The organism is Haloarcula sp. R1-2 (assembly GCF_011627385.1).
In the GTDB taxonomy this organism is placed as follows: Archaea; Halobacteriota; Halobacteria; order Halobacteriales; family Haloarculaceae; genus Haloarcula; species Haloarcula marismortui.
The window spans coordinates 110,774-222,607 of the sequence record NZ_JAANTG010000004.1 but is presented as its reverse complement, the minus strand read 5'-3'; the positions used below and the strand labels follow the sequence as shown (position 1 = coordinate 222,607).

Annotated in this window: 115 protein-coding genes and 3 tRNA genes (2 of these 118 only partly in view); 58 read left to right on the top strand and 60 right to left on the bottom strand. The window is 59.8% G+C overall.

All coding sequences use genetic code 11. The features are described 5' to 3' along the window. From G9C82_RS17245 to G9C82_RS17225, 5 genes are all read left to right on the top strand, one after another. Positions 1 to 264, top strand: the 3' portion of a protein-coding gene (locus tag G9C82_RS17245) for a hypothetical protein (RefSeq protein WP_127014776.1). The gene continues 189 nt to the left of window position 1, outside the view; 264 of the gene's 453 nt are visible here — the last part of the coding sequence; the start codon falls outside the window, past its left edge; the stop codon is at positions 262 to 264. Between the two features lie 275 nt (positions 265 to 539). Continuing rightward, positions 540 to 3,278, top strand: coding sequence for a phage tail tape measure protein (locus G9C82_RS17240; protein WP_127014775.1), 2,739 nt, complete (start codon positions 540 to 542; stop codon positions 3,276 to 3,278). Positions 3,279 to 3,281: 3 nt separating this feature from the next. Beyond that, positions 3,282 to 3,749 carry a hypothetical protein gene (locus tag G9C82_RS17235; RefSeq protein WP_127014774.1) on the top strand — a complete coding sequence of 156 codons (468 nt, stop codon included), beginning with the start codon at positions 3,282 to 3,284 and terminating at the stop codon, positions 3,747 to 3,749. A gap of 4 nt (positions 3,750 to 3,753) precedes the next feature. Next, the gene (locus G9C82_RS17230; protein ID WP_127014773.1) at positions 3,754 to 6,453 is read left to right on the top strand and encodes a LamG-like jellyroll fold domain-containing protein; all 2,700 of its coding nucleotides are present in this window, start codon (positions 3,754 to 3,756) and stop codon (positions 6,451 to 6,453) included. A 209-nt stretch (positions 6,454 to 6,662) separates the two neighbouring features. Continuing rightward, positions 6,663 to 6,899, top strand: coding sequence for a hypothetical protein (locus G9C82_RS17225; protein ID WP_127014772.1), 237 nt, complete (start codon positions 6,663 to 6,665; stop codon positions 6,897 to 6,899). A 227-nt stretch (positions 6,900 to 7,126) separates the two neighbouring features. On the opposite strand, the gene G9C82_RS17220 is transcribed toward G9C82_RS17225, so the two are convergent. From G9C82_RS17220 to G9C82_RS17210, 3 genes are all read right to left on the bottom strand, one after another. Further along, positions 7,127 to 7,471: a hypothetical protein gene (locus G9C82_RS17220; protein ID WP_127014771.1), complete on the bottom strand. Its 345-nt coding sequence runs from the start codon at positions 7,469 to 7,471 to the stop codon at positions 7,127 to 7,129. A gap of 449 nt (positions 7,472 to 7,920) precedes the next feature. Further along, positions 7,921 to 7,995 (bottom strand) — tRNA-Val (locus G9C82_RS17215). A 48-nt stretch (positions 7,996 to 8,043) separates the two neighbouring features. Continuing rightward, entirely contained in the window at positions 8,044 to 8,313 is a 270-nt protein-coding gene (locus G9C82_RS17210; protein ID WP_004957121.1) for a hypothetical protein, read from the bottom strand. A 148-nt stretch (positions 8,314 to 8,461) separates the two neighbouring features. Between G9C82_RS17210 and G9C82_RS17205 the strand changes: the two genes are divergently transcribed. After that, entirely contained in the window at positions 8,462 to 9,409 is a 948-nt protein-coding gene (locus tag G9C82_RS17205) for an MBL fold metallo-hydrolase (protein ID WP_007190796.1), read from the top strand. A 49-nt stretch (positions 9,410 to 9,458) separates the two neighbouring features. Here G9C82_RS17205 and G9C82_RS17200 read toward each other — a convergent pair whose 3' ends face one another. The 14 genes from G9C82_RS17200 to G9C82_RS17135 all read right to left on the bottom strand — a co-directional run bounded on the left by G9C82_RS17200 (position 9,459) and on the right by G9C82_RS17135 (position 23,138). Beyond that, on the bottom strand, positions 9,459 to 11,009 hold the full coding sequence (locus G9C82_RS17200; protein WP_127014770.1) for an NADH-quinone oxidoreductase subunit N: 1,551 nt from the start codon (positions 11,007 to 11,009) through the stop codon (positions 9,459 to 9,461). Beyond that, on the bottom strand, positions 11,010 to 12,545 hold the full coding sequence (locus G9C82_RS17195) for a NuoM family protein (protein WP_004957115.1): 1,536 nt from the start codon (positions 12,543 to 12,545) through the stop codon (positions 11,010 to 11,012). Continuing rightward, positions 12,546 to 14,642, bottom strand: coding sequence for an NADH-quinone oxidoreductase subunit L (gene nuoL, locus G9C82_RS17190; RefSeq protein WP_127014769.1), 2,097 nt, complete (start codon positions 14,640 to 14,642; stop codon positions 12,546 to 12,548). It abuts the gene before it with no gap. A gap of 3 nt (positions 14,643 to 14,645) precedes the next feature. Beyond that, positions 14,646 to 14,948, bottom strand: coding sequence for an NADH-quinone oxidoreductase subunit NuoK (nuoK, locus tag G9C82_RS17185; RefSeq protein WP_004591676.1), 303 nt, complete (start codon positions 14,946 to 14,948; stop codon positions 14,646 to 14,648). Then, positions 14,945 to 15,343 (bottom strand): hypothetical protein, encoded by a 399-nt coding sequence (locus G9C82_RS17180; RefSeq protein ID WP_004957109.1) that lies wholly within the window; start codon positions 15,341 to 15,343, stop codon positions 14,945 to 14,947. The genes nuoK and G9C82_RS17180 overlap by 4 nt, the downstream gene beginning before the upstream one ends. Beyond that, positions 15,340 to 15,609 carry an NADH-quinone oxidoreductase subunit J gene (locus tag G9C82_RS17175; RefSeq protein WP_004518193.1) on the bottom strand — a complete coding sequence of 90 codons (270 nt, stop codon included), beginning with the start codon at positions 15,607 to 15,609 and terminating at the stop codon, positions 15,340 to 15,342. The genes G9C82_RS17180 and G9C82_RS17175 overlap by 4 nt, the downstream gene beginning before the upstream one ends. A gap of 292 nt (positions 15,610 to 15,901) precedes the next feature. Beyond that, positions 15,902 to 16,363 (bottom strand): NADH-quinone oxidoreductase subunit I, encoded by a 462-nt coding sequence (locus G9C82_RS17170; RefSeq protein WP_004518194.1) that lies wholly within the window; start codon positions 16,361 to 16,363, stop codon positions 15,902 to 15,904. 43 nt (positions 16,364 to 16,406) lie between these two features. Further along, positions 16,407 to 17,450, bottom strand: a complete 1,044-nt coding sequence (locus G9C82_RS17165; RefSeq protein ID WP_004957106.1) for a complex I subunit 1 family protein — start codon at positions 17,448 to 17,450, stop codon at positions 16,407 to 16,409. Further along, entirely contained in the window at positions 17,450 to 19,132 is a 1,683-nt protein-coding gene (locus G9C82_RS17160) for an NADH-quinone oxidoreductase subunit D (RefSeq protein WP_004957103.1), read from the bottom strand. Before G9C82_RS17160 ends, G9C82_RS17165 begins: the two co-directional genes overlap by 1 nt. Positions 19,133 to 19,138: 6 nt before the next feature. Then, positions 19,139 to 19,831 carry an NADH-quinone oxidoreductase subunit B gene (locus G9C82_RS17155; protein WP_004957101.1) on the bottom strand — a complete coding sequence of 231 codons (693 nt, stop codon included), beginning with the start codon at positions 19,829 to 19,831 and terminating at the stop codon, positions 19,139 to 19,141. After that, positions 19,824 to 20,237: an NADH-quinone oxidoreductase subunit A gene (locus G9C82_RS17150; RefSeq protein WP_004957100.1), complete on the bottom strand. Its 414-nt coding sequence runs from the start codon at positions 20,235 to 20,237 to the stop codon at positions 19,824 to 19,826. The genes G9C82_RS17155 and G9C82_RS17150 overlap by 8 nt, the downstream gene beginning before the upstream one ends. 156 nt (positions 20,238 to 20,393) lie before the next feature. Further along, positions 20,394 to 21,044 carry an AIR carboxylase family protein gene (locus G9C82_RS17145; protein WP_004957098.1) on the bottom strand — a complete coding sequence of 217 codons (651 nt, stop codon included), beginning with the start codon at positions 21,042 to 21,044 and terminating at the stop codon, positions 20,394 to 20,396. Between the two features lie 46 nt (positions 21,045 to 21,090). Next, positions 21,091 to 21,513: a hypothetical protein gene (locus G9C82_RS17140; RefSeq protein WP_007190801.1), complete on the bottom strand. Its 423-nt coding sequence runs from the start codon at positions 21,511 to 21,513 to the stop codon at positions 21,091 to 21,093. A 2-nt stretch (positions 21,514 to 21,515) separates the two neighbouring features. Beyond that, a complete protein-coding gene (locus G9C82_RS17135; RefSeq protein ID WP_127014859.1) occupies positions 21,516 to 23,138 on the bottom strand; it encodes a uracil-xanthine permease family protein in 1,623 nt (540 codons plus the stop codon). A gap of 125 nt (positions 23,139 to 23,263) precedes the next feature. Here G9C82_RS17135 and G9C82_RS17130 point away from each other — a divergent pair, with 125 nt between their 5' ends. Together G9C82_RS17130 and G9C82_RS17125 are read left to right on the top strand one after the other, a co-directional pair. Then, positions 23,264 to 24,538, top strand: coding sequence for a HEAT repeat domain-containing protein (locus tag G9C82_RS17130; RefSeq protein WP_127014768.1), 1,275 nt, complete (start codon positions 23,264 to 23,266; stop codon positions 24,536 to 24,538). 42 nt (positions 24,539 to 24,580) lie between these two features. Next, complete coding sequence (locus G9C82_RS17125; protein WP_127014767.1) at positions 24,581 to 26,206, top strand: phospholipase D-like domain-containing protein; 1,626 nt, start codon at positions 24,581 to 24,583, stop codon at positions 26,204 to 26,206. 41 nt (positions 26,207 to 26,247) lie between these two features. On the opposite strand, the gene G9C82_RS17120 is transcribed toward G9C82_RS17125, so the two are convergent. Further along, positions 26,248 to 28,161 (bottom strand): DHH family phosphoesterase, encoded by a 1,914-nt coding sequence (locus G9C82_RS17120; protein WP_127014766.1) that lies wholly within the window; start codon positions 28,159 to 28,161, stop codon positions 26,248 to 26,250. 94 nt (positions 28,162 to 28,255) lie between these two features. Between G9C82_RS17120 and G9C82_RS17115 the strand changes: the two genes are divergently transcribed. From G9C82_RS17115 to G9C82_RS17105, 3 genes are read left to right on the top strand one after another with little or no spacing between them, the layout of a single operon-like run. Further along, a complete protein-coding gene (locus tag G9C82_RS17115; RefSeq protein WP_127014765.1) occupies positions 28,256 to 28,753 on the top strand; it encodes a Mov34/MPN/PAD-1 family protein in 498 nt (165 codons plus the stop codon). Then, a complete protein-coding gene (locus tag G9C82_RS17110; protein WP_004957086.1) occupies positions 28,750 to 29,178 on the top strand; it encodes an adenylyltransferase/cytidyltransferase family protein in 429 nt (142 codons plus the stop codon). Before G9C82_RS17115 ends, G9C82_RS17110 begins: the two co-directional genes overlap by 4 nt. A 39-nt stretch (positions 29,179 to 29,217) precedes the next feature. Further along, entirely contained in the window at positions 29,218 to 29,883 is a 666-nt protein-coding gene (locus tag G9C82_RS17105) for a cupin domain-containing protein (RefSeq protein ID WP_127014764.1), read from the top strand. A 36-nt stretch (positions 29,884 to 29,919) separates the two neighbouring features. On the opposite strand, the gene G9C82_RS17100 is transcribed toward G9C82_RS17105, so the two are convergent. Beyond that, on the bottom strand, positions 29,920 to 30,354 hold the full coding sequence (locus tag G9C82_RS17100; RefSeq protein ID WP_127014763.1) for a hypothetical protein: 435 nt from the start codon (positions 30,352 to 30,354) through the stop codon (positions 29,920 to 29,922). Between the two features lie 221 nt (positions 30,355 to 30,575). Here G9C82_RS17100 and G9C82_RS17095 point away from each other — a divergent pair, with 221 nt between their 5' ends. Next, positions 30,576 to 30,842: an ATP synthase subunit C gene (locus G9C82_RS17095; RefSeq protein WP_121303933.1), complete on the top strand. Its 267-nt coding sequence runs from the start codon at positions 30,576 to 30,578 to the stop codon at positions 30,840 to 30,842. Between the two features lie 95 nt (positions 30,843 to 30,937). Here the strand turns inward: G9C82_RS17095 and G9C82_RS17090 are convergent, their stop codons facing one another. Together G9C82_RS17090 and ribH are read right to left on the bottom strand one after the other, a co-directional pair. Beyond that, positions 30,938 to 32,098 carry a pyridoxal phosphate-dependent aminotransferase gene (locus tag G9C82_RS17090; RefSeq protein ID WP_127014762.1) on the bottom strand — a complete coding sequence of 387 codons (1,161 nt, stop codon included), beginning with the start codon at positions 32,096 to 32,098 and terminating at the stop codon, positions 30,938 to 30,940. After that, complete coding sequence (gene ribH / locus G9C82_RS17085; RefSeq protein WP_007190811.1) at positions 32,095 to 32,508, bottom strand: 6,7-dimethyl-8-ribityllumazine synthase; 414 nt, start codon at positions 32,506 to 32,508, stop codon at positions 32,095 to 32,097. The genes G9C82_RS17090 and ribH overlap by 4 nt, the downstream gene beginning before the upstream one ends. Positions 32,509 to 32,659: 151 nt before the next feature. Here ribH and G9C82_RS17080 point away from each other — a divergent pair, with 151 nt between their 5' ends. The 3 genes from G9C82_RS17080 to G9C82_RS17070 all read left to right on the top strand — a co-directional run bounded on the left by G9C82_RS17080 (position 32,660) and on the right by G9C82_RS17070 (position 36,337). Beyond that, positions 32,660 to 34,633, top strand: coding sequence for a flippase activity-associated protein Agl23 (locus G9C82_RS17080; RefSeq protein WP_127014761.1), 1,974 nt, complete (start codon positions 32,660 to 32,662; stop codon positions 34,631 to 34,633). A 25-nt stretch (positions 34,634 to 34,658) separates the two neighbouring features. Then, entirely contained in the window at positions 34,659 to 35,804 is a 1,146-nt protein-coding gene (locus tag G9C82_RS17075) for a 5-(carboxyamino)imidazole ribonucleotide synthase (RefSeq protein ID WP_127014760.1), read from the top strand. An 89-nt stretch (positions 35,805 to 35,893) separates the two neighbouring features. Then, the gene (locus G9C82_RS17070) at positions 35,894 to 36,337 is read left to right on the top strand and encodes a plastocyanin/azurin family copper-binding protein (protein WP_004957066.1); all 444 of its coding nucleotides are present in this window, start codon (positions 35,894 to 35,896) and stop codon (positions 36,335 to 36,337) included. A 193-nt stretch (positions 36,338 to 36,530) separates the two neighbouring features. On the opposite strand, the gene G9C82_RS17065 is transcribed toward G9C82_RS17070, so the two are convergent. The 4 genes from G9C82_RS17065 to G9C82_RS17050 are packed head-to-tail and all read right to left on the bottom strand — an operon-like array spanning position 36,531 to position 38,972. Continuing rightward, positions 36,531 to 37,172: a 30S ribosomal protein S3ae gene (locus G9C82_RS17065; RefSeq protein WP_127014759.1), complete on the bottom strand. Its 642-nt coding sequence runs from the start codon at positions 37,170 to 37,172 to the stop codon at positions 36,531 to 36,533. Further along, positions 37,165 to 37,395: a KEOPS complex subunit Pcc1 gene (locus tag G9C82_RS17060; protein WP_127014758.1), complete on the bottom strand. Its 231-nt coding sequence runs from the start codon at positions 37,393 to 37,395 to the stop codon at positions 37,165 to 37,167. Before G9C82_RS17060 ends, G9C82_RS17065 begins: the two co-directional genes overlap by 8 nt. Next, positions 37,392 to 38,501 carry a hypothetical protein gene (locus G9C82_RS17055; RefSeq protein WP_127014757.1) on the bottom strand — a complete coding sequence of 370 codons (1,110 nt, stop codon included), beginning with the start codon at positions 38,499 to 38,501 and terminating at the stop codon, positions 37,392 to 37,394. Before G9C82_RS17055 ends, G9C82_RS17060 begins: the two co-directional genes overlap by 4 nt. Beyond that, a complete protein-coding gene (locus G9C82_RS17050) occupies positions 38,502 to 38,972 on the bottom strand; it encodes a 30S ribosomal protein S15 (protein ID WP_004957060.1) in 471 nt (156 codons plus the stop codon). A 369-nt stretch (positions 38,973 to 39,341) separates the two neighbouring features. Between G9C82_RS17050 and G9C82_RS17045 the strand changes: the two genes are divergently transcribed. Both G9C82_RS17045 and G9C82_RS17040 read left to right on the top strand, forming a co-directional pair. Then, positions 39,342 to 41,033 carry a hypothetical protein gene (locus tag G9C82_RS17045; protein ID WP_127014756.1) on the top strand — a complete coding sequence of 564 codons (1,692 nt, stop codon included), beginning with the start codon at positions 39,342 to 39,344 and terminating at the stop codon, positions 41,031 to 41,033. Positions 41,034 to 41,180: 147 nt separating this feature from the next. After that, a complete protein-coding gene (locus tag G9C82_RS17040) occupies positions 41,181 to 42,905 on the top strand; it encodes a polymer-forming cytoskeletal protein (RefSeq protein WP_127014755.1) in 1,725 nt (574 codons plus the stop codon). A 6-nt stretch (positions 42,906 to 42,911) separates the two neighbouring features. Here G9C82_RS17040 and G9C82_RS17035 read toward each other — a convergent pair whose 3' ends face one another. Genes G9C82_RS17035 through G9C82_RS17015 form a run of 5 tightly spaced genes read right to left on the bottom strand, consistent with a single transcriptional unit; the run spans position 42,912 to position 46,243 of the window. Further along, positions 42,912 to 43,655: a hypothetical protein gene (locus G9C82_RS17035; RefSeq protein WP_007187786.1), complete on the bottom strand. Its 744-nt coding sequence runs from the start codon at positions 43,653 to 43,655 to the stop codon at positions 42,912 to 42,914. Beyond that, complete coding sequence (locus G9C82_RS17030; RefSeq protein ID WP_007187785.1) at positions 43,648 to 44,091, bottom strand: hypothetical protein; 444 nt, start codon at positions 44,089 to 44,091, stop codon at positions 43,648 to 43,650. Before G9C82_RS17030 ends, G9C82_RS17035 begins: the two co-directional genes overlap by 8 nt. Then, positions 44,081 to 45,061 carry a hypothetical protein gene (locus tag G9C82_RS17025; protein WP_007187784.1) on the bottom strand — a complete coding sequence of 327 codons (981 nt, stop codon included), beginning with the start codon at positions 45,059 to 45,061 and terminating at the stop codon, positions 44,081 to 44,083. Before G9C82_RS17025 ends, G9C82_RS17030 begins: the two co-directional genes overlap by 11 nt. Next, on the bottom strand, positions 45,049 to 45,636 hold the full coding sequence (locus tag G9C82_RS17020; RefSeq protein ID WP_127014754.1) for a hypothetical protein: 588 nt from the start codon (positions 45,634 to 45,636) through the stop codon (positions 45,049 to 45,051). The genes G9C82_RS17025 and G9C82_RS17020 overlap by 13 nt, the downstream gene beginning before the upstream one ends. A gap of 1 nt (position 45,637) precedes the next feature. Continuing rightward, entirely contained in the window at positions 45,638 to 46,243 is a 606-nt protein-coding gene (locus G9C82_RS17015; protein WP_127014753.1) for a hypothetical protein, read from the bottom strand. 210 nt (positions 46,244 to 46,453) lie between these two features. Here G9C82_RS17015 and G9C82_RS17010 point away from each other — a divergent pair. Continuing rightward, a tRNA-Ala gene (locus G9C82_RS17010) sits at positions 46,454 to 46,525 on the top strand. 146 nt (positions 46,526 to 46,671) lie between these two features. Here G9C82_RS17010 and G9C82_RS17005 read toward each other — a convergent pair. Continuing rightward, the gene (locus G9C82_RS17005) at positions 46,672 to 46,926 is read right to left on the bottom strand and encodes a hypothetical protein (protein WP_127014752.1); all 255 of its coding nucleotides are present in this window, start codon (positions 46,924 to 46,926) and stop codon (positions 46,672 to 46,674) included. 88 nt (positions 46,927 to 47,014) lie between these two features. On the opposite strand from G9C82_RS17005, the gene G9C82_RS17000 reads away from it, so the two are divergent. Continuing rightward, entirely contained in the window at positions 47,015 to 47,380 is a 366-nt protein-coding gene (locus G9C82_RS17000; RefSeq protein WP_127014751.1) for a hypothetical protein, read from the top strand. Further along, positions 47,377 to 49,215 carry a hypothetical protein gene (locus G9C82_RS16995; RefSeq protein WP_127014750.1) on the top strand — a complete coding sequence of 613 codons (1,839 nt, stop codon included), beginning with the start codon at positions 47,377 to 47,379 and terminating at the stop codon, positions 49,213 to 49,215. Before G9C82_RS17000 ends, G9C82_RS16995 begins: the two co-directional genes overlap by 4 nt. Before the next feature lie 73 nt (positions 49,216 to 49,288). Here the strand turns inward: G9C82_RS16995 and G9C82_RS16990 are convergent, their stop codons facing one another. Beyond that, on the bottom strand, positions 49,289 to 50,026 hold the full coding sequence (locus G9C82_RS16990; protein ID WP_127014749.1) for a hypothetical protein: 738 nt from the start codon (positions 50,024 to 50,026) through the stop codon (positions 49,289 to 49,291). A gap of 673 nt (positions 50,027 to 50,699) precedes the next feature. Between G9C82_RS16990 and G9C82_RS16985 the strand changes: the two genes are divergently transcribed. Genes G9C82_RS16985 through G9C82_RS16955 form a run of 7 tightly spaced genes read left to right on the top strand, consistent with a single transcriptional unit; the run spans position 50,700 to position 55,884 of the window. Beyond that, positions 50,700 to 51,071 (top strand): hypothetical protein, encoded by a 372-nt coding sequence (locus tag G9C82_RS16985; RefSeq protein WP_127014748.1) that lies wholly within the window; start codon positions 50,700 to 50,702, stop codon positions 51,069 to 51,071. Continuing rightward, entirely contained in the window at positions 51,068 to 51,466 is a 399-nt protein-coding gene (locus G9C82_RS16980) for a hypothetical protein (RefSeq protein WP_127014747.1), read from the top strand. Before G9C82_RS16985 ends, G9C82_RS16980 begins: the two co-directional genes overlap by 4 nt. A gap of 39 nt (positions 51,467 to 51,505) precedes the next feature. Beyond that, complete coding sequence (locus G9C82_RS16975; protein WP_127014746.1) at positions 51,506 to 53,335, top strand: hypothetical protein; 1,830 nt, start codon at positions 51,506 to 51,508, stop codon at positions 53,333 to 53,335. Continuing rightward, the gene (locus G9C82_RS16970; protein ID WP_164734773.1) at positions 53,335 to 53,496 is read left to right on the top strand and encodes a hypothetical protein; all 162 of its coding nucleotides are present in this window, start codon (positions 53,335 to 53,337) and stop codon (positions 53,494 to 53,496) included. Before G9C82_RS16975 ends, G9C82_RS16970 begins: the two co-directional genes overlap by 1 nt. A 21-nt stretch (positions 53,497 to 53,517) precedes the next feature. Beyond that, positions 53,518 to 54,072: a hypothetical protein gene (locus tag G9C82_RS16965; protein ID WP_127014745.1), complete on the top strand. Its 555-nt coding sequence runs from the start codon at positions 53,518 to 53,520 to the stop codon at positions 54,070 to 54,072. Further along, a complete protein-coding gene (locus G9C82_RS16960) occupies positions 54,069 to 54,902 on the top strand; it encodes a hypothetical protein (protein WP_127014744.1) in 834 nt (277 codons plus the stop codon). The genes G9C82_RS16965 and G9C82_RS16960 overlap by 4 nt, the downstream gene beginning before the upstream one ends. After that, on the top strand, positions 54,895 to 55,884 hold the full coding sequence (locus G9C82_RS16955; protein ID WP_127014743.1) for a hypothetical protein: 990 nt from the start codon (positions 54,895 to 54,897) through the stop codon (positions 55,882 to 55,884). The genes G9C82_RS16960 and G9C82_RS16955 overlap by 8 nt, the downstream gene beginning before the upstream one ends. Positions 55,885 to 56,128: 244 nt before the next feature. On the opposite strand, the gene G9C82_RS16950 is transcribed toward G9C82_RS16955, so the two are convergent. Beyond that, the gene (locus G9C82_RS16950; RefSeq protein ID WP_127014742.1) at positions 56,129 to 56,494 is read right to left on the bottom strand and encodes a zinc ribbon domain-containing protein; all 366 of its coding nucleotides are present in this window, start codon (positions 56,492 to 56,494) and stop codon (positions 56,129 to 56,131) included. A 175-nt stretch (positions 56,495 to 56,669) separates the two neighbouring features. Continuing rightward, on the bottom strand, positions 56,670 to 57,683 hold the full coding sequence (locus G9C82_RS16945; protein ID WP_127014741.1) for a hypothetical protein: 1,014 nt from the start codon (positions 57,681 to 57,683) through the stop codon (positions 56,670 to 56,672). Positions 57,684 to 57,919: 236 nt separating this feature from the next. Here G9C82_RS16945 and G9C82_RS16940 point away from each other — a divergent pair, with 236 nt between their 5' ends. Together G9C82_RS16940 and G9C82_RS16935 are read left to right on the top strand one after the other, a co-directional pair. Next, complete coding sequence (locus G9C82_RS16940; RefSeq protein WP_127014740.1) at positions 57,920 to 58,972, top strand: hypothetical protein; 1,053 nt, start codon at positions 57,920 to 57,922, stop codon at positions 58,970 to 58,972. Positions 58,973 to 59,106: 134 nt separating this feature from the next. Continuing rightward, positions 59,107 to 59,802: a hypothetical protein gene (locus G9C82_RS16935; protein ID WP_127014739.1), complete on the top strand. Its 696-nt coding sequence runs from the start codon at positions 59,107 to 59,109 to the stop codon at positions 59,800 to 59,802. 4 nt (positions 59,803 to 59,806) lie between these two features. Here G9C82_RS16935 and G9C82_RS16930 read toward each other — a convergent pair whose 3' ends face one another. Both G9C82_RS16930 and G9C82_RS16925 read right to left on the bottom strand, forming a co-directional pair. After that, complete coding sequence (locus G9C82_RS16930; RefSeq protein ID WP_127014738.1) at positions 59,807 to 60,100, bottom strand: hypothetical protein; 294 nt, start codon at positions 60,098 to 60,100, stop codon at positions 59,807 to 59,809. A 13-nt stretch (positions 60,101 to 60,113) separates the two neighbouring features. Continuing rightward, entirely contained in the window at positions 60,114 to 60,383 is a 270-nt protein-coding gene (locus tag G9C82_RS16925) for an ArsR family transcriptional regulator (RefSeq protein WP_241693049.1), read from the bottom strand. A 444-nt stretch (positions 60,384 to 60,827) separates the two neighbouring features. On the opposite strand from G9C82_RS16925, the gene G9C82_RS16920 reads away from it, so the two are divergent. The 3 genes from G9C82_RS16920 (at position 60,828) to G9C82_RS16910 (ending at position 66,478) form a co-directional block, all read left to right on the top strand. Then, complete coding sequence (locus G9C82_RS16920) at positions 60,828 to 61,070, top strand: hypothetical protein (protein WP_127014736.1); 243 nt, start codon at positions 60,828 to 60,830, stop codon at positions 61,068 to 61,070. Beyond that, entirely contained in the window at positions 61,067 to 62,095 is a 1,029-nt protein-coding gene (locus tag G9C82_RS16915; RefSeq protein ID WP_127014735.1) for a tyrosine-type recombinase/integrase, read from the top strand. Before G9C82_RS16920 ends, G9C82_RS16915 begins: the two co-directional genes overlap by 4 nt. 579 nt (positions 62,096 to 62,674) lie before the next feature. After that, positions 62,675 to 66,478 carry a CARDB domain-containing protein gene (locus G9C82_RS16910; RefSeq protein ID WP_127014734.1) on the top strand — a complete coding sequence of 1,268 codons (3,804 nt, stop codon included), beginning with the start codon at positions 62,675 to 62,677 and terminating at the stop codon, positions 66,476 to 66,478. 175 nt (positions 66,479 to 66,653) lie between these two features. On the opposite strand, the gene rpl12p is transcribed toward G9C82_RS16910, so the two are convergent. From rpl12p to G9C82_RS16885, 5 genes are all read right to left on the bottom strand, one after another. Further along, positions 66,654 to 67,001, bottom strand: coding sequence for a 50S ribosomal protein P1 (rpl12p, locus tag G9C82_RS16905; RefSeq protein ID WP_004591725.1), 348 nt, complete (start codon positions 66,999 to 67,001; stop codon positions 66,654 to 66,656). 17 nt (positions 67,002 to 67,018) lie between these two features. Further along, positions 67,019 to 68,065, bottom strand: a complete 1,047-nt coding sequence (locus G9C82_RS16900; protein ID WP_127014733.1) for a 50S ribosomal protein L10 — start codon at positions 68,063 to 68,065, stop codon at positions 67,019 to 67,021. A 1-nt stretch (position 68,066) separates the two neighbouring features. Further along, complete coding sequence (locus G9C82_RS16895; protein WP_127014732.1) at positions 68,067 to 68,705, bottom strand: 50S ribosomal protein L1; 639 nt, start codon at positions 68,703 to 68,705, stop codon at positions 68,067 to 68,069. A 236-nt stretch (positions 68,706 to 68,941) separates the two neighbouring features. Beyond that, positions 68,942 to 69,430: a 50S ribosomal protein L11 gene (locus G9C82_RS16890; RefSeq protein ID WP_101350461.1), complete on the bottom strand. Its 489-nt coding sequence runs from the start codon at positions 69,428 to 69,430 to the stop codon at positions 68,942 to 68,944. A gap of 132 nt (positions 69,431 to 69,562) precedes the next feature. After that, positions 69,563 to 69,763: a hypothetical protein gene (locus G9C82_RS16885; protein ID WP_044951920.1), complete on the bottom strand. Its 201-nt coding sequence runs from the start codon at positions 69,761 to 69,763 to the stop codon at positions 69,563 to 69,565. Positions 69,764 to 69,919: 156 nt separating this feature from the next. On the opposite strand from G9C82_RS16885, the gene G9C82_RS16880 reads away from it, so the two are divergent. The 6 genes from G9C82_RS16880 to artA all read left to right on the top strand — a co-directional run bounded on the left by G9C82_RS16880 (position 69,920) and on the right by artA (position 80,420). Continuing rightward, positions 69,920 to 71,029, top strand: a complete 1,110-nt coding sequence (locus tag G9C82_RS16880; RefSeq protein WP_127014731.1) for a GTP-binding protein — start codon at positions 69,920 to 69,922, stop codon at positions 71,027 to 71,029. Between the two features lie 131 nt (positions 71,030 to 71,160). Continuing rightward, positions 71,161 to 71,601, top strand: a complete 441-nt coding sequence (locus G9C82_RS16875) for a TIGR04206 family protein (protein WP_127014730.1) — start codon at positions 71,161 to 71,163, stop codon at positions 71,599 to 71,601. 72 nt (positions 71,602 to 71,673) lie between these two features. Next, complete coding sequence (locus G9C82_RS16870; protein ID WP_127014729.1) at positions 71,674 to 72,426, top strand: VOC family protein; 753 nt, start codon at positions 71,674 to 71,676, stop codon at positions 72,424 to 72,426. Between the two features lie 434 nt (positions 72,427 to 72,860). After that, on the top strand, positions 72,861 to 75,656 hold the full coding sequence (locus G9C82_RS16865; protein WP_127014728.1) for a BGTF surface domain-containing protein: 2,796 nt from the start codon (positions 72,861 to 72,863) through the stop codon (positions 75,654 to 75,656). 798 nt (positions 75,657 to 76,454) lie between these two features. Next, positions 76,455 to 79,268, top strand: a complete 2,814-nt coding sequence (locus G9C82_RS16860; protein WP_127014727.1) for a BGTF surface domain-containing protein — start codon at positions 76,455 to 76,457, stop codon at positions 79,266 to 79,268. Positions 79,269 to 79,418: 150 nt separating this feature from the next. Next, positions 79,419 to 80,420, top strand: a complete 1,002-nt coding sequence (gene artA / locus G9C82_RS16855) for an archaeosortase A (protein WP_004957021.1) — start codon at positions 79,419 to 79,421, stop codon at positions 80,418 to 80,420. Between the two features lie 24 nt (positions 80,421 to 80,444). Here the strand turns inward: artA and dph5 are convergent, their stop codons facing one another. After that, on the bottom strand, positions 80,445 to 81,224 hold the full coding sequence (gene dph5, locus G9C82_RS16850) for a diphthine synthase (RefSeq protein ID WP_127014726.1): 780 nt from the start codon (positions 81,222 to 81,224) through the stop codon (positions 80,445 to 80,447). A gap of 75 nt (positions 81,225 to 81,299) precedes the next feature. On the opposite strand from dph5, the gene G9C82_RS16845 reads away from it, so the two are divergent. The 4 genes from G9C82_RS16845 (at position 81,300) to G9C82_RS16830 (ending at position 83,604) form a co-directional block, all read left to right on the top strand. Next, positions 81,300 to 82,280 (top strand): class I SAM-dependent methyltransferase family protein, encoded by a 981-nt coding sequence (locus G9C82_RS16845; protein WP_127014725.1) that lies wholly within the window; start codon positions 81,300 to 81,302, stop codon positions 82,278 to 82,280. Positions 82,281 to 82,366: 86 nt separating this feature from the next. Continuing rightward, the gene (locus tag G9C82_RS16840) at positions 82,367 to 82,780 is read left to right on the top strand and encodes a universal stress protein (RefSeq protein WP_004957014.1); all 414 of its coding nucleotides are present in this window, start codon (positions 82,367 to 82,369) and stop codon (positions 82,778 to 82,780) included. 78 nt (positions 82,781 to 82,858) lie between these two features. Further along, positions 82,859 to 82,932: transfer RNA gene (locus tag G9C82_RS16835), tRNA-Thr, on the top strand. Between the two features lie 366 nt (positions 82,933 to 83,298). After that, positions 83,299 to 83,604 (top strand): hypothetical protein, encoded by a 306-nt coding sequence (locus G9C82_RS16830; RefSeq protein ID WP_127014724.1) that lies wholly within the window; start codon positions 83,299 to 83,301, stop codon positions 83,602 to 83,604. 71 nt (positions 83,605 to 83,675) lie between these two features. Here G9C82_RS16830 and G9C82_RS16825 read toward each other — a convergent pair whose 3' ends face one another. The 4 genes from G9C82_RS16825 to G9C82_RS16810 all read right to left on the bottom strand — a co-directional run bounded on the left by G9C82_RS16825 (position 83,676) and on the right by G9C82_RS16810 (position 86,713). Beyond that, a complete protein-coding gene (locus G9C82_RS16825) occupies positions 83,676 to 84,716 on the bottom strand; it encodes an NAD(P)-dependent alcohol dehydrogenase (protein WP_127014723.1) in 1,041 nt (346 codons plus the stop codon). Positions 84,717 to 84,874: 158 nt separating this feature from the next. Continuing rightward, positions 84,875 to 85,510: a PGF-CTERM sorting domain-containing protein gene (locus tag G9C82_RS16820; protein ID WP_127014722.1), complete on the bottom strand. Its 636-nt coding sequence runs from the start codon at positions 85,508 to 85,510 to the stop codon at positions 84,875 to 84,877. Positions 85,511 to 85,564: 54 nt separating this feature from the next. Continuing rightward, positions 85,565 to 85,807: a hypothetical protein gene (locus tag G9C82_RS16815; protein ID WP_004957007.1), complete on the bottom strand. Its 243-nt coding sequence runs from the start codon at positions 85,805 to 85,807 to the stop codon at positions 85,565 to 85,567. A gap of 42 nt (positions 85,808 to 85,849) precedes the next feature. After that, positions 85,850 to 86,713 carry a cytochrome c oxidase subunit 3 gene (locus G9C82_RS16810; protein WP_127014721.1) on the bottom strand — a complete coding sequence of 288 codons (864 nt, stop codon included), beginning with the start codon at positions 86,711 to 86,713 and terminating at the stop codon, positions 85,850 to 85,852. 165 nt (positions 86,714 to 86,878) lie between these two features. Between G9C82_RS16810 and G9C82_RS16805 the strand changes: the two genes are divergently transcribed. The 3 genes from G9C82_RS16805 (at position 86,879) to G9C82_RS16795 (ending at position 88,901) form a co-directional block, all read left to right on the top strand. Beyond that, a complete protein-coding gene (locus G9C82_RS16805) occupies positions 86,879 to 88,225 on the top strand; it encodes a hypothetical protein (protein ID WP_004957004.1) in 1,347 nt (448 codons plus the stop codon). Continuing rightward, on the top strand, positions 88,222 to 88,533 hold the full coding sequence (locus tag G9C82_RS16800; protein ID WP_127014720.1) for a C2H2-type zinc finger protein: 312 nt from the start codon (positions 88,222 to 88,224) through the stop codon (positions 88,531 to 88,533). The genes G9C82_RS16805 and G9C82_RS16800 overlap by 4 nt, the downstream gene beginning before the upstream one ends. An 83-nt stretch (positions 88,534 to 88,616) precedes the next feature. Then, on the top strand, positions 88,617 to 88,901 hold the full coding sequence (locus G9C82_RS16795; protein WP_004957000.1) for a DNA-directed RNA polymerase subunit L: 285 nt from the start codon (positions 88,617 to 88,619) through the stop codon (positions 88,899 to 88,901). A gap of 2 nt (positions 88,902 to 88,903) precedes the next feature. Here G9C82_RS16795 and G9C82_RS16790 read toward each other — a convergent pair whose 3' ends face one another. Continuing rightward, positions 88,904 to 89,752 carry a hypothetical protein gene (locus G9C82_RS16790; protein WP_049919026.1) on the bottom strand — a complete coding sequence of 283 codons (849 nt, stop codon included), beginning with the start codon at positions 89,750 to 89,752 and terminating at the stop codon, positions 88,904 to 88,906. Positions 89,753 to 90,044: 292 nt separating this feature from the next. Then, the gene (gene hisF / locus G9C82_RS16785; protein WP_004956996.1) at positions 90,045 to 90,860 is read right to left on the bottom strand and encodes an imidazole glycerol phosphate synthase subunit HisF; all 816 of its coding nucleotides are present in this window, start codon (positions 90,858 to 90,860) and stop codon (positions 90,045 to 90,047) included. Between the two features lie 116 nt (positions 90,861 to 90,976). Here hisF and G9C82_RS16780 point away from each other — a divergent pair, with 116 nt between their 5' ends. From G9C82_RS16780 to G9C82_RS16770, 3 genes are all read left to right on the top strand, one after another. Continuing rightward, positions 90,977 to 91,168, top strand: a complete 192-nt coding sequence (locus G9C82_RS16780; RefSeq protein ID WP_049919044.1) for a hypothetical protein — start codon at positions 90,977 to 90,979, stop codon at positions 91,166 to 91,168. Positions 91,169 to 91,261: 93 nt separating this feature from the next. Then, a complete protein-coding gene (locus G9C82_RS16775) occupies positions 91,262 to 92,473 on the top strand; it encodes an FIST signal transduction protein (protein ID WP_127014719.1) in 1,212 nt (403 codons plus the stop codon). A 3-nt stretch (positions 92,474 to 92,476) separates the two neighbouring features. Further along, positions 92,477 to 93,694 (top strand): HAMP domain-containing sensor histidine kinase, encoded by a 1,218-nt coding sequence (locus tag G9C82_RS16770; protein WP_127014718.1) that lies wholly within the window; start codon positions 92,477 to 92,479, stop codon positions 93,692 to 93,694. 85 nt (positions 93,695 to 93,779) lie between these two features. On the opposite strand, the gene purL is transcribed toward G9C82_RS16770, so the two are convergent. After that, complete coding sequence (gene purL / locus G9C82_RS16765) at positions 93,780 to 95,942, bottom strand: phosphoribosylformylglycinamidine synthase subunit PurL (protein WP_127014717.1); 2,163 nt, start codon at positions 95,940 to 95,942, stop codon at positions 93,780 to 93,782. A gap of 329 nt (positions 95,943 to 96,271) precedes the next feature. Here purL and G9C82_RS16760 point away from each other — a divergent pair, with 329 nt between their 5' ends. After that, the gene (locus G9C82_RS16760) at positions 96,272 to 96,637 is read left to right on the top strand and encodes a hypothetical protein (RefSeq protein ID WP_127014716.1); all 366 of its coding nucleotides are present in this window, start codon (positions 96,272 to 96,274) and stop codon (positions 96,635 to 96,637) included. Positions 96,638 to 96,702: 65 nt separating this feature from the next. Here G9C82_RS16760 and G9C82_RS16755 read toward each other — a convergent pair whose 3' ends face one another. Next, entirely contained in the window at positions 96,703 to 97,035 is a 333-nt protein-coding gene (locus G9C82_RS16755) for a hypothetical protein (RefSeq protein ID WP_127014715.1), read from the bottom strand. A gap of 311 nt (positions 97,036 to 97,346) precedes the next feature. Then, positions 97,347 to 97,883 carry a hypothetical protein gene (locus G9C82_RS16750; protein ID WP_007187764.1) on the bottom strand — a complete coding sequence of 179 codons (537 nt, stop codon included), beginning with the start codon at positions 97,881 to 97,883 and terminating at the stop codon, positions 97,347 to 97,349. Positions 97,884 to 97,972: 89 nt separating this feature from the next. Here G9C82_RS16750 and G9C82_RS16745 point away from each other — a divergent pair, with 89 nt between their 5' ends. Both G9C82_RS16745 and G9C82_RS16740 read left to right on the top strand, forming a co-directional pair. After that, positions 97,973 to 98,206: a DUF2249 domain-containing protein gene (locus G9C82_RS16745; RefSeq protein ID WP_004956978.1), complete on the top strand. Its 234-nt coding sequence runs from the start codon at positions 97,973 to 97,975 to the stop codon at positions 98,204 to 98,206. Beyond that, complete coding sequence (locus G9C82_RS16740) at positions 98,203 to 98,520, top strand: cupin domain-containing protein (protein ID WP_127014714.1); 318 nt, start codon at positions 98,203 to 98,205, stop codon at positions 98,518 to 98,520. Before G9C82_RS16745 ends, G9C82_RS16740 begins: the two co-directional genes overlap by 4 nt. A gap of 79 nt (positions 98,521 to 98,599) precedes the next feature. Here G9C82_RS16740 and G9C82_RS16735 read toward each other — a convergent pair whose 3' ends face one another. Together G9C82_RS16735 and G9C82_RS16730 are read right to left on the bottom strand one after the other, a co-directional pair. Then, positions 98,600 to 98,872, bottom strand: a complete 273-nt coding sequence (locus G9C82_RS16735; RefSeq protein ID WP_004956974.1) for a glutamyl-tRNA reductase — start codon at positions 98,870 to 98,872, stop codon at positions 98,600 to 98,602. Continuing rightward, positions 98,869 to 99,153 carry a DUF2249 domain-containing protein gene (locus G9C82_RS16730; RefSeq protein WP_164734779.1) on the bottom strand — a complete coding sequence of 95 codons (285 nt, stop codon included), beginning with the start codon at positions 99,151 to 99,153 and terminating at the stop codon, positions 98,869 to 98,871. Before G9C82_RS16730 ends, G9C82_RS16735 begins: the two co-directional genes overlap by 4 nt. A gap of 89 nt (positions 99,154 to 99,242) precedes the next feature. Here G9C82_RS16730 and G9C82_RS16725 point away from each other — a divergent pair, with 89 nt between their 5' ends. After that, the gene (locus tag G9C82_RS16725) at positions 99,243 to 100,556 is read left to right on the top strand and encodes a hypothetical protein (protein ID WP_011223591.1); all 1,314 of its coding nucleotides are present in this window, start codon (positions 99,243 to 99,245) and stop codon (positions 100,554 to 100,556) included. A 1-nt stretch (position 100,557) separates the two neighbouring features. On the opposite strand, the gene G9C82_RS16720 is transcribed toward G9C82_RS16725, so the two are convergent. The 3 genes from G9C82_RS16720 to G9C82_RS16710 form a co-directional block, all read right to left on the bottom strand. Then, positions 100,558 to 100,854, bottom strand: a complete 297-nt coding sequence (locus G9C82_RS16720; RefSeq protein WP_011223590.1) for a hypothetical protein — start codon at positions 100,852 to 100,854, stop codon at positions 100,558 to 100,560. Between the two features lie 153 nt (positions 100,855 to 101,007). After that, positions 101,008 to 101,307, bottom strand: coding sequence for a hypothetical protein (locus G9C82_RS16715; protein WP_004956966.1), 300 nt, complete (start codon positions 101,305 to 101,307; stop codon positions 101,008 to 101,010). 2 nt (positions 101,308 to 101,309) lie between these two features. Further along, positions 101,310 to 101,687 (bottom strand): helix-turn-helix domain-containing protein, encoded by a 378-nt coding sequence (locus tag G9C82_RS16710; protein WP_004516178.1) that lies wholly within the window; start codon positions 101,685 to 101,687, stop codon positions 101,310 to 101,312. A 211-nt stretch (positions 101,688 to 101,898) separates the two neighbouring features. Between G9C82_RS16710 and G9C82_RS16705 the strand changes: the two genes are divergently transcribed. Further along, positions 101,899 to 103,050, top strand: coding sequence for a multicopper oxidase domain-containing protein (locus G9C82_RS16705; protein ID WP_004956964.1), 1,152 nt, complete (start codon positions 101,899 to 101,901; stop codon positions 103,048 to 103,050). A gap of 268 nt (positions 103,051 to 103,318) precedes the next feature. Here G9C82_RS16705 and G9C82_RS16700 read toward each other — a convergent pair whose 3' ends face one another. Then, positions 103,319 to 103,900, bottom strand: a complete 582-nt coding sequence (locus tag G9C82_RS16700) for a halocyanin domain-containing protein (RefSeq protein WP_127014712.1) — start codon at positions 103,898 to 103,900, stop codon at positions 103,319 to 103,321. Positions 103,901 to 104,170: 270 nt separating this feature from the next. Here G9C82_RS16700 and G9C82_RS16695 point away from each other — a divergent pair, with 270 nt between their 5' ends. Continuing rightward, the gene (locus G9C82_RS16695; RefSeq protein WP_004956961.1) at positions 104,171 to 104,692 is read left to right on the top strand and encodes a cytochrome c maturation protein CcmE; all 522 of its coding nucleotides are present in this window, start codon (positions 104,171 to 104,173) and stop codon (positions 104,690 to 104,692) included. Positions 104,693 to 104,709: 17 nt separating this feature from the next. Next, positions 104,710 to 106,239 carry a sulfite oxidase gene (locus G9C82_RS16690; RefSeq protein ID WP_127014711.1) on the top strand — a complete coding sequence of 510 codons (1,530 nt, stop codon included), beginning with the start codon at positions 104,710 to 104,712 and terminating at the stop codon, positions 106,237 to 106,239. Between the two features lie 38 nt (positions 106,240 to 106,277). On the opposite strand, the gene G9C82_RS20655 is transcribed toward G9C82_RS16690, so the two are convergent. Both G9C82_RS20655 and G9C82_RS16685 read right to left on the bottom strand, forming a co-directional pair. Beyond that, entirely contained in the window at positions 106,278 to 106,400 is a 123-nt protein-coding gene (locus G9C82_RS20655) for a hypothetical protein (protein WP_004956957.1), read from the bottom strand. A 2-nt stretch (positions 106,401 to 106,402) separates the two neighbouring features. Beyond that, a complete protein-coding gene (locus G9C82_RS16685) occupies positions 106,403 to 107,167 on the bottom strand; it encodes a cytochrome c biogenesis protein (protein WP_004956955.1) in 765 nt (254 codons plus the stop codon). 145 nt (positions 107,168 to 107,312) lie between these two features. On the opposite strand from G9C82_RS16685, the gene G9C82_RS16680 reads away from it, so the two are divergent. From G9C82_RS16680 to ccsA, 3 genes are read left to right on the top strand one after another with little or no spacing between them, the layout of a single operon-like run. After that, the gene (locus G9C82_RS16680) at positions 107,313 to 108,737 is read left to right on the top strand and encodes a cytochrome-c peroxidase (protein WP_004956952.1); all 1,425 of its coding nucleotides are present in this window, start codon (positions 107,313 to 107,315) and stop codon (positions 108,735 to 108,737) included. Between the two features lie 49 nt (positions 108,738 to 108,786). After that, positions 108,787 to 109,251: a thioredoxin family protein gene (locus G9C82_RS16675; RefSeq protein ID WP_004956950.1), complete on the top strand. Its 465-nt coding sequence runs from the start codon at positions 108,787 to 108,789 to the stop codon at positions 109,249 to 109,251. Further along, positions 109,248 to 111,614, top strand: a complete 2,367-nt coding sequence (gene ccsA, locus G9C82_RS16670; RefSeq protein ID WP_127014710.1) for a cytochrome c biogenesis protein CcsA — start codon at positions 109,248 to 109,250, stop codon at positions 111,612 to 111,614. Before G9C82_RS16675 ends, ccsA begins: the two co-directional genes overlap by 4 nt. A gap of 12 nt (positions 111,615 to 111,626) precedes the next feature. On the opposite strand, the gene G9C82_RS16665 is transcribed toward ccsA, so the two are convergent. Beyond that, positions 111,627 to 111,834, bottom strand: partial view of a heme exporter protein CcmB gene (locus tag G9C82_RS16665; protein WP_127014709.1) — the 3' end only. Its footprint extends 470 nt past the window's final position; 208 of the gene's 678 nt are visible here — the last part of the coding sequence; the start codon falls outside the window, past its right edge; it ends in the stop codon at positions 111,627 to 111,629.

Sequence of the window (111,834 nt, the reverse complement as noted above, 5' to 3'; positions counted from 1 at the left end):
GAGCTCTCGCCCGAAGACGTGGCCGAGATTCTCAACGAACACTGGTACGACGTTCGAGAGAGCGACGACTTCGACGTCACCACCGAGAAGGTTGAAGACGACATGATCGGGTTCGGGCGCGACGCCCTTGTGACTGCGATTCTACGAGCGTCCGGACATGATCTCCAAAACGCGTTGAACATGGAAAATCTCGAGATGCTGAACGAGATCGATGATCCGGGAAAGTTGAAGCAGCTGATGGATCTCGCCAACGAACAGGCCTGAGTGAGAAGGCCCTCTGGATCAAGCAGTTACACGACAATGGGTACCAGTTCGTCGGTGACACCAGCCTCTATTCGCTGACGATACCCGAGACTCGTGTCCTTCTGGAGGGTGCGAACGTTCAGAATAGAAAGAAGGCCGAGAATTCTGGCCAGACACGCGGAAGTGGCCCGCACAAGCGTGCTCCGGGTGAATCGAGAGAGTCGGACAAGGAGTGGGTTCAAGAATTGAATCAGCAGCAGTAGTGCGGTTCTGACGTTTTCTTACTTTTCATATATATGTCATTAACCCCAAGCGGAGATCAGGAACTCGCAGTCGAAATTACTGCGTCCGACGAAGGTGCCTCTGAGGCCTTCGACGGAGTAGCAGAGTCTGCAGGTGAAGTCAAGTCTGCGGTGGCGGGAGCAAGTGCTGTTCTGGCCGGAGCAGGTGTTGCTGCGCTTGGGAAGGCAGCCCAGGCTGCTGCTGATTTCGAACAGGCGATGGTAGAAGTCGAGAAGGTAACGGATCCGGAGACAGCCGAGCAGATGTCGGAGTCGATCCGTGAGATGGCGACGGAGATTCCGATGGCGCAGAACAAGCTGGCTGGCCTTGCAGCCGACGCAGGCCGATTCGGGATCGAGGGCCCGAAGAACATCGAGAACTTCACCCGTTCGGTTGCGAAGATGTCTGAGGCGACGAATCTCTCGGCCAACGAGGCTGGGGAATCACTCGCCAAGCTGTCGGAGCTAACGAATACACCGATTTCGGAAGTCGAGAACCTGGGTTCCGCGATCAACTCTCTCTCGAATAACTATGCGACGAGTTCCCAGGAGATCGTCGATTCGATGATGCGCTCGTCTGGTGCTCTCAGTCAGATGGGTATGAGTCAGACGGAGATTGCTGGCATGTCGGCTGCGATGAACGAAGTCAGTGAGTCCTCACGGCGGGCCGGGACTCGGATGCGTCGACTCAGTCAGGAGATGATGTCCCCAAAGAAGGTCGGGGATCTATCCAGTGCGCTCGGAATGACGCAGGCGGAATTCCAGACGATGCGGGAGGAGTCCCCGAACGAGCTCATGCTTCAGATGGCCGAAGCCATGAAGGAGGGAGGCGATCAGGCCAATGCTCTCAAAAACGCTCTGTCGACGACATCACGCCAGGCCCTGTCGGGAATGGCCCAGAACATCGACGGAACGAGGCAAGCCCTCGAGGACTCGAACAAGGCCTATGAGGAGGGAACATCGCTGCAGAAGGAGTTCGATGCATCTACGGACACGTTCAATGCCCAACTCAAGCTGCTGAAGAATCAGCTCCGAAACGTGGCCATCGTAATGGGGAATCAGATTCTCCCTGTCCTGACGGACGCCCTCGAGAAGGTGATGCCTCTCGTCAAGGACTTCGCTCACTTCAATAAGCAGCTGAATGGGATGCCAGCCGTTATTATTGCCCTGACGGCTGTTCTCGGTGGGCTCGCAGGTGTTATCGCGACATTGGGAGTCAGTATCACCGGGACGTTGCTCCCGATTATCGCCATCGTTGGAGCCGTAGCAGCTGCCGGGTACGCGCTCTACAAGGCCTGGAATACGAACTTCGCTGGCATTCGCGACGTCGTGATGAACACGTTCAAGATGATCAAGCAGACGTTCGCGAAGAACAGGAACGAGGCGAACTCGGTGATGCAGACGGTGTCTGCGATGCGAGCCAAGTTCCAGGTGGCACTCGACAAGGTTCTCGCTATCGTCAAATTCGTCGTCCAGAACTACACGATCCCACTTATCAAGCGACTCCGGAAGATCTGGAAACAGAATTTCTCGGACATTGCCTCTGAGACGTCGAAGACGATGGACTTCCTTCTGAAGTACATCACAGTGGTCGGGAACAAGATCAGCGCCTTCTGGAGCAAGTACGGCGACGAGATCATGACGATCACGAAGACGATTTTCGACTTCCTAATCCTCTATGTCGGAACCACGATGGATGCCATCTTCACCGCCATCAAGGTGGTTCTGGCACTGATCCGAGGCGACTGGAGTCAGGCGTTCACCTACATCAAGGAATTCGCTGAGAGGACGTTCAACAAGATTCTGACGTTTATGAAGACGTCCTTCCTGTCGGGGCTGAAGGCCGTCATGAGTCTGATCTGGAAGGCGATCAAGGCTCCCTTCGAACGCATCTACAACTTCCTAATTGGGAACTCAATCGTCCCGAAGACATTCAATGAGATTCTGGATTTCATGAAGACGTCCTTCCTGACGGGACTGAAAGTCGTCATGAGTCTGATCTGGAAGGCAGTGAAGGCTCCCTTCGAACGCATCTACAACTTCCTGATTGGAAATTCGATCGTCCCGAAGACGTTCAATCAGATTCTCAAATTCATCAGGACGAACTTCCTGACGGGTATCAAGAAGGTACTCAAGCGCGTCTTCCTCACCTACAAGAAGGCCTTCAATAAGGTGAAAGACGCCGTACTGGGTATCTTCGACACGCTGAAGCGTTCTGTCCTGAACACGATGGACACGCTGGGAGAAAGAATTCTGGGGAAGATCCGAAGTGTCGTCGAGGACTTCAAAGACATCTTCAATAACGCAATCCCGGACACGCTTTCGATCCCAGAAATTACGATCGGAGGCGGTGATGTTGATCTTCCATCGACGACGATTGCAGGAGAACGAATCGGTGGGGGCGATCTTGATATCCCGAGTGAAGATATCGGTGGCCAGTCACTCGATCTGCCTCAGCTGGCAGACGGTGGCATCGTTGACTCTGCGACGATCGCCCAGATTGGGGAGGCAGGACAGGAGGCTGTCGTCCCCCTCGACAGACTGAACTCGTACCTGGATACAGCCTACGAAGCGGGGACTGCGACAGCCACCGAGGCACCACTGTCGACGGGAACGAGCTCGGATTCGAGTTCGATGACGGCTCGCCTCCGTGTCGAGGGTGACGGTGTGCTCGCCGATATTATTCGAGAGAAGGCCGAGCTCGTGGTCGAGGAGAACGAGGCGGACAAGCAAAACAGACTCAATCGGCTCTAATCTATGACTGATGTAACTTGGACTATCGAGACTGCGGACTTTGGGAACCTAACGGCGTCGGGAGTCGAGGGTGACTCCCTCCCGTTGTTCCGTATCGGGGATGAGTTTTCTCTGACATTCTTTTTCGGACAGGAAATATCGAATCACGTTTCTCACTATAACGATCTTCGCGAGTTTGCTCGCTACGCAGGCGATTCGACGATCGACACTGGGGCTGACATTCGTGGCAAACCCTGGTATCGCGAGCGTATCCACCCATATAGCTCGTTCACCTCGACGCTGGTGAAACTCGTTCCGGGCTCCGACGTGGGCGACGTTGGAAGCTACTGGGCGGTTGTCACCGGAGGTGAGGATGGGACGAAGTTCGTCGGTGGAGGCGAACGACTGACGCTGTCGTGCTATATCCTGGCCGAGGCCTCTGAGTACAACACCCGTACTGACATCGAGAACGATCTGAAGGCGGAACTCTAAGGCTATGTATGAGCTTTCTATCGGTGGCGAGCGAAGTGATAGCGCTGCCATTGTCTACGACGAACTGACTGATCTGAATATCAGTGAGAACCCCACGTCTGTCGGGACATGGGACGCGTCGATTCCCTACACGAAGGGCCTTGATGACGAACTGATGACGTCCATCTACGTCTACTACGAGGGCGACGTCATCTTCAAAGGAATTCTGGAATCTATTGAATCCAGCTTCGATAGTTCGTCGACGAAACTCAGCGGTCGGGGAATACTCGTTGAGCTCGAGTACCAGGCCGACACGGCACCCTATTCGAACACGACTGTCTTCGATGCCCTCCAAGACTACTGGGCGAACTACACGAGCTTCGACGCCTCCGTGTTACCTCCAAACCGGGATTTGTTCGATGCCGAAGACGGCTCGAATGCTGATCTCAAACGGCGGTTCTCGTTCGACGGTGGCGCGGATGATCCTGTCACGTACTCTCACTACAATATCACGAACAGCCAGGTATACCCCGAACCCGTCAATTTCACCGAGGACGTCTCAACGTCGGCCTCGACGATTGCGACGGACGGGAGTGACACGTCTGATACGTCTTACTCGAAGGAGACGGCTGTTAGATTCGACGGCAGTGGTGGGACGTACCTGGACTACGATATGGACACGAACGCCAGGTATCATAACGACAACTACGCGTGGAACGTCCGACTCCAGTCGTCCAGTGTTTCGGACGCGACGCTCGACTTCTATATCGAAGGGACGCACGTTCGTACCTGGAGCCTCTCCTCGACGTCACTCTCCCACCAATGGGTTGACATCCTCAACGACAGCCGTCTGTCGGCGGTGAACAGTGCCCCGAGTCAACTCGACGAAGCCTCCGTTGTTCGGATCGAGGTGTCGGGGTTGGGATCCGGAGAGTGGATCGACATCGACGCTGAGACGCTTACAGACGAGACGTACGGCACGTACACCCTTCCGGGTTCAACCAATGCTGATGGCGTCTACACCGGGCCTGAGTGGTACCCAGACGATGTCCGCGTCGACGGTGAAACGGACGACGGGTATGGCCCCGACATTGTCCCATCGTCTGCCACCGATCGGTTCGGCGCTGTAATCACGACGGAGGAGAAACTTCCAGAATTCACCGTCGAGATGAAGAACAAGGACACAGGCGAGGTTGTGAGCCAGACACATACCCATGTCGGGGTGTCGAACGAGCACTACTTCGACTTCCAGTTCTCGGATGGGACGGGGACAGACTTCTCGATTCGACTCATATTCAATGGGGAATACCCCGACGTTCAAACTCAGTCTGGCGAGACGATCGGACACCACGTTTCGGTGGTTGAGATCTCCGCACCCGACGAGTCCAAATTCTCCACGATCGACGACGCCGAGTTCAATGGCACGAAGTTTGATATTCTGAAATCAATTCACGAACGGGGTACGTACCGATTCGCGCTCACGGACTACGAGAATGACGTCGTCGAGTCCTTCCCGCAGAACACGGTCGAGGAAGAACCCTTCTGGCGTATCAAGAAAGAGCAGCGGAAACTCGACTACACAGAGTACGCGAACAAAGTAACCGTTCAGGGGAAGACGAAGTCCGATGGGACGTACAACGAGGCAACTGTCTCGGATCAAGACGAGATCGACGTGCTGGATCGAACCGTCCACAAGTACGAAAAGAATCCTGAGATTGTGACACAGTCAGAGGTTGACTCTCGAGCCGATGTGCTGCTTCGAGAGAAGATCAATGAGAAGGATGAGTCCGGATCGATGGATGTCGTCCCAAAGCAGATTGATGTCGGCTACACGTATCCTGTGTCAACCTGGAGCGATGCCTTCCGGTACGGTGGCCGAATCGGGACGAACGCGTTGAACTTCCGAGGCTCCGACGGTGCGCCCGACTACGTCGAAGTCAACGCAGAGAATCCAGGGGTAGAGGTGGCTGACAGGTTCACCTTCGAGGTACTCATCTATCCCAGAAACCTGGATGAGATGGGAGCAAACGACTATGTCGGCATCATTGGCTCCGAGGATGACTCCAGTAATGCTGGGGACAACGATTTCATCCTGCTCTATGGCGACGGCAGCGTCGGCGTTGGATTTGGAACCCCCGAGGCCTCGGATCCATACCGAGCTCGTTCCAAACCCGAAGTCGTTGACAACGAAGAGACGCAGCGTCTCTCAGTCATATTCGGGGAGACGGGTGAGATTGATGTCTTCATCGATGGCCAACTCAAGGACGAGATGAATCCAGATGGGTACACGACTGTCGATCTTGAAGAATCGGTTGATCGGTACAACATCGGCGTCGACTCGGACAAGGCCAACCCATTCGATGGTGGGATCGACGATGTTCGCTTCTTCTACGAGGAACGAACGCCGTCCCAGATCGATCAGTATGCCTACGAAGATCTGGCAACGAGCACGACTGCCGATCTAAGCAATCTTCCGTACTACCTTCGCTTCGACGATCGGTCGGACACCACGAGCGCGATCGTCGACAGTGGAACACAGTACACCGTTGAAAGCGCACCCATCACTGGTGCCACCTACGAGGCCTCCTACGGACGTCTGGAGGAGATCCAGTACTCGCTCGGGACTGACGGCAATCTCTCGTTGAAGTTCGACATTTCGGGACGTGTCGACACCGAGCTCGTAAAGACGCGAAACGATGTGAAGAGTAACCGACGGAATCTGTAGAGCCTAACAGCAGCTTGGATTGAACTACAATTATTTAGATTGGTCGCACTTCTATGGAATTTCTATTTCCGCCTGCTATTTGGGCAGCGTTGATCACGATTGTGTTCGGCGCTATCTTTGCGCTTCTCGGGATCATCTACAACAGCCTGAGAGGTTCAATCCAAGCTACTGGTTCAGATCACGACGAGTTAGAGGAACGACTCTCCACCATGGAGAAACGAGTGAAGACGCTCTTCGCCTGGGCATTCGGTAACTCGAAGGATACGACAGACGAGGGCTTCGCGGGTGACATCCAGGGCAAGCTGTCGTCCCTGAACGATAAGATGGATGAGTTGGAGGAGAACGCCGACGTCCATCACGAGGAAGTCGTCGATAGGCTCGACGAGCTTATCCTACATCTGGACGACGAGGAGGCCTTGGAGTTCGAGCGAGACGATATCGAGTGAAATCGGTACGGAGTGTTTACCCCACACATTTGAACGTATTCTACTACGTGGGGTAAACGATGTAGGCCCGATGATCCTGCTCGTGGTCGGGTAGAACGAGGGTACCAATATTCTCTGATAGTCTCGGTGTTTGTCTCACACTGACGTGTTTCACACGAGGTGGGGGGTGGTACCCCGCCACTAATTATAGTCCGGTACTGTCGCAGCGTAGATTCGTTACCCGTTAGCTACGGCTTAGGGCGGAATTCGTGAGGGAAATTCTCCCCAATTTCATCGACAGTTATTCGGGCTTCCTCGATTCCGTCTACAAACATTAAGATATCGCCGTCATCGGTATGATGACTGAAGACTGCAGCATCTAACACTCTCTGGGAATCGTGTAGAATGATGTACTCGACTTCTTCCGTCGTTGAGTCCAGGAAGTCTCGGGCACATGCTGGTGAGCAGAATACATTCGAACTATTGATAGCGATTGCATCCATGTCCATTGGAAGTACCTCGTCGCAATCATCGTGATTACAGGTACCCCAACATTCGAGCTCTATGCCGTATGATTTGGTTTCGTTCTCCACAATATTTCATGGGTTGTGGTATTTAAATGAGCAACGCATATACTATGTTAACATATATCGTTATCTTTTCTAAATTCTTGTTACTCAAATTTCCAAACCATCGGATAGAAAACGAACGTATGGAAGCACCCTTTTTTACCTCACCTCCGTGTGAATGCGGATGCTGAGTGGACTCGCCTGACGTCTGCTACGTATCCAGTCAAACTGTCGGACGAGAAGTCATTGAGCTGAACAGCAGTCTGCCTCTTGTCTGAGAAAATTATTGGTTGGCACCAACGTTGGGTTTAATTACCACGCGCAATCAATCGCAGATACCACGCGACGGCAGCACCTGTGTGCAGCAACCTGGTCGAATCCCATATCAATGTTCCGAGAACTTAACGCCCAAACCCGAGGTATACCGACGCTACGTCGGCTATGCTCTCACTCGGAAATGGTAAGAAGTCTTATGGGTTGGGGCGGATTCGAACCGCCGACTTCCTCCGTGTGAAGGAGGTATCATAACCGAACTAGATCACCAACCCAGTGCACTCAATTCTATTCGAGCGCATCCCTTAAGAATTGCTTTCCGACTACGCTTCCTGCTCTTCCGTACCGCGGTACTCGCTGATCTTTTCGCGGGCGTCAGCGATTGCTTCCTCGGCTTCCCCCTCTGCTTTTCCCTGCAGTTCCTTCAGGTCGGCCTTGACGGCCTCCAGTCGGCTGGGTTCCGGCTCTACTTCCTTCCCAGTGAGTTCTCGGAACCGTTCCTCGACCGGTTCGAGTTCCTCTTTGACGCCCTTGGTTGCGGTTTTGCCGGCGCGCTTCAGGTAGTATCGTGCGTCTTCGAAGTGTTTGTTCATATCTGACCCTACGAGAAGGACGAATATATCTTTTGTGCCCGGAAAACAATGAGGAACTACGGGTAACCGAGGGACGACGAGCGGCCACGATGGTAAACGTGTCGCACGGGTACGAACTGTTTTGCGCCACCACCTGCAACGAGGAGATATGTTCACACGGGTGTCGATTCCGACGCCGTTTCAGGTCGGGCCAGTCAATGCATACATCGCGCGACGAACTATCGTCGATCCGGGCCCCGACAGCGAGGAAGCGTGGTCGCGTCTGGTCGAGGCGCTTGAAGCACGCGAGCTGTCGCCGGATGACATCGAGCAGGTACTTGTCACACACCCGCACCCGGACCATTTCGGCATGGCGAACCGGTTTGCCGAGCGAGGGGCGCGTGTCCTCGCCAGCGAACCGGGAGCAGAAATCATGGGCGATTTTGCGGCGCAACTGCACACTGAGCAGTCCTACTTCGCGGATTTCTTCGAGCGCTGCGGTGTCTCACGCGAGACTGCTGAAACTGTCACCCAGCTACCGGAAGCCTTCCTGCCCTACGCTCAGAGCGTCGACACCGACCGCGCGCTCGCGGCCGGTGATACCGTCACCGTCGACGATACAGAACTTACGGTCGACACCGTTCAGGGCCACTCTGCGGGCGAAATAATCTTCTCATATGACTTTCAGGGCCGCCGCGAAGCGGTTGTCGGCGACAACGTGCTGGGTGACATCACGCCCAATCCGTTCCTGCAGGTGCCCGACGAGAGGGGGACGCGCCCGAAGGTGTTACCGGCATTTAACGACTCGCTACGATGGCTCCGCGAGCAGGGTCACGACCGCTTTCTCACCGGCCACCGCGAGCCCGTCGAATCACCGCCGGAACGCATCGACGACATCCTCGCGGAACACGACCAGCGCACCGCGGAGGTCGCCGACATCGTCTCTGGCGGAGCGACGACGCCGAGCGACGTGATGACCGCGCTGTTCGGCGACCTCCCGGCCACAGAGTACTTCGCCGGGATGAGCGAGGCTGTCGGCCACTTGGACGTACTCGAAGTCACTGACCGTGTGGAAAAACGCGAGAGCGGCGGCGTCTTCGTGTACGAATCAGCGTAAGCCGCTGCCGCACTGAACGAACGGGAGAAACGGAACGGAAGTCGGTCCGTTACAGCAACTGCGCGGCCTGGAACGCGATTTCGGAGACGCGGTTGAACCCAGGAATGAGTAGCACCGTCACGATGGCGGCACCCACCACGGCGGTGTACAGCCCCATCGGGTACGACTCAATGGTCCGGCTGCCGGTCGGTTCCTCGATCCACATCGCCTTGACGACGCGAGAGTAGTAGAACAGGCTGAGCGCACTGTTGATGATGAGCGCGGCGGCCAGTGACCACGCGCCGACGTTGAGCGTCGCCGAGAACAGGTAGAACTTCGAGAAGAACCCGCCGCCGATCGGCAGGCCGGCGAGGCTGAACAGGAACACCGTCATCGCCGCGCAGGCGACCGGCGCTTCCTTGCCGAGGCCGTTGTAGTCCTCGAAGCGGCGGCCGACGCCCCAGTACTCGGCCAGCGCAATGAACAGGAACGCGCCCGTGTTCATGAAGCCGTAGACGAGCAGGTGAGACATCCCAGCGCTCAGGCTGAGACTCAGGCCCTCACCGGAACCAGACACGGCGGCGAGTCCGATGAGGACGTACCCGGCGTGACCGACGCTGGAGTAGGCCAGCATCCGCTTGACCGTCTCTTGGGTCGCGGCGGCGAAGTTCCCGATGAACATCGTCGCGATAGCGAGGATCTGGAACGCCATCACCCAGTTGATCGCCCCGCCAGCGGCGAGCAGGTCACCGATGGGGAACGCAACGGCGAACGCGCGGAACGCCAGCACGAAGCCGGCGGCCTTCGACGCCGAGGAGAGGAACGCCGAGATCGGCGCTGGTGCGCCCTCGTATGCCTCGGGGGCCCAGAAGTGGAACGGCACGGAGGCGGTCTTGAACGCGACGCCGCCGATAATCATCAGGATACCGACGCCGAGGATAGCCATCGGGACGGCAGGGTCACCGGACTGGGCCTGTATCGACCCCTCGGAGATGGTCTGGATCGTGCCACTGGAGATAGCGGTTGCGACGCCGTCAAACCGAAGCACGCCCGTTGCAGCGTACACCAGCGAGATGCCGTAGGCCAGCACCGCCGAAGACACCGCGCCGATGAGGAAGTACTTCAGTCCCGCCTCGACGCTGCCCTTGTTCTCCTTGAGGAAGGCGACGAGCGCGTAGGACGGTAGCGACACCAGCTCGAGTGCGACGAAGGCCGTTGCTAGGCTGTTGGCCGCACTGAGGAGGCTCATCCCAGTCGCGGACAGCAGGACCAGCGCGAAGAACTCGGCCTGGTAGCTGTGTTCGGTGATGTAGTCGTAGCTCGCGAGCACGACCAGGGTCGTGACGCTGCCGACGATGGCCATGAAGAACAGGGCCATCTGGTCGACGACGAGCTGGCTGTTGAACAGCGCGACGCCAGTGTTGTCTGCCATCCCAGTCCCGGCGGTGATGAACCACCCGGCGAACCCGAAGGAAAGCAGGGAGCCGAGCACCGAGATACCGGCCAGCAGTCCCGTGTTCGTTGAGTCCGGATCAATCGAGTCCGCTAGCAACAACACCAGAGAGGCGAGGGCCAGCGAGAGCGCTGGGGCGAGCGCCATCCAGTCAGGGAGTGCGACCATCTATGCACCACCTCCGATATCGAGAACCGGTGAAATCGAGTCCTGTATCATACCAAAGGAGAGGTCCGGCGCGACACCGAGTGCGATGACCAGCAGGAGCAACACGGCCAGCGGTGCGACATCGTGGAACGCGGCCGGGCTGACCTCGTAGTCTGTTTCCAGATTGAAACCACCAAACAGCGTGCGCTGCATGGCCCACAGCAGGTAGCCGGCCACGATGACGATGCCGAACATCGCCAGCGAGGTCAGCACCGGTGCAGCCCCACCGAGCGTCGGCGCGTTGAACGAGCCCTGGAAGATGAAGTACTCCCCGGCGAAGCCAGCCATCAGCGGCAGGCCCATGTATCCGAAGGCGGCGGCGACGAAGATGCCGACCGTCCAGGGCATACGGTCAGCGAGACCGGACATGTCGCCGACCATGCGCGTGTGCGTCGTGTTGTAGATGACACCGACAGACATGAACATCAGCCCCGAAATGAGGCCGTGGGCGATCATCTGGAAGGTCGCCCCGCCCATGCCGTAGGGCGTGAACGCGACTAGACCCAAGATGACGTAGCCCATCGACGAAATCGACGAGTAGGCGACGATGCGCTTGAGGTCGCGCTGTGCCAGCGCGAGCATCGCGCCGTAGATGACGCTGACAACGCCGATAATCGCCAGCGGAACCGCGAGCTGGCGCGCCGTGTCAGCGAGCATCGTGAAGTTGAACCGCAGCAGCGCGTAGGTCCCCATCTTCAGCAGGACACCGGCCAGCATGACCGACACCGGCGTCGGGGCCTCCACGTGAGCGTCGGGCAGCCACGTGTGCAGCGGGAATACGGGCACCTTCACCGCGAACCCGAAGAACATCAGGATAAAGGAGATGGTCATCAGGTTCACGCCGGCGATGGTCGGCAGCCCGCTCGCGGTGCGGAACGCCTCGGCCATCGCGGGCAGGGACAGCGACGTGAGGTCGGTGCTGAACACGAGCGCGAACAGGCCCGCGAACATGACCAGCGACGCCACGTTCGTGTAGACGAAGAACTTGATCGCGGCGTACTTCCGGCGCGGGCCGCCCCAGACACCGATGAGCAGGTACATCGGGATGAGGACGCCCTCCCAGAAGACGAACCAGAGGAAGAAATCGAGCGCGGAGAACACGCCGATGAGGCTCACTTCCATGAACAGCATCAGTCCGTAGAACTGGGACTGGCGCTCGTCGATTGGCGTCCACGCGGACACGATGGCAAGCGTCGTCAGTACTGTCGTCAGCGCGAGCAGCGGCATACTGATGCCGTCAAGGCCGACGTAGTACGACACTTCCAGTTCACCCAGCGTGATCCACGGGATCTGCTGGCCGAACGCGATATCGGCGGGCGACAGCAGCGCGTTGCCCGTGCCGCCGTACTGCGTGAGGTACACCCAGTACATGTAGATGCTGCCAAGTGCCGGCACCGCACTGACGGCTGCGGCGAGCTTTCCGGCGTACCGGTCAGGCGAGAGGAACACGAGGCCGGTTCCCAGCAGGGTCACGATCAGCAGTGCAGCGACCCACATCTAGAACCACCCTCCCATGATGCCGAAGGCAGCAAGCAAGAGCACGAGTCCAAGCGTCAGCAGCGTCGCGTAGTTGCTGACGACGCCGGACTGGATGCGTCGGATGCGGCTGCCGCCGAACAGGCTCACGCTGGAGATGCCGTTGACGACACCGTCGACGACACCCTGGTCGAACTTGTTCATCACACGGGCGAGCGGGTAGGTGACACCCGTCGCGAGCCACACCTGATATTCGTCCTGATAGTAGTTGTGCATAAGTAGCGTCTTCAGACCGCCAAGCTTGTCGGTATGCTCGACCGGGTCGGCACCGGCATAGAGGCTCCGGGCGACGAACACACCGGCGAGTGCCAGTCCGAGTGAGAGAGCCGCTGAAGCCAGCAGCGTCCCGGTTTCACCACCCAGCGGATACGCTGGGTCGACGTGGGGCACATTGTGGAGCAGCTCCTCGTAGTGGTGCAGGTCTGTCGAAAGGAGCGCCGGCCAGCCGCCCTCCTCCGGCCCGGTCAGCCATTTGTGGAGGAAGTCGATCTCCGCGCCGGTGAGCTTCTTGACCGGGGCCATGTTGATGAACCCGATGGTCGTTGCGAGGATGCCAAGCACCGTCAGCGGGCCCTTGACGTTCCAGCGGACGGGCTCGGGGTCACGCGCGGTGTCCGAGCGGGCGTCACCGTGGAAGGTCAGGTACACCATCCGGAAGGTGTAGAAGCCGGTGAAGAACACGGCCAGCAGTCCCATCGCGTACGCGACGAGATAGGCCGTGCCGAGACCGCCCTCAGTACCGAAGCCGTGGATGAGTGCCTCGTACAGCACCTCGTCCTTGGACCAGAAGCCGGCGAAGGGAACGATGCCGGCCAGTGCGAGCGAGCCGGCGAGGAACGTCCAGTAGGTCACCGGCATCCGGTCTTTCAGACCGCCCATGTCCCACATATTCTCGTTGTGGTGCATGGCGATGATGACCGACCCTGCGCCGAGGAAGAGCAGCGCTTTGAACACGGCGTGGGTGGTCAGGTGGAAGACGGCGGCGATGTAGCCACCCGAGCCCAGCGCGAGCATCATGTACCCGTACTGGGAGATGGTGGAGTACGCGAGCACTTGCTTGATTTCCTGTTTGACCAGGCCCATCGTTGCCGCAAACAGTGCGGTGAAGCCGCCGATAAGGGCGATGACGGCCAGTGCCGTCGGCGAAAGCGCGTAGAAGCCGTACATACGCGCGACGAGGTACACACCAGCTGCGACCATCGTCGCTGCGTGAATCAGGGCCGAGACCGGCGTCGGACCTTCCATGGCGTCGGGCAGCCACGTGTGCAGCGGGAACTGCGCGGACTTGCCGACGACGCCGCCAAGCACGAGGAGGCCGAGCACGGTGAACCAGGCCTGTGGGCCCATGCCGACCGTCTCCAGCATCGCGATACCCTCAAGCTCGCCGTCGACGATGGCGTGTTCGGCAAGCATCGGGAAGCTCTCGGCGACCACTTCGCCGCCCTGCGTAATGGGGGCGAAGAGACCGGTCCCGAAGGTGGCGAAGATGCCGACGACGCCGATAAGGAAGAAGTAGTCACCGAATCGGGTGACCAGGAACGCCTTCTTCGCGGCGCTCGGCGGGCCGTCGTCGCGGAACCAGAAGCCGATGAGCAGGTACGAACACAGGCCCACCAGCTCGAAGAACATGAACGCCATCAGGAGGTTGTTGGCGACGACGAACCCGAGCATGCTCGCCGTGAACAGGCCGAGCCCGGCGTAATAGCGCGGGAGGCCACTCTCGCCCTCGTCGTTCATGTATCCAAGCGAGAAGATGTGGACGAGGAACGAGATGAGACAGACGATAAGCAGCATGAGCGCCGACAGCGGGTCAAGTAGCAGGCCGAAGTTCAGCCGGAGTGACTCGACGCTTGCGGTCCACGTGTACAGTATCTCGTTGTGGACCTCACCGCCGGCCACCGTTAGCGCGACCCAGATCGACAGCAGGAGCGACCCACCCGTCGCGGTAATGCCTGCGAGCGCACCGCCTTTCGGCATGCGGTCGCCGGCAAACAGCGCGACGAGGAACGATACGAACGGCAGCAGGACAATCGCCGGAGCGTATGTGAATGCAGCCATCTGTTACCACCTCATCGTCGTCGCCTTCGTCACGTCCACGTCTGTGAAGTTGCGGTACAGGACCAGGACGATACCAATCCCGATGGCGACCTCTGCAGCGGCGAGTGCCATCGTGAACAGGCTGAACACCTGGCCGGTGAGGTTCCCGTGTTGCAGCGAGAACGCGACGAGGTTGATGTTCGCAGCGTTCAACATCAGCTCGACGGACATCAGGAAGATGAGCGCGTTCCGTCGCGTGAGGATGCCGAACAGGCCGATACAGAATATGGCCGCCGACAGGAGGAGATACGTCTCAGCCGGAATCACGAGTCGTCACCTCCCGGGCCACCGTCAGCGGCAACGGCCATGTCGTCGTCGTCCGTGGTTTCGACGCCGAGCGTTACCGATTCGCCGGCAACTTCGCGTCGGGCAAGCATGACGGCCCCGACGAGCGCGGCCACCAGCACGATGTCGATGATCTCGAAGGCGACGAGGAACCCTTCACCGGGAACGGCCGTCTCACCCTCGCCCATAATCGCGCTCGGGGCGATATCGAACAGCGCCGCGCCGAGGCTCTTGGTTATCGCCGCTCCCTCGCCAAAGCCCGCTGGTGCGGGAAACGAGACGCCCATGAACACTGCACCGAGAACGACGAACAGGGCGATTGCGGCCAGTCCAGCGACGAAACTCCCCTCCGTCTGTAGTTCGGGTTTTGTGGTCATGGTGTCACCTCGATCACCGACTCGTCCTCGCGGGTCAGCATCACCGCGAAGGTGATGAGAATGAGGACGCCGCCGACATACACCAGGATCTGCATCGTTGCGACGAACGCCGCCTGGTTCATGACGTAAAACACTGCGACGCTGATAAGGGACACGCCCAGTAACAGCGCCGAGTGCCAGACGTCCCGGACTAACACGACGCCCGCAGCGCTGCCCACCGTTACGATAGCGAACAGCGCGAACGCAATTGACTCTGCCAGTGCCATCTTACTTGGAGACTCTTTGCGGCGTCCCTTTGAAGATTCCTCTTTCGTCTCGCCAGTAGAGCCACTGTTTGCCGGGATAACCCCCCAGATTTCGGGGCACTCCCGCCTTGCTGGCGAAAAAGTGTAAGAAAATCCTCATTCACGGTGGCGCATACCGTTACTCCATCCCGACTCGACACTGTAAATCTGGCCTCTCAACGGCTGTGGCCATTCCGAAGAGGCCGGTGCTAGGCAGAATGGCGCAGTCGCTTCGGGTGTATTGATAGAAACCCGCTGAAAGTCCGTCGAAGAATTACTGGTAGTCAACTTCGCCGTCGCCCTCGCCGATCCACGCGCCCCGGTCAGGTTCGCGGGACTCCAGTGGGTCGATATCCTTGTACCACGGCACGTTCTTGAGCTGTTCCTTGTCGTAGGCGAACTCGTCTTTCGTGTCCGCGGTGAACTCGAAGTTCTGGGTCAGCAGGATCGCGTCGGTTGGGCAGACTTCCTCGCACAGTCGGCAGTAGATACACTGGCCGATGTGGAGGTTGTACTGCTCGCCGTTGCGCTGCTCGTCCATCACGATCTGGATGGTGTTGTTCGGGCAGACGTTTTCACACTGCCGGCACCAGATACACCGCTCCTGGCTCCACTTGTGGACGCCGCGGAAGCGGGGACTCACCTCAGGGGCGACATCCGGGTATTCCACCGTGAACGTCTCCCCGTCGAGGGCGTGTTTCATCGTCGTCGCCATTGATTTCAGGATTCCAATCATGACAGGTCTCCTCCGGTCGCTCGTGGGTCGGTTCGCGTGGCCGTCATTGGACGGTCACCCCGACGATAACCGCGGTCAGCAGCAGGTTCGCCAGCGAGAGCACCAGCATTCCCTTCCAGCCGATTTCGATGAGCTGGTCGATCCGGACACGCGGGACCGCCGAGCGGGCCCACTGCGTGAACAGGAAGACGCCCCAGATCTTAATGAGGAACCAGACGATGCCCGGTAGGACCGGACCGGCCGGTCCACCGAGGAAAATCGTGGCGATGATCGCCCCACCGAGGAAGATGTGGATGAACTCCCCGAGGTAAATCAGGACGAAGTACACCGAGGAGTACTCGGTCTGGTAGCCAGCGACAATCTCGGTCGGTGCCTCCGGGATGTCGAACGGATTCCGGCCGACCTCCGCGAGGTTTGCGATCATGAACAGCACGAACGCGAAGGGGTTCACGAACGCATACCACGACGGCAGCGGGCCGATCAGCGACTGCTGCTGTGCGGCGACGATCTCGCTCATCTGGAGCGAGCCGGCGAAGATAACCACCGACGCGCCGGTCAGGATGAGCGGGATCTCGTAGGCGAGGTTCTGCGCGACGGCGCGCAGCCCGCCAAGGAATGAGTACTTGTTGTTCGATGCGTAGCCGGCCATCACGAGGCCAATCGACGTGGTCGAGGCCACGGCGAACACGTACGCCAGTCCGACCTCGGGGTCGGCGAGATGGATGCCGTTCCCCATCGGAATCACAGCAAAACCAAGCAGCGCGGTACTGGCGATAATCAGCGGCGCGAGGTCCCACGCCGGTCGGTCGACGCCTTCGGGAACGATGAGTTCTTTCGACAGCAGGCGAACGGCGTCAGCCACGATAATGAACAGCCCGTACGGGCCGATACGGTCGACGGCGATACGGTCGGTGAACGCGGCCGTAATCTTTCGCTTTGCCCACGGACCGGCAAGCGCCGTGTTCGTCATCATGAGCGTCCCGATGAGACCAGCCCCAACGAGACTCAACAGGATCATCACGGCCGTGCTGTTGGGATCAAGCCCAAGCAGGTTCGCGAGCGTTTCCGGTAACGGCGCCGACTGCATTACCGGTCCACCTCCCCGAGGACAATGTCGAGGCTCCCGAGCGAGGCGATCATGTCAGGGATGTACTCGCCCTGAGACATCTCCGGCAGCGTCTGCAGGTTCGAGAAGCACGGGCTGCGGATCTTGAACCGGGCCGGCTTGTCCGTCCCATCCGAGCGGATGTAGATGCCGAGTTCGCCCTTCGCGCCCTCGACGGAGCGGTAGATCTCCTTGTCAGGGTCCGGGCGGAGCGTCCGCGGGACGTTGGCCTGAATCTCGCGGTCGTCTTCCGGCCACTGCTCCAGCAGGTCGACACATTGCTCGATGATGCGGGCGGACTCCTCGACCTCACGAAGGCGGACGAGAACGCGACTGAAGTTGTCGCCGCCCTGCTCGGTGACGACGTTCCAGTCGAGTTCGTCGTAGTAGCCGTATGGGTCGTCCCGCCGGATATCGTAGTCGACGCCCGAGCCGCGTGCCACGGGACCGGTCGCGCCGTACTGCTTGACCTGCTCCGGGGAGAGGACGCCGGTGTCGACACACCGCATCTGGAAGATCTCGTTACCGGTGACGAGGTCGTGGATCTCTTCGAGCTTGTGCGGGAGGTCATCGAGGAAGTCACGGATCTTCTCGAAGTACTCCTCGCGGGGCTCGGGCAGGTCCCAGGCAACGCCACCCAGCCGGAGGTAGTTGAACATCAGCCGCTGGCCGGTCAGGTCTTCCAGCAGGTTCTGGACGATTTCGCGGTCGCGGATGCCGTACTGGAAGACAGCGGTGAAGTCGCCGAACACGTCCAGCGCAAACGTCGCCAGCGCGAGTTCGTGCGAGGCGATCCGGCACATCTCCGCCGACATCGTCCGGATGACCTGCGCGTACTCGGGAACGTCGATGTCCGCGAGGTCCTCGGCTGCGCGCGCGTACGCCCATTCGTTGAGGATCCCAGCAGAAATGTAGTCCCACCGGTCCGGGTACGGCATGATCTGGTGGCGGTAGGTGCCCTGCTGGCACATCTGCTCCTCACAGCGGTGCAGGTAGCCGATATCGGGTTCGAGGTCGGCGATCTGCTCGCCGTCAAGCACCGTCTCGACGTGGAGCACGCCGTGGGTCGCCGGGTGGTGCGGACCGATATTGACGAACATCGTGTCCGGGTCGTCCTCGCTGCGTTTGTCGTCTTTCAGTGGGTTCGCGTGCTCGCGCAGTGAGACGATCTGTGGCTGGTCCTGATTGTAGTCCTGGCTCAGGGGGTGGCCCTGCCAGGTCTCGGGCAGCAGGATGCGCCGGAGGTCCGGGTGGTCGTCGTAGTCGATACCGACCAAGTCGTAGGCCTCCCGCTCGTGCCAGTCTGCGGTGTCGTAAACGCGAGCGGCCGACTCGTTGTGCGGGTCGTCTTTCGGCGAGGGGACGACAATCGACAGCTCCTGTGTCGGGTCGTTGTACTTCCGCAGGTGGTAGATGGATTCGTACCGGTCGTCGTACTCCTGTGCCGTGACACAGGCGCAGTGGTCGAACCCAGCTTCCTCTTTCAGCGTCGAGAGGACTTCCTGAACCTCATCGGGACGGATGACGAACCCTTCAGCGTTGACGTGTTCCTCACGGTCGAGGACGTGGCCACCGAGCAGGTCCGCGAGCGCGTCGTAATCAAGGCCGTCCTCCGTAACGCCGACATCGAGCGCCGTATCGCGTGATGGTTTTTCTAAACTCATGGCAAGTTAGGGAGAGTCGTTCCAGTTGTACCGCATAACGAGGTCTTCCTCGTCGATTTCGCTGGCGAGTTTGTCCACGAGCTCGTCCTGTTCGAGGTCGCCGAACTGCTCCAGTTCGTAGGGTTTGACCGTCACCGGCGAGGACTCGCCCTCGGCGATGCGCTCTTGGAGCTTGGCAACGCCGTAGATGAGTGCCTCGGGGCGTGGCGGACAGCCCGGGACGTGGATGTCGACCGGGATGACCTCCTCAGCGCCCTTGATGACGTTGTACCCTTCCTGGAACGGACCGCCGGAAATGGTACAGGATCCCATCGAGACGACGAACTTCGGCTCGGGCATCTGGTCGTAGACGCGCTTCATCCGCGGCGCGAACTTCGAGACGATGGTCCCCGGAACGATGATAACGTCCGCCTGGCGTGGGGATGCGCGTGGCACCCCTGAACCGAAGCGGTCGAGGTCGTGTTTGATCGCGTAGGTGTGGATCATCTCGATGCTACAGCAGGCGATCCCGAACTGCAGCATGAACATCGAGGAGCCCCGGACCCAGTTCATGAACTTGTCGAACTTGGTCAGGATGAACGGCGTCGACCCGAACGCCTCGCGTAGCGTCGAGTTAAAGCGGTCGTCAGCCCCGTCACCCATGCGGGCCTCCTGTGTCGATACGTCTTCGACGGCCGGTGGTGTTTGGTCACTACTCATATGTGTCTGCCCCCTTCGTGGCGCGCGGACTGCGCACCCACTGAACTGCGCCGTTACGCCAGGCCCAACCGAGTCCGATGGCGAGAATCGTGATGAATACGACCATCGGTAGCAGTGCCGTGGTCATCCCGAGCTCAGCGGCGGCGTCGCTGTAGATGACCGTCCACGGGAAGATGAAGACGGTCTCGATGTCGAAGACGACGAACAGCAGCGCGACCATGTAGTACTGGATATTAAACTTGATCTGTCGACTGCTGCCAGTCGGCACTTCACCGGACTCGTAGGTGGTGCGTTTGCCTTGTTCCGGCACGCTGGGCCGCAAGAGGCTCGAAACTGCCATCATCGTTAGTGGGATGGCTAGCGCCACGACCGCGAGCGCGCCGATGGCGATCCATGGATTACTCATTCCGGTATCTCCTATCGTCTCTCGGTTAGAAGTACTCGCATATAAGGGTTCATTGTTCGGTTTTTCGGCCTTGCGGGTCTTTAAGAACCGACACGCTCTCGGATGGAAAGTGACCTGCATCGGCCACACCCCCCAGGGTATGACGCCCCTCGGGTATCACTCGTCCCAATACTCGCGTTTGAATCCGGGCGTCCCGAGTTCGTGGAGGTCACGCGACGCCTCGCCAACGTCGGCCTGGAGCCCCTCGTGGTACGAGACGAGCCGGTCACGGAGTTCGTCGTGCTGCCGTGCAAGGATTTGTGCCGCTGAGAGGGCGGCGTTGAACGACTTGCCGGCGTCGACCGCCGTCATCGGCGCGCCCTGTGGCATCCCGATAACCGAGTCGACGGATTTCTCCTGCACTGGGACACCGATGACTGGCAGCGGGTAGGCGATGCTGGCGGTCATGTTCGGCAGGTCAGCGGATTTACCGCCAGCGCCAGCGATTATCACGTCGATACCGCGGTCGGCGGCCGTCTCTGCGTACGCGTACATCAGGTCCGGCGTCCGATGGGCCGAGCAAACGAACGTTTCGAAAGTGAAGCGGCTCTCGGGCGCGTCAGTGTAGTCCGTCTGTTCCTCGAAGCCGAGTTCGTCGGCGAGCGCCGCGTATGCTCCCGGTCGCTTGCCCTGTCCGCCGGCCATCGTCGGCAGGTCTGAGTCGGAGCCCATGATGATGCCAACATCGGGCGTCAGGTCGTTCGGTCGGTCCATCTCGGCCTCTTCGTGCAACTGGTCGATAAGCGACTGCACGTTGTCTGCGGGCATACGACCGACTGGAACGGGGACGGGCGTAAGTGTAGGCGATTTCCGGTCAGTCGGCTAGCGCCTGCTCCAGTTCGGCAAGCAGCGCCTGTGGGTCCGCGGGGAAGCACCTGAGCGGGTCGGTACGCCCGGTGACCTGTACCCTGAGTGTGTACCGCTTGCGGTAGGTGAGCGCGAGACTGACAGCACCAGCGACAGCGAAGGCCCCGCCGAGGAGGACGGACCGGTCGAGCGACAGTAACCCGAACCCGATCAGCGCGACGCTCATCACCGCGAGGAACCAGTCGATGTCCTGCAGACTCACCTCGACCACGTCGTCGAGATCGACGACCACCGGCTCGTCACCGCGGTCGACGACGAGGCGGTCAGCACCGAGAACCACAGTCCCGCCGGTTCGGAGCGTGCCGGTGTACCGTTCGGTGTCGATGGGCGGTACGGTGTCTGCGGCCGTGCCGTCGCTGTCGTCTCCCACGGTTAGTCGTCGCTCACCGCAGACGGGCGGTCGCCGCCGCGGCCACGAATCCGGTCTAGCGCTGAGACGTATTCACTGTCGTCTTCGGTGAGCGCGGCCCAGGCCGCGAGCCCGCGCTCCTCGCGGGTCCCCGGCACGGTGTTGTCGAGGACAAATGCGACGATGCCACCGACAACCATCCCGGTCCCGCCCATGACGAACAACGTGGTCGCGACCACATCGGTCCCGAGGACGCTCCCCAGCACCGGGACAGCCGCTAGACCCTGCTGGAGGGCTGTCGCGCCGCCGACATCCATTCCCTGTCCGACCTGGCTCATGTACTCGGGCACCGCGAGGCCGGCAAAAAGTGCGAAACCGACGATGAAGACGTTTCGGTTGGCATCGAGGTCGACGTACTTCAGCTGTGAGAGCCCGACGGCGGCGATCTGTCCGAACATGACGATGTAGAGCCCACCGATAATCGGCGACGGGATGGTCGCGAACAACTGGCCCGCTGGGCCGAAGTATCCGACCAGAATCATCACCGCAGCGCCGATCTGCACGACGTAGCGGGACGCGACGCCGGTGATAGCGATTGCTCCAACGTTCTCAGTGTACGACGTACAGCCATTGCCGGTGCCCATAATGCCGGCAAACACGTTGCCGACCCCTTCCATGCCGATACCATCGTTGATTCGGCTGCTGTTCGGCGCGCCGCGGCCAGCAATGCGGGCAACGGAGTGGTAGTCGCCGAAACTCTCGACAACAGAGGCGAGCATCCCGGCGAACATCCCGACGATGAAGCCCGGCGTGAACTGCGGGAGCCCCCACTGGAACGGGTAGATCGGCTGGACCAGCGGGGCACTCGTGACAGAACCGAGCGAGACGTAGCTGACCGAGCCCGCGGCGAAGACGCCAGTGACTGAGAGGAGAGCCGCGACGGTCCACGCAAACAGAATACCCAAGAGTACGGGAAAGAGCTTGAACGCGCGGTGGCGTCGGTCGAGGTACTGCGAACACGCGATAATCGAGAGCATCGTCAGCCCGAGCAGCCACCAGTTCTGCCCGGTCCCGGGGCTACCGAAGTTCGGATTCGATATCTGTGGGACGTTAAACAGCGCCAGCCCGATGAGCGCGATGACCGGTGCGATGACGACCGGCCCGACGTACCGCTTCAGCTTCCCCATGAGGCCGCTGTAGCCGATTATAACCTCGACGATGCCGGCAACGATGACGGCTCCCTGTAGTTCGACGAGCATGGTCTGCCAGTCCGCGCCCTGCTGGGCGAGCACGCCGATGATGGCCAGCCCGGGCGCGAGCATCGAGAACGTTCCGCCCTGAACAATTGGGTACCTGTTTCCGAGCGTCGTCTGGGCGAGCGTCGCGATGCCGGAGACGACGAAGAACGTCCCGATGAGACGGCCGACCTGGTCCGGCGCGGCCTCAAACATCCCCATCGCGCCCGCGAGCCCGAGCGGGATCGCGACGGACGCGCCGATCATCGTCAGGTAGTGCTGGACGCCGAGCAGTATCGCCTGTTTTCGCGGCGGCTTGTCGTCGATGCCGTACTCGACGAAGCCGGCGGTTTCCGGCTCTTCCGGTGTGGTCGGGCTTTGTCCGTCGTCCGGCGGTGTCGCGTCAGTCATGCTCGCTACCAGTGGCACTGCAACTCCCGGTACATATTCTTTGCTCGTTGGCCCAGCGGCGACAGGACCCAGCCTGCCGCCTCGAAAGGAAAACGCTCTTGGCCCGCTCCGACACAGTCTTGGACATGAGCAACGGGGACGACGAGGCCGACGCGTCGGACGACGCCGAGGCAACAGATGAGATCGACGTGACCGCCGAAGAACTGGAATCGCGTCTCACAGAGGCCGGCGACGCGTTAGAGGCCGCAGAGACGGAGGCCGACCTCGACGACGTCGAGTCGTCCCTCGACGACATCGAGAGTGACCTCGAGGCTGCCGACCTGCCCGAACCCGACGAGGACGATGACGACGCCGAGGACCCCCGCGAGGAACTGGAGTCCCAGCTTTCGGACCTCCGGGACGACCTTGACGAACAGCGCGGCCCCTACGCCGAAGACGTCGTCACCATCGTTTCCGACGCCGCCGACACCGTCACTGACAGCGAGTGGACCGACGACGGAGAGGGCGAGGCTCAGGAAGCCGTCGAGACGTTCCTCGACGAAAGCGCCGAGTTCATCGACCACGACGCTGACACGGGCGGCGATTTCGTCGCTGCCGGGGATGCGCTGAACACAGTCGCCGACGCCATTGAAGCGGCAAACCTCGACCCTGACGAGGACACGGAAACTATCGAAGGGCTCCTCGAAGCGGCGGAAGCGTTGGAAACAGGGCTGGACGAAGCCGAAGTCTGGAACGACCTCACGGTACAGGAGCAACTCGACGCCCGCGGCTTCTATGATATCCTGACCAACGAGAACCGGAAGGACTTCCCGCCGGAGTGGAACGCCGCCAAGCTCCACGCCGAGGAAGGGGACTTCGATCAGGTCCTGTTCGCCTACGACAAACTCGGGTCGGAGTTCTTCGACGGGTACATCGTCGACTTACTGTACAACCTCGGGAGCGACGCCGAACCGGCCTTCGACGCGATGCACCAGCGTGCACAGAAACGCGAGAAAGGGCCAATCGAGGTACTGGGGAAAATCGGCGACGAGCGTGCGACTGAGACGCTGCACGACTACATCGACGGCGACGGCGACCCTGCGCTCCAGAAAGTCACGCTGCGCGCACTGGGCGCTATCGGCAGTGCCGAGTCGGTCCAGCCGGTCGCCAACCGACTTGACGCCGACAGCGAGGAAGTCCGCTCAGTCGCGGCGCGCGCACTGGGGCTGCTCGGCGACACTCGCGCCATCGAGCCGCTGAGCGATGTCCTCAAATCCGGCGAAAGCGACTCCGTGCGTGCCTCCGCCGCGTGGGCGCTCCGACAGATCGGGACCGAAACGGCACTCGACGAAGCCGCCCGCTACACGGACGACCGCGCGTATATCGTCCAAGCCGAGGCCGAAAAGGCAGCCAGCGCCTGAAGCAGGATACCTTTTTATACGAGCGGGCGGCCAGACGCCCCGATGCGGTCGTTCGCCCCACTCGTCTGTTGCGTGCTCGTCCTCGCAGCGATAGGTCCATACACCGCCACTGGACAGGCGACTCCAACTGCAACAGCAGCCAGCGGTCCCGAAGAACCGTCGATTCACGCAGTGTATCCGGACCCCGTCGCTGGCGGTGACGAGGGGGAATTCATCGTCATCACAGTCCCTGCTGGGACAGACATCGGGCAGTATGCTATCACTGACGGTGACGGTACTGCAGGTGTTCCGAACACTACCGCTCGCGGGCGCGTCGTCCTCTCAATGGCACCGAACCGGACACGGAAACTCACCGACTGGCCGGTCGTCGGCCTCGATGGTCATCTTGTGCTGGCAAACGGCGGCGAGCGAATCCAGCTGCAGCGAGGCAACCGGACTGTTGACGCTGTCCGATACACGGATTCAGTCGAGGGTGAAATCGGCGTCATTAACGGGTCTGTCGTCCATTGGCAGTCATTGGGTGCGACAGACCGCCCGGTCATCAGGGCTGCCGGCGGCGAGGTCCGCGCGTTCGCGCTGCCGGATGCCTCCGCCGCACCGATTCAACCGATACGGAACGCGGACAAGCGAGTGTTCTTGGCCGGGTACACGCTCTCTTCGGCAAGGGTCGCCGACGCTCTTATCGCCGCCCAGCGCCGCGGTGCGACGGTTCGCGTCCTGCTCGAGGGCGAACCGGTCGGCAGCCGTACCGCCGCAGAGGCCAGCACTCTTGACCGACTGGCCGAGGCAGGTGTCTCCGTCCGAGTGATGACTGGCCCACGTGCCAGATACCGCTACCACCACGCGAAGTACGCTGTCGCCGACGGGCAGGCCGTCGTGCTGACAGAGAACTGGAAGCCCGCCGGCACTGGTGGCAACAGCAGCCGCGGCTGGGGGGTGGTCACGGCACAGCCGCGGGTCGTCGATGGGCTGAACCAGACGTTCCAGTCCGATACCGGCTGGCAAGACAGCGAGCGGTGGGGAGAGTACCGTCAGGGTCGACAGTTCGAGCGAGCGGAGCCAGCGACCGGGACGTATCCGACCGAATTCCAGGCTGAATCGGTGGTCGTCCAGCGGACAGACCTCCTGGTCACCCCCGATAACGCCCAGGGTGAACTTGTCGCGACGATAGACGACGCGGACGACTCCATTGACGTTATCCAGCCGACGGTCGGGGACTGGAACAGCCCGCTTTTGCGGGCGCTCCGCCGGGCTGCGTCGCGCGGCGTCGAGGTCCGTCTCCTGTTGAGTGACGCCTGGTACGTCCGTGAAGAGAACACGCAGACAGCACAGCGCTTTCGAGAGTGGGCCGACCGCAACGACGCGCCGCTGACGGCGAAAGTGGCGGCCCCCGACGGTCGCTACGAAAAGATACACGCCAAGGGCGCAGTTATCGACGACAAACGGGCCGTCGTCGGCAGCCTCAACTGGAACGAACAGGCGGCGACTGCGAACCGAGAGGTCGTACTGGTGTTGCACGGCAGCGACGCGGCCGACTATTTCGGCGCGGTCTTTGACGCTGACTGGGGGGCCGGCGGGTTCGACACGCCGGTCGGTGTCATCGGGGCGCTGCTCGGACTCCTCGTGGTCACCGGGCTCGCCGCTCGTCGGGTCTCGTTTGAAACGTAGAAAACTGTGTCGCGGTCAGCCTGCGCAACGGGGGCGACGGCCTACACTTCTTCCGGCAGCGCCGTCGAACTTCCGAGCTCCTCGTCGATTTCGGCTTCAGCCATCTTCTCGACGAGGGCGTCGATGACTGACTCGCGGCGGCCCTTGACGAACTTGATCGAGCCGACGACGAGGTGGCCGCCACCGGAGACGCCGCCACCGTCGACCTCCTCGCTGAGCTCGGTTACCATCCGCGGGATGTCCAGACGGACACCGTCCGAGCGCAGGACGGCGAAGTCCGGGCCGTAGCCGATGGTGATGACGGGGTCACCGGTCTCGGCGACCTTCCGGTCGTGGATTTCGCCGGTCGTTTTGCCCGGCGCAGGGTAAGTAAAGCGATGGGCGTGGTTCTCCACGTCGATGGTGTAGAGGTGTGCGCCGTTGTCGAGCCGTTCGTGGTCGACGTGACTCATGGCGGCATCGAGCTGGTCCTCAACATCTCGTTCGGCGCGTTCGGAGAGGAATTCGACGACTTCGCCGTGGCGGTCTCGGTCGTCACAGTCGACGTTCAGCACGTCAGTGATCAGCTCTTCGCCGGAGTTGTAGCGCAGCCAGTGGGTCGCGTAGTCGAGGGCTTCGCCGATGTCGCGCAGATCGTTCTCGTCGTAGCCCTTCTCGCTTGCGAGGCCGATGTAGTCCCGCATCGCCTCAGCCTCGGAGCGGTCAGACAGGCCCGCGACCGCGGGAACGTGCTGGAGATCCTCGGTGAGGTCGGGGTCGATCATCCGGGCGAGCTCGACACACAGCATCCCCGTGGTGATGCGGTAGTCCTCGTCGTGGAGGTAGGGGTTGACGTGCTGCTCGATGAGCGGCTCGACGGCCTCGGGGTCCGGGTGGTGGTGGTCGACGACGACCACCGGGATGTCGTAGTGTCGAAGGTTTCGGTAGGCCGGCGTGTCCTCTTCGGTGGAGCCGTTGTCGAGCATCAGCAGCATCGGGAGCTTCTGCCCGTGACGGGTGCGGTCCTCCAGCGCGAAGTTGAGGTCCCGCGTTACGTCCTCCATCTCGTAGTAGGGGGCCTTGCTCGGCAGGCGCTTGAGGAGGTGCTGGGGCGCGCTGGCGTCCTCGTACTGGGAGGCAATGAACGATTCCAGTGCGACCTGCAGCGGGACGCTCGCACAGAGCCCGTCACCGTCGGCGTGGTGACGCATCCGGATCGGACGGCCCGAAAGCACTGTCTTGCGGAGTTCCGTCGCGACTTCCCGGAGGTCGTCCCACAGCTTCTCGAAAGCAGGCCATTCGACCAGTGGTTCGACATCGGCTGGTTCGGCGGCCTCGGCCAGTGCGGCGTCGAGGTCGCTCTCGACGGCGGCGGCTTCTTCGCCGTCGAGCACGGTCAGCGATTCGGCCTCGACCTGCAGGCCGTCGTCGCGCTCCTCTGCGCGCCCGGAGACGCGGACGATGTCGTCGATTTCGACGTCGGGGTGCGCCCGGACACCGGCCTCCTCGAAGGCAGCACATGGGACGATACCGGTTTCGTCACGGACTTGGAACACGGTGGGACCGCCGGTCTGTTTGATCTGGACGACCTGTCCCTCGATGATGACCGTCTCACCGGTCGCGTCCTCGAGGTCAGCGACGGTGGTCGCGTTGCCGTGGGCAACACGCTGTTCCTCGTAGTCAGCAACCCGTACTTCCTCGAAGCTCAGGTCGCCGTCGGGACGGATCTCGCCGAGTTCGACAATAAGATCGTCACCCACGTCGTACTGGCCCAAGAGATTAGAGTCGTGGACGAGCCCGGAAACAGCGTCGGAAAGGTCGACGAATACGCCGTATTCGACGGTGCCGTTGACAGTTGCGTGGTACAGTGCGCCTTCTTCGAGATCATCGGACGTACATTGGTCCGCGAGATCGTAGACGATGGTCCCGCCGTCGGGGACCGTCGCACCGTCACCGGTGCCAGTTGGCGAAGACATTTGTCAATCCTTCGGTGCTCCCCCGTTTGTACTCTTCGGAATCCGCGGAGGGACGAACACAACGCGTAAAAAGCGTCCGACCTGACTGCGTGGTATGGGGTTGTTTCGAACGAGCGGGATACTCGGGATCGCGGAGTCCGCACTCGAGTTCGCGCTCGCTGCCTCCGAAGAGGCCCATCCTAACGAGTATATGGGCTTCCTCCGGGGCGATGACGCCAGCAAGCTCGGGCTCGACGAAGATGGGACAGTTCTGACCGACGTTCTCGTTATCCCGGGGACAGAGTCGAACCCGGTCAGTGCGACCGTCAAGACGAGCATGGTGCCGAATGATATGCGAGCAGCGGGGTCAATTCACTCGCACCCGAACGGTGTCCTCAAACCCAGCGACGCCGACCTCGCGACGTTTGGTCGCGGCGACGTCCACATCATCGTCGGCTACCCGTATGGCCGCGATGACTGGAAGGCGTTCGACAGCGACGGAACAGAAGTCGAACTGCCGGTGCTCGACGTAGAGCCGCCCGAAGAGTCTTTTTTCGATTTCGACCAGTCTGACATCGACGCCGAGCTACGCGAGGAGGAGTTCGATCAGTGACCCGCGTCGTCGCACAGGGAACATTCGACATTCTGCACCCAGGCCACGTCCACTACCTGCAGGACGCCGCCGACATGGGTGATGAACTCCACGTCATCGTGGCCCGCTCGGTCAACGTCACGCACAAGGAGCCGCCTGTCGTCCCGGACGAGCAACGCCGGGAGATGGTCGGGGCGCTCAAACCGGTCGACGAAGCACATCTCGGCCACTCCGAAGATATCTTCATCCCGATCGAGCGCATCGAACCGGACATCATCGCACTGGGCTACGACCAGCACCACGACGACGAGCAACTCGAAGCGGCGCTGTCCGCCCGGGGTATCGACTGTGATATCTGTCGGGCCAGTCCGCTGGAAACTGAGGCGGCTGACCGGGTCCTGTCGACTGGCCGGATTATCGACCGGATTCTCGACGAACGGAGCTGAGAAGACAACACTTTCGAGGTCGCAGGCCAACTAGTGGCTATGTCAACCGTCACGACAGGCCGGACGCTTGACGCCAACGGCGACCCCGTTCCGGGAACCGGGTTCGAACTGGACCCCGATAGCCAGTTCGCCGACCGAGTTCGGGAGCGAACCGGCCCTGTCACGTCACATCCGACCCGACCTGTGTGGGGCATCCCGCTGGAGGGATCGGGCGACACCATCCGGACGCTCAGCGTCTTCGGACCCGGCTACGGCGGGCCACCCGAACACTATCACGAGCAGAGCCCGGAACGCTTCGAAGTCGAACGGGGCTCGCTGACGATGATGCTTGATGGCACGGACCACGAGGTGACGGCGGGCGAAACGGCCACCGTCGAGACAGGCGTCACGCACACCTTCCGGAACGACACCGACAAGCGAGCCGTCGTCATCACGAACATCTACTCGCCGGGTCGACTCCGGCAAGTACTCCCGACACTCGGCGGTCTGGCCCACGACGACGATGGAAACCCCGAGAACCCGCTCCAGCAGGCCCTCGTCGCGGACCGTCTCGACGGCAACACAGTCTTCACGAGACAGGAACGGCTCGAACCGCTGTCACGGCTCCTCACGCCGGTCGCAGAACTCGCTGGCTATCAGGGCGCCTACGCGAAGTACACGCAGCCGGCCTTCTGGGAGCGCCACGTCGAACAGCCTGACCTATGACAGCCTCCCTGCGGTGAACGGCGGGGTTGTTCGCCATCACGCTGCCCCCTCGACGGTGACCGTTGCTTCCGAGACCACCCGTTCGTCAGAGGCATCCGTGCCGGCCTCAACCGCCAGCGTGTACTCGCCGGGTGACGCGTCGTTTGGGACGGCCACAGCCAGGGTACCGGTAACCGAATCAACAACAGGGTCCCAGACTAGCTCAGGTGGATACGACTCCCGAACGGCGGTCGGCTCCGGCTTGAATCCCTTGTGTGTCACCTGCCAGCGCTCGGGAATCTCGGCCAGTTGCCAGGTCAGGACGCCAACTGACGAGGCCTGCACTTCGATCCGTGCTGTCTCACCGGGCGCGACGGACGCATCTGCGGTCTCGACGGCGAGACCGCCGTTCGAGCCGTCGCCAGGGGACCCACAGCCGGCCAGGCAAAGCGTTCCGGCCGAGAGGACGAGCACCATTCTCCGGGTACGCATACCGGCTGTTCCAGCGGTTGGAGCAAAATAGTTCGCCGGCAACTGCTCGAAACAGCGTCTGGTTCGAACGCCATCGCTGTTCAGAAATCAAGTGGATTCCCACCAGAAAACTGTACATTCGTATTCATCCGCCAGCGAGCATGGTAAAACACAAGCATGAATACCGGGGGGTGGAAGTCATCGGTCCGGTGATTGCCCTCGCCGCCGAATGGAAAACTGCCATGTCAGGAACCGCAAGCGCGGTCGTGTTACAGACCGGCGGTCCAGCGATCTCCGCCGAGGCGGCCAGCTATCTCGCGGGGGGACTCGCAGCCCTCGCCGTCGGGTTAGCGGCGCTGGGATCCGGGTTCGCCGAGCGCGGTATCGGCGCGGCGGCGGTCGGGGCCATCGCCGAGGACCCCGATATGTTCGGTCGGGGCCTCATTCTCACAGTCCTGCCCGAGACCCTTGTCATCCTCACGCTGGTGACAGTGTTCGTCGTAACGTAGCAGAAGTAGCCGTTTCCGCGGCCTGTCCACTTTTTTGTTGCGGTCCAGACGGCTGCGCTACCGAGTGTCGAAGAGAGTGAGCCGCAGCGAGGCGCTTAGATCAGGTCCGCCTCGGCGAGGCGGTCGACGGCTTCTTGCAGTCGCTCCTTGCTGTTGGCGTAAGAGATACGAGCGTAGCCGGGCGTCCCGAACGCGGTTCCGGGGACGGTCGCGACCTGTGCCTCGGAGATAGCCTGATCACACCATTCGGTATCGTCACCATCCGGCGCGATTTCGGGCATCATGTAGAACGCGCCCTGTGGCTCGGGGACGTGGACGCCGTGGTCTTCGAACAGGCCAATGAGGAACTCGCGGCGCTCGGCAAAGGCCTGACGCATCTCCTCGACGGCGTCGTCGGTGTTCGTGATGGCCTCGACGCCGGCGTGCTGGACGAAGTTCACGGCACAGGAGACGGAGTGGGAGTGGACCTTGCCGGCCTGTGAGACCAGTTCTTCCGGGGCCGCGAAGTAGCCCAGCCGCCAGCCGGTCATCGAGTAGGCCTTCGAGAAGCCGTTGAGGGTGATTGTTCGGTCTTCCATGCCCTCAAGCGTGCCCAGCGAGACGGCTTCGACGCCGTCGTAGGTGATCTCCTTGTAGATCTCGTCCGAGATGACCGTGATGTCGTGCTCGACAGCGAGGTCACGGACGCCCTCCAGCGCATCGCGGGAGTACACCGCGCCGTGGGGGTTGCCCGGCGAGTTGACGACAAGCAGTTCCGTCTCGTCGGATACAGCGTCAGCGAGGTCGTCGAGCGCGCCTTCAAGCTGGAAGTCGTGGGCGGCAGTGTCGACACGGGTCAGCGTCCCGCCGGCGAGTTTCGCCATCGCTTCGTAGGACACCCAGGCCGGGTCGAGCAGGGCGACCTCGTCGCCGTCATCGATGATGGTCTGGAAGATCTCGTACAGCGCCTGCTTACCGCCCGGCGTGACGATGAGGTTGTCCGGGCCGTACTGAGTGAGACCGTCATCGTGGAGACTGTCGGCGATTGCCTCCTTCAGTTCGGGGATGCCGTTGGAGGACGTGTAGCCGGTGTGGCCGGCGTCAAGTGCGTCCTTGGCGGCGTCTTTGATGTTCTCTGGCGTGTCGAAGTCGGGTTCGCCGACGCTCAGGTCGACGACGTCTTTCCCCTCGGCTTCCAGCTCTGCGGCCTTGTTGCTGATTGCGAGGGTCGCGCTCGGTTCTACACGTTCGACGCGGGATGCAAAGTCCATAGTCATTGTTCGAGTTCAGTGGCGAGTTCGATTGCGCTCCGGACGGCTGAGTCTCCCTTGTCGGTTCGGGCCTCGGCCTCGTCCTGGCTCATGCCCGGGCCGATGATGCCCAGCGTGACGGGGGTGTCTCGGTCGAGGGAGACGTCGGTCAGCCCCTGCGCGGCGGCGTTGCCGATGATCTGGTCGTGGTCGGTGTCGCCGCTGATGATTGCGCCGAGGACGGCCACGGCGTCGATGTCCGACCGGCGCGCGAGCCGGTCGGCGGCCAGCGGCGTATCGTAGGACCCCGGGACATCAATCGACGCGACAATCTCGGCGTCATTGTCGGCAGCGGCCTCGTAAGCCCCGTGCTCCATCTCCTCGATAACGGCCCCGTGTTTATCATACTGGGCGACAACCAGCCCGAGCTGCACCATACCTGACACCCGGGCAGGGGCGACTAAAGAACTACCGTTCCGTGCTTGCACGGCCACAGGTCGTTACGTCGATATCGGCGACGGGCGAGTAGCTTAAAATCCTGTTATAGAAACCAGAAGGATTCTAATGCCCCATGTGCTTGAGCCAGATATGGCTGAGTCGTCCCTGCTGTCTGCCCTCCACGATTTCCGGGACCGGAGCCGGTCCTGGTTCGCGGACGACCCCCGCGCCGCCGTGAAGCTCGTCGTCGCCGTGACGCTTCTCGGACTCGTCCTCAGAATCGCGGCGCTCGGGAGCCGCGTCGCCCACTTCGACGAGGGCCGCGTGGCCTACTGGGCGCTGCATCTCCGCGATTCTGGGTCGTTCGCGTATCGCTACATCATCCACGGCCCGTTCATTCAACACGTCGATAGCTGGATGTTCACCGTCGCTGCGCCGACCGACTTCACGATGCGGCTCCCGGTCGCGATTGTCGGCGGCCTGCTCCCGCTGACAGCGCTGCTCTTTCGCAAGCACCTCCGGTCCGACGAGACTGTTCTCATGGCTGTGTTTCTCGCACTCAACCCGGTGCTGTTGTACTTCTCGCGGTTCATGCGCAGCGACGTGCTGGTCGCGGCGTTCATGTTCACCGCCTTCGGCCTGCTCGTCCGGTTCGTTGACACTCGGAAGGCGCGGTATCTCTACGGCGTCGCCGCGTTCATGGCGCTCGGGTTCGCCTCGAAGGAGAACGCCATCGTCTACGTGCTAACGTGGCTCGGCGCGACCGGCCTTCTGCTGGCGAAGGTGCTCGTCCTCCCGAACGGCTACCGCGACGCCGTCGGCTTCCTCCGGACCGTCCCGAGCCTCGGTGCAATCTGGGGCCGGCTGTCGGGCCGGGTCCGGGCGGATGTAGGGCTCGTTGTCAACATCGTTCGCTCGTTCCGCGATCGCCATGACAGCGCCGCCTCCGTCCTCGCAGCGTACGCGAGCCACATCGTCCTTGCCGCGCTGGTGTTCGGCTTCGTCTCGTTGTTCTTCTACGCCCCGCGGGGGGCCGGTGTCGCGGGCATCGAACACCCGCCAGCACCGGTCGCGAGTGGCGACGTGAACTTCTGGTCCGGCGTGACGAACCCATCGCTGTTCCCGGAACTCGTCCAGACCACATGGGAGCGCGTCGTCGGCCAGTACAGCGAGTGGTTCTCGCCGGCCTCGGAGAAAGCCACGACCACTGAAACGGGCCTGGTCGACTCTATCGAAACGTTCTACGAGAGCGTCGACGGCCACTATGAGGTGCTGCTGAAAGCGCTGGGCTACACCGCCGCCCCGCTGGTTCTGTTCTCGGCGTTCGGGTACGCGCTCGACCGCCTCGGAACCGTCGAGCCGCGCCACCTCGTCCCGTTCGCGGCCTACGGCGGCTACGTCTCGATTCTGGGCTACCCCATCGGAACCGACATCGGCGCGCCGTGGCTCGCCGTCCACGTCGTGGTCCCGCTGTCGATTCCGGCTGCCGTCGGACTCGCTGCTGTGATCCGGTGGGGGAACGAATCGCTGTCGACCGACGACGTGACCGGCGCTGCCATCGCCGCTGCCATCGTCCTGCTCGTTACTGCACTCGTCGTCAACACGACCGCAACGCGGGTGTACACCAACGAGCATCTGGAGGGGAACCCGCTGGTCCAGTACGCCCAGCCACAGGAGTCGCTCCGTGCGGATCTGGCGGAGATGGACCGAATCGCGACGGCCAACGGAAACGGCACCGATGTCGTCATGTATCACGGAGAGCGCGGCGACGCCTACGACGGCGACGACGCGTACGTCAAGGAAGACCGCGGTCAGTGGAACGACTCGTGGTGGAACACCAGACCGACCTGCTTGCAATGGCACAATTCACTGCCGCTGCCGTGGTACTACGCGGCCGAGGAGGTGAACGTCTCCTGTGAGAACCGGTCCGACAGGCTCGCCGAGCAGGCGCAGGCGGACCAGCCACCGATAGTCATCACCCAGCAGATTGATAGCACGGTCCCTGCCGAACAGCTCGAAGCCGCCGGATACGTGCCCAGAACCCACCGGATGCGAACGAAATACGGCTCGAACGACATGACGGTGTGGGTCCACGAGTCCTACGGCCGAGAACCGAACGGTTAACCCTGCTGCTGTGAAAGCGCGCGGTATGACGCTCACGTCACCAGGGCCGACCGTCGGCGTGGTCGGCGGTGGCCAACTCGGCCGGATGCTGGGCGAGGCGGCTGCGCCGCTCGGCCTCGAACTGCTCGTGACCGACCCGACGCCGGATTGCCCGGCCGCGCCGGTCGTCCGCGACCAGATTGTCGGGGACTTCGACGAGGCGGCAACCCTGCGGGAACTCGCCGAGCGCGCCGACTACCTCACCTTCGAGATCGAACTGGCCGACCCGGACGTGCTTGAACGGGTCGCTGAAGAGACAGGGACGCCGGTACATCCCGCTCCCGAAACGCTCCGAACGATTCAGGACAAGCTCGTCCAGAAGCGCCGGCTGTCGGACGCTGGCGTTCCGGTCCCCGAGTTCCGCGCCGTTGACACCGCCGATGACCTCCGTGAGGCCTGCGAGGAACTGGGCTACCCCGCAATGCTCAAGGCCCGAACCGGCGGCTACGATGGCCGCGGGAACATCCGCGTCGAGGGCCCAGTGGACGTTGCGGACGCTGTCGACGAGATCGCCGGCCCCGCGATGGTCGAGGCGATGGTCGATTTCGAGCGGGAACTGGCGGTCATGGGCTGTCGCGGTGCAGACGAGCGAGACACGTTCCCGGTCACCGAGACGATTCACCGTGAGGAAATCCTCCGGGAGTCCGTCGCGCCGGCCAGAGCGTCACGAGCCGTCCGCGAACGCGCCCGAGATGTCGCGCACGACGTGCTCGACGTGATGGAGGGTCGCGGCGTGTTCGGCATCGAACTGTTCGAGACGACCGACGGCGAGATTCTGCTCAACGAGATCGCGCCGCGCCCGCACAACTCCGGCCACTGGACTATCGAAGGGTGTCACACCTCGCAGTTTGAGCAACACCTCCGCGCTGTCACCGGCCAGCCGCTGGGGTCGACCGACCAGCGGTTCCCCACTGTGTCGACCAACATCCTCGGGGATGTCTCAGAGCGCCAGCCGGCGGAGCTACGGGGCGAGGACAGTGTGCTTGGGACGCCGCGGGCACACCTGCACTGGTACGGCAAGCGCGAAGTGTACGGCCTCCGGAAGATGGGGCACGTGACGCTGACCGACGACGACCGCGACGGCCTGCTCGTCGACGCCCGCGACCTCCGTGACGGGCTGACCTTCGAGTGACCGCCACTGACTGCGTCGTGAGTAGGAGCTATGGACTGACCGCGGTCCGGAACCGAGCGGTCTTTGACTCTGCAGTCCCGAGCCAGCGTATGGACAGACGGCAGTTTCTCCGTGCGGCCGGCCCGGCGGCAGTCGCAGGGCTCGCCGGTTGTCTCGGCGGTGGGAGCGCTGACACCGACTACGACGTGGGGATGTCGGCGGCGGCGTTTCGCCCGGTACAGATTACCGTCGAACCGGGGACGACCGTGCGGTGGCTCAACACGAGCAAGCAGGGCCATTCGGTCACGGCCTACGAGGACGATATCCCCGACGAGGCCGATTACTTCGCCTCCGGCGGCTTCGACACCGAGCAGGCGGCCCGCGACAACTGGGGGAACTCCTCTGGCGGGACGATGTACGAGGGTGACGATTTCACCCACACTTTCGAGACAGTCGGCGAGTATGCCTACTTCTGCATCCCACACGAACGAGCCGGAATGGTCGGGACTGTCGTCGTAACCGAAAACCCCGATACGGCGGCGAGCGGCGAGTAGCCACGTCATCACTTTTCTCGCAGCATCCTCGTCCGCGCTGAGCGAGCCGTTCACACGCTGTTTTGCGTTCTCGGTTGCTAGCTTATCGCCGTCGTGTGACAGTATACGTCACAGCAGAGACTCGCGTCTGCCGCGTCGCTGTTAGAGGGTCTCTCACTACGGCGGAAAAATCGAACGTCGGTGCTTGAACGTGTTAGGCTTCGACGTCGACGTCGTCTTCGTCCACGTCGACGGCCGTCTCTTCTTCGGCGGCGACTTCTTCGGGCCGCGCTTCGAGCGTGGTCTTCTTGATCTCGACGCGTCGGAGCGGGTAGATGTCCTTGGCCTCGCCGTAGATAGCCGAGGAGAGGCGCCCTTCGACGACACTGTCGATGAGCTGTTCGAAGGTGTGGTCTTCGGCCGTCTCGCGAACGAGGTCGATCATCGTTCGGCGGATGGCCTTCTCCTGAGAGGCGTCGGCCTTCTTGGTCGTCACGGCGACCGGCTGAATCTGGACGCGGTAGTCGTCCGTGGTCAGCACGGTGATGTAGGCCTCGACCTTCGAGGAGCCTCGGCGGACGAGCGAGCGGAGGTAGTCCCGTGTGAGTTCGTGGCGGATGAACTCCGTGTACGCTGAGTCCGAGGCGACCTCGTTGATCTTGAAGGTCAGCTTCGTGTTGTTCTCGCTGGCGTCGTTGGTCAGTTCGCCGAGCGTTGTTTCGATGGTGCGTCCGAGCACCTTGTCCGGTTCCTCTGCCGGTGTCTTACCGAGAACCTCCCGGTCGAACTGCTCGGGAGCCTGCACGGTGTACCACCGTTTCTGTTCTGTGCGCTTGGAAACGCTTCGTTCACTCATGGTTGGATTGTGTGTGTTGGTCTGCGAGCTGTGCTGCAACCCGGATGTTGACGACGTAGTCGTCGACGGTCGCCTGCAGGCCGCTGGTCGAGTCGCGCTCGACGGTCGTGACCACGGCGTTGCCCTCGACGCGCGTGGTCATTTCGTCGGTGTTGTCCGGCCGCACCGCGCGTGCGACGCGTTCGGGCGAGTCGTGTGTCGTCCGAATCTCGGCCCGTCTCATACTGCCTCCCGGAACGCTTCGATGAAGTCGGCCGTCGAAACGTCGAACCGGGCGCGTGCCCGGTCGCCCGTTCCAACGGCGTCGCCGCCGACTGTTTCGGCGGCTGCGTGCATCGTTTCGGCCACGTCCCGGCCGTCCGTGGCGCGGGCTGCGGCCCGGTCGTCGGTGACGACGAGCGTCACCGGTTCCGGCGCGCGGTGGTCTGCGAATAGGCGGGCGACAGTGCCGGTCGGCATCGCGTCGCCGCGAGCGACGAACAGGCCGTCGTACCGGCCTGTGGTCGCTTCGGACACTGCGTCGTGGGCGCGTGTGGCGTGACTGCGCCAGGCGGCCAGCGCGTCCTCGCTGACGGCCTCGTGACCGAGTGCGAGTGCGACGGCGGTGCCCGGCTGTTCGCGGGCGACGGCGTCGAGCACGTCGGCGTAGCCACCGACAGTCTCGAAGGGGCCGCCTGCTGTCGGACGGAGTGCGCGCTGGACCGCGTCGGCGGCCCGGGGCGGCGCGTCCGTGGTTACTGTCAGCGCGACCAGCGACGCGAGGCGTCGGTGGTCGTCGGCCGACGGAGGTCCGTCGGGCGAGATGTCGAGTTCCGCCAGTGTGGCCCGCGCTGCGTCGGCGTCGCCCGAGAAGGGCGCGACGAACAGCGTCGAGTGGGCCAGCCCGTCCGCGAGGTCTGTACCCGGCACTGCGACGCCGGGCCGCTGGTCGAGCCCCGCCTGCTCGGCGGCTTCGGCGACGGTCCCGTCAACGTCCCCGGCGGCAATCGTGCCGGCCAGGGCGAGCGCGGGGTCGGCCGTACCGAGTTCGCGGGCGGTCTCGAAGGCAGTCGCGGCGGCGCGGTCGGTCAACGTTACGTCGGCGGTCGGCTGCGTGCGACCGATTGCGATGGTGATGTCGGTCTCAGTGGTCCGGTCGGGGTCCTCGAACGGGCGGACGACGCTCGCCTGGAACGGCGTGTCGTCTAGTGCCCGCGCCAGCAGGCCGGTCGCGGCCAGCGCCTCGCCGGTCGCGTCGCTGACGAGGCGCACAAAGGCGGCCTCCCGCAGCGACCCGGCGAGGTCACCGGGCGACGTGGCTGGCGTCGGTTCCCGACCGGTCGCCGACATCTATTCGAGACCCAGCGCCTCGACGGCGTTGTCGTAGCTGTAGGTGAAGTCCTCGTCGACCTCGTCACCACGGTAGTAGTCGATGAGGCGTCGGATCTTCGACTGCGTGTTCTGGAGCGCACGCTTGTTCTGGTAGTCACCGGGGTTCTCGTCCATGTGGTCGCGAAGGCGGACTGCCCGTTCGAGCAGGTTCCGAAGGTCTTCCGGCAGGTCCGGTTCGGCTTCGTTCTCCTCGAGGATCTCAGTGACTTTCTTGCCGGTCGCGAGCGAGACGTCAGGGATCGGCGTGCCCTGAACGCCCTCGTCGCGCAGCTTCAGGCCGATCTCGCTGGGCGAGTGGCCCTGTTCGGCCAGTTCGACGACGCGCGCTTCGATGGCGTCCTCGTCAACGTCGCTCCACTCCGGGGGTTCGTCTGCCGCCGGTTTGTCCGAGTCGGACGAACCGCGACGGCGTGTATGCATTCGTGCCATTGTAATCTGGTTGGAACCGCACGAACCGCTCTCGTTACGAGGCGTATTGGCACTGTACAGTGCCGAACACGGCCGCAATCCCGAGCTGTGAAAGTCCACAGCGAGTCAGATTTGCGGTCGTGCTGTTCCCATCTTTCTGTCTGAGAGGGCGCGACTAAACCGTTCCGCTTCCCGGCCGCCTCTCGAAACGAGGATAGCCGCCAAACCCGTTTCACAGCCGAGCGGCTTCACAGTATTACGATTGATAACTCGCCCTGCTTCTTTAAGTGAGTTGTTAGAGTAGATATGCGTAGTATGGGTAGCGCAGGGCGGAGACTCGGCAGTCGCGGGCAGAGTGCTCCGCTCGGGCTAGCGCTAGTTTTTGCGGTGATGATTGTATCGACGACAGCGGTCGTCGCACTGGGTGCTGACGCAATCACGACCACGCAGACGCAACTCGATGTGGAACGAACCGAAAAGTCGTTGACGGAACTCAACTCCAAAACCGCGCTCGTGGCACTGGGACAGACGGACGTACAACAGGTTTCCCTTCCCGCGAGCAGTTCAAGCACCTATCAAATCGACGAGGATGCCGGGTGGATGAACGTCTCCTATCAGAATACAACGTCCGGGAGTCGGACGACCGTATTCAACGAATCGATGGGTGAGGTGGCGTATCACGGCAGCGATGAGACGCGACTCGCGTATCAGGGCGGCGGCGTCTGGCGGACTAACGGCGACGGAACATCGGTGATGGTGTCCCCGCCCGAGTTCCACTACCGGGATGCGACGCTAACGCTGCCGCTCGTGACGGTGAGTGGGTCCGGGGCAATCAGAGACAGCGCGTCGATCTCTCACAACCAAACAACGTCGCACTTTCCGAACAGCACGCGCAACGCGAATTTCACGAACCCGCTTGAAGATGGGAAAGTCAACGTTACCGTTCAGAGCGAGTACTACCGCGCATGGGGAGGGTACTTCGAGGAGCGAACGGACGGTGACGTGACGTACCACCCCGATAGGAATCGGGTTTCGATTATTCTCAAGGTCCCTGCAGGGCCGCGAACGGTGCGGAGCGCCGTCGCCGCGACGAGCGACGCCGGTTCGATCAAACTGAGCGGGAACGATGCATTTACCGACAGCTATACCTCGGCGGACGGGGACGGCTACGACGCCTCCGAGGCCGGTGATAGCGGCAATCTCACGACGGCAGGCGATATCACCGTCACCGGGAGTGCGGAACTGAACGGAAACATCACCTCGGGCGGTCGCGTCGAATTCAGTAGTAACTCGATGACGTTCAACGGCGACCGAGTCGAATGGGCGGACACGTTCGACGACAAACACGGAGCGTGTTCGGGTTCCTGCTCCGACGAACAGATCAGTTCGTTCGGTGACACTACCAATATCAACTCGTATGTCGACACACAGGTCGACGGACTTTCGTCGTCGAACGATAACGGTGGAACGATAGCCGACGACGGCATTATCGACGGGACAGAGGGGACGACGACGCTGTCTGCGGGCCGCTATCACGTCGACAGAATCGACTTGAGCGACGATGTTGAGTTCGACACGACAGGCGGAGACGTAATCATTGGCGTCGAGAATTACGTGAGCCTCAACACCAGGAACGACATCACGGTGTCCGGCCCGAACCAGGTCAAAATATACATAAACGGCACATCGCCTGCGTCGGGCGGGAGTGCTGACGGCTATCACTTCTTCACACGGGCGAGCGAGATCAGGACAACCGGTGCCGTCAGTGAGCGGTCAACACAGGTGTGGATCTACGGCAAAGACACCCTCCAAGCCCGGATGGAAAAGAAGGGATCAGATAAGTCTAGAGTCACCGGCGTCATCTATGCGCCGGGGGGAAAGACCGGTACGAGTACGTTCGAGATCTGGAAGAGCGAACTCTACGGCGGTGCGGTCACCAGCCAAGTCGAACTCGAAAAAGGTGGCAGAGTCCACTTTGACCGGGCGCTCAAACAGGAGCGCACAATTCCCAAAGACACAAGCGTGGTTGCGATCACCTACCTCCACATCTCGACGAACGACGTCAATATCACGTCCAACTGACAGCTGACACGCCCACGCCATTGCTATCAGAAGTAGTAGCGCTTGGCGCTGGTCGGTTTTCGCTGCGTCTGCCATAGACCGCCGCTAGTAGCGACTGTTCCGCGACCGGCCAGCAATCTTATCAACCATGATAACCACTGTCGGATAATGAACGTTCCCAGGGGTCAGCAACGCGCACAATCGGCCCCGCTTGGGCTCCTACTGGTCCTCAGTCTCGTCATCGTCGGGTCCGGTGTCGTTGTCAGCCTGGGAGCGACGGCGCTGGTCGATACTGAGGCCGGGCTCGATGTCTCCCGAGCGGAGACTGGGATGACCCAGCTGGACTCTCAGGCGGCGCTGGTGGCGCTTGGGAACGCCGACAGCCAGCGGGTATCACTCGTCGGGACGGACAAATCGATGTACCGAATCGACGACACCGCGGGTCGGATGACCGTCAACATCACCAACCACTCGGCCTCGCCCTCAACGACAACCACATTGATGGATGAGCGACTCGGCGCGGTCGTCTACGAAAACGGGGATCAGAAGATAGCCTATCAGGGCGGTGGGGTATGGCGGCGCTCCGCTGGTGGCAGTGTCATGGTTTCACCGCCGGAGTTCTACTACCGCGACGCGACGCTGACACTCCCGCTCATCACCGTCCGCGGTGACCGATCACTTGGCTCACGGGCGAGTATTTCGAAGGGCAGCACGACGCAGGTGTATCCCGACCAGGCGGCTGGGAACATCAATCCGCTGGATACGGGAACGGTCAACATCACCGTCAGGAGCGACTACTACCGGTCCTGGGGGCGCTACTTCGAAGAGCGGACCGATGGCGATGCGTACTACGACCACGAAAACGACAGCGTGACCACGACGCTTGTCGTGCCGACGGGGCCGCGAGAAGTGACGAGCGCCGTCGCGGCCACGTCCGCTGGCGGACAGATTACGCTCTCCGGCAGTGGTACCGACCCCGCTCGAACGGATAGCTACAATTCGTCTGTCGGCGATTATTCGACCTCACGGGGGTCGTTCGGAACAATCACCACAGCCGGTGACGTGTACGTGAAAGGGAACAGCGAGGTGGATGGCGCTGTTCGGTCCGGAGACCGGGTCGAGGTCAAAGGAAGCGGTGTCGTCACCCGTGACGTGGAATACTCGACCACGAAGCATATCAAGGGCGCTGTTAACGGCAATGTCAGACAGATTTCGGGTGTCGAGGGAGCTGGCGCTATCGATGGCTTGGTGAACCGGCGAGTCGCCAACGCAAGCGATACCAATGACAACGGCGCGACCGGCAGCATTTCGGGGAACCAGCTTGCCGCTGGTGACCAGACGCTGGACGCGGGCACATACTACCTCGAAGACCTGACGCTGAGCGGCGAGACGCTGACGATTAACACAGGTGGTGACGACGTGACTATCGCTGTCCGGGACTACGTCTACATCGAGAACAACGGGCGGATCAAGGTCAACGGTGGCGGAAAGGTCCGCCTCTACGTCAAAGGCGAAGCAATGTCCCCCAGCGGCCACCACTTCCACATCTATCGCACCGGGGACGTCGACATCGATAACGCCAACAACTCCAAGCAGTTCTGGATGTACGGCCGGTCGGACTTTGACGCCTTCATCGAGGGAGACACTGATACGCCGCAGTTTGAGGGCGTGATTTACGCACCCGCTGGCGGCGTCGGTGCAAGCAGTGTCTCGATCAAAAAGGCGGAGCTGTACGGCGGCCTCGTCGCCGGGTCAGTTACGGTAGACAACGGCGGGCTGGTCCATTATGACCGAGCGCTCAGAAACGAGCGAGCCGTCCCGAAAAACACGAACATCATCCGGCTGACGTACCTCCACGTCTCGAAGAACCGGATCAACGTGACCAGCGGGTAGGGCTGGTCACTGGTCAATCTCGACTGCGATGTCGTGATAGACCACGTACGTCCGCTGGATATCGCCGGAGGACGACGTGAAGTTACACCAGCCGTTGGCCGCGCAAGTGAACCCTTCGCTCTCGAAGTAGGACTGCCAGAGTGCCTCACGCTGTGGGGCCGAGTCGACACTGATGTTGACGTGTTCGATGTTGCCGTCGGTATCGGCGAACGAGACGTTGCTGCTCCGGTGGTTTGTCCGGACAAGCACCGTCGACCCGCCCAGGCTCTGCTGGTCACTGGCGGTCGTGCCGACCACCGTGATGAGAACACGGTCATCTGAGACGAGTATCGGCGGCGTCCGTTTTTGCACGCCACCGTCCCGGTTCGTCCGATACACTGCCCCAGCCTCGTATACGAGCTCGCGCTCCTGATTGCCGGCGTAGATAATCGGTCGTATCTCCCAGGTCCCGACGTCTTTGGGCGCAGTTCCGTCGTGGACGTGTACCGATATCGTCGTGTTTTCGCCCGTCCTGAGCGATGCCTCCCCGAGGCTGACTTCGGTCGCACGACTCGGTGCCCCCTGTTTGTGGAGGTCCGCGATGTTGTCCGAGAGCACATCGAATGCCCGCTCAGCGTTCTCCATCTGCTCCGCGTCCCGAGCGTTCTGTAACGCCCCCAGGCCGCTTACTGAGACGAGTATTATCGACGCCACAATGAGACTGAACACTAGAGCAAAGCTCAGCACCTCACTTACCGCGCGGTCAGCCATCTCGGACCTCCAGTTGATCGCTTGATTCGTCGTAGAACACAGTTATCACACCGCCGCCGGCGGTGGAGTCCCCTAGGGCTGTCCGGGTTGTGAGCGACACAGTCACCGACACCTCCGGAGCGGTCGATTCGAGCGTGAGTTCATCGGCAGCGGGGTCAATCGAGACTCGGTAGCCGGTCCCACTCACCCGCGCTGGGAACGTGTGATCTAGATTCACAGTCGGGTCGTCGTCGGCAGCGACCACCAGCCGATCAACACGAGCGATGTCAGAGGCCACTTGCTGTCCGATGACTTCGAGTTCGTCCCTGATGACCTGCTCCTGCCGGCTTTCGACGAAATTGCCGCCAGCAATGAGGAGGCCAGATACCAAAATAGAGGCGATGGCCAGACTCAGCGTGTAGCTTAGCGTCGTCGAGACGGCGCGGTTACGACGCATCTGGCTCACCCGGGGCCACCCGTATCTTTGCCTCGTACCGTAAGTTCGACGTGTCGTAGCGATAGCGGACGGTCGCGTTGTAGACCGCGGTCGTGCTGAACGGCGACGCGGGCGCTGTATCGAGCGTGTTTGCTGGCGTACTATCGCGGACGACCATCGAGTAGTTCCCCTTGATCTGGTCGCCCGACTCGTAGGTGATGTTGTACTCGTCGCCGACGCCATGGGCGAATCGCCCGTCGAAGCTCCCGCCCTGAAGCGCGAGACACGGCTCGCCCTGCACCGTGCCGCCGGTCACGTCGATATGGGCGTACGGTTCCTCGATAGGGACAGCACACGTCTGTGTGCCGCTCGGTGTGTCGACTTCCACGTTGACCGTCCCGCTGGGGCCGACGTCGCCCCAGATGCGCATCATCCATTTCGGGTTACCACCGGTGCCGTTCGTTGTGACGACGAACTCGCTTCCTGAACTGGGGAGCTGCGTCGCGTTGATGACGAACCGTCTGGTCGCGTTCGTTCCGTCGCCCGGGCGCGTGACCCGCTCTCTGACCATCCAATTGGCGCTCGGCGTCGCCTCGCCGGATTCGAACAGTGACGTGTTGGTCTGAGCAATTCGCGTGCCGTAGGTCGGCGAGCCGGCGAGTGTGACGTTTACCAGTGTCCCGCTCGTGACCCGCTGCCGCTCCGTCTGCGTACTTGTGGTCCGTACGCTCTCGCGTACACTAGTTTCGAGCGCCGACTGGGTCGAGTAGTTGTACCTGTTAGCCGCGACAATACCCTGCCCGATGTTTGCCTCCACCATCGCTCGCATCTCCAGCGCGTCGTTGCTCCCAGCAACCTCACCCCGGCTCGCGAGGTTCTGCGTGTAAATCGCGGAGTTGACAACCAGCGCAAGACCAATGAACGTCACCGCCAGCGCTAACGCGGCGATAAGGATTATTTGTCCGCGTTCGTCGTCGTTCAGATGCGCCACGCGACCACCTCCACGCTGACCGTGTTGTAGACGTTCTTTCCGGTGTCCGAAACCGTATAATCGGTCGCTGGGTCACCGAGCCGCGTGCTGTTGCGAGTCCCGTCCGCGTCTCGCAAGTGGTCGTCGTCCATGAGCGTAATTGTGTGGCTGGCACGCACTGCGTTGTCGCTTGGTTCACCGCTGTAGACGTAGCGGGTCGTCACAGTTCTTCCCTGCGTGTTCTGGAACCTGAGATAGACGTTGTAGGCGATTCCCCGCTGGTCGAACGCACGCTCTAGCAACTCCCCGAACCGGTTGTCCGGGGGCCCGTTCGTGTAGTACTCCCGACCACCGGCTGTGGTGTGGAACTGCGCCGTGCTGTTGTCCCAGTAGAGCACAGCCGGTTTCAGTGCGCCCTCTGCCGCCGCGGAGGCGAGGACCCCGTGGCCGATTGCCTGCTGCTGGTTCTCGATGTGTTGACTTGACGTGCTCGCGGACAGCGGCGTCACTGCTGTCATCTGTAGCGCGAACACCAGACTTGCCAGTAACAGCATTCCGCTGACAATCGCTTCAAGCGTGTGCGCCTGCGCACGCATACTACCACATCACCACGCGAACTGTGACATCCTGCCCGTTCAGCGAGACCACCCGCAACGCAGTGACCGACGCGTCGTTGTTTGTCGGTGGATTCCCACCGGTCGTGAGTATCGTCCCACAGCCGGTCCCGGCTTCAACGAGTTCCTCGCTTCCTCCATCCCAGCAGAGCGTTTCATCGGCGGCTGCTGTTGCCGTCGCGTTCCCCCGGATTGTGACGTTCACGTTCTCCCGAGCCGGGTTGAGCCCGACCCGTTCCTCCGCACTCCCACCGGAGTTGTAGCCACATCCTGACGGTGGTGCGTTCCCAGCGAAGAACTCCTGTGTACAGTGTTCCTCCAGAACGTACGGCTGTTGTGGCGACCCAAGCATCCCCATTGTGAGTCCATCGGCCACTCTGTCGGTCGTGACCGTCTCTTCCTGCACCCCCGCAGAAAACGGCGATAATAGCCCCGGAATGAACAAGAAGATGAATATCAGGACGCTTAGAAATAGGCTCATGCCGATGGCGAAGTCCAGTGTCGTCTGCCCACGCCGGTGCTTTTCGATCCAGAGTGACCGGCTGGCACGCCGGTTGGTAGACTGCGTCTCATTTCTCCTACGGTTCATAAGCCTGATTCACTAAACTGAGATTACTGTAGGGATGGTATCAGGCGTTATAACCATTGTGGCCGTACTGTAACTCCAATTACCGGATTTCTACACACCCTGCAAGGTCGATGCAATGCTGGTCTAAACAAGATCGTGGGTCCGGTTCTCTATGTCCCCGTGCTTCGATGGGTTTAAGCAATCCCATCGGAAAGCAAGCAATGCACGCAAGGGCTCGTAGATCAGGGGTAGATCACTCCCTTGGCATGGGAGAGGCCCCGGGTTCAAATCCCGGCGAGTCCATCCTAATTTTACCGTCGTAAGAAGGGAATTAATAACACGGCGAGAGCGCCGTTTCTTCCCGTTTTCGGCACAATCGGGGTTCGAGAACCCTCCCCGGAGAAAGAGAGTTCATCGGGAATCCGGATGCACCCCTCGCAGTCACGCGATTATTTCGAGGGAGTGCGATTCTCTGACACTTCCCGGAGGTGGTCGGCGTGTCGCCTAAACGCGACCTCGCCCAGCCCACCGACTGGCCGTTCGCTCGTGATGAGTTCGTCCGTGCGTCTCGCCTCCTGGAGGCGACCGACGACGATGTTCGTCGAGCTATCGAGCGCGTCGAGGACGGTGGTCCGCAGTGACCGACGAACTCCCTGCTCGCCCGCGCTGTCGGTGGTGCGATAGCAGCGTGTCGGAACTCGCACCCACCCCCTGCGCTCGCTGCTCGGTTGCTCTTGATCGCCTCGACGAACCCGGCGTTTCCGCCGTCTCGAAAGAGGGGCAGGTGATTCGATGACGGACTGGTCGAACTACCTCCAGTACCGCTGTCCACTCTGCCAGGACAACTGCATCAACAGGGCCGACCATCCAGCGGCGGAGGCCAATCGGTGTAAGCAGTGCTACAGTGTTCCCTCGGCAGACACCACAAGCGAGGGCGCGGGAGAGCTGGCACGCCCGGAAGCGCAACGGAGTGAGCATCCCGGACCGGAGGGCGAGCGCCAATCGCACTCCGCACCAGCTCGACCAACTGGAAGCGCCCCCACGTGGGGCGACCCGGAAGCCCGAGCGTTCCCCCCGAACCCGGAGGGTGAGGGGAATCCCAACAGCGACACACTGGGCAGCCGACGAACGGATGCCCGTCCTGATGGTCCCAAATGAGCGTCGTCGAGCCGCCGGGACACCTGGGCGGTCTCGACCTCGCCGATAGATGTAACACTCCCGTCTTAGCAGACCTTCTCGAAGAGCGCGGCCTTCTCGGTCACGGTCAACTGCTCGATGGAACTCTCACAGAACGCGACGAAGACCGCGTACGCGTCGCGAAGTTTATTGCGGCGCATCCGGAGGGGACACCGCTGTCACACGTTGTTTCGTACGCAGTCAAAGGAGTCGCGCCCGAAGCCTGCGAGCGCGTTGAAGGCTCCGACCCTGACTACCAGTTTGCATACCGCTTTGTCGACGACCTTGTAGCCCCTGAAGACCCCTACGTGCGGAAATCCGAGTCTGCAGGGGTTCTGATGGTGACCCCGACCCTCCGCCTTCTTGACTTGATTACAGAAGGCATTACTCAAACAGCCAATGAAGAGGGCATCAAGTACGACAGAGAGTTTCTGCGGAACTACCTCTCTAAGGTGGATTCTGTAGATGATGACCTACGGGAACTATTGAAGGACGGTTTTACATCCTACCTCAATCGCATCAAAGACTATAAACTCCTGTTCGATGTCCACTTCGTCGACCGACGTGGTGGCGAGTCCACTAAGCGGATGACGAAGGACTACAAGACTCGTTTCAACGACCAGGGCCGTGTTTCCAAACAGTTCGCACGGTTCAACGATGCACTCGAATACGGCTACGAGAACGCTGATAACGCTGTACTGGTCACGCTGACGACCGACCCAAAGCGCCAAGACTCGTTGCTCGACGGAATCGACTCTATTAACGAGAACTTCAATCGGCTCCTGTCGTACTTCGACTCCGACCCTTCGACAAAAGACAATACTCGACGCTCCGCTGTTCCAGGCTGGCGGCACGATCTCGATAGCGAAGTGACCGGGCGACCGCGTGACCGACCGAACTACATCAAAGCCCTGGAATTTACCGAGAAAGGCTATCCGCACTTGCACGTCCTGTTTTTCGACGTACCAACCCGTGACGAGGACGGTATGCCGTGGCTCTGCGACAAACCAGAAGTAGCTGTGAAGTGGGCCGACTACGGCCAGGGCGAGATCGTCGATGTGTATCCGTTGACCTACCGCGACGACCTCGACGATCTGGAGCCGGAGTTCCAGAGTGCCGAGGGCTTCGTCGACTGGTATCGCTTCGGCGACCACGATCACGGCGAAGACTGGGTACGCGACCGTACCAGGTCTCACGAGCTGATCGAGTTCGGAGACGACGGCCACGAGAAGGAATCAACTGCTGGCGCGTATCTCGGAAAGTACCTGAGTGCGACGTTCGGCTCGCTGCTCGACGCGACGGAGTCCTTCGAGCAGGACGCCGACGACCGAGAGACGTACGCCGATAAGGCAGCTACCTGGAAGCTTGCACTGTACTGGGCGACGAACCGGCGCTTCTGGTCCTGTTCGCGGTCAATTACTGAGGGAATCGACCCGAGTGATCACCTGCAAGATCCAGACGTGCGCGAAGCCGTTCGCTGGTGTTCACTTGACTCCGTACAAGCCACTAGCAAGCGTCAGATACGTGACGGGCTTGCACGTCGACAGTGGGATGACCTCGACAATTTTAATGCTGCTGTAGAACGAGCGACATCCTACTTGGACCACCCACAGGTACGTTCAACGTTGCCCGAAGACGCTACGTTCCGGTGTGTTGTCGACTATATCGGAGCATATGCCTACTGGGATATACCTAGTAACAAACCAATTGATCGTTGTCGGGCATTGAAACGTGCCGAGAATTGCATCGCTGATCCATCTAATTTACAACATACCAAACAGGGAAACAACTCTCCAATAATGGAGGTCTGGTCCTGATTGTTGTATTCCATGGAATTGTCGTGCGATATGGATTAAACTGGTAGTATAAATAGCATATAATTCATATGTGCTAATCTGCCCGAATAGATTTAATCCATACATTCGTACTCCCGGGCCATATTCTCAAATCTATTTCAATCTCAGTTCCCTTTGGGAGGTCACGTGGTATCTCTCCTCGGAGTACACCGTCTTGTTCAGCAGTCTCTGCATTATGCCCATCATCATCAATATCTAGTGTGATAACATTTCTAGACGGTGGGACGGCCCGAAGAAAAATACTGGATGAATTGTATGCATAATTTTCGGGAGCATATTCCGCTATTATTTCTGTTCCAGAGTCAACCGCTCCAATTGTCCGCCAAATCTGCACAATTCCAGGTGAACCACTGACATCCATACGGATGCTGCCATCATATTCAGAACTCCATGATGCGGTTCCGTCTGATCCCTTATTCGCTCGACGTTCACCAGCCTGAAACCCTTGGGTGTCGCTTTCAAATTCGAAAGGAAAGTACTCTTTTGAGATAGTCGTAGTATCCGGTTCTGGAGCTTGCGTCTCAGAGGCAGTATGCGATTCCAGAGTGTACTCCTCTGTGGGAGCATCCTGTTCCTGAGTTTGTCCATTGCTTATTTGTTCATTCTGTTTCTCAGTTTTACTGTTTTTAGGATTGTTTTGGATATTTTCTGTTCCCTCAGATTCTCCCCTATTTATGTCAATATCTACCTCGACATCAAATATTGAAACAGCACTAAATGCACCAAAAGAGATAGATCCGCCACCGATGACAATGAAATCTCTCCTGTCCATCTATCATAAATATAGTTTCTCCAACAATAAGTATTATTATATTTTACATAGATATAGTGTGTAGGAATTTACACTATCAAGATGATATCTGGAGGAAATATAATTGCTGGAGTGACTTACAATATCGGTTTCCTCTCTTCTAATTAGAAGATGGCTCAGACATAACCGAATAGATAATTCTTATTTACTAATAGGATCTCGTTCTAATTGTTCATATAGTTACCATTGTGTATTTTTTGTATTAATTCGTTTCAGGCTTAGAGGTTGCCAGCGAATATATGAAGAGCCCATACGTTATCCAAAAAGCCGTTAATGTGATTATTGACCCAAATAGAATAGCTTGTTTTAATTGGATATCTAAAATACCAATTGTTGACAAAAGACCAGATAACACGATGAATGTAATCATTGCGATAAAGGATTTGCCCGCTTTGTCATCCATCTTCTCACTGGCATTTTGAGATTCATTGTTAAAATAATACTTCATAGTTATGAGGATTACCGGGAATAGAAGCCCACAGACTTGCAGGATTGTCAAAGCGATTGTATCTAGATTTCCGTGATCAGTCATGTTGATGCATTAAAAACGACAGTACTTGTGCTCTCTCGTCTAGTTATACTTTCACCGAGGCGAGCGACCCCTTCTAGTTCCAACCCGCGAATTTGCTCCTGTATGGCAACTCAGGAAACTCCATCCTTCGACGATCTTGAACCGGTCGACAACAGCACATCTGACGACTACGATTCGGAGTGGATCGATCTCGAACCCGGCGAATCGGTCGTCGGTGAGATTCGGGAACTCACGCCCAACTGCGGCAAGTACGACACGACCGTCATTGAGATGGCCCGTGGCATCGGCGACGTGGTCGCCATGTGGTCGAACAGCCAGATCGATAACGCGCTCGACGACAACGACCTCGGCGAGGGCGATGTGGTCGGCATCAAGCATACTGAACAGACGAGTACGTTCACGAACGAGGACGGCGAGGAACAGGAGTACGACATCTGGAAGGTCCGGGAACTCCCTGCTGGAGGGCCTGAATGAGCTACCAGAATCGCGCGAGCGACATGGTGAGCGACTACATGAACATCCGTAGTCTGCCCGCCATGCTATCGGTGGCGTTCGTCGCGGCCAGCCTCTACCAGTTCGGCGGGATCACCACGGTCGAACTCCCGTGGCTGTCGTACACGCTGACGACACAGCACTCGCTGCTGATCTCGCTCGGGGCCTTCGCTGCGGCGTTTGCCAGCTCCGAGACAAAGCAGTTCGAGTACTACGAGGACTGGGAGAAGATCGCCATCGCACTGGGTCCCGCTGTCATCCTCGGCAACGAGTACCTGCCAGCGGTGAACGACTTCCTCACTTCCCTGGGTGACCCGCTCGGGATGCAGCTGGCGTTCCTCGCTACGGTCGTCTCCTGGGGAGTCGCTGTTCAGTAAACCGATGACACGACGCTATTCTTTCGGAGGTGAACTACGATGAGTCACGCACGCTCAATCTTGCTGGCTGGCCTGCTCGTCCTGTCGACAGTCGTTACTGGTGTCGGTCCCGCACTGGCACAGACGACGGAGACGGCCACGGACTCCGGGCCGGTGACGAAAACCTTCGAGACAGGCCCGCACAAGGTCAAGATTGACCTGTTCGATGTGTCGTCCGAGACGACCATCACCGTGATTACCGATGAATCGCCCGCTGGCAACAACACGGCGATTCTGAAAAAGACCGTCAGCGGCTCTCACAACAGCGCACACTTCCGAAACGCAGGTGCGTATGAGTCCTTCACTATCCGCGTCGAGGGCGCGGACGGCCCGGTGTCCATGTCGAAGGGCGGCGTCACGAACGCATGGAAGCCGGGCGATGACGGCAAATTCCTCGGAGACACGGGCGGAGACCCCGGCTTCACCTACGACTTGAGCGAACAAATCGGGGAGTCTGTGATGCCTCAGGTTGTGCAGCTAGATCGGACTGGCCTGCCAGACTCTACAATCGTCGACACGACCGGTACAGATGCTCAACAGACGAAGCTAGATATCTATCAGTCCGCTCAGAACAGCAAAGCACAGACAGAGGCATATCACACGACACTGGATAACTATCTGTCGGATACAAAGACTCAGGCCCGGATTATCGGCAAGAATGCCTATATCAAGGCCCTGAACAACGGCAGTAGCAAGTCGGCGGCCAAAACTAAGGCCAAATCCGCTGTGTCTGACTACTATTCGGTCAAAAAGGCCAATCTATTGGAACAGTGGGACGCCAGCCTATCGAATGCTGAGTACCTCGAATCCGTGAGTGATTCGGAAAGCGGAGTGTCCGAGGGATTCCACACTGTCGCACTCACTAACAAGGGAGGCGACATAAACCACGGTCGCATTCGCGGCTTTGGCACAACGACTGTTGCGCTCCCGAATGGGACCACTAAAACGGTTCAAACCGTGGATATTGAGATTATTGAATCCGATTCATACCAACATACCTACACTTGGGGGCCGACCCGAGGTGTTGAGAATGTCGATGCTCGGACTAATAACGATGGCAGTGGTAGCTATACGACCGATGTTGCTGGTCTCAAAGTGCTGTCGACCAGTGCAACTGATTCGTCCGTTAGGCATGTTGATTTCGCGGCCTATCCCACCCGAATAAGCGACATTGAGTCGCAGGAATCGACTGTCACGAGCAACATGGACACACTGGCAGAAAACACGTACAGCGCCTACCAGGCAGGCGAAATCAACAGTAGCGACCTCGTTGACCCGTATGTGCTGTCGTCTCAACAGTCGTCCGGCGATGACTTCCAGGGCTGGACCGCCGCACAGTTGACTTTGATGGGACAGAACTCCCCGGAGAACTTCGACCAGATTGGGAGCTTCAACATCACCACTGAATCGGGCACGCAGTACCAGGGTGTCCTGTTCAGCCAGGAGAACCCGGCCAGCGGACAGTTCGAGAACGGCACGACTTACAACCCGGATCAGATTGGCGGGGCGCAGTACGTCGTCACCAGTGACCGTATCGTCGAACTACAGAGCAAATTCACCATTGACAAAATTACCACCACAAGCGGTGAGAAGGTCAAAAACGTCACAATCCAGAAAACCACCTACGAGACGACCAACGTCACCGAACTGAAACAGCAGTATGAGGACTTGGCGAAGCGCCGAGCGGAGATCGAGGCGCGTGAGCAAAACCTTCGTGGCTCGGCTGGCGGTGGCCTGCTCGGAGAGTCCTCTTCCTCACTCGTACTGGTACTGGTCGGCGTTGGCGCACTCTACGCCGTGGGCCAGCGACGAACGGGAGGTAACAACTGATGGTCTACTGGCTGGCTCTCAAGCTCGTCCCTCGGGACGTGTGGCTCGTCCTGGTCGCACTCGTCGTGCTGCAACTCTCGGGGGCCGTCGACGTGATTGGGCCAGCCATTGATCTGGTGTCGTCCTGGCTCCCGGAACCCTCGCTCGACTGGTTCTGGTGACCAACCCGCGAATTTTCGAGCATGAACCCACGTACGCCCATACTCCTCATACTGATTGTCAGCTGCATCGCTCTCGCTGCACCAGCGGCAGCGCAAGAAAACACGAACGAAACGGCGACCCCGACGAACGTCTCCGCTCCGGACGGCGCACCCAACGATGTCGAACTTGTTGTTGACGAGAACGTGGTCGTCACAGACTACCGCTACGAGGACGGCCAGATGATGATTGACTTCTGGTCTGACGAGTACAAAGTCGTCAGTGTCGCCCCGCAGGTCGATGATGGCTCGGAAGCGGGCAGCCTTTCTTTCCGTGCTGCTGTCGTCGATGCGGATACGACCACGACTGTTCGAGTGCCATCCAGCGGTGGCGTGACACTCTGGACTGAGCAATCCATCGAACAACAACGGTTCCACTATCTCCGCAAGCCCAATTCTTTCATCATCACCGGCCCGTGGAGTGGTGAGGATGTTCGCAACGCCGCCCTCGGTAGTGCGCTTGGCGTTGTGATTGCTGTCCTGTACGAAGCCGTCTCCGCGAAAGTCGGCTCGGCCCAGCGGGGTGAGCGACTGGCATGAGCGACGACGAGAGCAATCCCGATCTCGACCGCGACGAGATGGCCCACAACGCCGACCCCGGCCCGGATCACAGCCGCACCTATCGACTGTTCCGGTGGCTCACGAACAACCTGTTGCTGATAGCCTCTGGTATGGGTATCGTCCTGTTCGTCATCGCGTCGATACTCGGGTACGAACTCCCGCGAAGCCTGCGCCTGATTGGAATCTGTGCGCTCGTTACGATTCCGCTGGTCGGGCGACCGACGGGAAAAAAGGTCCGGTCGCTGCTGTGGGACCCGAACTACGTCTGGCTCGTCGACATCGACGCACGCCGCATGAAAGGCGGTATCTTCCGGACACCTGGACAACGGTTCCGCGAGTGGTCCGTCGAGGACGGCCAACTCGACTGGGTGAGTCCCAATCTCGCCTTCGGCAAGAACGTCGATCTCGAAGCCCAGACTGTCGATGGCTGTTGGCGCGGAACCCTCTCTGACCGTGAGCTTATGCGAACACTCCAGGCCGTCGAAGAGTGTCGCGGCCAACTCGAAGCCGATGCCAAGCGTGGCTTCGCCATCGAAGCCCAGGCGTTCACGATCATCCGCAACGCCACCAGAAAGGCGGTTCTCCGTATCGTGTCGACGTTCGAGCGCGGGACACTACCCGATGAAGGTGACGCACTGACAGACGAGATAGATTCGGCCATCGAACAGTTCGGACTCGACCGGAAGATTCGACACACCGAGGACGACGAGTCTCCGGAGTCTGATGTTCCGGGCGTTCGTGTCGATCTCGACCAGGACCTCGCCGACCTCGCGGGTGCTGGCGACGGAGGTGTTTCAGCTGATGACTGACTCCGACGAGAGACTACTGACGGCGGCCAAACTCAACGAGGTCGTTGCTGGTAATATCGAAGGCGGCGAGTCACTGCACGAGCATACCGGTGTCGTGGCTGATGACGCAGATCGAGCCACCCTGTCGTTCGTTTCGTCGCTCTTCGACCGTGGTGCTGAGGTAAGCGGGTCCCGGTCGTTCGGACAGACCGCACTCTCCGACGTTCTCCAGTCCAAGTACCACACCGAAGCGGCTACCCGCGCCATCGAGAACGGTAACGGGTCGCTTGCTTCCTACCTCGTCGGCATCACCGAACAGGAACTCGACGCGTCGTCGCTGACGGTGACTGCTCGCCTGATGGATCGGCTCGACGCCGACGGGACACTGACGACGGTTCTCGCTGCGGGCCGACCCAACACTGGCAAGACGAACACGATGTTCCTGCTCGCCTCGGATATGGCTCGTGCTGTCTGGGATGACGTGCTGGTCATCTCGAACTCCAAGACCTGGGAGGGTGCTGACCGCTACGTCTCCTCGATGCACGAGCTGATGACGCTTCTCGTCGAGAACCGGGACGTTCCGAAAACGTTCGTCCTTGACGAAGCCAGCCGATACATGGATGCCCGTGTCTACAGCCGCGAAGTGAGTACCCAGTACGCTCCCGCGCTGAAGGCCATGAGCAAACTCGGCGTGGAGGTCGTTGGTGCGGTCGGACACACTGGAAAAGACGTCGTCCCAGAGTGCAAGCGACTGACCAACTTGGCGTTCTGGAAATCTGCACCGGATGTCGTCGAGTTCTACACCAACTGGGATGGTGATGCTGACCGGCCAGATTCTCCGCTCTTCGATGCCGACCTGACAGACCTCGAACCGACGCTACACAGCTACGACCCGGACGACGTTGCTTCCTGGAAGTGGGATCTTGACCCTGACGTGTGGCACGGCTTCGACGACTGGGACCACTTCGGCGACCGTCTGGAAGAACTCGGCCCAACCACGTAGCCGAAGATCTCCACAACCCCGTCGCCCACCCACCCGCCGACCCACCGCTCTCAGGGGTCCGGCCAGCGTGTATCTGCTGATTACACCAACGCTACAAGCGAACGGCGATGCGAAGCGCCCCCCTCACATGGGGGGCCGAGCGAGCCTGTGAGCGCACGCCCCCGAGCGGAGCGACGGGGGCAATCCCAATGCGGAAGTCTGATACAAACTCTGTATGTGTCCCAGTTCGGACACCGACTAGACTTCACCACAGCCCGAAACCAGACTTGACAGCTTCAACTATGCTCATGCTCCCCTTTTTTCGAGTTTCATCATCGGACTGATCTCCGTCTTCTGATCTCCTCACCTTTAGTTCACACCCACATTCCGAGCAAAAATTATTCTCTTCGGGGTTTTCCGTGCGGCACTCTTGACAGACATAGATGATATCAGAGCTTCTATCTGGACGCAATAGGAGATAAATGACGACTCCCGGTATCCCAAAAACGAACGTAACCACTCCCCAAAACCTGCTATTAAGTCCTCTATCGGAGGCATCTCCGGCAACAAACATCGCTAATATGGACTGTATTGTTAGTGCAATTACTGCATATACTATGAGACTTGCCATAATTCTCATATGATATATCTGAGGTAATAGTTTGTGGTAACCTACACTACCCTGTCATGAGGCTCCAATCGTAGAAAGAAAGGAAAATCATCTATCGGCGAATGTTTGTAGAACCCGTAGGACCCCCTCTGTGCTTGGTCGCTAAAAACTATGCTAACTGCTCTATATCGCCTTCTTAGAGCTTAGCTAAGTCAGCGAACTGAAGTTCGTTTTCACTGTACTCATACAGAGATAGGTTTTCACTCTCGCAGTAATCGGGGAGGTTAGCCGGTGTTACTTCATCACCTTTTGGTCCTTCGTAGACCACGGAAACATTGTACCCATCAACTTCCACCACCACCGCAAGATTAGGATCATCGTGTGAGGATTTGATGACGTAATCACCTACAGTGTACGGATTCTCGGCGAATTTCAGATTCTCGTGCTTGTAAGTGTAGAGACTGATATCTTGGTCATCGCAGTACGATGAAAGCAGAGCTGGTGAAATATCTCTCCAGTCACCCGGGCCTTCATCGAGCGAGCTCGGGAAAGCTACTCTGACCGCTTCGCCGTCAAGCTCCTGCCCATAGAGTTCTACCTGCGTTTCTGGGGGGAGAACCTCAATTACAACACCCACTGACGCATCTTCGTCGTCACGCTTCTGTACGCGATCTCCCGGCTGGAATGGATTCTCGGGAGTTTGGTTCATATTCGCGGTGTTCGGCCCGAGGTCCTGAAGGTCGTTCATCGGACGAGTTGCCAAGTGTTCGAGCTTCTCAGGAGAGTTACCAGAGAACTGTTCCTCTGTCTCAACCTTGGATTCGAGCGTTTCGACGTGTTCCCACCCGAGTAGAATCAAACTATCCTCGTTGTCCCGGTGCCAGGCCATCACAATAATATCGTCTTCCGAATCCTTCTCGACGAGCGTCTCTGGCAGAAATGACGAAACGTCCCGAGAGGTCTTCACGTCGATATTGTAGCCGAAAACCTCGAAATCGTGACCGGAGTAGCTCTCTGGGTTACACCGTCGAATGGCATCCTCGTTCTCCCATTCCCACATCTCTGCTGGAAGGTATTCTCGACAGAACTGCTCAAACGCGATTTCTCCAAGATTTCCGATACGCTTCACATCGACATTATCTGCGCCCTGTTTCACCGCTTGATGATGGGCGCGATCTCTATCTATTTCGTCGGGAGTAAATTGATACACAAGTCAATCAGTAGACTCAATCGGCATGAACATTCCCCTGAATTCACTCCATGAGTCGGGGATTGATTGCGCCTAAAAACAGTTCTACCGCGACATGGTATGACCTTCCAACTGGGAAGGGATCTATGAACGAAAGGAATTGAATTAATATTACGAACGTAATTATACGTTGATAAACATATAACCTGATATATCAGAAGATATATTGTTGCTGAAATTGACTCTCTAAAAGATAGATGGCCGAATTTGTAGCTGTCGATGCTTCAAAACATCAAGGTGAAGATGGTGTTTATCTCGTCGGTGTTGCATTAGAAATCACTAGTGGGTCAGACTTTGACAACCACTATTTTGAACAAGTAGATGAATTTACTGATAAATATGATATTGAACTCGGTCACAACATTATAAAGTCCGAAGATTTGCAAAATAGAGTTCCATCTTTCAAGATTACTGAGGCAGTGAATGATATTATAGCTGGATTGGCCAATAATCCGGCAATTAGGAATATGCATATTAGTATCGGTTGGTATGATGACGACGTTACGGTTGGTGAAAACGGAAAGGAGATATCAGGTATCCGCTATACGGACGATTATTTGAGCCAATTCTTCCCTATCATTACATTGTGGGATTTCCATCGGAATACAGCAGATTGGGATGATTTTCCCGAAGAGGCTTGGTTAGACAATGTTCAGGGAAAAATAACCAAAGCTTGGAAGTATGTAGGAAATGAGTTTGACCTAAATATTGTACCTCATGGAGACTCAACCTACCCCTCTCTCTCAACTGCAGACATCATTTCAAACAATCTTGCCAGAACTCTACCAAAGCACAAAGATTACCAAGAATTGCCATCAGCTGCTCACGGTACGATTACTGGAGAATATCTTGACGATTCAGGTCCAAGAGTAAATGCAGAGTCTGTTAATGAGACACATGAAGATGCAGATCATATAGTCCCTACTCACCGTTACTCTATCCAAAGTGAACTTCACTTCCCTCATCCGGTCATGTTCATTTACGATGATGTTTTTACTGACTTTGGAAGAAAAGTATTACCACAGACAGATTTCCATGCTTACGCCAGAAAATGGGCACAAGATAACGCAGGTTGCGTAGTGAAAATGGAGCCACACAGATTGCCATCTGTAGTCAGAAGTGGCGACCACATTGTCTACACAAGAGGAACAGATACAGACGTTCCAGAACTACTGAGAGATCTCAACCCATCTAAGGATATTCATATACTGAATACGGACGACTTCTTGGAGGAGGTAGAATATGAATAGGAACCAGGAAGCGCCCCTGTGGGGCACCGCCCTAGATAGAGACATTGTGGGGTGGAATAAGAAACTTTGGATGACAATATCAGGAATGAAGAGTATACTTATTAACCGAATACAGTTCAATACAATAAAATATGATGAGTAATACTAACGAAAATCTGCCGTCACCAGAACCTAAGTATTCGTATGTTTGTTGGATGGATATTATGGGTACTGGTAATAATATGTATCAGAATATATCAGACGCAGCTCAGAAAATTCTGCAATTTCAAATATTGGCCAAAGAGTTTGAAACAGATGGTCTAACAATATATCCAATGATGGATGGTGTCTACATAGTCTCACAAGAAATTGACCATCTGACTGAATTCTTAAAATTGGTCTTTGAACGTGCAGCAAATGAGGTTTTAGACAGAGAATTAGATGATATGTTCATTATCCGGGGAGGTGTTTCTTTCGGGCCAGTTGTGGAAGGAAAAGACTTCCCAATAGAATTTGAGGACGATGGATACAGACAGAATATTGAATCACTGCTAATTGGTCCACCTATGGTTGAGGCCTATGGTATCGAAGAAGATGCTCCACCATTTGGAATTGCGATACATGATTCGGCTCGATCTTTCACTCCTGACAATTTCCAATACCAGTGGTACAAATGGTTCGATAACAATAACCGGGAACTAGCTAATGATCTCAGAAAGAAGCTAGAGACATATTTCGATTATAATAACAAAAAGTCACATATGACTAATTATCCCGAAGAAAAAGTCCGTAGTCACAAAGAGATGATGGAGCTGTATCTCCCAGAAGTGAAGTTGAAAAATAGGGAATGAAATTTCACTCCATTACGCGTGGGTGACGCGGCCGTGGGTACAGCTCTACATCGACCTCGCCTTCGAGATACTGTTCACCTTCCGTAGTCAACTCAACGAGGTCCTGATCTTCAGTCAGAAATGCCACCAGATCGGCGTCAGCCAGAACACGACACCGTTCTTGGACCTGTGCTTCGGTGGCATGAATCCCATCTTGAAGTGCAATCTGACTCGCGGTCGACCACGAATCGTCACGCAGGTGTTCCAATATCCGGTCGTCGATACACTGCTGCCAGCGGGCGGTCTTTCGTATCGTCATGGTGGAGGACTACTTACACGCCGTTCGTCTCTGATTCAGCCGTCGGCGATGGCTCTGAAATGCTGTTTTCTCCGTCGATGTAGACGCCTTCTTCGGCGTCGTATTCTTCATCGAGGTACGCTTCTCCTTCCTCAGTAATCACGTAAGCTCCGTTCCCAACGTGTCGGAGTAGGCCGTGTTCGGCTAACTCCTTACATCGACGCGCGATGTGCGTTTGAGAGACTCTGATGAGGCCACTTTCGTTGAGTCGTTTGGGTGTGCCTGACCCCTCGTTCTCGGACATCCATTCCAAGATTCTATCATCCCATACGCTCTGCCACGAGCCAGATAGACGCATTCTATTAGCACATCCTCGTGTGGACACCTAATACATTTTATAGGCCCTCTCAAGTATCCTTACAACTTACTAACCACGTCGTTACATTTATGTTGTCAGCACGTTCTTGTGTATCTGCGGGTCACTGATGGCTCTCGGTCGTCGAGAACCGGGCCGTGGTGTGACACGGCCCAGAAGGTGGCTCCGCCCGGCAAACCAATGTCGTACGGAACCGATACGGGGAGTACTCCCCGCACGAGAGTAGTCGAATCGCCTGCTGAAAAGTCCGCTGTTCGCCCACGTACGGAGTACCGCGTTCGGTGTCCTGACTGTAACTTCTCCAAACGGCACGACTCGTATGCCGACGCGACTTCCTACCAGCGCCGCCATCCTTGCCCGCACTGTGACCGAATGCTCGGTCTGTCGGAGGTATCGAAGCAGCGACGAAATGAATCGCTTGATGCTGCTGAAGCAGTCGCGGCTGCCTGCGAAGCCCGCCGAGAACTTCGCATCGATGGTCCTGCACCCTCCGTTTCGAAGATACTCGAGGCGATGGGTCGAGACGGTGACGGCTACCCACTTGGTGATAAACCAACAGAGGACAATGCGTTTGAGACTGCCCGCCAGCTGCTTGCCTCGACGGGGGAACCATGAGCGCCGACCTCGAACCGATAGCTCCGGCGACCGCGGTGAACCTCTACCTCGATCACCGAGAACCAGAGCTATCTGAAAAGTCCCTCACGAACCAGCGGTACCGGCTCAACTCGTTCATCGAGTGGACCCAGTCGAAGGGAATCGAGAACATGAACGAGCTAACTGGGCGCGATCTCCACGAGTTCCGTGTCTGGCGTCGACAGGGCAAGGGAAGCGAATACGGTGAGGTGTCGAAGGTAACCCTTCGAGGCATCCTCGCTACGCTCCGAAAGTTCCTCGAATTCTGTGCCAGCATCGACGCGGTCGAACAGGGAATGCGCGAACGGGTGTTGCTCCCGGATGTCGACCCCGAGGAAGCCTCGAAGGATGAGAAACTCGATACCGAACACGCCGAAGCTATCCTCAACCACCTGAATCGCTACCAGTACGCCTCCCGAGAACACGTCATATTTGGAATCCTCTGGCACACTGGTATTCGACTCGGTAGCCTCCGCTCGCTCGACCTGGACGACTTCGATGCTGATGGGCAGTACCTACAACTGCGCCACCGGCCTGAAACAGGAACTCCACTGAAGAACGGACGAGCTGCCGAGCGGTCGATAGCTGTCGGTGACTTCTACGGTGAAGTGATTCAGGAGTACATCGAGAACCACCGAGATTCGGTCACCGACGAATACGGTCGGGAACCACTCATCACCAGCGACCGAGGCCGTCTGAGTGAGACACCGATCCGAAGTACTGTCTACCAGTGGACTCGGCCCTGTATGGTCGGCGAGTGTCCACACGGAGAGAACCCTGAGAGCTGTGAGTACATGACTCGGGACACTGCCAGCGGTTGCCCCTCGTCCCGATCTCCGCACGGTATCCGCCGCGGCTCGATCACGAAGCACCTTCGAGACGGGACACCGGAAGAGGTCGTTTCGGATCGGATGAACGTCTCCAATGATGTTCTCGACCAGCACTACGACCAGCGCAGCGAACGCGAGAAGATGGAGGTCCGACGGGAGTTCATCGACGACGCATGATCCAGCACCAGTACACCACAGCGGATGAATCTAGAAAGCGCGCATCCTCGAATAGGCTAACAACCCGGCGAGTCCATCCTCACTTTGCTGGCATGGTTGAGGAGTTACTAACGTTGTTAGACGGAGCAGTCATGCAACCAAGCGGATTTTATATCACAGCAAAGAACTGAAGTCGCAACGACATTGAGCAAAAATATAAGAAGAAGTGCAATTATTGATAAGATTAGATTCAATTAAAAAGTTGAATTGATTCCCGCTCACGTCTCATAGGTGGGTTCTAATCCTCTAGATGCAGATAATAAGCAGGCCGGACCCAACTATTGCCTTTAAAATATTAGACAATCAGAATGCTGTTATCACATATGAAAACAATACAGTAATGACATTTCTGTCTGACGGATTATCAAGCTGCTGCTTTGCATGATGCAGACACAGCGCAGGGAGTCAATCGTATACATTGGGATTCATGCTGGTTTGAGAATGAGGATATTTGTTCAAGATCGGCGGGCCATGATAGAACTAATATTAATATAGATTGAAACAGTACACTTATGTGCAATAGTTGGTATGTAATTGAGTATGTTCGAGTGGGGCAGCCGGGGGGCTGGAGACCGGGGTGTATCGCACGTTCTGGGTGTGGTGTTGTTGGCGAGTGCAGTCATCGTTGGTGCCGTACTGATCGTTCACGTGGGGCAGCAGACGATCGGAGGTGTCAACGACGACGCGAATGTCGAACTCGCTGAGGAGGTGCTGCTGTCGGTTGATCAGAGCTTCCAGCGGTCAGACACCAGCGAATCAGTTGAAGTCCCGGACCGGGTTCGGTCTGATGTCGCTGTGACGGATGACGCGACATACAATCTTACGCTAAACAGTAACTCGACCTGTTCGACGGGGAACCGGTCGCTGCAGACGCTTCGATATCAAGAAAACGGCCAACAGGTCAGTTATCAGGGCGGCGGTGTGTGGCGGATGACTGAGTCGGGCGCGACGATGTCGTCGCCCCCGGCCGTGAACTACGACGAAGGGGCGCTGTCGGTCTCGTTCGCGAATATCTCCGGACGGCAGATTGGGGGGAGTTCGGTTGCGATTCAGTCAAACACGACGGCGAACCGATCACACGAAGCAGCACTGCAGACGGCGCTGTTCACTGAGGCGACATACGAAGGTGTACGGAACGGCTCGTGGGACTCTTCTTCGCCGAGTACCACATGTGCCCCATCACAGGTCACCAACGCGACGTTGACAATCGAGAACAGCAGTTACGCTCGCGCGTGGGCCGACTGGGCACAGAGCGCATACGATGACAAGTACGTCACGGTGACCCCGAATTCAGTCGAGCCAGGCGAGACAATCTACATCAGATTTGCGCTCGGTAACGTGAGCGACCCGGCGTTTGAAGTACGGAATATGTCGGTGCAAGAAGACCCAACAGACAATACAAAGGCACGGGTGAATGCCACGATACGGAACACTGGAGGCCTGCAAGACACCCAGACGGTCAAACTGAATCGGTCCGGGGTATCAAATAATAAGACAACCCAGGTCACGCTTACTGGTGGCGATTCAGCTAGAGTGAGCAAGTCGATAGATGCCGACAGCGGCGTACACAACTTCACCGTAGCATCTGAGCAGGACCAGGCCTACAAACTAGTCAACTACACGGCTGTGCCCGGGTCACCGTCACTGAACATTACTAATGCCTCGATCCCCGCATCAGCACGGCTCAATCAGGTCCCAGAAGCAAATATCACAGTCGAAAACAACGGCAGTATGACGGCCGAACAGAACGTCACGCTGCTGGTTAATGGCTCGGTGAACGCCACGCGACACGTAACAGTCCATCCGGGCAATAGTCAGACAGTTGACTTCGGACCGGCGATGCCGACCGGCGAGAACGGGACCTACGATATCGAGGTCACGACGGACGACGACACGTATTCGCAGTACAGCGACGACGGCCACTACTTCGTAGTCGGTGACGTCGGTGTATTCGAGGTGACATCGGTTTCGCCACCGGGCGGGGTAAAGAGCGGTGACACGGTCACGATCGAGGCAACAGTCAAAAATACCGGCAACATCCGTAAGTCCGACGCCGTCAAAATACACATAAAAAACGAGTCGGATACAAAGGTTGAATCGAAAGAGAAAACGCTCACACTCAATGGAACCAACAGCGGTTCAGAAAAAGAGACGGTAACTCTCACTGGTGGTCCGCTCACCGCTCCGTCATACAGTAATTACACCTATATTGTCGAGACGCCGGACGATCGCAGTTATGGGACCTTCACCGTCGGCGGGTCGGCCCCACCAGTGTTCGATATCACTGGCCTCGGCGTCGACAACCCGGTCGAGCCGGAGAACAAGACCGAGGTCAGCTTCAATGTCACGAACACTGGCGGAACGGCAGGCTCCCAGACGCTTCGCATCGGCAGAGACTGGGGGGACGACAAGTCAAGGGACGAGCAGCTTGATCCGGGGGAGAGTACAACGGTCTCACAGACCGTTACAGCGCCGTCCGAAGACGGACTCTATCGACTGAACTTCACCACTGGAAACCAGACTGCATGGCGACTCCTGAACGTGCGGTCGAATACTGCGGTCGAGCGTGACAAAGGAGGGATGACAACCAACGAGCGGGTCAACGCAACAATCGAACTCAAGGGAGCTGAGCTTGAGGGTAGTAACGGCTATCAGATTACGCATACGAAAGTAGACATGGATCTGGTCGTCAACAACCAGTCCGGCGACCACGAGATTCCACTGTGGCGCGATGTGGGATACGACTTCGAAGACGGCGATGTGAACGGGCCCCATGCTGAACGGCGGCTGATTAACGACGACTATCCGGACCCATACGAGTTCATGAAGACTTTCGAAGCGAATTCGAGCTTCTCCGTCACCGCCACATCCTACTATTGCTATGAAACGACATACACAGACATTCGGTTCAAGATAGACGGCACGAACTACTACACTAAGAGATGTACCAACCCAGGTGGGGTCCGAATTTCTACCGACGAAAACAGCTCGAACGCAGACATATTAGTCGATGGAGAGGTGATTCCCGGCTATGGTCAAGCTGGCAAGGCACAGCGAAAACTGACCGATATGCTTGGCGAGCAACGGGTCACCGAACTTGAAAACGGTTCAGCGAGGCTTAATCTCGCCGATGGTGAATTCGTGTACCTCTATGAGCTCTCGCAGGACAACGCAAACCCCGAAAACGCATACGGGTACGGCGACCCCGACTACAACGACGCAGTGGTTATATTCAGAACCAACTCCATCGAGAATGAGGTTTTGGAACCGAGATTCAGATTCGTTGATGTTGCTGTGCCCGCCCGTACCCCGAAGACAGATGACACGGAGGCAACGGTGACGGTCAAAAACGTCGGTACCGCCGCCGGTACCGCAGAGCTTACGCCTACCTTCGATGGGAGCACAGCCGAGACGCAGGAGACGGAGATCGGGGTAAACGAAACGGCGCAGTTCAGCGTTGAGCTAGCGACTGCAAGTAAGACACCGGGTCAGTCGTACCAGTACAGGTTCAATCTCACGAACCCTAACCGCTCCGAGTCCGCTACTGGGAAGCAATGGGGTGGAAACATCTACGTCGGCGACATCGACGAACAGTTCATGCAGGTCGAATCTGTTCGTGCCACGAGCACAATCGACAACGACGAGTCTGCAAACGCTACGGTCGACATCACGAACGTCGGTGGAGAAGGCGGAACCGCCGAAATCAAACTCTATGCAAAGAACACCGACGACGCGAGCCCGACGTTCGCAGTGTCTGACGCCGCGACAACCAACGTTCTCACAAGCAAAGAGACGAAGCAGGTGAACCTCAGCCTCCCGTCTGACCGCGGTAACTACACGTACTACGTCCAGACACGGAACAGCACCTCAGCAAAGCAGTCGTTCTTCGTTGGTCGGTCGAGTGTCGTGGTAAACGACACACAGGGAATCAATATTGGCTCACAGACATACAATACTTCGACGCTCATCGAACGGAACGGAGGAGCAGAACGGCTCACCGTCGAAGTCAACAATGAGGGGACTGTCGGCGACAAACGTGAGGTGGCCCTCACCGTCAAAAACAAGAGTGACGGCACTACGGTTTACACAGGCACTGAGAACGCCACCGTGGGTAGCGGTGACCTTACCCGGACCGATGCGTATCCGGCGTGGGCTGGCTACGACACCGACCTTGACCCCGGATACTACACGTACGAGGTCACAGTGTACAACGACACGGCCAGCGGGTCAATTGACGATACTGCGATGGGAGAAATCTACCTGAAGGAAGTCGACGAGAGTGGCGCAACCACGAACGACTCACCCATCTCGATTGACTCCGATACGATTACAATCGGTAGTTAAGGCCGCAGCAACCTGCTTTTGCGATGTCGCTACGTGTATCGGAGCGGTACACGCTGTAGTATAGACCCGGTCGTGGCTCGGTATAGTCGTATACTAAACACACGGCTATCGGTACAGTATCGACTCCGCTTACTGTCGAGCGTACGCAAAAAAACTGAGCTGTGTTGAACCGAGTTTAGCCGAAGAGTTCGCCGAGGCCCTCACCGCTTGCCTCGTCGTCCTCGTCGTCATCGTCGTCGCCGCCGTCGTCGGCAGCCTCTTCTTCGGCTTCCTCGTCGGCCTCGTCGGCCTCGTCAGCGTCACCCTCGGCGGGTGCGGCCGCGCCACCGCTTGCCGGCACCGGTGCCGCAGCGGCCTGGTCGACGGCCTCTTCGATGTCGACGTCTTCGAGGGCGGCGACAAGGGCCTTGACACGGGACTCCTCGACGTCGACGCCCGCGGCGTCGAGCACGTCGGTGAGGTTGTCTTCGTTGATCTCTTCGCCCGATTCGTTCAGGATGAGTGCAGCGTATACGTATTCCATTGTTGTAGTCTGTGTTGTTAGAACATCGCTCCGAGCGCGTCGCCGGCGTCCTCGTCATCGTCGTCATCGTCGTCGGCCTCCTCGGCCGCGTCGTCGGCGTCCGCGTCGTCCTCGGATGCGGTGTCCTCGTCTTGGTCGTCAGTCGGTTCCTCTGTCGCCACGTCGGCCTCGACGCCCTGAAGCTCCTCTGGGAGTGCCTCTTCGTCGTCAATCTGCGAGGCGAGCGCACGGACCTGTGCGTCAGCCTTGCTCACGAGGTCAGGCACGACCTCGGGGTCCTCGATGGCCGCCTGGAGCGCGAGGCTCTTGGCGTTGCCACGAGCGGACTGGAGCATCGTCGGGGCCGTCGTCGCGGTCGGGTAGTCGGCGTTGACCGAGAGATTGAACGCTCGGCCGGCAGCCGCCTGGATGTCGCTCCGGTACTCGTCGATGTCGAGTTCCAGTTCCTCGGGTTCGAACAGCACACCGTCGGCGAAGACGGCGCGAAGGTCGAGACCGACCTCCTTCGGTTCGATACCGAGTTCGTTCAGCACGTTCGAAAGTTCCTGAGAGACTTCCTCGCCAGTATCGAGTACCGTCGAGTCAGAAAGGACCTGAATGGAGCCTTCCTGAATGCGTGCGTCGGCACCCACGCTCTGGAGTTCGCCAACGAACGGACCGGGGTCGACGCCCGTGTCGCCTTCCGGAATCACGATATCGTTCGGGGCCACCTCACCGGCACCGATGGGTGCGGGCGTCTTGGAGGCCTCGAGTTCCTGAAACAGCGAGAACGGGTTATCGTCGGTCCCGATGAGTCCAACCTGCCCGGTGATGTAGCCGTTGAGGTCTTCGAGTCCGTCATCGACATCGTCGAGTGCACGCTCAAGCAGCGTGTTCCGGGAAACGCGAAGTTCGGCGGTCCCGTGCAGGTCACGTCGCATGTCCTGCAGTTGCCGGGAGGGAATCCCGGCGATGTTGACGACGCCGACGCTCTCGTAGGACTCGATCATCTCTACGATGGCGTCGACCTCTTCCTGCTTCCACTCGGGAATGGTCTCGGTCTTGCGTTCGGATTCGGCGCTCATATCAGGCCACCTCCATCGCAGGCCCCATCGTCGTCTTCACGTAGACAGTGTCGATGTTGAGCGGGCCCTTTTCGAGGTCCGCGTGCAGACGGCGGAGGATAACGTCGATGTTGTCCGCGATGTTTTCGGCGGACATATCCTCCGCGCCGACTCGCGTATGGAACGTTCGCCGTTCCCCGCTGCGGAGCTGCACGGTGTTTTTCATGCGTTCGATGACCTCGACGACGTCGTCGTCGGGGTCGAGCGGTTCCGGCATCTTCCCGCGCGGACCGAGGACGGTCCCGAGGTAGCGACCGATGTCCTGCATCAGATCCTTCTCCGCAATGAAGAAGTCAGTGTCATCGGCGAGGTCTTTGGCGGCGTCGTCGTCGCCACCAAGTTCCTCGAGTTCGTCCTCGTCGAGTACGTCGTCTGCGACTTCCTCGGCACGAAGGGCGGTTTCGCCCTCGGCGAAGACCACAATAGTGGTCTCCTGACCGGTGCCAGCAGGAAGCACGACGGACTCGTCGACGCGGTTCGACGGGTCGTTAAGATCTAAGTCGCGCAGGTTCACTGCGAGGTCGACCGTTTCGCGGAAATTCCGCTCAGGTGCGTCCTCGAGTGCGCGCGAGACTGCGTTCTCTATTTCCTGATCTGCCATTGTTCACCTCCGTAGTACGCCAATCGGCTTCTACGGGTCAGTGAAACAGGCGGATGCCTGTCTCGTGCGGGTAGACGCCAATGCGACACTTAAACCCGTCGAACCAGCCCAAGGACCGCTAACAGGCGTGTTTCCGGTTCTCAGGGACCAGTTGTTGACGGCGGCTCTGCCGACTGTGCAGTGGCTCCCAGCGCCGAAAGTAAGGAAAACACACGCCAGTCGCACAGCGGTCCGACTTACGCCTGTGCTTCGGCCGCGAACACGTCGTCGTACTCGCCTGCGTCGATACGCTCTTTGAACTCGCGTGGGTTCTCGCCTTCGATGGTGACACCGAGGGAGGTGCACGTCCCGACGACTTCCTTTGCGGCGTTTTTCAGGTCGTAGGAGAGCAGGTCAGTCTGCTTTTGCTCGGCGATCTGCTTGACCTGGTCGACGGAGAGATCAGCGACGAAGTCTTCCTGAGGCTCGCCGCTGCCAGTCTCGAAGCCGGCCTCGTCCTTGATGAGTTCGGCCGTCGGCGGGACACCGACTTCGATTTCGAAGGAGCCGTCGTCGTCGTACTCGACGGTGACGGGGACTTCGGTGCCGTCGAACGCTGCCGTCTGGTCGTTGATCTCCTGTACGACTGCCTGCACGTCCACCGGTGTCGGGCCGAGTTCCGGGCCGAGTGGCGGGCCAGGGTTGGCCTCCCCACCGGGAACGAGGACTTCGATAGTTCCAGCCATACATAGTGAAATCCTCGCGGCGGTTTAAAGGATTGCGTTTCACGGATCGCTGCGTGAGGCCTCCACACGCTCGAACGCTCACTATTCTATCGACAGAGCGTCCAGCACAACAAAAGTAGGATCGCTGTCGGCTCAGGCGAACGTCACGCCGTGCCGTGCGAGAAAGTCACTCGCGTCTTTGATTTCGACCGGAGAGCCGATTATCCGAATCTGCTCACCGTCTTGATGAACACTCACAGTGAACTGCTGTTCCAACTCCTCGCGAATCCCGTCGAGCGCACCGACTGGCAACAGTATCTGCGTGCTGTCGCGGAACCGACTCGCCGCTCCCATTATCGACATATGACGGAGGGTAGCCTATAGGTGTGTCGAATTACATGAGGGTCGTTTGACCATTCTGAACGGGAAGACAGCCATGATGCGTGCCGCTGGGGTGGCGTCGACGAGGGAGGAAAGCCTTATTCGGTGTGAGGGGCCGACATACACTTAATGGGGCTCGAAGAGGAGATTCAGGAACTCGAAGACGAAATCGCCAGCACTCCCTACAATAAGTCTACAGAGGCCCATATCGGTCGGCTGAAGTCCAAGCTCGCGGAGAAAAAGGAGAAGCTCGAACAGCAGGCTTCCTCGGGCGGCGGCGGTGGCTACGGCGTTGAGAAACACGGCGATGCGACCGTCGCGCTCGTCGGGTTCCCCAGCGTCGGGAAGTCGACGCTGCTGAACGCACTCACAAACGCCGAGTCCGAAACGGGAGCCTACGAGTTTACCACACTTGATGTCTACCCGGGAATGCTCAAGCACAAGGGTGCGAACATCCAGATTCTCGATGTTCCCGGACTTATCGAAGGGGCTGCTGGCGGCCGCGGTGGTGGGAAAGAAGTGCTGTCCGTCGTCCGGACCGCTGACCTCATCGTCTTCCTCATCTCCGTCTTCGAGATTGACCAATACGACCGCCTCCGAAAAGAATTGTACAAGAACAAAATCCGCCTCGATCAGGATCCACCATGGGTCAACGTCCGCAAGAAGGGTAAAGACGGGATTTCGGTTAACACGGCTACCGGCGTCGAACTCGACGACGAGACGGTCAAAGCTGTCCTGCGCGAACACGGGTACGTCAACGCCGACGTAACCATCGGCGAGCAGCTCGATATCGACCAGCTCATCGACGGCGTGATGGACAACCGTGTCTACCTGCCGTCCCTCGTCGCCGTCAACAAAGCCGACCTTATCGAGCCCGACTATCTTCCGAAAGTCGAAGACGAACTCCAAGAGCGAGACATTGACCCAGAGGAAGCGATCTTCATCAGCGCCGAGGAAGAGAAAGGACTGGATGGCCTCACCGAACGCATCTGGGAGGAACTCGGCCTGATCCGGATTTACATGGACAAGCCGGGCCGCGGTGTTGACCGCGAGGAACCGCTAATACTCCGTGAAGGCGACACCGTTGACGACGCCTGCGAGAAACTCGGCGGCAGCTTCGACGAGCGCTTCCGCTTTGCTCGTGTAACCGGCCCGAGCGCCAAGCACGACGAACAGCAGGTCGGGCGCGACCACGAACTCGCGGACGAGGATATCCTGCGAATCGTCGCTAACCGCTAGGTTGTCGCGCGTCGGTTCTCGCGTGCACGCGAACAACTGAAAAGGGGTCCCACGGAAGAACAATCCTGTGGAGGACCGCTACCGCATAGCGGAGTAGATGCGTTCATTGGTGTGGAACCCTGCTACCAACTATGGACCGCGGTCCTAGACGCCGTCTTATCGCCGTCGTTGTTGCCGGCCTCGTCCCCTGGACAGTGGTGCTAATTGGAAAGGAACTGACGCTCGTCTTCTCGTTTGGCCTGTTCAACACGAACCCGCCGGAGTTGCTCTCGGTCTACAGCTACTTCATCCGCTTTACCAGCGCACTCCCGCAGTTTATCGAATCGTGGGGTTCGGGCGTCCTGCTGTATGCCTTTGCTCTAGCCAGCGCCGTTGCCGGTGTCGTCTGGCGTGAGGATGTTCGGGTGACCGCCCTCGCACTCGCAGGTGCGGGTCTGACGCAGTTTCCGGTGTTTCTGGGATTCAACAGGCGGCTCAACTACGTGGCTGTCCCGGTCGGCTCCCTTGTCCTGCTTATCGTGGTCTGGTGGTACTACCTACCGGCTATCCGAGCGGACACGGCGACGCGGTGACCTGTGGTATCGAATCCGGACGGAACCGCCTCTGGCGGTAGCCTTTTCGCTCGCTCGAACCACATACCGCGTATGTGGTCACTCGATCATACGATGATGCGCGTCGAGGATCTGGATGCCTCACTGGACTGGTACCAGACGTATTTCGATTACGAGGAGAAGGGACGCTGGGAAGCCGACACGTTCACGAATGTCTTCCTTGGTCCGGAGGATGTCCACGACGAGGGTGCACTGCTCGAACTCACGTACAACCACGACGGGCGCTCGTACACGATGGGCGACGCGTGGGGACACATCGCCGTCCGCTGTAACGACGTGTACGACGCCTACGAGGAGCTGATGGACGCTGGCGTTGCGGACTACCGCGACCCGGACTCCTGTGGTGGCTCCTATGCCTTCGTCACAGACCCCGACGGCCATGAGATCGAGATCGTCGAGCGGGACCACGGCGCGAAGTGGTCGCTCGACCACACAATGATCCGTGTCGAAGACGCCGACCAGGCTATCGGCTGGTACACCCGAAAGCTCGACTACGACCTGTTCCGCCGCGAAGAGTTCGACGACTTCGCCCTGTACTTCCTCAAGCCCGAAGATGCTCCCGACGAGGCGATGTCGGTCGAACTCACCTACAACTACGACGGTCGGTCCTACGAACTCGGCGATGCGTGGGGGCATCTCGCAGTCCAGACTGATGACCTCCACAGCGCGTGGGAGACGCTGATGGGGCGCCACGCTGAGGACTACCGTGACCCTGAGAGCTGTGACGACCGCTATGCGTTCACCAGAGACCCCGACGGCCGCGAAATCGAAATCGTGACGAACTGACGGTACTATCCGGAAGTGACCGTTCAATCCTCCTCTATTCTCATGCAGTAGCTATCAGGTGACGGTTCTTCTGCGGACTAGTTCCTGAGTGAGCAGTTGGCACTCGAAAGGGTCTGGTATCTCTGGCCAATGAACCCAGCTCCACGATGTACATTCCGCCCGTCAGACGCACGAATGCCGGGGTTATAGCTTTGAATCCACACCGCTTCTCCCACATCTGATCGCCACGGACGGCGTTTCGATCCTTGACCAGTCATGACAGTCAGATATCCTAACCACAAAACATTTACAGCATACACCTTTCGTATAGACCGTACCCCTACCCATGGCGCCAGAAGTGAGTACACCGGTCCGGTCTACACGCAATCATGCTGGTTGCGTTCCGACCACGTGGAAAACTGCTGGGGTCGCCCGATAGCAACACAATACAAACTATGACAGGAAATTCAGATAAGATTCGCAGCCTGTTCCTCACGGCGCTGATGGTCTTCTCGGTATTCGCCGGGACCATCGCGTTCTCCGGTGGCGCAGCCGCCGCCGCAAACGTCGAGATCCAGCAGGCAACGGAGTATAATGCTGATACCGGACCTACAATCGAAGTGGTAACGAACAGTACAATCAGTACATCTCTTACACTCGACAACGGGACCAGTGACGGTGACGTCCAGGTCGTGATTGACGGTGTAGAGAACCCAGGCGAGTATGTTGATACCAGCCAGAGTGGGAGCAATATCAACCAAAACGGTCAACAGATTGAGCTCCTCCTCGAAAAAGACATTACGCCTGATGCTGAGGTCGATGTCAGACTCAACGGTGTCACAGCTTCTACTAGCGGCGACACCACCGACCTGGTCGCAAAAGACATCGACGTGACGTCACAGACGCTCACAGCCGATGGCGACGCCTCAGCTGGTCTCGATTATCAGAACGTGTTCCGTGGCGAGAAGCTCGCAATCCAGCGATCTACCTCGTCAACCGGTGATAGCTTCGAGATTGAGGTCAACGATGGCTCGCTCGTTGCCTCTGACTCGGTCAACTCGAACAGCGACGTCTACCGCTACGACACTGAAGACCTCGATACCGGCGAGGAATACAACGTCACGATCGGCGACGAGAGCGCTGGATTCCAGGTCAGCGACCTCAACCTGAACGTCGAAGCTGACGACAATGATATCACCGATGAAGACGATATCATTGCCAACGCAACAATCAACCGCGGTGGCGAGGAAGCCAACGCGACGCTGTATGACGACAGCGGCGACAGGGTCGCCTCGCAGATCGACACCCTGTCGGGCAACGATGACACTCCGTTCATCTTCGACCCGATCAACCAGACAAGCGGCTTCGACGCTGACGATGGCCCGTACACGGTCGAAGTCACTGACCGACAGACCAACATCACGGTCAGTACCGACCAGATCAACGTCTCCGAATCCGAAGACGGTGATGCCAGCTTCGAGAGCAGCGTCGTCGAGGAGGAACGCGGTGACGTGGCTAACATCACCTACCAGCTCGATAACGAAGATGAGGCCGTTGTCTTCGTCGGCGACGATGACGACGACAACTACGCCATCTCCGGAACTATCGAGGACGACGATGGTGACGGCGAAGTCACTGTCTCGTTCAACAGCTACCTCGCTGGCACGAGCGCCAACGTCGGCGATATCGACGCCAGTGATATCCTCTACGTTGAGGGTGACGACGAAATCACTGGTGTCGAAGAGTCAGGTTCGTTCACCCGCAGCAGCGTTGACGAAGAGACGATTGAAGCCTCCAGCTATAACCTGAACGTCACTGCAGGTACGTCTCAGGACGACAGCGCTGACTCCGTCGGAACGCTCCGACTGAGCGAGCGCTCCACTGAAAGCATGCGTAGCTGGGTGGCCCCACAGGACGCTGAGCTCGACGATGACGACATCGATATTCGTGATCGTATCGGCCAGAACCTGACCCAATCGAACAGCATTGCTGACGGTGACCTCGTTGTTCATCAGATCGTTGCCTCCGGTGTCGAAGGCCCGCTCGCCTACGAAGAGGAAGTCAACGGCTCTTCCAGTGGGACCCAGGCGTTCCTCCGGTCAACGGCTGGTGGCGCTGGTAACAACGATGCGTTCAACCTCACCGTCAACCGCAGCGATGTCGGTGCAAACGCAGATGAGGACCCACTCATCCTCAACAACTCCAACGTTGTTGTCGTCGACGACCCTGACAACAACACGTACTTCGTCGCTGTGGAGACGCAGAACGCAGAATTCGAGAGTGGCACATCGATCCGCGACGATGACGAAGATGATGAGCTCACGGCCAACTTCACCGTGTCGCAGGACACTGGTCTGGCCGACGACAACGACGGCGTTGACGACGATTACAGCATCGTTGACCGTGACGCATCCATCGACACGACCAACGGTCTCGTGCTAGTTCAGGCTGCTGCTGACCAGCTGATCACCGGAACCACCACGGTCGCACCTGGTTCCGAGCTTGAGGTCGAAGTCGAGTCCGAGAGTGAGTCCAACCCGTTCCTCGACCGACCTGAAGCGACTGTCGGCACGGACGGAACGTTCACTGCCACGGCAGACTTCAGTGACTACTCGGCAGGAACGAACTTCACCGCGCAGACGCTCGACGTCGACGGTGACGAGCTCGGTGACGAGGAAGACGGACAGATCACCGATGCGGCCACGGCCACCGTGAGCATCAGTGACCAGGAATCCGACGGTAGCGAAGTCGTCGTCGACAGCGCGCAGCTGTCCGAGGGTGGCTTCATCGTTATCCACGACGACTCCCTCCTTGAGGGTGAAGTCGAGGGTAGCGTCGTCGGGAGCTCCGAGTACCGCGAGGCAGGCAGCCACGAGGACATCACGATCACGCTCGACGAGCCGATGGACGAGGACTTCACGGCTATCGCGATGCCGCACCTCGACACCAACGGCAACGAAGCGTACGACTTCCCGGGCGCTGACGGTCCGTACACCGCCAACGGCTCCGCCGTCACGGACAGTGCGAACGTGACCATCGCCACCGAGGACACGCCTGCGGACACGCCTGAGGATACGCCTGAGGACACGCCTGAGGATACGCCTGAGGACACGCCTGCGGACACGCCTGAGGATACGCCAATGGACACTGAAACCGAGACCACGGAAGCGTCCGGTCCCGGCTTCACGGCAGCCATCGCGCTCATCGCGCTTGTCGCTGCTGCACTCCTCGCTGTCCGACGCGACAACTAACCGGAGCAATTCCGGTCCCTGAACACCGTCTTTTCTTTTGTGCGTACGCGAACAGTGCTAACAGACTGCAGAACGACTCGGTACTCGTTGTCCAGTCAGAGCGCTATTCTGGTCGCTTCTGAACGGCTAGTTGCTGGTCCACTGTCGTGACTGGGTCCCAGTCGCTTGCAGCGTTGAGAACCAAGTCGTATGGATCTTGTGAGGGGGTCGTTTAGAAAACGCTTCGAGCATCAAAGTCAGTCGGGCGTTCGGCATTCACATCCGCGACCGTCTCTGTTGTGTCTGGTCTTCCCCGAACGAGACACGCCGGTCTGTGGCGTTCCTTGTGCTGCTCATACAGTTGCGCCAGCTCTTATCTATCTGTTTCCATTTCGGCTGTATTACTACCCACCAATCACTGATAGCCGATTCTGGTTTTCATGATACCGAGATATTTCTTCCAGGTCACAGCAACATCGGAGCTCTCGTTCATCGCCAGACAGTGGAACGAACGTCGCTCGAATCAGGAGACAGAGGCGTATCTCAACCGGAGTGTTTTTCGATCCAATTTTTGAACAAGTCAGATAAACATCCATATCAGGCCTAAATGTGTGTCCAAAAACATTATTGAATGACTATTACTTGTAGTATACTTACCAGCTTTATTCCACAAAGCATTTACCACACTTCGGGCAATGTACCGATACCCCTACCCATGACGCCAGAAGTGAGTACGCCGGTCCGGTCTATGCGTGGCCTCGGTGGGCACGTTCCGACCACGTGGAAAACTGCTGGGGTCGCCCGATAGCAAACACAAACATGACAGATACAAACGAAAAAATCCGCAGCCTGTTCCTGACGGCGCTGATGGTCTTCTCGGTATTTGCCGGGACCATCGCGTTCTCCGGTGGCGCAGCCGCCGCCGCAAACGTCGAGATCCAGCAGGCAACGGAGTATAATGCTGATACCGGACCTACAATCGAAGTGGTAACGAACAGTACAATCAGTACCTCTCTTACACTCGACAACGGGACCAGTGACGGTGACGTCCAGGTCGTGATTGACGGTGTAGAGAACCCAGGCGAGTATGTTGATACCAGCCAGAGTGGGAGCAATATCAACCAAAACGGTCAACAGATTGAGCTCCTCCTCGAAAAAGACATTACGCCTGATGCTGAGGTCGATGTCAGACTCAACGGTGTCACAGCTTCCACTAGCGGCGACACCACCGACCTGGTCGCAAAAGACATCGACGTGACGTCACAGACGATCACGGCCGATGAGCCGAATCCGAACGAACTCAGCTTCGAAACTGTGTTCCGCGGCGAGACGCTCGCAATCGAGCGGGCAGACTCAGGAAACAGCTTCGAGATTTCGGTCAATGATGGCTCTCTCGTCGCTTCTGACTCGGTTAACTCGAATAGCGATGTTTACCGCTACGATACTGAAGACCTCGATACCGGTGAGGAATACAACATCAGTATCGGGAATGAGAGCGCAGGAATCGAAATAAGTGACCTCAACCTGAACGTCGAAGCTGACGACAATGATATCACCGATGAAGACGATATCATTGCCAACGCAACAATCAACCGCGGTGGCGAAGAAGCCAACGCGACGCTGTATGACGACAGCGGCGACAGGGTCGCCTCGCAGATCGACACCCTGTCGGGCAACGATGATACCGCGTTCATCTTCGACCCAATCAACCAGACAAGCGGCTTCGACGCTGACGATGGCCCGTACACGGTCGAAGTCACTGACCGACAGACCAACATCACGGTCAGTACCGACCAGATCAACGTCTCCGAATCTGAAGACGGCGACGCCGGCTTCGAGAGCAGCGTTGTGACCGACGAGCGCGGTGACGTGGTCAACATCACCTACCAGCTTGATAACGAAGACGAAGCTGTTGTCTTCGTCGGCGACGACGACGACGACAACTACGCCATCTCCGGAACTATCGACGACGACGACGGTGACGGCGAAGTTACTGTCTCGTTCAACAGCTACCTCGCTGGACTGGCCGGCAACACGACCGACGGTAATACCATTTCGGCTAGTGACGTGCTCTTCGTCGAAGGCGACGACGAAATCAACAACGTCGTCGAGACTGGCAGCTTCGCCAAAGACCGTAAGAGTCTCGATGACGAGACAATCGAAGCTTCCAGCTACAACCTGAACGTCACTGCAGGCGCGTCTCAGAGCGGCAGTGCTGATGCTGTCGGGACGCTCCGACTGAGCGAGCGCTCGACCGAGAGTATGCGTAGTTGGGTTGCACCTCGCGACGCCGAACTTGACGACGATGACATCGATATTCGTGACCGTATCGGTCAGAACCTGACGCAGTCGGACGAAATCGCGAACAAGTCGATTGTCGTCCATCAAATAACTGCCTCTGGTGTCGAGGGTGCCCTCGAATACCAGCAGGAGGTTAACAACTCGAATGATGCCACGCAGGCATTCCTAGCGGCTGGTGCGCAAAACACCATCTCCGAGGACGCTAGCCGTACCAACGGGGCGAACGCACTGAACTTCTCGGTCGAAAAGACCAACGTTGGTGCAAACACCGACGATGAGGAGCTAGTCCTGAACGACACGAACACGGTCGTTGTCGACGACCCTGACAACAACACGTACTTCGTTGCAGTGAAAACGGCACTGGCAAAGTACGATGGCGGCAACTCTATCCGCAGTCAGGATGACACCGACGAGATTACGGCCAACTTCACCGTGACGCCGTACGGTGCATTCGAAAATGATAACGATGGTGTTGACGACGACTACAGCGTCGTTGAACGGGATGCATCCATCGATACGACTAACGGTCTTGTGACGGCACAGGCCGCTGCTGACCAGCAGATCACTGGCACAACCTCGATTGCGCCTGGTGCAGAGATCGAGGTCGAAGTCGAATCCGAAAGCGAATCCAACCCGTTCCTTGAGCGACCTGAAACGACGGTCAACGCTGATGGGACGTTCGCTGCAGCAGTGGACTTCAGCGACCAGTCGGCTGGTACGAACTTCACTGCACAGTTCCTAGACACGAACGGTGACCAGCTGGGTGACGAGGAAGACGGACAGCTCACCGATGCGGCCACGGCCACCGTGAGCATCAGTGACCAGGAATCCGACGGTAGCGAAGTCGTCGTCGACAGCGCGCAGCTGTCCGCCGGTGGCTTCATCGCAGTCCACGCCGGTAACGCATCCGGCGACGTCGTCGGGAGCTCCGAGTACCTCGAGGCAGGCAGCCACGAGGACATCACGATCACGCTCGACGAGCCGATGGACGAGGACTTCACTGCGGTCGCAATGCCGCACCTCGACACCAACGGCAACGAAGCGTACGACTTCCCTGGCGCTGACGGTCCGTACACCGCTAACGGCTCCGCCGTTACGGACAGTGCGAACGTGACTGTTGGCACCGAGGAAGAGCCGACGGCCACGGAAGAGCCGACGGAAACCGAAACCGAACCGCCGGAAACCGAGGAGCAGACTGAGGAGACCACCACCATGGACTCCGGAACCGACGAAGCTGAGACCACGGAAGCGTCCGGTCCCGGCTTCACGGCAGCCATCGCGCTCATCGCGCTCGTCGCTGCTGCGCTCCTCGCCGTCCGACGCGACAACTAACTGGAATCGCTCCAGTCTCTGAACACCGTTCTTTCTTTTGCGTGCTACGCCGGTAGCGGCGGCGCTGTCGTTGACTCGTTCTGACGACGACGACACCGCACAGTAGCGCAACGACAAAACATATACGCCGGTTTGGCTAACGTACAGGCAATGAGTGAGACAGTCCTGCAGACGGGTGTCGACATCGCTGGACTGTCGTTCGACCCGGTCACGGTCTCGGAACCGCTGATGTGGCTCGTTCTTGCGGCGTTTCTCGGAAGCGTAGCCGTCGCCCAGTACGACGAGGAACTTGCCCGCCCAGTCGGGACGGTCGGCTGGGTTTTGTTCGCAGCGTACTGGCTCGTTCTGGCACCACACTTCATTTTGATACAGAAAAGCGTCGTCGAGGGACTGGGAAGCGTCATCGCCGTGCCCCTGTCGCTGTACACCGGCTACTTACTCTGGAACGGCCGGGAGTCGCTGCTGGTGTTGACCCGTGCCATCGGTATCATGGGCGTCATCTACGTGCCCTTCCTCACCATTGGACCGCTCCGCCAGACAATCATCGAAGTCGTCACCGATCAGGTCGTCTTCCTGATGACGCTCATCGGGTACGACCCGATGGTGGTGGACGGGCTCTCGCACAACGGCATCGACATCGCGTCGAAGCAGTACCCCTACGAGAACACGTTCTGGTTCGACGGGAACGAGCGGCCGATAACGTACACTATCATTCTGGCCTGTACAGGTATCGGCAGCATCTCCATCTTCGCCGGCGGAATACTAGCAGTCAAGGCACCGTGGCGGCGGAAACTCCGCGTGCTGGTCGTGGCCGTCGGCATCATCTACGTGTTGAACCTCATTCGGAACCTCGGGATCGCGCTGGCATTTGGCCTCCAGAAAGCGCAGTTCTTCCCGGGAACGGTCATGGCGCTGTTCGGCCTTAGCGACGCACAGCTGGTATCCTACTACATCGTCGACCGGATGCTGGCGCAGTTCGGCTCAGTCATCGTCCTCGTCGGGCTGACGTGGGTACTGATGCGGGAGCTACCGGAGCTCACCGTTATCGTCGAAGACCTCCTGTTTCTGGTGACTGGAACCGAGTACGACCTTGGAACGACATTCGAAAAGGACCAGTCGGAGTCGGGTCCTGCGACGCCCGGTGACGACTGAACTGCGTCGCGGAACCGACGCTCGCTATTCTAACGCTGCTCCAGCAACTGACTCCAGTGTATCCGCCTCAAGTGGGTGGAGCGAACCGGGAATGACGAGCAGATGTAGCGGGTCGCCGAACGTCTGCGTAGCGAGTTCATCGAGCGTGTCAGCGGCCACTAATGGGTCTGGACTGCCGGCCCTGGCCACGACAACCCCGAGTGTGTCCGGGAATGGCTCCGACAGCATGGTGGCGGCCTGACTGGCGGTCATGTACGTGTCATCGCTGTCCTCCCAGTGGGGGTCGTCGACTTTGATGTCGAGGTAGACCAGCGTGTGCAGGTCCCGGTCTCGATTGTCCTCGATGGTAGCGACGACGCTGTCCGGAACGCCGTCACCGCCGTGTGCGTCCTCGAACGGAAGGGTCGTAGCCTTCCCGAAGCGGTAGTTCTGCAGGCCGGTCAGCGAGCCGGCAGCAGTCTGGGCGGTCGTCCCGTGAACGATTCGGGTTTCGATACCACGGTCCGCGGCCCGAAGCCGGAGGTCAGCGTGTGTCGTCGAGACCATCGTATCCCCGGCGGTACAGAAGACGACGTGTTCGCTCTCGGCGGCTTCGAGAATCGGCTCAGGGTCCTGCTCGATGCCGGCTCGGTCTCTGCGTTCGATACTCGTCTCCAGTGTGTCCTCCAGCGTTTCGATATCAGTACCGATCAGCCGGCTCGTGTAAAATTCGGCGAACACCCGGTCAGCGTCCCGGATGGCGTCGCGGCCCGCGACCGTGACCGAGCGCTCATCATAGAGGCCCAGCCCGACGAATGTGAGCATATCTGAAGTGGGTCGCGGCCGGGGATAAAGGGCGCGAAGCGTCAGGCTTACCGCCCGTGGTCGGGGAGGGGGAGTATGGGCGTTCCCTGCGTTCGCGTTTCCCGTGAGGCCGGCGAAGAGACGCGCCAGCGCCTCGCCGAGGCAAACCTCGTCAACGACGGCTATGATATCACGGTTGTCGACGGGCAGCTGTACGTTCCTGTTACCGACCCCACAGCGGTGCCGTCGGACCTCACCGTTGTCGAGGCAGACCCGCCGGTCCGCGAGGGCCAGACGATGCCGGCGGACGCCCTCAACTTCGACCCGAGCTACGAGCGCATCGGTGATGTCGCGATTGTCGATGAAGATGATGACGAGCGAGCCCGAATGATCGCCGATGCAATCATGGATTCGGACCTGCCCGTGCGAGCGGTGTTGAACCGCGCATCGAAGATCAAAGGCGAACAGCGGGTCCGGGACTGGGACATACTTGCTGGTGAAGGAACAGAAGTCACCCACCGGGAGTACGGCTGTACGTTCGACCTCGACCTCGCCGAAGTGTACTTTTCGCCGCGCCTGGCGACGGAACGCCATCGCGTCACCAAGCAGGTCGGCGAAGGCGAGCAGACCTTCGATATGTTTGCCGGTGTCGGCCCGTTCGCGATTCCGTTCGCCAAACGCGGGGCGACCTGCGTTGGGACCGACATCAACGAGACGGCGATCGAGTATCTCCGGGCAAACGCGGAGCGTAACGGCGTCTTCAACCGCGTGACGGGTATCTGTGGTGACGTACGCGAGGTGGCCGGCGAGTACGAGGACTGGGCCGACCGCGTCGTGATGAACCTGCCACACAGCGCCGACGAATTTCTGGAGACCGCTGTCCGGCTGGCGGCCGACGAATGTGTGGTTCACTATTACGATATCCAGCACGAGGACGACCTGTTCGGACCCGGCGAGAAAGCGATCCGGGCGGCTGCGGAGCCAGCCTACGACGTGACGGTCGAAACGCGCCACACTGTCCGGTCGTATGCCCCGAAGGAACACAACATCGTCCTCGACGTTCGACTGACACGCTGAAACGAACAGTTATTATCATCACCGGTACGGGGACCGAATTGCTTAACGACGAGGAAGTCGGACGCTTGTATCTAGGAGGGTAAAATATGTACACAATACTTGTTCCCGTCGACGCCGATGAGGACCGCGCCCGCGGCCAGGCCGCCTTCGTCGCGGAGCTACCGTCTGCTGAGACCGAGATCGAGGCTGTGATCACACACGCATTGACCAAGGAGGAGGCAGAAGCGCCCGAGGAGATACGCAACGTCGAGCGGATCTCGACAGTCAGACTCGTGCGTGACTACCTCAAGGACCACAACGTCGATGTCCAACTGGCCGAGGGTCAGCAGCCGCCGGCCGACGGCATCGTCGAGCTGGCCGACGAGTTCGACGCCGACCAGATCGTCATGGGGTCGCGAAAGCGGTCGCCGACCGGCAAGGCCGTGTTCGGGAGCGTGTCCCAGCAGGTCCTGCTTGAGGCGGACGACCCGGTTACCGTCGTCGGGTCCCGAGAGGAGTGAGAACGTTCCTCTCGGTAGCCCCAATTCGCAATCCTTATTGCGGTTATGCGTCCAACAACTGATGTACGCGAGCGACGCGCCGGTGTAGCTCAGACTGGCAGAGCGAATCCTTCGTAAGGATTAGGCCGAGGGTTCAAATCCCTCCACCGGCTTTTTGCGAGGAACTAACGTGACGAGCGAAAGCTACTGTGGGATTTGAATCAGGGAGGAGCTTTGCTCCGACCGTGGTTCACAATCTTCCACCGGCTTCCCCTTTCCAGTGCCGCCTTGACAAGTAGTTTTCATACCTATGACAGCCTGTCAGCAGCCGTCGGTCCTGCGTCGCTGGCATAGCGATGTCGCACGAGCCATATAAAAACGACCCTCGTCAGTGATGCAATACGGCAACAGGGCGCTGGACAGAACATCCGGTTGTAAACGATGGTCACACAGTACGGACTACCGGCGGGTACTGCGGTGTGCTCACGAGAGCGCCACGATGGACATATGTGTGGGCAGTCAGAGGGAGTGTGGTCCTAATGGATTTCAGAAACGCCTGGCACCGCGACACCGATGAAGAGGTCTGTTGCATCGCCTGCGGTGACACGGTTGCTCGGTCGAATGCCCGCGAATACGACAAGTACGGCGACCGCTGGAACCGCGACGACAAGTCCTTTGAGTACCTGTGCAAGCCCTGCTACCGAGGGTACTGTCACTTCAGCCGGACTGGTCTGGAAGACCGGCTCGAAGCGGCCGGTGCCGGGACCGTAAGCCGAGACGCGTTTCTCAGACGCTATCATGATCTGGCAGACGAAACGGAGCAGACCCGCGCGGACGGTCGGTAAGCCGAAAGGCGGGTGCCCTGTTCGGCGATACGGCACCGCAACGCAGGCAGTTCAAGAAGCGAACAGACGCTTCAGGGTGTGATGACTGCTCGGCCGTCAATCTCCCGGTCTTCCAGCATCTGTGCGACGGTGTTCACGTCGCCGAGGTCGTACTGGGTCGTGTGCAGGTCGACCGCGCCGCGGTCGACGAGCGCAACCAGTTCCTGCAGTTCGGTGTACTGACCGACGATGTTACCCTGATAGGCGAACTCGCCGTTGACGAGCGCCTGAGCAGGTTCGTGGATGTGCCCGCCGTAGCCGATGATGTGGTGGTCGCCGCCGGCGGCACAGATGTCTGGCGCGAGCGCCGTCGTCTCGTCGGCCCCGACGAAGTCAAGCACCTGTGCGGCACCGACGCCGTCGCTGATGGCTTCGACCTCGCTGGCGACGTCTTCGCTTTCGGGGTCGATGGTGTAGTGTGCGCCGAGGTCGTCGGCGAGGTCGCGGGCGGACTGCTTGATGTCGACAGCGACGAGGTCAGCGGCACACATCGCGTCGAGACACTGGAGGCCGATGTGGCCAAGGCCGCCGATGCCGATAACAACAGCGGTGTCGCCCGGGTTGAGCCCGTCGACGGCCTTCTTCGCCGCGTGGTAGGCCGTGATGCCGGCGTCGGCGTGCGGGGCGATGTCGGCCGGGTCGACGCCCTCGGGCAGGGGAATGACTGACCGGTCGCTGGTCAGTAACTGGTCGGCGAAGCCGCCGTCCGTCGTCAGGCCGTTGAACGCGTCGTTCTCGCAGTACATCGTCTCCCCTTGCCGGCACGGCCGGCAGGTGCCACAGGTCTGGACCGGGTGACAGATGACCTGGTCGCCCGCAGAGACGATGTCAACGTCGTCGCCCGTTTCGATGACTGTCCCGGCGTTCTCGTGGCCCAGTGTCATCGGGAGGTCCTGCGGGACGTACTGCTCCCACATTCCCTCGATGATATGGTTGTCAGTCTGGCACCAGCCGGCCCCCTCGACTTCGACGATGACATCATCTCCGGATGCAACCTGTGGCGCATCTACGTCGTCTATCGAGAGTCCGTCCGACATATCGTGCGTGTACTCGTGGAGTCTGGCTGCGCGCATCGTCCTGTATCCGGACGAAACGACAATAAACCCGCATTATAAAATATCGGATATATTAGCGGTATCGCTCGTTGCAACATTTAGAACTGTATTAGCCACCCAGCCAGAGTCTGTCGACGCTAAGGGAAAAACAATGCGTGTGGGACGCTCTCAGCTACTCAGTCTCGACTGGCCAGCAGTGCGGCCCCGAGCAGCGCCACAACGGCGACAGGAATCCCCATTCCGGGACCGAAGGCCGACGACGGCGCGGGGCTGGTCGCGCGGATCGGTTCGTCGACCGGTTCGTCAGCCGCGTATTCCCAGACAGCGGTCTCGTTCTGAACGATATCAGCGTTCGAGGACGAGATGTCAGCGGGCATTGTCAGCTGATACTCGACCGCGACACCGTTGCCGAAGGCCACATCAGTATCCTCGTTCGCAGTGACGAATGTCCAGTCTTCGTACGTGACGTTGCCCTCGCTCGCGTTTACCGACACGTCGCTCTCCGGGCCGGGGTTCCAGTCCGTGAATGTCATCGAGAGTGTGACGTTCTCACCCTCCAATTCTTGGTCGTACGTGTAGTTCGACATCCGACTGGTGTTCACGTCGGCCAGAAGGTAGCCTTCGACCGAGTCATAGCCCTCCTGCTGGGCCTGGCTCTGCAGGCCGTCGTACACAGATGGGGACATTTCGAGAGTCAGGTCGTACTCCGAAACAGTGCCGTCCGCGGCCACTGTTGAGTCAACCGTCGCTGTCACACACCCGGAGAGAACGACGAGAGCAGCAAGACCAATCGCAGGGACAATCCGATGCATACCTCACCGAATCGGATGGGCTGGGATAAGCCTTGTTACCGGGGTCGACACGGCTCAATGTGTCAGGACCAGTAGCTGGTCGTCAGTCCGAACCAGACAGAAGGGCGACCCGGGGTCTCCAAAGGTGTTCGTCCGCTTTTCGCTGATAAAGAGCGTCTCGAACTCGTTGCCACAGGCCGGACAGGCGAACCCCTTCCGGTTCGACAGGGTCATCGTCCCGCGGTCGTCCTTCAGCAGCTTGAGCCCGTGTCGGTACTCGTGTACGTCGAAGCTCCCGCTGACATCTAGCCGGTCCATGCGTGTGAAACGAGTGGCGGCCGTCTAAAACTCGTCGGCGACCTACACCAGGTTCGCGCCCATATAGAGCACGACGACGAGGAAGATCCAGACGATGTCGACGAAGTGCCAGTACATCGATGCCGTCGAGACGGAGGTGTGCCGTTCAGCCGAGTACTGACCGTAGTACCCGCGAATAAAGACGATACCCAGAAGGACAGCACCCATCGTGACGTGGAGACCGTGGAGGCCCGTCAGCCCGTAGAATGCGGACCCGTAGATGCCACCGCCGATGCTGAAGCCCTTGTGAACGATGAATTCGTAGTACTCGTACACCTGGCCGCCGATGAAGACGATTCCCAGTAGCAGCGTCGCGCCCAGCAGCTTCAGGAACCGGCTCCGGTTCCCGCTCCGGAGCGCGATGTGACTGTAGTGCAGCGTCACCGAACTGGCGATCAGAAGCAGCGTATTGACGATCACGAGTGAGCCGAACACCTCAGGAACGGCCGCCTGTGTCCAGACCTCGCCGCCACGAACGATGAAGTAGTAGACGAAGCCAGCGCCGAAGGTGGCGATTTCGCTCCCAAGGAACAGGAGCATGGCGAACTTCAGCGTCTTGTCCGAGTGGTAGTCCGTCCCGCGCTCCCAGAAGTCCGAGACGAAGGCGTGGTACAGCCAGCCGTAGATGCCGACGAGGAAGAGGCCGACACTCCCGGCCATCGCTCCCGCCCCGACCGTCTGGCTGACAAGTGCGTTTTCGCCAATCGAGAGCACGAGCAGGGCCGCGCTGACGTAGATGCCCGAACCACCGATTGCCGTCACAAAGGGCCACCAGCTGGCCTCACCGAACCCGTGGGGCCAGTCCTCCGTCGCCGGGAGGTGATGCTCCCCGTGCCCGTCGTCCGCGTGTTCATCGGAGACACTCATACTAGGGCCCTTGCGAACGGAATACTAAAAGCCCATCCAATTCCCTGCGGTGCGTTCCGTCTCCAGCCCAGGCGAGGAGTGGCTCGCCCACATCCCGGAAGCTACACGAGGGCGAAGGCCCAACTGCCGACGATGACATCTGGGAGGCGTCGTACGGTCGCGCTGGTGGTGTGCGGACTGGGCTGGCTGGCCGCGACGGGGACGGCAAGCGCACACGGCGGCAGTCTCGCCGGCGGCGGCCGCGAGTCGCTGACGATACCGACGTGGCTCTTCCTGAGTACCGGTGGTGCGGCCGTCGGCGCGTCGTTCTTGCTGGCGTCGTTCGTCACCGACCGGACGTTCGTGGAGCGCATCCACAACTGGGGCCGTCCGCTATCGGGTGGTTTCGAAGGCATCCTACGGCTCGCTGGGCAACTCGTTGGGCTCGGCGGACTCGCCGCGGTGTTCGTCGTGGGCTTTTTCGGACCGACGAACGCCCGGACGAATCTCGCAATACTGCTCGTCTGGGTCGGCTGGTGGGCCGGGCTCGCGATGACGACGTACCTCGTGGGCAACAGCTGGGCGACGCTCAACCCGTTCAAGACGCTCGCCAAACTCCTCCCGTCGCTCAACCGCAGTTACCCGGCCCGCGTCGGGTCGTGGCCTGCCGTCGGTGGGTTGCTCGTGCTGGTATGGGTCGAGGTCGTCAGCCCGCTCGCCGACCAGCCGCGACTGCTTGCGTCGGTTGTCGCCGGATACACCGTGCTGACAATTGCGGGCGCACTCGTGTTCGGACCCGACGACTGGTTCGCCCACGCTGACCCGGTGGAGCGGGTGTTCCGCTACTACGGTCGCTTTGCGCCTATCGGCCGCGACGAGGACGGCCTTCGACTTCGGCTTCCCGGCATGGACCTCTCGACGCCGCGGCTGGTCGACGGCCCGGACGAAGTCGCCTTCGTGGTCGCCCTGTTGTGGGTCACGACCTACGACGGGTTGGTCACGACGCCGGCCTGGCGCGACCTGACGACGCCGATCGTCGACGCCGGCGTCCCGCCGCACCTCCTGTATCCAGTCGCGCTCGGGCTCGGCTTCGCCGGCTTCCTCGGCGTGTATCGGCTCGCGGTCCGGCTTTCCCGCGATATGTCGGATACGTATCTGGCCCCAGCGGTTCTCGCACAGCGGTTCGCGCCGCCGCTCGTCGCTATCGCCGTTGGCTACCACTTCGCGCACTACCTCGGGTACTTCCTCGTGCTCGCCCCATCGCTGGCCGTCGCGCTCACGTCGCCGTTTGCGGACCCGGCAGTAGTGCCGACCATCGACCTGCCGGCGTGGTTCGGCGCGGTTGCGCTCGCGTCGGTCATCGTCGGTCACTTGGTCGCTATCTGGGTGGCCCACGCCGCCGCATACGACCTCTTTCCCGCGCGACTGCAGGCGATTCGGTCGCAGTATCCCTTCATCGCGGTCATGGTGTTCTACACGATGACGAGCCTCTGGGTCGTCTCCCAGCCGGAGGTGGCACTCCCACATCTATGACTGACACAGCAACCCAACCAGCGGCCGATACGGCAGCGACAAGTACTGACGACGAAGCAGCCTACGATGTCCCGGCCGACGCCACGGCCTACAGCTGTTCGTACTGCGGCCGGCCGTTCGCCCGCGAGTCCTGGCTCGCGCTCCACTGCGGCCTGGCCCATCCCAACGAACTCGACGACGAAGAGGTCGAGGCCTTCCGGGTAGCCCACGACGAGGAGGAAGAGTCGCTTTCGACGTTCCGACTCCAGGCACTGGGCGCACTCGTGCTCATCTACTTTGGTTTCCTGATGGTGTACGCGCTCGTGTGAACTTCACTCGTTTTCGAGGCATCTCTGACGACTACGGACGGGAAGCGAAGCGTTGATGGGTCGCAGGTGACCAAACAGTGGGTATGGACCTTCGCGTTATCGACAAATCCGACACGGAACTCTCTATCGAAATCGCCGGTGAGGACCACACGTTCATGAACGTGATCAAGGGAGCGCTACTGGAGACAGAGGGCGTCACGGCGGCGACCTACGACGTGAACCCGGAACAGTCCGGTGGCCAAACGGACCCGGTCCTGACCATCAAGACCGAGGAGGGCGTCGACGCGCTGGAGGCCCTCGAAGACGGAACCGACGCCGTCATCGAAAAAGCAGACAACTTCACGGACGCGTTCGAAGCCGCCGCGTAATTCTAACAGAGTACGTACGTGACGAACACGCGTTCGTCCGGACCAACGTGGATGTCGAGGCCAACCAGTCCGGTGTCCGCTCGCTGGATTCTGTTGCCCCGCTCGAGGTAGCTGTCGACGAGTGCGGTCGCCAGCGCCGTCTCATTCTGGAACTGGTCGAGCGACTGGGGTGTTCGGTCGTAGGCCACCTCATAGCTGACCACGACTGGGCGCTCACAGGGGAGGTCGAATCGGGACACACCCTCCCGCGTGGGCCGCTCTGCGTTGTCGTATCTCGCATCGACACGGCCCTTGTTGTAGTAGGCTGCAGCGTCGTCGATGGTCGCGTTCCGTGAAACGGTCCCGCCGCCGACGCCCGACCGCCGGACATTGTACACATCAAGGTATGTGTCCTCGACATCAGCAATCGAGAACGAGTTGACCGTGTCGCCGCTTCCAGCAGGGGACGCAATCGGCGGTGGACCAGCGGGAGTTTCAGCGGCAAAGCCCGGCAGCGTGATGCCGCCCACAGCGGCGAGTACGATGAGCCCGAGCAACACTGCTACGGCGGCGTAGCCGATCACATACTTCGTCTCGAGTACGTCCAGCCAGCCGGTCTGTATGTCATCGAGCGGGTCGTCTTCCGGTGGCCCCACTCGTCGCTCGAAGTTACTCCCGCCACAGCGTTTGCACGGCGGAGAGTTCTTCTGATGCTGGCGACCGCAGTCCAGACAGACCCATCTGGGCCCACCCTCGACGACCTCTTCGTTGACCTGCGTCACGGCCTCCTCAAAAGAACCGTGGCCGCAGTTATCACACGGCGGGTCGTTCTCCTCGTGGGGTTTGCCACACCATTCACACCGCCATTTCATTGTTGATTCTCCGTGGTGGGCGAATAAAACCTGCCCGATGCCAGGCCACAGTGCCGCGGTTTTCTGGGGACGGTCCCCCGCAGTCGGTCGGTCAGTTGGCTCGACAGATACAATCCACCCTGTGGACAGGTCCTGCCAGTAGCTAAAAAAGATATGCCCGCAAACAGTGAGAACTGACATGGAACCTTGGGGCGCGGAGAAAACCGATGCTATCTGAGGCGTCGGGAAAACTGCGGCATACAGAGAGACAGGTACGTGTGTTTACTATTGCGACCCCAAGCCGGAGACGGCGTTACAGTCGGACCGGAATCCCCTTGCTGTCGAGATACTCCTTGGTCTCGGCGATAGAGTACTCGCCGAAGTGGAAGATAGAGGCGGCGAGGCCGGCGTCCGCGCCTGCGTCGACGAACACTTCCTCCATGTCTTCCGGACTACCACAGCCTGAGGAGGCGATGACAGGCGTCGAAACGGTGTCACAGACGGCTTTCATCAGCGGGATGTCGTAGCCATCCTTGGTCCCGTCGGCGTCGATGGAGTTGACGAACAGTTCGCCCGCGCCGCGCTCTTCGGCCTCGGTGGCCCATTCGATGACATCCAGTCCGGTCCCTTCGCGGCCGCCCTTGACCGTGCATTCGAACCAGCAGGACTCGCCGTCGACCTCGGTGTAGTGCTCGCCCTCCTCGTCGAAGCGCCGACGGGCGTCGACGGAGATGACGATACACTGGCTCCCGAAGGCCGCCGCGCCCTCATTGATGAGGTCGGGTTCGGCGATAGCGCCGGAGTTGATCGACACCTTATCTGCGCCAGCCCGGAGCGTCTCCTTGATGTCGGCACGGGTACGGATACCGCCGCCGACGGTCAGCGGGATGAACACCTCGTCGGCCACGGCCGAGACAGTATCAAGCATCGTTTCGCGTCCCTCAGCGGAGGCAGTGATGTCCAGAAAGACGAACTCGTCGGCGCCGGACTCGTTGTAGGCCTTTGCCATCTCCACCGGGTCGCCGGTGTACTCCAGATCCTCGAAGTTGACTCCTGTGTACACCGCCGCGTCCCCGTTCTCGTCCACGTCCACGTCGATACAGGGGATGATCCGTTTCGTAAGCGTCATTCGATACCTGTGAGTTCGACGCAACGCCGTTTGACCGTTTCGACTGGTGCAAGTGTCTGGCCGATATGCAGTGGGAATCCGACAGCTACACGTATGGCGCCCCAGAAGCACCGACCATGGCAGACGACCACCACGAGGAGGACCGGCCGGATTACGACCCCGAACACGTCGAACTGCCCGCGCGAGAACCGCCGCTTCGGTCGACGGCCCCACAGAGCTCGTTCACGATGTCTCAAGTCGGCACGGGGCTCGGCGTACTGCTGGTCGGACTGGTGCTTACCTTCGGCATCGCGCTGGCGCTTGCCTGATCGAATTGGCATGACCACGGCGGCCAGCATGAATATCAGATCTGATACTTCTGGGGAGAGTATATAGGTTTCCACGCCAACAACTGTTGTACTATGCCGTCCCAGTCGGACGCGAGTACGGTGGTCGCAACAGGAACGTCAGTGGCGACCACTGGTCGGCGCGCTGGCCGAGAGGCGACCAGCACTGCTCGTGACCGACTGGATGCTGATCGGGTGGACTTTTGTCAGGTGTTTTCCAGCACTGGGTTCGATGCTGAAGCCGTTCTGGCGGGCGTAACTGCCCTTGTCGACGATGAGACAGCCGTTGTCGGCTGTACGGCCGGCGGTACGTTCACCGAAGAGCGAGCGATGGACGCCGGCGTGGCAGTCACACTCGTTACCAGTGACTCGTTCCGGTTCGATACGGCCCTCGCCACCGGTCTCAGCGAGAACACCCGCGGGGCTGTCAGAGACGCCGTCCGGTCGCTTCCGGAAAACATCGAGGAACCATACCAGTCAGCGCTTGTCCTCCACGACGGGCTCGCAGGCGTCGGTGAACAGTTGTCGCTGTCGGTCCAGCGACGGCTTGGCCCCTATGTCGAATTTGCAGGTGGGGCGGCGTCTGACGGTCTCCGAATGGAATCGACGCCAGTGTTTTGCGATGCGTCGGTTGTTGAGGACGCAGTCGTTCTCGTGCTCATCTCCGGGAAAAAGCGTCCGGTCATTACCGTCAACCACGGGCACACCCCCATCTCAGAGCCGTGGGAGGTAACCGATGTCTCCGGAAATGTGGTTCACGAACTCAACGGTGAACCAGCGTTCGAAGTGTGGAAAGACGCTGTTCGAGACCACGTTGCGGAGAGAACAGGAATAGCGGTCGATGATGTCCCAGTCGGTTCAGCGGAGCTCAGGAAGCTCATGGTCGCATACCTGTTCGGTATCGACCAGGGCGAGACCTACAAGATACGCTGGCCTCGGACTGCGATTGAAGAGACTGGCGCACTGCAGTTCGCCGTTGATATTCCGGAGGGGACTGTCCTCCGTATAATGCATGGCAACAGAGCGGACCAGATCGCGTCCGCTGAGCAGGCTGCTGCAGACGCTGTTTCACTGTGTGACGGGAATATCGCTGGCGCGTTCGTCTACGACTGTGCGTGCCGTCAGATTCTTTTCGAGGACGCGTTTTCATCGGCTGTCGATGGGATCACATCGACCCTGTCGGCCCCAGTCGCTGGATTCGAGACGTACGGGGAGCTGTGCATGCAAGCTGGGCAACTCAGCGGCTTTCACAACACGACAACAGTGCTCTTTGCACTGCCGGAGTAACAGATGAATCGAACAGGGCTCGTTTCAAAGTTCGCAGAAACGGTTGGTATCGAAAAGGCGTCGGCTATCGTTGACGACGCAATGGCTGACCTCGGTATTGGTGGCGAAACGGAGATAGACGGCACGGATGCACAGGACATCTGTGATATAATTCAACACGACAACGAGGGATATATCGCGCTCGTCGCGAGTGAGCTCCGCGTACAACTGGCGGCACAAGAACGGTTTGACGCGCTCCTTGGGAATATCCCTAACCCGGCTGTTGTCGTCGAGTTTAAACAACGAGAACCGTACGTCAAGTCGATCAACGAAGCGTTCGCGGACTCGTTCGGCTACGACCGGACGGATGCAGTCGGAACGGAGCTTCGAGCACTCCTCGCGCCGCCCGGAGCCGACGCCGAGGTTATCAGGGCAGACTGGTGGGAACAGACCGGCCAGTCAGAGCAAGAGGTCAGACGGATGACTGCATCAGGGGAGGTCCGGACCTACCTGTTCCGGAGCACTATTGTCACGCATGACAGCAGTCAGCTGGAAGGGTACGGGATATACACCGATATCACTGAACGAAAGCGCCGCGAACAACAGCTGAAACACCAGAACGAGCGCCTCGACGAGTTTGTCAGTATCGTCAGCCACGACCTTCGGAACCCGTTGAACGTCGCATCCGGCCGCACCCACCTCCTGCTCAATGACACCGAGGATGCGGCTGTTCAGGAGGGGCTACAGGAGGTCGCTGCGGCACATGAGCGGATGACGCGGATCCTCGATGACACCCTGACGCTCGCTCGGCAGGGGCGCGTCGTCGGAGAAACCGCAAGCGTCCCCATCGAAACCGTCGCAGCTGACGCATGGCAACAGGTCGAAACTGAGGACGCAACGCTCACGGTCGAAACTGAAGCGGTCATCGAGGCGGACTCAGAGCGCCTCCAGCAGCTATTCGAGAATCTCTACCGGAACGCCATCGAGCACGCCGGCGCGGAAGGCACCGTTGTCGTTTCCGCGCCCGAGGCACACGAGCAGAACGGGTTCTCTATCGCGGACGACGGCCCTGGCATTCCACCAGACGACCGTGAGCTGGTGTTCGAACACGGCTACTCAACGAACTCGGATGGGACAGGGTTCGGCCTGTCAATCGTTCAGAGCATCGCTGAAGCGCACGGCTGGTCGGTCGCAGTCTCTGAGAGCGAAATGGGCGGTGCGCGGTTCGATATCCGCTGGTAATCAGGCTATAGTAGCCATTGCAAGTCATTACACACCCAATCGCAGGACGGCACTGCGATCGGTGTGTAAATCGTTCCAATTGTTACTATAGTTCGTCGTCGATGACCGACCGCAGGTCAGCGATGTCCGCAGCGTTGTACGCCAGCGTCTCGTCGTTGACCGTAATATCGAGTCCGTTCGAGTCGTTCGCCTCGCCCAGTTCCGTCACTGGGGCGACGCCGTCGAAGGCCTCCCGGACCGCCGCCGGGTCGGTCGTCTCGAACACGACCCGGCCGGGCCGCTCGTTGAACAGGAGTCGAGCCGGGGTGCCGTGCTCGGTGGTCCCGATTCTGACCGACGCACCGGCGTCCTCGTGGACCATCTCGGCCAGCGTTACCGCGAGGCCGCCGTGGCTCACGTCGTGGCTCGCCAGTACGTGGTCGGCGTCGGCGACCTCGGCAATCGTCTCGACAACGTCCGTCGAGTCCGCCGGGAGGGCGGGGAAGCGGTCGGTGCCGCCGAACTGCGCGGTGTACTCGGAGCCGCCCAGACGCGGGTCGGTTTTGCCCTCCAGTGCGGTGTCCCCGACGACGACGAGCGTTCCCTCGCCGGACAGCGACAGCGGCGGGGCATCGTAGCCCTCCTTGACGCCGACCAGCGCGAGCGTCGGTGTGGGGGGAATCGGTCCGTCCTGGGAATCGTTGTACAAGGAGACGTTCCCCCCGACCACCGGCACGTCAAGGTCGCTGCACATGTCCGCCAGGCCGTCGACAATGCCTTTGAAGCCGCCGTACACGTCAGGCTTCTCGGGGTTGCCGCCGTTCAGACAGTCCACAGCCGCATGGGGTGTCGCGCCCTTCGCGGCGACGTTCGTGGCGTTTTCCAGCGCGACGGCGCGTGCACCTTCGTACGGCGCGGCGTCGGTCCAGTTGGGGTCCGCGCCAGCAGAGAACGCCAGTCCGGTCCCGGCCTCACGGATGGCGAGCAGTGCGGCGTCGTCGCCGGGCAGGACGCTCGTGCGGACCTGCACCTCGTGGTCGTACTGGCGGTACACCCACCGCTTCGAGGCGCAGTTCGGGCTGCTGACGATCTCCTCGAAGGCTTCCTCCAGCGCGACCGTTGGCAGGTCTCGTTCCTGTCTCGGCGGCGCGTCGCTGGGCAGGTCGTTCATCGGCGCGCCCTCACCGAGGAACTCCGCGTCCACGTCGACGACCGTCTCGTCCTCGAACGTGCAGACGTAGTTCGTGCCCGGCTCGGTGAGTTCGCCGATGACCGAACAGCCGAGGTCGAACCGCTCGGCGAGTTCGGCCACGCGGTCGACGTCCTCGGGCGCGACCTCGTACACCATCCGTTCCTGACTCTCGGCGAGCAGGTACTCCATGGCGTTCATGTTGGGCTCGCGCTCGTGGACGCGGTCGAGTTCGATACGTGCACCGAGGCCGCCCTTGGCGACCAGTTCGGACGACGCGCCGCCGAGGCCAGCGGCCCCAAGGTCGCGGGCCGACTCGACGAGTTCCTCGTCCAGCAGCGCCTCGTTGCACTCGACGAGTAGCTTCTCCGCGTACGGGTCGCCGACCTGCACGGCCGGTCGGTCCTCCGTTTCAGCGTCCTCCGCGAGGTCCTCGCTGGCGAAGGACGCCCCGCCGAGCCCGTCTCGCCCCGTCGCGTTGCCGACGAGAACGAGCTTGTTGCCCGGCTTCTGGGCTTCGGCAGTGATGGTCCGCTCGGGCTCCAGCAGGCCGATACAGGACACGTTCACGAGCGGGTTCCCCTCGTAGTCGTCGTGGAAGGCGACGCTCCCGGTGACAGTTGGAACGCCGATGCAGTTCCCGTAGTGGGAGATACCCTCGACGACGCCCTCGAAGAGATAGCGGGAGTGCTCCCGGTCAAAGTCGCCGAAGTACAGACAGTCGGCCAGCGCGATGGGGTAGGCCCCCATCGACAGTGTGTCGCGGACGATACCGCCCACGCCGGTCGCTGCCCCGTCGAACGGGTCGACGTAGGACGGATGATTGTGGGACTCGACGCCCATCGTGATGTACATCTCCTCGCCGTCGCCGTGGGACGGCAGGGAGACGACGGCTGCGTCGTCGCCGGGGCCGATGACGACCTGATCGCCTTCGGAGTCGAACGCCGACAGCAGGGGGCGAGAGGAGCGATACGCGCAGTGTTCGCTCCAGAGGTTCTCGAAGAGAGCGGCCTCCGCCCGTGTCGGCTCCCGACCGATCTCCTCGACCACGAGTTCGTGGTCCGCGTCGGACAGGCTCATTACCTCCTCGTGGCCGCCCACAAGATAAGTCCCTTTCCATGCACCCGCGCTGGCAGGACGCGAACGTCCGGCAGCACACAACTCGCACCTGTCGAGGCGAGCGCCTGTTCAACAACCCGACACACCGCCCATAGCTGAGACTCACAGCTGAATACGAGTGGGCACCGGCATCGGCTATGGACTTTCAGGAGGGACAATATTGGTCTTTAGAATAGCTATCCCGCGTACAATTACCTCAAAATCTCTGGAGAGCCCATATCTCTCTCCTTTTCAAATCAGATAACTGGCCCTCGCAGTATATATGGCCGCTAGCCATACCCGAATGCAGTATGGGTGCTGGCGATAGTGACTGGCTGACACTGGAGGGGAGTTCTTTCTCCAGCCGGTCCTTCTCCAGTGTGTGGGCGGTGGCGCTGGCGACCTACGGCGTCGGCGACGTGGTCACCACTATCGCCATCGTCTACTTCGTCCCGACGTTCACCGAGGCGAATCCAGCGATTCGGTGGGCGATCCAGTCGTTCGGCGGCGGCGGCTTCCTCGGACTCAAACTCCTCGTTATCTACTGCTGTCTCGGCCTGAGCATCTGGGGCGGCGTGCTGGAGGAGGACCCGCTGCTCTACTACGGGCCGCCGGCTCTCCTGACGGTGCTGGGGCTCGCCGTGACCGGGTTCAATCTCACGCTCCTGTTCTCCTGAAAGGCCCTCACGGGCGTGGTGCTTCGGAGCGGAGGCGCAAGCAAGAAGTCTCAGTCGTTGCCAGACTATTCAGCCGTCGTGTTGCTGGTAGTGTTCCCGGCCGACTGGTTGGGGGCCGATGCCGGGGTTTCGGTGAGGAGCGAACTCGGCGGTGGCGAGCCACTGCCGCCGCTTTCGGTCGGTGTGGAGTCAGTTCCGTCCGGTGTCTCTGTTGGTGTCGATTCTGTCGGGCTGGGCGTCATCTCGGTGGTGGGCTGGTCGGGGGCCGGGTCGCTGCTGTCGGTGAGACCAAGGGTCCCGACGCCAGCACCGATGACGGCGAGTAGAAGGAGCAGAACCAGTCCAAGAAGCCGCTTGTTGTAGGTCCCGTCCGCATCTCGGAAGATACCGCTACTCATCTCAGCTCTGCCTCCGGCCCGCCGCGACACCACGCTGGAAGTAACCCGGTCTCATCGTTTTCTGATAGTTTGTTGCTTTTGTCGTGGAGGAGGCCTCCACTGTCCCACCAAGCCACCGATGTCCCACCCAGTTGACTCAGTATACGACATGTCGCCCAGCAAACCGTATAATGGTTTCCATGTCTTCAGCCGTCAAGACAGGCGGTTTACTCCCACAGTATTGCGGCAGTGTGAGTCCCGGGCCGACCATCTACCCAGAGATTGTCTCGATGTGAGTACACGGAAAGCGCTACTGCGATGACTGTCCGCTGTCAGAACGGCACGCTGTCGTCGGACGCTTCATCTCCACCGTCCGTCTGCAGTTCGCCGGTTTGCCGGTACCGCGTCTCGAGTTGCTGGAGTTTATCATTGATGCTCGCGCTCTGGTGATGGTTCGGACTCACGCGGACACGGACACGGTCGTACTCGTGGCGGTCCGACAGCCCGTTCCAGGCGCGGAACGCGCCGACAGTCAGCGTGTCGCTCTGGGGGCAGAACTCGGTCGTCGGCGTGAACTCCGCTCTGAGTACACTGCTGTCGTCCGTTTCACGGCCGTAGCGGAAGCCCGCGTCTGGGTGCCGGTGGTCGAGGTTTAGCCGTGCGAGGTTGTACCCGAAGGTCATGTCGTACACGCCGCGCTCGTCGAACAAATCCATCGTGAGGCGGTGGAAAGTGGCGTGGTCGTCGCCGGTCAGTACTGCGGTCTCAGACAGGAACGGACCGGGGTCCGGGTTACGTTCGGGAACGAACGTCCCGTAGCTATCGAACCCGACATCTGAGCCGCCACGGAGGCCGGAGAGAAGGCTCATATTGAGCAGAACACGCGGTAGACATCAGGCCTTACTCCCGAACGTGTTCGGGGGAACCCCCTCCACGGCTCCCAGTAAACACGCAGGTGATGCCAGCAACCACACTCGACCTGCGGGAAACGCCGCCGGCGGAACGACACGCCAAGATACACGACTCGTTTGAGGCGCTGTCCGCCGGGGAGACGCTTCGGATTATCAACGACCACGAGCCAAAGCCGCTGTTCTACGAGCTGCAAGCCGAAGTCGAGGCGTTCGACGCGGCGAACTACCAATGCGAGCAGGACGGCCCACAGAAGTATATCGCCGACCTCCCAAAGCAATGAGCGAATCGACCGCCGCAGAAACGGAGCGAGCAACGCTCGACGGCGATTCGGACGGTCGGACCAGACTGTTCGACGGGGAGCCAAAAACCATCCAGTTGACGCTCGATGCAGGCGAGTCGATTCCGCCTCACACGCATCCCGGTCGGGACATCGTGTTCCTCCTCCGTTCGGGTGCCGTGGACCTGACGCTTGGCGACGAGACGCTGTCACTCTCGCCCGGAGACATCGTTCGGTTTGACGGTGACCAAGACATCTCTCCCGCTGCAACGGCGGACAGCGAGGCACTGCTAGTGCTCGCAGCGTCGTCGGAATAGGCTCACTACCGGCTGTACCTTCGTACAGCTATGTGCGCCCCCGGGGGACCAATCTTATTCACGGGCGTACAGCCCAGTATCACTCGAACAGTGAGAGCGCTGTTTCGATCCGTTCGTCGTCCGAACTCCTCGCCGCGTCCCGTAGACTCGCTCGAGGGACAGCGAGCAGTCGCTCGACGAGTCGTTCGCTCAGTTCCTCAACGACGAGCCGCTGGTCAGCCGTTAGTTCGCCATCAGTCTGTAGCTGTGACAGCGTCCGTTCGAGTTGCTCCCGCTGAATCTTCGCTCCTCGGCTGTCGATCCGAGCGATCGCTTCGTCGACGTCGACAGGTGGCTCTGTGTTCCGACTCATCTGCGCCAGATGATTGTCACTGTCGAGTCGTCGGTCTCAACACTTTCGAAGTCGTAGCCTCTGTCCTTGAGTTTCGGGTAGAGATGCTGCGGGGCGCGGTCGTTGAACTGGACGAGGATGGTGTCATCGTTCAACTCCGCAAGCCGCTCTAGTGTCTGCTTGAGTGGCTTCGGTGGCCCGAGCGACTGCACATCAAGCCGTTCCATCGGCGCGTCATCGGGCGCATCCGTTTCCGAAATCAGGGCTGCGGTTTGCGCTGTTGGCTGGTGGTTCGCCGTCATGTGTTCCCGTTTGGCTGTGACCGGGCCGACTGTTTTCCCGAACATATTCGGCCACATTGCCAGCAAGGACAGGGTCGTAGTAGACAACAATGAGCGGAATACCTGCTGACGTGGACGCAGACGCCGCACCGCCAATGACGGTCCCGCTGCGTCATTTCGTCGTCGCACTGGCGTTTCTGGTCGCTGGTGTCTCCGTTGGCGTCGTCGAGGGGCGGGCCGGCCACCTCGCGCAGGTCCACCTCCTGCTTGCGGGGTGGGTCTGTCTCACGATTATGGGTGCGCTGACACAGTTTGTCCCGGTCTGGTGCGGAATCGAACTCCATTCCCGCCGCCTTGCTGCTGTGCAGTTACCGCTCGCTGCGGTCGGGTTCGCGGGGCTGGCGGCTGCGTTCCTGACAGCAACCCCCGCCATCTTACCGGTCGCCGGAGCGTTCGCGCTGGTTGGGGTCTGGACTCTCTGTTACAACATCGGTCGGACGCTACTCGCTGCAGCGCCCGATGTCACGGCGATTCATTTCGGCTGGGCGCTGGTATTTTTCGCCCTCGTGACGGCCGCCGGGTTCGTGCTGGCAATGGACCACGCCGTCGGCGTCCTCCCGCTGCTGGGAATCGGCCGACAGGGCCTCTTGCTTGCCCATGGAACACTCGCCGTGTTCGGCGCGGTCCTGACGACTGTCGCGGGCGCACTGGCACAGCTCGCTCCGATGTTCACGCAGGCAGACACCGGCAGAATCGACGCGGCGGTCCAGCGGGCTGAAACGGCCGTCTATCCGCTCGGCGTTCTTGCGTTGGCCGGTGGTCGCCTGGTCGGCTCTCCCGTTCTGGCCCGGCTCGGCGCGGTTCTCGTCGCTGCTGGTCTCGGCGCGGTGGCGGTGCTTCTGGCGCGACAACTCGTCGGTGCGCGTGTCGAGTGGTCGCCGATGCTGACCCGCTATAGCGTCGCGGCGCTGTCGCTGTTTCTCTGGGCAGGGCTGACGGTGGTCGCGTGGTGGAACGACCCGCTCGCGTACACCGGGCTGCTCGGTCAGCCGTCGACAGCGCTACTCGTCGGCGGCATCGGCTTTGTCGTCTTCGGGACGCTGTATCACGTCGTCCCGTTCATCATCTGGGTCCACCGGTACAGCGACCGCCTCGGCTTCGAGGACGTTCCGATGGTCGATGACCTGTACGACCACCGCATCGCGGCGGTAGATGGTGTTGCAGTGACTATTGCGTACGCCCTCCTCGCGAGCAATCAGTGGTTTGCGACACCGGACGGCACGGCGCTGGTCGCCGGGATTTTCGCGTTTTTCGGGACGCTGCTGTTCGCGGGCAACCTCGTCGCTGTCCTCGTTGCGCATAGCCCACAATCGCTGCCAACACTGCTGACCGGTCGTGAACACACGCCTGCCGAGGACTCGTGACTCAAGTTGGCGTGGTCGGCTGGTCCGTATACAGCGAGTAGGTCAGAATAAAGAACCCAGCAGCGGTAAACAGTTCCTCAACAGTGACGCTCTGTGCCACCGGCAGCCCGACAAGCTGGTGCAGGCTGCCGCCGAGTATTGCGCCCAGTGTGACGAACCCGATTCCGAGACAGAGCGCTCGCATCGCCGGTGCCTGAGTACGGCGGTACGCGCGGTAAGTCAACGTTGTCAGTATCACGCCACAGAACAGCGTGACTGTTTTCATTCCGATTAACAACACTGCGTTCGCTCCAAGCATGACTCTGATTGACACGTCCTGCTAAATATACCGTCCGTAGCGTTTCCAGTCGGTGAGAATACCACTGTCACGACGCGACACGGACGTTGCCCGCTCGAAAAAATCGAGACGTAAGAGATCAAAAGACTGCCGCGCGGGTGCGCTACGGACTCGCTACCGAACGTACAGCGAGTACAGGATGATGCCCAGGCCGATGGCCGTCAGCGAACTCGACGTGAAGACGCTCACGGGAAGCAGTTCCTGCCCGAGAAACCTGCCGACAACGATATCGAGAACGCCGCCGGCAAACGCACCGAGGGTCACCACCCCGAACCCGTATGTGAGCCACTTGTGCTGGGGGCTTTTCGTCCGGCTGTACGCCTGATACGAGTAGTACGTTATCAGTCCGCCAAGAATGAGGATCAGTGTCTTCGAGACGACGATGCCGACCTGTGAACTTGGGATGTGTACCATGGTTATGTCTCCTTTCGCACCTCAGACCAGAGGTTTTCGAGTCGTTGGTCCGGCGTCCGAGCGCGGTGTGAGATGTCGACGGTGAGCGACAGTTCCTCGTCGAGACTGATGACGACCTCCTCGAAATCAATCGCGTATCGGCTGGCGTGTTGGCCGTCCGACCGGACCTCAACGCCCTCGTACAGCAACGAGGATTCCGTCAGTAATTCGAGCTTTCGGTAGGTCGTCGATAGCGGTACGCCGCTCCGGTCGGATATCTCGCTCGCCGTCAACGGTTCCTCCAGTACGCTGACAATGGCGCGACAGTCCTCATCGTCGAGTGCGTCGAGGACCGCCTGTAACTCCGGCGTCTCCTCGTCAGCGAAGGGGTCCCGGACCATCCTTGCCCGAAACTGCCCGCCCAAGACGTTTAATATAACCGACTTCGGAGCGCTTACCGCCCGATACAGCCGACGTTTCCGCCACACAGCACGTAATATATGGGGGACTTATCTGTAACCGTGCCCCGGTTCCCAGTAACTGAGAACGGTTCTGCCGGCCTGAGAACTGGCTTTGGGGGTTTATACTGTGGTGTCTTAGCCCCAGTTGCTTATGGAAGACCAGATCGGCGCACCCGGATCGGGCATCTCCCGTCGTGACTTCGTGAAAGCCTCCGGCCTCGGTGGCACGGTGGCGCTTGCGGGCTGTACCGCGCCGGGTGAGGTTCCAACCGAAGAGTCAGTCGACGCCAGTACGACCCCAGCACAGTCCGAGGGGGACCTCCCGACCACGTCTCCCCCGGAGATCGTCAACGTTGACGAGCAGGGTGGCGAAGTGACGCTGTCCTCCGTTCCCGCCAAACACGAGGCCCATCCCGGCAAATCGATGGGCGGCCCGGTCGAACTGCCAAAGGTGTGGGCGTTCAAGGCCGACGACGGCGAACCGAGCGTCCCCGGTCCGATTCTCCGGACGACGGAGGGCGAGGACATGGAGGTCACGTTCGACAACACGGACGGTATGCGCCCGCATACGGTCCACTTCCACGCCGTCCAGAAGCAGTGGGAAGACGACGGCGTCCCGACGACCACGGGCATCCGCATCGACCCCGGCGAGAAACACACCTACACGATCCCCGCGAACGTGACGGGCACCCATCTCTACCACTGCCACTACCAGACCCATCGCCATATTGACATGGGGATGTACGGTATCTTCCGCGTCGACCCGAAGGGGTACGAGCCGGCCGACAAGGAGTACTTCATGACGCTGAAGGAGTGGGACTCCCGGCTGAACCAGCAGATGGCCGGCATGGACGCCAACTACGACGTTCGCAACCGCCGCCCTGACACGTTCACGGTCAACGGCAAGTCGGCACCCCGGACGCTCCACCCGGAAGATGGCTCGCCGATCATCGTCGAGCAAGGTGATACGGTGCGCATCCACATGTGCAACAACGGGTACATGGATCACCCGATGCACATCCACAACCACCGCTTCCAGGTGACCCACAAGGACGGCGGGAAGATTCCGGAAGCCGCCCGCCACGACCAGGATATCACCAGCATCCCGCCCGCCGGTCGGCACACGATTGAGTTCGAAGCCGACGCTGATCCCGGCATCTACCTCGCACACTGTCACAAGGTCAGTCACGCGATGAACGGGACCGCGTACCCCGGTGGGATGATCACTGGTGTCGTCTACAAGGAGGCGATGGACACCGACATCTTCAAACAGCTGATGGACTACGCCGGCTACGAAGCGTAAGACGGCGACCCCGCGTGTCGATTCGCGTCGAAGCGGCTTTTATCAGACATCCCAGCCCCACAGGTGGAACTAGGTCATACTGGTCCGGTGTAGTGTGGCTGAGTGAGCGTTTGTGTTCCGGCCGCGCCGGAAATCATCGGAATGTGGCTCCTGTCCTGAGTTGGGAGCGAATGTTCGCAAGACACGGGCACCATCGCTCCGTCGGTGGGATGCTACGTTCGAAAAAAGTCGAACAGGTCTGTAGTTCAGCCCGACAGCCGATATGGCGTTACCGGACGATGACGCTGCCTTTCATCCCGAGTGCCTTGTGGGGCGTACAGTAGTAGTTGTACACGCCGGTTTCCTCGAAGGTGTATTCGAACTTGACGCCTGTTCCACTAGCTGAGGACCCGGAATTGAACGTCTCGTCTTCCGCTACGACGTTGTGTGCGGCCCCCTTGCCGGTCCACTCCCATTGCACCGTTGTCCCGGTCGAAACCTCGATTGCGGCCGGGGCGTACGCGAAGTTCCCGTTGTTCCCCGATGCGCCGACATCCACCGTGACGGAGTCTTGATCGGTCGCGTCGGTCACACTGCCGTCGAAGTTACTCGTGTCGCTGAGATACGATGACACTGACGATGGGACGTCCCCGCTCCCGGATGCAGTAGCGGTCGCCTCCGCAGCCGTCGCCGTCTCCGTGGGCGCCGCTGTTGCCTCGCCAGCGTCCGCTTCGGTTTCGGCGCTTGGCGACTGCTCGCCCCCACTTGAGGTTGTCCCAGGTGCGGCACACCCAGCGATAGATGCTCCTGCAACCACTGTGCCGATGCTCGCGATGAACCGACGTCTGTCAAGATCGTCTGTCTCAGTCATAGGTATCGAATTGCGTTCCGCCCGACGCGTCACGCGACCATGTTGGTCATGAGGAAGTGAATATGTTCGGGGCGATAATAGCCGCGTGTGTTCCCAGGAGCTGGGAACGGGCTGGGCTACTGAAACCGTTCGTATGCCTACTCATGAACAAGGGTGCGTACGCGTTCGGTAGTTACAAACTCCTGTAGCCATCATGGACTCACACGAGTACACGAACTGCGCTGTGACCGAACGGTCTGACCGTGACGCCACACTATCGCACGATCATCTATGCAAACGAAGACACGACTACTCGTCGGCGGTGTGTTAATTCCGGTACTGTTCGGGGCGATGGCCGTCACCACGATGGGTGGTGCTGCCGAGTTTACGACGCCAACGAAGATAACGGACACCAACGAATACAACGGAGACAGAGTAAACCTCGAAGGGATCGTCATCGATATCGAACAGACAAACGATCAACTGTCTTTCAATGTCACTGACGAGAACGAATCGGTTCCTGTCGTCTATGACGGCCCGATGCCGGAAACGATGTCCGTCGGGCGGACAGTCGTTGCGAAGGGGTACTACAACGGAAGCGTAGTCGAGGCTGAGTCGCTGTCCATTCGCGCACACGAAGGTGAACACCCAGCAGGTCATAACAACTCAACGGAGTACGACGCCACGAAATACGAGTCGATGAACGGTACCCACGCGAACGTCACGGGCCACGAGAACGTGACGGCATACGGCAACGTGTCAAGCGATAACGGGACAAACAGCGAGCAAGTAGTCGCGGCACGGCCGGTATAATAACCACGTTATGATCCATGAGTGAGACGTCTGAGATTTTTCAGGGGCGGTCCCGCCGCGCAATCACTGTCTTCACCAGCGGGGTCTCGGTTGTGGGGACCTCGTTCGCACTGTACGGGACGTCTCGGGAGTTCGTCATCATCGCGGCGAGCCGAACCGCGCTGGACATCCTCCCGAGCTCAGTAGTCGCCTCGATCATCTGGAACTTCGGCGACCTGTCGTTTTCGCTTGCTCTCCTCGTGTTCGGAATCGCACTGGCCGGGGTCACTGGTGCGGTCAGCTACGCTGGCTTTCGGACAGGTGAGCGGCTTGTCGAAGGGGCTCCGAACATCGGTGGCATGGTGCTATCGCTGCTTGCCGTCTGGGTGTTCGTCGCCGCTACTGTCTGGGCACCGCTGCCCGCCATCGTACCTGCCGCCGCCGGGACAATCGGGACCGGGCTGGTGATTGCACGCTCGACCGACAACAGCAACGGGCAGCCGGCGACCCCTGATGACAGACGTGCGTTCGTAAAGACCCTCGCCGGACTCGGGGCTTACAACGTCGTCGCGCACGCTGTCGGATTCGTGCAGGGTAGCGGGTCCCAGACAGAGGACCTCTCGACATCGTCATCAGAACGTGAAGACGAGTCTAACCCGGTTGAACAGCGCCTCGCCACGGCCGCCGACCGGTCGTTCGATGTCGAGGGGATGGCCGGCCTGGTCGACACGACGGATTCGTTTTTCACCGTCGATATCAACCCCCGTCCGCCGACTGTCGAGGCGGATAGCTGGACGCTCTCAGTCACCGGCAACGTCGAGACGGAGCGAGAGTTTACATACGAAGACCTCAGACAGCGAGAAACGATCACCCGGTTCAAAACGCTCCGCTGTCTGGGCGACCCGGTCGACGGCGAGCAGATCGGGACCGCCCTCTGGACGGGCTGTTCGCTCATGGACCTCCTCTCCGAAGCCGGCGCGAACGGAAGCCACGTCGTCTTCCGCGCGGCCGACGATTACTACTACTCGATGCCGATGTCGATGCTTTCGGACGCGATGCTGGCCTACGGGATGAACGAGAGCCAACTCCCGCGCCAGCACGGGTTCCCGGTCCGCGCGCTGCTCCCTAACCGGTGGGGCAAACTCAACGTGAAGTGGCTCGACGAGATCGAGGTCGTCGACCAGTCGGAGAGCGGCTACTGGGAAGAACGAGGCTGGAACGGGATGGGAACAGTCAATACGGTCGTCAAAATCAGCACGAGTAACCGTCTTTCCGATGGGCGGGTCCAGCTCGGTGGACACGCCTATGCCGGAACAGATGGAATACGGGCAGTGCTTGTCTCACTCGATGGTGGCGAAACGTGGGACACGGCGACGCTATCGGACCAACTACCGGACCCGGACACTTGGCGGCAATGGAAGTACGAATGGCAGCCCGAACGCTCCAGCTACACTGTCATTGCGAAAGCAATCGACGGGACCGGAGCGGAGCAGACACGCGTGCGCTCAAGTCCGTTCCCGGACGGCGCGACCGGCTGGAGTCGGCTCGATTTGAGCGTCCAGTTGTAAAAACTGGCTCGGCCTGGTCAACCGGGACGGGAGCTGCGTTACTGATCGACGAGTTCCGAAATCTGTTCTTCGAGCGCCGTGACTTGGTTACGGAGATAGCCGACGTACATGATGAGTGCCAGAAAGACCGCGCTGTAGCCGACCAGAAGGAGGGGTTCCATCTTCAATCACCCCCCTGGCTCGGCCCCATCGCGTGGTCGTCGAGCGTCCGGTCGCGGCGGGCGTAGTTGACCCGACGTTTGAGTTCGCGTAGCTGTACCCGGGACCCGACGAGGTAGAGATAGACGAGCAGGAGTGCCGCGATGGAAAGGAGTAACGCCGGGACTGTAATCGTCGCGTCCGCGTCCGGATTCCCGGTCGTCGGTCGATGGAACGTGGGCGTCCAGAGCCGCGTGGACAGATACGAGAGCGGCACAGTCACGAACCCGACGATGCCGTACACCGACGTAATGCGCTTGAGAGAGGCAGAATCCCCGCCGGCGGAGTAGATGAGCAGGTAGCCCGCGTAGATGAACCAGATGACGAGGAACGTGACCAGACGGATGTCAGTCCACTCCCACCAGCTGTTCCAGATAACTTTCCCCCAGACGCTCCCGGTCACCAGCGTCAGCGTGACCATCAGGAACCCGACTTCGCCCGACGAATGGGCGAGGAACTCCCAGAACGGCGTCTCGGTCGCCAGATAGAGGGCACACCCGAGGAATGTCACTGTGAGCGCAACCGCTGCGGCCGTCGCCAGACCGATATGCCAGTACGCAATCAGGTTGATCTGATTGCTGACGCCGTACATCGAATCTGACGCCATGCCGAAGATGCTCCCCAGCGATGCAACCCCAGCGAGAAGGGTCAAGTACTTGATACTGCTAGACTGAAACAACGCGCGGAGATACGGAATCCCGCGGGTTTCGAGCCGTGACAATACGTTCATACGCTCAGTTCTTGAGGCCACACAAAAAACTGTTGTGCGGATTCTCAATCAACCACAGACCGGGAACCGATAGACTGCGCTTGTCTGCTTTAAGTATCCCCTCCCTGAATATTTACCGCTCCATTTTAAGAGGGCTAGGGAACATATGCGGTATATGTCGCGACAGCCGTTGGCTCGCGCCGTCTTCGTCGTTGGCATGTCGCTACTGTTGATTGGCGGACCTATTGTAAGCACCGTCGGTGCTGTGGATGGGGGGCCGTCAGGTGAAGCAGTGAGCGACACGCTTGACGAGACAGCGCAACAGACCGCACAGACGAGTAATCAGAGTAGCAACGAGACGTCCGATTTACCCGTCGAACCACCAACCAGTCAGCCGCTGCCGTCCTATGAGGAAGTCCGGAAGCCAAATGACACAGAGGCAAAGATCGAACTCGGGAAGAAACTGTTCTTCGATCCGCGCCTCTCTGACACCGGCTCTATCTCTTGTAACACCTGCCACAACGTGATGGAAGGTGGCGACGGCAGCCGAACTGTCGGTCGCGGTGTCCACGGCCAGACCGGGCCGCGCAACTCGCCGACGGTGTGGAACGCCGTGTTCATGAGCACTCAGTTCTGGGACGGCCGCGCCGACACGCTTGAAGCGCAGGCAAAAGGCCCCATCACCGCAGGCGTCGAGATGGGGATGCCGACCTCCGAGGCGGCGATGGAGAAGATACGTAACAACGAGGGCTACGTTGAGCTGTACGAAGATGTCTACGGCGGTGAGGACCCGGTCACGCTCAACAACACCGTCGACGCAATCGCTGCCTACGAGCGGACGCTCATCACGCCGAACAGCTCGTACGACCGGTACGTCAGAGGTGACGAGGACGCCCTGACCGAACGGCAGCTCAACGGGATGGAGACGTTCAAAGAGCTGGGCTGTCAGGGCTGTCACTCCGGGCCCGCGTTCAACGGCCCGCAGTGGCAGATGGAGAACGGAAACGGATACTACCAGAAGCTAGGCGTCTACCAGGGTTCGAACCCGCAGTGTGACCAGTACATCGACCGATACAACCTGTACGCTGACTCCGGGCGCGCCGGAGTGACCGGTGACAGCAGTGACGAGCATATGTTCAAGGTTCCGACGCTCCGGAACGTCGAGCACACAGCGCCGTACTTCCACAACGGTCAGGTCCGGACGCTAGAGAACGCGACGAAGGTGATGGCGTCCTGTCAGGTCGGTCAGAATATCTCCGACCAGCAGGCCGAGAACGTCACCGCGTTCATGACCAGCCTCACCGGACAGTACCCCGAGCAGCAAATGCCGCGTATCCCGTCCCGGAGTGGCGGCGAGCCGATGCTCCCCGAAGATGCGGGCGACGCATCTGCGCCGGACACTGACGACGCTGCTTCGGTCGGAACGCCCGCAGAGACGGCCGCAGCACAGCAGACAGCGGAACCACAGCAGGCAGGGGTCAGCGGCGGTAGCAGCGACGGGAGTTCCCCGACCAGTGCCGCCGCGTTCATGATGGCCGCGGCGTTGCTCATCGCGCTCCTTGCTGTGGCGTACGCCCAGCGCAAGCGGTAACAGGAATCGACAGCCTTTCTGGCATCACATATTTTGACACAGTCACCAAATGAACGCTCGTAAAACGATCACCATCGCGTTCTTCCTGGTAGTCCTTGGGGTAGGCTACTATTCGATGAACGCTGCACCGGTGGTCCGAGACGACGCACACACGTATCAGGGCGGTTTAGAGTGGGAAACCGACCCCGGTACTGCGCTCGATGCGGCCCAGTCACAGGACAAGCCGGTTCTGGTCTACTACTGGGCGACGTGGTGTACGTACTGCGAGCGGTATGACAAGAACCACTACCGGAACGAGACTATCCGTGCTGCGATGGATGACTACGTCCTGCTCGCAATAAACATCGACGACCCGGGGAACGGGACAGCGCTGGTTCGCCAGCACCAAGCGACGTATCCGCCACAACACCGGATTATGACGCCAAACGGCGACACTGTCGAGAGCGTTGAGGGGTACATCGGGCGGGACGAACTGCTTGCAACGCTTGAGAAGGGGTCCGAGGAGGCAACATGACAACAGTCGTATTCGGGCTAGCAGTCGGGACCTGGCTGCTGGCAATCGGCCTGTTCGGAAGCGTGCTTGCCACGGCGCTACTCGGCTACGAGTACGTGACCGGCGACGAGTCGTTCCTTCGCGTCAGCCAGGCTGCCGCGGGCGTCGCGACGGGGTCGTTCGTCATCGCACTGCTATACCTGACTTCGCAGTTTCTCAGTGGGGATTACACCAACGCGTATGTCTGGGACAACACTGCAAACTACCTCCCGACGCTGTACAAAGTCACAGGAGTGTACGCGTCCAACGCGGGATCGATACTTCTGTGGGCGATGCTCACGGCCGTTGTCGTCACGACGACCTTGCTTCTGGGCCGGTACAGCACACGCGGCGCACGTCTCTCGCAATCCCTTGGGATGGGTGTTGTCACCGTGTTCGCCTGGATGCTAGTCAACGAGAGCCCGTTTACTCCCCTGTCGGCAGAGTACCCGTCGGTCGCGGCTAACGGGATTCCACAGGACGGCAGCGGGCTGAACCCGCTACTGGTCGACCCGTTCATGGCAATCCACCCGCCGATAACGTTCTCGGCGTACGCGCTCATGGTGGTTCCCTTTACCGTTGGCGTGACCCACTTCGTTACCAGGCTCCGGGGGACAGAGAGCATCTTCGACGACTGGCTGGGCAGCATGACGCGCTGGCTCCGGGGGTCGTGGCTCCTGCTGACTGCCGCGATCACGCTTGGCGGCATCTGGGCGTATCGAGTCCTCGGCTGGGGTGGCTTCTGGTCGTGGGACCCAGTCGAAACGTCAGTGCTCATCCCGTGGCTCGGACTGACAGCCGTGTTGCATACGCTCAACCAGTACCGGCGCTCCGGCCGGTACGCAGTACTCGCGCCGGCTGCCACGGCGGCGTTGCTCCCGCTCGTCATCTACGCGACGACCGTGGTCCGGAGCGGTGTCTTCCGGAGCGTCCACTCGTTCGCCGGCGGGGGCATCGGGAGCGGCGTCCTGTTCCTCCTCGGAACGACGAGCACGCTGGCGGTCGGTCCCGCGTTCATCCACTGGTTCAGGACTGAGCAAAGCGACGCCGAAGAAGCGAGCCTGCTCGACCGGGCGACAATCTACCACGCTGCCGTGCTCGGGTTCATCCTGCTTGCGTTCGTCTCGCTCTGGGGCCTCACGTTCCCCGTGGTTCGCAGCCTCGCTTCAGGTGTCGAAGTCAGCGTCGACGCGCGGTACTACAACCTCTGGAGCTTCCCGGTCGTCGTCGGGATGCTCCTTGCCGGAGGGATGTACGCACAGCAAGAGCGCTTCAGTACGCGAGGGACAGTCGTGACCGCCGCTACAGTGCTCATCGCCGCCCTCGCCGTTGGTGTCGTGCTGGCACGACCTGAGTGGCAGCTGTCGTCGACTGAGCCGTTCGACCCGGTGTATTACCGCGCCATCGGGAGCCTCAGTGTGGTCACCGTGCTGCCGCCGGCCGTGTACTTCGCAGGCGCGTGGGTCGTCCGCTACGCGGGCCGTCTCCGCCGACTGACCGGACGGCAGGCGAAGCTAAACGAGACCGGCATCGCCCTCATTCACGTCGGCGCGGCGCTGCTCATCGTCTCCGTCTCCTTCGTCTATGTCTTCTCGACGACAGCGTCCGTCGGTATCGTGGGCGCGACAGAACTGGACGATACCGGCGAGCGAATCGTCCGCGACGTCGAGGGGTCGCCGTACACGGTCGAGGTAACCAACTACTCGCCGGAGAACACGCCGACGATGACCGAGGCGGCGATGACGCCGGCCGAAGCCGGCTCCGTTGACCCCTCGTCATCGGTGATTCTCGTAAAAGGAGAGGTGACCGCAGTGCAACGCTTCGAGGACACGACCATCGCACAGCTCAACGGGTCCCGCGTGTGGGTCGGTGCCGACAGCGGGACGGTGCAGTTCGAAGAGGGGTCGGTGATCGTCGCCCGCGGGACACTCTCTGACCCTCGTTCCGGGAACATCGACGCGCTCGTCTACACCAACGGGGAAAACGTCGGACCGGCGTCGGCCCCGCCGACAGACGTGTACTCGCCGCGGGTCGTCGACCATCGGTTCGACGTTCAACTGTACCGGGGCGACACGCTGGTCGCCGATGGCACTGTCGCTGAACAGTCGTATCGCGGTCGCGATATGCAGACGAACGACCCGCTCATCGAACGTGGCATCACCGGCGACACGTACGTCGTGGGGACTCGAACCGCGGGCGGGCTCTCGATCGAAATCAGTCGCTACCCGCTTGCCAACCAGATCTGGTTCGGCGTCGCAGTGATGCTCGTCGGCATGGGGCTGGTCTTCCTGTTCGATCCAGCGTCGGGTGCCGCCGGTGGCCGTCGCTCCGGAAATCGCGATTGAGTCGAAGCGCGGTCAGGCCTCGATGACGAACTCGAAGCTCACCCACCCGGTGACGATGACGGTCCCGTCGTACACGAGGAGGATTCGGAACCACTCCGACAGCCAGAATGGCCCACCAGCGAGGCTCGTGAGTTCGATCCCTGCGAGGATAACCGGGACGACGAGCGGGACGAGCAACACCGGCAGGAGTGATTCGTTGACCTGTGAGTTTAACGTCAGC

Bases quoted from the DNA above. Each gene is read 5' to 3' on its own strand.
- G9C82_RS16990 (WP_127014749.1), bottom strand. From the start codon at position 50,026: ATGGACAGGAGAGATTTCATTGTCATCGGTGGCGGATCTATCTCTTTT.
- G9C82_RS16900 (WP_127014733.1), bottom strand. From the start codon at position 68,065: ATGAGCGCCGAATCCGAACGCAAGACCGAGACCATTCCCGAGTGGAAG.
- G9C82_RS17080 (WP_127014761.1), top strand. From the start codon at position 32,660: ATGGCTGAGTCGTCCCTGCTGTCTGCCCTCCACGATTTCCGGGACCGG.
- G9C82_RS16995 (WP_127014750.1), top strand. From the start codon at position 47,377: ATGAGCGTCGTCGAGCCGCCGGGACACCTGGGCGGTCTCGACCTCGCC.
- G9C82_RS16895 (WP_127014732.1), bottom strand. From the start codon at position 68,705: ATGGCAGATCAGGAAATAGAGAACGCAGTCTCGCGCGCACTCGAGGAC.
- G9C82_RS17150 (WP_004957100.1), bottom strand. From the start codon at position 20,237: ATGAGTAATCCATGGATCGCCATCGGCGCGCTCGCGGTCGTGGCGCTA.
- G9C82_RS17195 (WP_004957115.1), bottom strand. From the start codon at position 12,545: ATGTGGGTCGCTGCACTGCTGATCGTGACCCTGCTGGGAACCGGCCTC.
- G9C82_RS16750 (WP_007187764.1), bottom strand. From the start codon at position 97,883: ATGAGCCTTCTCTCCGGCCTCCGTGGCGGCTCAGATGTCGGGTTCGAT.
- G9C82_RS16960 (WP_127014744.1), top strand. From the start codon at position 54,069: ATGAGCGACGACGAGAGCAATCCCGATCTCGACCGCGACGAGATGGCC.
- G9C82_RS16755 (WP_127014715.1), bottom strand. From the start codon at position 97,035: ATGAGTAGCGGTATCTTCCGAGATGCGGACGGGACCTACAACAAGCGG.
- G9C82_RS16720 (WP_011223590.1), bottom strand. From the start codon at position 100,854: ATGCTTGGAGCGAACGCAGTGTTGTTAATCGGAATGAAAACAGTCACG.
- G9C82_RS17165 (WP_004957106.1), bottom strand. From the start codon at position 17,450: ATGCAGTCGGCGCCGTTACCGGAAACGCTCGCGAACCTGCTTGGGCTT.
- nuoL (WP_127014769.1), bottom strand. From the start codon at position 14,642: ATGGCTGCATTCACATACGCTCCGGCGATTGTCCTGCTGCCGTTCGTA.
- G9C82_RS16930 (WP_127014738.1), bottom strand. From the start codon at position 60,100: ATGACGATACGAAAGACCGCCCGCTGGCAGCAGTGTATCGACGACCGG.
- G9C82_RS16875 (WP_127014730.1), top strand. From the start codon at position 71,161: ATGGACCGCGGTCCTAGACGCCGTCTTATCGCCGTCGTTGTTGCCGGC.
- G9C82_RS17125 (WP_127014767.1), top strand. From the start codon at position 24,581: ATGCGGTCGTTCGCCCCACTCGTCTGTTGCGTGCTCGTCCTCGCAGCG.
- G9C82_RS16890 (WP_101350461.1), bottom strand. From the start codon at position 69,430: ATGGCTGGAACTATCGAAGTCCTCGTTCCCGGTGGGGAGGCCAACCCT.
- G9C82_RS17135 (WP_127014859.1), bottom strand. From the start codon at position 23,138: ATGACTGACGCGACACCGCCGGACGACGGACAAAGCCCGACCACACCG.
- G9C82_RS17020 (WP_127014754.1), bottom strand. From the start codon at position 45,636: ATGCGTGCGCAGGCGCACACGCTTGAAGCGATTGTCAGCGGAATGCTG.
- hisF (WP_004956996.1), bottom strand. From the start codon at position 90,860: ATGACGCTTACGAAACGGATCATCCCCTGTATCGACGTGGACGTGGAC.
- G9C82_RS17160 (WP_004957103.1), bottom strand. From the start codon at position 19,132: ATGAGTTTAGAAAAACCATCACGCGATACGGCGCTCGATGTCGGCGTT.
- G9C82_RS16820 (WP_127014722.1), bottom strand. From the start codon at position 85,510: ATGCATCGGATTGTCCCTGCGATTGGTCTTGCTGCTCTCGTCGTTCTC.
- ccsA (WP_127014710.1), top strand. From the start codon at position 109,248: ATGACAACAGTCGTATTCGGGCTAGCAGTCGGGACCTGGCTGCTGGCA.
- G9C82_RS16695 (WP_004956961.1), top strand. From the start codon at position 104,171: ATGCAAACGAAGACACGACTACTCGTCGGCGGTGTGTTAATTCCGGTA.
- G9C82_RS17075 (WP_127014760.1), top strand. From the start codon at position 34,659: ATGACGCTCACGTCACCAGGGCCGACCGTCGGCGTGGTCGGCGGTGGC.
- G9C82_RS16745 (WP_004956978.1), top strand. From the start codon at position 97,973: ATGCCAGCAACCACACTCGACCTGCGGGAAACGCCGCCGGCGGAACGA.
- G9C82_RS16880 (WP_127014731.1), top strand. From the start codon at position 69,920: ATGGGGCTCGAAGAGGAGATTCAGGAACTCGAAGACGAAATCGCCAGC.
- G9C82_RS17200 (WP_127014770.1), bottom strand. From the start codon at position 11,009: ATGGTCGCACTCCCTGACTGGATGGCGCTCGCCCCAGCGCTCTCGCTG.
- G9C82_RS16830 (WP_127014724.1), top strand. From the start codon at position 83,299: ATGGATTTCAGAAACGCCTGGCACCGCGACACCGATGAAGAGGTCTGT.
- G9C82_RS17100 (WP_127014763.1), bottom strand. From the start codon at position 30,354: ATGCGTACCCGGAGAATGGTGCTCGTCCTCTCGGCCGGAACGCTTTGC.
- G9C82_RS17000 (WP_127014751.1), top strand. From the start codon at position 47,015: ATGACGGACTGGTCGAACTACCTCCAGTACCGCTGTCCACTCTGCCAG.
- G9C82_RS16795 (WP_004957000.1), top strand. From the start codon at position 88,617: ATGGACCTTCGCGTTATCGACAAATCCGACACGGAACTCTCTATCGAA.
- G9C82_RS16885 (WP_044951920.1), bottom strand. From the start codon at position 69,763: ATGGGAGCGGCGAGTCGGTTCCGCGACAGCACGCAGATACTGTTGCCA.
- G9C82_RS17065 (WP_127014759.1), bottom strand. From the start codon at position 37,172: ATGAGTGAACGAAGCGTTTCCAAGCGCACAGAACAGAAACGGTGGTAC.
- G9C82_RS17035 (WP_007187786.1), bottom strand. From the start codon at position 43,655: ATGGCTGACCGCGCGGTAAGTGAGGTGCTGAGCTTTGCTCTAGTGTTC.
- purL (WP_127014717.1), bottom strand. From the start codon at position 95,942: ATGAGCCTGTCCGACGCGGACCACGAACTCGTGGTCGAGGAGATCGGT.
- G9C82_RS16865 (WP_127014728.1), top strand. From the start codon at position 72,861: ATGACAGGAAATTCAGATAAGATTCGCAGCCTGTTCCTCACGGCGCTG.
- G9C82_RS16965 (WP_127014745.1), top strand. From the start codon at position 53,518: ATGAACCCACGTACGCCCATACTCCTCATACTGATTGTCAGCTGCATC.
- G9C82_RS17050 (WP_004957060.1), bottom strand. From the start codon at position 38,972: ATGGCACGAATGCATACACGCCGTCGCGGTTCGTCCGACTCGGACAAA.
- G9C82_RS17030 (WP_007187785.1), bottom strand. From the start codon at position 44,091: ATGCGTCGTAACCGCGCCGTCTCGACGACGCTAAGCTACACGCTGAGT.
- G9C82_RS16730 (WP_164734779.1), bottom strand. From the start codon at position 99,153: ATGACGGCGAACCACCAGCCAACAGCGCAAACCGCAGCCCTGATTTCG.
- G9C82_RS16780 (WP_049919044.1), top strand. From the start codon at position 90,977: ATGGCAGACGACCACCACGAGGAGGACCGGCCGGATTACGACCCCGAA.
- G9C82_RS17095 (WP_121303933.1), top strand. From the start codon at position 30,576: ATGTCAGGAACCGCAAGCGCGGTCGTGTTACAGACCGGCGGTCCAGCG.
- G9C82_RS16710 (WP_004516178.1), bottom strand. From the start codon at position 101,687: ATGGTCCGGGACCCCTTCGCTGACGAGGAGACGCCGGAGTTACAGGCG.
- G9C82_RS16685 (WP_004956955.1), bottom strand. From the start codon at position 107,167: ATGAACGTATTGTCACGGCTCGAAACCCGCGGGATTCCGTATCTCCGC.
- G9C82_RS16705 (WP_004956964.1), top strand. From the start codon at position 101,899: ATGGAAGACCAGATCGGCGCACCCGGATCGGGCATCTCCCGTCGTGAC.
- G9C82_RS16735 (WP_004956974.1), bottom strand. From the start codon at position 98,872: ATGAGTCGGAACACAGAGCCACCTGTCGACGTCGACGAAGCGATCGCT.
- G9C82_RS17060 (WP_127014758.1), bottom strand. From the start codon at position 37,395: ATGAGACGGGCCGAGATTCGGACGACACACGACTCGCCCGAACGCGTC.
- G9C82_RS16970 (WP_164734773.1), top strand. From the start codon at position 53,335: ATGGTCTACTGGCTGGCTCTCAAGCTCGTCCCTCGGGACGTGTGGCTC.
- G9C82_RS16715 (WP_004956966.1), bottom strand. From the start codon at position 101,307: ATGGTACACATCCCAAGTTCACAGGTCGGCATCGTCGTCTCGAAGACA.
- G9C82_RS17045 (WP_127014756.1), top strand. From the start codon at position 39,342: ATGATTGTATCGACGACAGCGGTCGTCGCACTGGGTGCTGACGCAATC.
- G9C82_RS16760 (WP_127014716.1), top strand. From the start codon at position 96,272: ATGGGTGCTGGCGATAGTGACTGGCTGACACTGGAGGGGAGTTCTTTC.
- G9C82_RS17015 (WP_127014753.1), bottom strand. From the start codon at position 46,243: ATGAACCGTAGGAGAAATGAGACGCAGTCTACCAACCGGCGTGCCAGC.
- G9C82_RS16975 (WP_127014746.1), top strand. From the start codon at position 51,506: ATGAGTCACGCACGCTCAATCTTGCTGGCTGGCCTGCTCGTCCTGTCG.
- G9C82_RS17240 (WP_127014775.1), top strand. From the start codon at position 540: ATGTCATTAACCCCAAGCGGAGATCAGGAACTCGCAGTCGAAATTACT.
- G9C82_RS16725 (WP_011223591.1), top strand. From the start codon at position 99,243: ATGAGCGGAATACCTGCTGACGTGGACGCAGACGCCGCACCGCCAATG.
- G9C82_RS16870 (WP_127014729.1), top strand. From the start codon at position 71,674: ATGTGGTCACTCGATCATACGATGATGCGCGTCGAGGATCTGGATGCC.
- G9C82_RS16775 (WP_127014719.1), top strand. From the start codon at position 91,262: ATGCCGTCCCAGTCGGACGCGAGTACGGTGGTCGCAACAGGAACGTCA.
- G9C82_RS16815 (WP_004957007.1), bottom strand. From the start codon at position 85,807: ATGGACCGGCTAGATGTCAGCGGGAGCTTCGACGTACACGAGTACCGA.
- G9C82_RS17210 (WP_004957121.1), bottom strand. From the start codon at position 8,313: ATGAACAAACACTTCGAAGACGCACGATACTACCTGAAGCGCGCCGGC.
- G9C82_RS17040 (WP_127014755.1), top strand. From the start codon at position 41,181: ATGAACGTTCCCAGGGGTCAGCAACGCGCACAATCGGCCCCGCTTGGG.
- G9C82_RS16675 (WP_004956950.1), top strand. From the start codon at position 108,787: ATGAACGCTCGTAAAACGATCACCATCGCGTTCTTCCTGGTAGTCCTT.
- G9C82_RS16700 (WP_127014712.1), bottom strand. From the start codon at position 103,900: ATGACTGAGACAGACGATCTTGACAGACGTCGGTTCATCGCGAGCATC.
- G9C82_RS16825 (WP_127014723.1), bottom strand. From the start codon at position 84,716: ATGCGCGCAGCCAGACTCCACGAGTACACGCACGATATGTCGGACGGA.
- artA (WP_004957021.1), top strand. From the start codon at position 79,419: ATGAGTGAGACAGTCCTGCAGACGGGTGTCGACATCGCTGGACTGTCG.
- G9C82_RS17105 (WP_127014764.1), top strand. From the start codon at position 29,218: ATGTCAACCGTCACGACAGGCCGGACGCTTGACGCCAACGGCGACCCC.
- G9C82_RS17130 (WP_127014768.1), top strand. From the start codon at position 23,264: ATGAGCAACGGGGACGACGAGGCCGACGCGTCGGACGACGCCGAGGCA.
- G9C82_RS17180 (WP_004957109.1), bottom strand. From the start codon at position 15,343: ATGACCACAAAACCCGAACTACAGACGGAGGGGAGTTTCGTCGCTGGA.
- G9C82_RS16810 (WP_127014721.1), bottom strand. From the start codon at position 86,713: ATGAGTGTCTCCGATGAACACGCGGACGACGGGCACGGGGAGCATCAC.
- rpl12p (WP_004591725.1), bottom strand. From the start codon at position 67,001: ATGGAATACGTATACGCTGCACTCATCCTGAACGAATCGGGCGAAGAG.
- G9C82_RS17120 (WP_127014766.1), bottom strand. From the start codon at position 28,161: ATGTCTTCGCCAACTGGCACCGGTGACGGTGCGACGGTCCCCGACGGC.
- G9C82_RS16680 (WP_004956952.1), top strand. From the start codon at position 107,313: ATGCGGTATATGTCGCGACAGCCGTTGGCTCGCGCCGTCTTCGTCGTT.
- G9C82_RS16860 (WP_127014727.1), top strand. From the start codon at position 76,455: ATGACAGATACAAACGAAAAAATCCGCAGCCTGTTCCTGACGGCGCTG.
- G9C82_RS16935 (WP_127014739.1), top strand. From the start codon at position 59,107: ATGAGTAATACTAACGAAAATCTGCCGTCACCAGAACCTAAGTATTCG.
- G9C82_RS17170 (WP_004518194.1), bottom strand. From the start codon at position 16,363: ATGATTGGAATCCTGAAATCAATGGCGACGACGATGAAACACGCCCTC.
- G9C82_RS16915 (WP_127014735.1), top strand. From the start codon at position 61,067: ATGAGCGCCGACCTCGAACCGATAGCTCCGGCGACCGCGGTGAACCTC.
- G9C82_RS17115 (WP_127014765.1), top strand. From the start codon at position 28,256: ATGGGGTTGTTTCGAACGAGCGGGATACTCGGGATCGCGGAGTCCGCA.
- G9C82_RS16910 (WP_127014734.1), top strand. From the start codon at position 62,675: ATGTTCGAGTGGGGCAGCCGGGGGGCTGGAGACCGGGGTGTATCGCAC.
- G9C82_RS20655 (WP_004956957.1), bottom strand. From the start codon at position 106,400: ATGGAACCCCTCCTTCTGGTCGGCTACAGCGCGGTCTTTCTGGCACTC.
- G9C82_RS16920 (WP_127014736.1), top strand. From the start codon at position 60,828: ATGCTCGGTCTGTCGGAGGTATCGAAGCAGCGACGAAATGAATCGCTT.
- G9C82_RS16955 (WP_127014743.1), top strand. From the start codon at position 54,895: ATGACTGACTCCGACGAGAGACTACTGACGGCGGCCAAACTCAACGAG.
- G9C82_RS17225 (WP_127014772.1), top strand. From the start codon at position 6,663: ATGGAGAAACGAGTGAAGACGCTCTTCGCCTGGGCATTCGGTAACTCG.
- G9C82_RS16740 (WP_127014714.1), top strand. From the start codon at position 98,203: ATGAGCGAATCGACCGCCGCAGAAACGGAGCGAGCAACGCTCGACGGC.
- G9C82_RS16840 (WP_004957014.1), top strand. From the start codon at position 82,367: ATGTACACAATACTTGTTCCCGTCGACGCCGATGAGGACCGCGCCCGC.
- G9C82_RS16950 (WP_127014742.1), bottom strand. From the start codon at position 56,494: ATGGCAAGTCTCATAGTATATGCAGTAATTGCACTAACAATACAGTCC.
- G9C82_RS17230 (WP_127014773.1), top strand. From the start codon at position 3,754: ATGTATGAGCTTTCTATCGGTGGCGAGCGAAGTGATAGCGCTGCCATT.
- ribH (WP_007190811.1), bottom strand. From the start codon at position 32,508: ATGGTGCAGCTCGGGCTGGTTGTCGCCCAGTATGATAAACACGGGGCC.
- G9C82_RS16985 (WP_127014748.1), top strand. From the start codon at position 50,700: ATGGCAACTCAGGAAACTCCATCCTTCGACGATCTTGAACCGGTCGAC.
- G9C82_RS17055 (WP_127014757.1), bottom strand. From the start codon at position 38,501: ATGTCGGCGACCGGTCGGGAACCGACGCCAGCCACGTCGCCCGGTGAC.
- G9C82_RS17205 (WP_007190796.1), top strand. From the start codon at position 8,462: ATGTTCACACGGGTGTCGATTCCGACGCCGTTTCAGGTCGGGCCAGTC.
- dph5 (WP_127014726.1), bottom strand. From the start codon at position 81,224: ATGCTCACATTCGTCGGGCTGGGCCTCTATGATGAGCGCTCGGTCACG.
- G9C82_RS16940 (WP_127014740.1), top strand. From the start codon at position 57,920: ATGGCCGAATTTGTAGCTGTCGATGCTTCAAAACATCAAGGTGAAGAT.
- G9C82_RS17090 (WP_127014762.1), bottom strand. From the start codon at position 32,098: ATGACTATGGACTTTGCATCCCGCGTCGAACGTGTAGAACCGAGCGCG.
- G9C82_RS16980 (WP_127014747.1), top strand. From the start codon at position 51,068: ATGAGCTACCAGAATCGCGCGAGCGACATGGTGAGCGACTACATGAAC.
- G9C82_RS16690 (WP_127014711.1), top strand. From the start codon at position 104,710: ATGAGTGAGACGTCTGAGATTTTTCAGGGGCGGTCCCGCCGCGCAATC.
- G9C82_RS17070 (WP_004957066.1), top strand. From the start codon at position 35,894: ATGGACAGACGGCAGTTTCTCCGTGCGGCCGGCCCGGCGGCAGTCGCA.
- G9C82_RS16790 (WP_049919026.1), bottom strand. From the start codon at position 89,752: ATGAAATGGCGGTGTGAATGGTGTGGCAAACCCCACGAGGAGAACGAC.
- G9C82_RS16925 (WP_241693049.1), bottom strand. From the start codon at position 60,383: ATGTCCGAGAACGAGGGGTCAGGCACACCCAAACGACTCAACGAAAGT.
- G9C82_RS17145 (WP_004957098.1), bottom strand. From the start codon at position 21,044: ATGCCCGCAGACAACGTGCAGTCGCTTATCGACCAGTTGCACGAAGAG.
- G9C82_RS17155 (WP_004957101.1), bottom strand. From the start codon at position 19,831: ATGAGTAGTGACCAAACACCACCGGCCGTCGAAGACGTATCGACACAG.
- G9C82_RS17235 (WP_127014774.1), top strand. From the start codon at position 3,282: ATGACTGATGTAACTTGGACTATCGAGACTGCGGACTTTGGGAACCTA.
- G9C82_RS17175 (WP_004518193.1), bottom strand. From the start codon at position 15,609: ATGGCACTGGCAGAGTCAATTGCGTTCGCGCTGTTCGCTATCGTAACG.
- G9C82_RS16800 (WP_127014720.1), top strand. From the start codon at position 88,222: ATGACTGACACAGCAACCCAACCAGCGGCCGATACGGCAGCGACAAGT.
- G9C82_RS16770 (WP_127014718.1), top strand. From the start codon at position 92,477: ATGAATCGAACAGGGCTCGTTTCAAAGTTCGCAGAAACGGTTGGTATC.
- G9C82_RS16845 (WP_127014725.1), top strand. From the start codon at position 81,300: ATGGGCGTTCCCTGCGTTCGCGTTTCCCGTGAGGCCGGCGAAGAGACG.